Below are 94,346 nucleotides of genomic sequence, written 5' to 3'. Positions count from 1 at the left end.
CGTCGCGGCGGCCCGCGGAGCCGTGCCGGAGTGCGGGCATGCCGAGCCTAAGCGAGGCACCGAGTGGTGGGGCAAAGACCTTTTGGTTACTTTTGGGGCGTTTGCCAAAAGTGACTCGCTGTAAGAGCGAAACCATAAGTAGCCGTTACCGCAGCAACGGATATGTACACCCCACCCCACCTCACCCCACCCCAACTACCATCACCGCTCCACGGGCACCGAAAGCCCCGAATTCCCAAGCGCATGACTACGCGCATCAAAAAACCGCAACTCCACCTCCATCCCCTCAAACAACTCCGCAAAACGCCGCTTCTGCTGCTGGATAAACCCCGCACTGCGGCCAAACACCGAAATCGCCAACGTGCTGATCTTCGCCTGTCGAATCGCCTGCACCAGATGCACATCCTGCGCGCCGAGGTGATGCCCAAAGATGCATAGCCCACCTTCATGGCCCAACAACTGCTCATAACAGAACGACAAATAGTCAGAACTGCGAATGGTCTTCAGCTTCTCCTCAACCTTGCCCTCGCTGACAAACAACGGCACATCATCCAGCGTCTTGATCGTGTTGTTGATCGCAAAACTGCTGAGCAACGTGCTGTCAGTGGTCGGCAATTTACGCGCCGTACCATCAAGGTTACGCACCAGGTGCAGGCCACCATGCAGATACAAAATGCGCGTGGTGTCGCAGGCAGTATTGCGCAGGTCAAAGCTCGCATCGGCACTGCGAAACAGATCATCGATGCCCGGCGCATGCAGGATCGCCCAGTAGTTGAGCAGGTCGTAATTGCTGGTGAACACCGTCGGGTAACTCGCCAGCTCCTGATGGAGGGTCGCCAGTGTCGACGGCTTCACCAGGCGCCACGGAATATGCACGCTGTGGATCGTATTGATCAGCGCTTCCTTGATCGCGTAATAGCGATTACGCGGCGCAGCCGAGCTGACCGCCAGGGCCTTGTTGACCCGGCTGGTGGTTTTCAGTGCACCCAGCACCTGCTCGAAGCTGCGGGTCTGCATCGCGTCAAACACGCTGAGTTCGGACTGGCTCAGGGGTTTTTCTTCCACGGTGCGGGCGTTTTCGAACAGTGAGTCGTAGGCAAAATCTTCCCACACTGCGCGGCTGGCGCCGTTGCCGATCAGGATCCCGCTGATGGCGGTACTGCTGCGCAAGGCGTTCCAGTCTTCTAGGTGGGCATCAAAATCCTGGGAATCCTTCATTGCGGCGGGTCTACTCGAAATCGGCTGGGCGGTGACTTTATCACGAGCGGGCGTTGATCCTGGTCAAGATGCCGCAGGCAATCGAGGTCGATGCTGTAGGCATAACGACTTTAAAGGATTAGCCACCATGAGCAGCACCTTCTTCATTCCCGCCGTCAACATCATGGGCCTCGACTGCCTCGACGAAGCCATGACCGCGATTCGCAACTACGGTTTTCGCAAGGCGCTGATCGTCACTGACGCCGGGATGGCCAAGGCAGGTGTGGCCAGCATGATCGCCGAGAAGCTTGCGATGCAAGACATCGACTCGGTGATCTATGACGGCGCCAAGCCCAACCCGAACGTCGAGAACGTCGAAAAAGGCCTGGCGCTGCTGCAACAGAGTGCCTGTGATTTCGTGGTGTCACTGGGCGGTGGCTCACCCCATGACTGTGCCAAGGGCATTGCCCTGTGTGCGACCAACGGCGGGCACATCGGCGACTACGAAGGCGTCGATCAGTCGGCCAAGCCGCAACTGCCGCTGGTGGCCATCAACACCACCGCCGGCACGGCCAGCGAAATGACCCGCTTCTGCATCATCACCGACGAAACCCGCCACGTGAAAATGGCCATCGTCGACCGCAACGTCACGCCGCTGCTGTCGGTCAACGACCCGGCGCTGATGGTCGGCATGCCCAAGGGCCTGACTGCCGCCACCGGCATGGACGCGCTCACCCACGCAATCGAAGCCTACGTGTCCACGGCTGCCAACCCGATCACCGACGCCTGTGCGATCAAGGCCATCGAACTGATCAGCGCCAACCTGCGGATTGCGGTGCGCGACGGTAAAGACCTGGCCGCCCGGGAGAACATGGCCTACGCGCAGTTCCTTGCCGGCATGGCCTTCAACAACGCGTCCCTGGGGTTCGTGCACGCCATGGCGCACCAGTTGGGCGGGCTGTATGACTTGCCTCACGGCGTGTGCAATGCGGTGCTGTTGCCCCATGTGCAAAGCTTCAACGCCAGCGTCAGCGCCGAGCGCCTGAGCCATGTGGCACGGGCCCTTGGCGCAGATATCAAGGGTACGTCGGTGGAAGAGGGCGCCCAGGCGGCCATCGCGGCGATTCGCAGCCTGTCCCAGGATGTGGAAATTCCTGCCGGGCTACGGGAGTTGGGCGCCAAGTTGCAGGACATCCCGCTGCTGGCGTCCAACGCCCTGAAGGACGCCTGCGGCCTGACCAACCCACGGCGGGCGGATCAGCGTCAGATTGAAGAGATCTTCCGCAGCGCGTTCTGATCAGTCCTGGCCATGGCGACGCACAGCAGTGCGCCGCCCGCCAGCGCCACGCATAACACCGCCAACGGCCAGGCCTGCTGACTCGCCAGCAGGCTGGCCACGCCACCGATCGCCGCAGCCATCAACTGATGCATAAAGCCGCTCAAGGCCATGGCGTAGGAGCCGCTCACCGGTGATTCATCATTGGCCAGCGACAGGCTGATGGGATAACTCATCGATTGGCCGAACACCGCCAGGCAATACGGCAGCCACAGCAGGATCGCCAGCCCATTGGCAAACAGGCTGCCCAGCAACATCGTCGCGCTGCCGCACATCACCAACGCCACGCCCCAACTCATCATCGACAGGCGCCCGGTGCGGGCGACGAGGCGATTGACCATCAACGCCCCCGCCAGATACGCCCCGCTGATTGGCCAGCCGAGCCAGCCATATTGCGCCGCGCTCCACTCGAAATGGCCCTGCAAAATCAACGGTGCGCAGGTGTTGAACGCGATGATCACCCCGTAACCCAAACCGCCCGCCAACGCAGGCCGCAGGAACGCCGGATGACGCAGGATCGTGCCGTAGATGCGCCAGGCCGAGACGTGTCCAGAGGCTTTTTCCAATCTTGGGAACACCACCCGTTGCAGCGCAATCATCAAGCCGACAGCCGCGACCGCCAGCCCATAAAAGATCGCCTCCCAACCAAACGCCACCTGCAACAGCGAGCCCACAAACTGCCCGATGCCCAGGGCGATCACGAACGTCATGCCCAGCCACGACAAACCTTTGGCCAACAGGGCACCGCTGAAGCTGTCACGAACCAGCACCCGCGCCATCACCGACACACCGCCCGCACCGAGGCCTTGAACCAGGCGCAGGCCGAGGAACGATTCGAGGCTGTAGGCGGACGGAATCGCCGCACTGGCCAGCGCATACAGCGCCAACGCTGCCAGCAACACCGGCTTTCTACCCAGGCGCTCACCGAGGCTGCCCCAGAGCAGCATCGGCAACGCCATGCCGATCAAGTACACCGCTAGGGCCAGTGCCACCTGGTCCTCTGCAGCGGTCAATGACAAGGCAATCGCCGGCACGGCGGGCAGATAACTGCTGATGCCAATCTGGGACAAAAAGGCCGCGCTGCAGGCAATGGTGAGGGTCGTGGTGCTTTTCAAGGGGCAAAAGATCCTGTTGAGCAGTAAGCTGCAAGCCGCAAGCTACAAGTTGCCAGTGGGTTTGTCTCTACCTTGCAGCATGAAGCTAACCGCTTGTCGCTTAGGAACCAACCTTATGAGAGTTCTATTATTCGGCGCCACCGGCATGGTCGGCCAAGGCGTGTTGCGCGAGTGCCTGCTGGCCAGTGACGTGCAGGAAGTCGTCGCCGTCGGCCGTACCGCGCTGACCCAGGAACACGGCAAGCTGCATCAGGTGCTGCATGCCGACATGTTCGATTTCCAGCCCTTGGAGCATCTGCTGCAAGGTTTCGATGCCTGCTTCTTTTGCCTGGGCGTTTCTTCGGTGGGCATGGATGAAGCCAAGTACACCCATTTGAGCTACGACTTGACGCTGGTGGCCGCCAGCACCCTGGCGCGGCTCAACCCGCAGATGACCTTTATCTACGTGTCCGGCGCCGGTACCGACAGCAGCGAAACCGGCAAAACCATGTGGGCACGGATCAAGGGCAAGACCGAGAATGCGTTGCTGCGCCTGCCGTTCAAGGCGGTGTACCTGTTCCGTCCCGGGGTGATCCAGCCGTTGCACGGCGTGCGCTCGAAAACCCCGCTCTACCAGTCCATCTACACCGTGGTCGGCCCGTTGTTGTCGCTGCTGCGCCATGTGCGACCGGCCTGGGTGGTGAGCACGGAAACCGTTGGCCGCGCAATGCTCTCGGCCGTCCGGCACGGTGCACCTCTGCCGGTGGTGGAGCAGGCCGATATCAATCGCCTGGCCACCGAGCGCGCCTAGATGCTGCACAAAAGCCTGGTTCGCCGCCTTGACCTGATCACCCTGCAATTGTTTGTGGCAGTGCATGAGGAAGGTACGCTGACCCGCGCCGCCGCCCGCGAAGCCATCGCGGTCTCGGCGGCCAGCAAGCGCTTGATGGAACTGGAGCAGGTGCTGGGCGTCAGCCTGTTTGTGCGCCAGGCCAAGGGCATGCAGCTTACGGCCGCCGGCGAGACCTTGCTGCACCATGCACGGCAGATGCTGTTCAATGTCGAGAAGATGGGCCTGGAGCTGGGCGAACACAGTCACGGCGTGCGCGGTTATGTGCGGATGCTGGCGAACCTCTCGGCAATCATTCAGTTCCTGCCCGAAGACTTGCGCGACTTTTCCGCGCTGCATCCACAGGTGAAGGCAGACCTGGAAGAGCGGCCCAGCAATGGCGTGGTCCAGGGTGTGATTGACGGCGTTGCGGACCTGGGCATCTGTTCCAGCGACACCGATACCAAAGGCCTGCCCGGCGTGACCTATCGCCGGGACAAGCTGGTGGTGCTGATGCCGGCGGATCACCCGTTGGCCTCGCGCAAGACCCTGGCGTTCGCCGAGACGCTGGACAGCGACTACGTGGGGCTGCATTCCGCCAGTTCGATCAACATGCGCACCCATGCGGCGGCGCGGGAGGCGGGCAAGGTGCTGCGCTTGCGGATCCATGTGCCGGGCTTCGATGCCATGTGCCGGATGGTCCAGGCCAACATGGGCATCGGCATCCTGCCGCAAAAAGCCTATGAACTGTTTGGCCGGGCGTTGGGCTTGCACGCGGTGCCGCTGACGGATGCCTGGTCGGACCGCAGCCTGATCCTGGTGGTGCGTGACGAGGCGCAGCTGTCGCCGGTGAGCCGGTTGTTGTTCGATTACCTGCGGCGGGAGCAGGCGTAAGCAAACCCTGTGGCGAGGGCGCTTGCTGTGGCGAGGGAGCTTGCTCCCGCTGGGCTGCGTAGCAGCCCCAAAAAAGCCGGGAGCGCTACGCACTCCAGCGGGAGCAAGCTCCCTCGCCACAACCAGCCCTTACTCAAGCGTTCGCATATGGCGAACGCTCGTTGCCAACTGACGGTTGGATTTCTACTGCCTGCGTCCTCTAGCCTTGGCCCCACATTCCAAGAACAAGAGGTACACCCCATGACGGCTCCCCTGAGCGGTATCAAGGTGATCGAGATCGGCACCCTGATTGCCGCGCCCTTCGCCGCCCGGCTGATGGCCGAGTTTGGCGCCGAGGTGATCAAGATCGAAGCCATGGGGCAGGGCGATCCGCTTCGCAAATGGCGAAAGCTGCACGAAGGCACGTCGCTGTGGTGGTACCTGCAATCGCGCAACAAGAAGTCCCTGGCCCTGGACCTCAAGTCGGCAGAAGGCCTGGACCTGGTCAAGCAACTGCTGGGCGACGCCGACGTGCTGATCGAAAACCTGCGCCCCGGCGGCCTGGAAAAACTCGGCCTGGGCTGGGACGTGCTGCACGCCCTCAACCCCAAGCTGACCCTGGTGCGCATCTCCGGCTACGGCCAGACCGGCCCTTACCGCGACCGCCCGGGCTTCGGTGCCATCGGCGAGGCCATGGGCGGGATTCGCTATACCACTGGCAACCCGGATTCACCACCGGCGCGGGTCGGCGTGAGCCTCGGTGATTCCCTGGCGTCACTGCACGGCGTGATCGGCGCGCTGATGTCGCTGCTGCGGGTCAAGACCGGCCAGGGCGATGGCCAGATTGTCGACGTGTCCCTGGCCGAAAGCGTGTTCAACCTGATGGAAAGCCTGGTGCCGGAATACGACATGCTTGGCCATGTGCGTGAACGCAGTGGCGGCGCCTTGCCCGGCATTGCACCGTCCAACACCTACCTGACCGCCGACGGCGCCTATGTGGTGATCGCCGGCAACAGCGACCCGATCTACAAACGCCTGATGCTCGCCATCGGCCGCGCCGACCTGGCCGAAGCGCCGGAGTTTGCCCACAACGATGGCCGCGCCGCGAAAAGCGGCCTGCTGGACGCCGCCATCACCCACTGGACCAGCAGCCTGCCCATCGACCAGGTGCTCAGTGCCCTGGAAGCCGCCGAAGTACCGGCGGGGCGCATCTATTCAGTGGCCGATATCGTCGCCGATCCGCACTACCAGGCCCGCGACATGCTGCTCAGCGCCGACCTGCCCGGCGGCCTCACGGTGAAGATGCCCGGTATCGTGCCCAAACTGTCGGAAACCCCCGGCGCGGTGAATTGGCAGGGCCCGAGCCTGGGCCAGCACACTGATTCAATCCTCGGCGACCTGGGCCTGAGCGGCGCCGATATTCAGCGCCTGAAATCCTCGGGAGTGGTGCAATGAAAAACTATTCCGATGCCCTGGTCGTGCAGGAAGTCTCACCCCGTGACGGCCTGCAAATCGAGCCGACCTGGGTCGAGACTGTCGACAAGATCGCGTTGATAGACCAACTGTCCATGGCCGGGTTTTCCCGGATCGAAGCCGGCTCGTTCGTGTCCCCCAAGGCCATTCCCGCGTTGCGCGATGGTGAGCAGGTGTTCCAGGGCATCACTCGTCGCCCCGGGGTTATCTACGTGGCGTTGATCCCCAACCTCAAGGGCGCCCAGCGTGCCATCGAGTCCCGGGCCGATGAGTTGAACCTGGTGATGTCCGCCAGCCAGACCCACAACCTGGCGAATATGCGCATGCGTTGCGAAGCCTCGTTGGCGGCGTTCGGCGATATCGTGAGCTTTGCTGCCGAGCACCCGTTGCGCCTCAACGGCAGCATCGCGACCACCTTCGGCTGCCCGTTCGAGGGCAAGATCGATGAGGACCGCGTGCTGCAATTGGTCGACGCCTACCGCGGGCTGGGCATCCAGGGCATCAGCCTGGCCGACACCACCGGCATGGCCAATCCGCGTCAGGTCGAGCGCCTGGTCAAGCGCGTGCTGGAACGTGTTCCGGCGAGCGACCTGACCCTGCATTTCCACAACACCCGCGGCCTGGGTTTGTGCAATGTGCTGGCCGCCTACGAGGCCGGTGCGCGGCGGTTTGATGCGGCATTGGGCGGCCTCGGCGGTTGCCCGTTTGCGCCCGGCGCGTCGGGCAATATCTGCACTGAAGACCTGGTCAACCTGTGTGATGAAGTCGGGATCCACACCGGCATCGACCTGCCGCACCTGCTGAAAATGTCGCGGCAATTGCCGGCCTTGCTGGGCCATGAGTTGCCGGGCCAGGTGGCCAAGGCCGGGCGCAATTGCGACCTGCATCCGCCACCGGCCTACATCGCCACCTTGTAAGCCGTAACCAGACAACAAAAACAATCGGATGCCTGCGAGCAGTCCGCTGGAGAGAATCGATGAGTCTTAATACGTTGGAGGCCGGCGTGCGCCCGGCCGCTGAACACGATGCCGAAAAAGCCCTGGTCAGCAAGGTCGCCTGGCGCCTGATGCCGCTGATCATGGTCTGCTACCTGTTCGCGTTTTTTGACCGCATCAACATCAGCTTCGCCAAGTTCCAGCTACAGGCCGATCTGAGCCTGAGTGACACTGCCTATGGTCTCGGCGCCGGGCTGTTTGTGGTGGGCTATGTGATCTTTGAAGTGCCGAGCAACATGATGCTGTACAAGGTCGGCGCCCGCCGCTGGATCGCTCGCATCATGATGTCGTGGGGGCTGGCGACGGCCGCTATGGTGTTCGTCACGGCCGAATGGCAGTTCTACGGCCTGCGTTTCATCATCGGTGCGATGGAGGCCGGGTTTGCCCCGGGCGTGCTGTATTACCTGACGTTGTGGTTCCCGCAGCACTACCGTGGGCGTATCACCTCGATGCTGTTCCTGGCGTCGGCGTTTGCCGGGCTGGTGGGCGCGCCGTTCTCCGGGCTGGTGCTGGAACACCTCGATGGTGTGCTGCAAATGCGCGGCTGGCACTGGTTGTTCTTGCTCGGTGGCTTGCCCTGTGTGGGCCTGGGGTTCCTGGTGCTCAAGCTGCTCAAGGACCGTATCGAGGACGCCCACTGGCTGACCTCGGCGGAGAAGACGTTGCTGGCCAGTCGCATTGCCGTGCATGAACCCCACAAGAGCGGCGGCTCGTTGCTGGCTGCATTGCGTATCCCAGGCTTCCTGATGCTGGGTTTTATCTACTTCCTGATCCAGGTGGCGTCCTACGGCCTGAACTTCTGGGCGCCGCAACTGATCCGCAGCGCCGGCACCCAGAGCCCGGTGATGATCGGCTTGCTGACGGCGATTCCCTACGTCTGCGGTGCCATCAGCATGGTGGTGATCGGACGCTTGTCCGACGCCACCGGCGAACGTCGCAAGTTCGTCAGCGGCCTGGTGGCGCTGGGGGCGGTGGGGTTCTTCTGTGCCGGGATCTTTGCCGATCACACCACGTTCCTGATCGTCGCCCTGAGCTTGCTGGGCGCGGGGATCATCGCTTCGATCCCGACGTTCTGGACGCTGCCGCCGAAGTTGTTGGCCGGTGCCGGCGCGGGCGCTGCTGGCGGGATCGCCGTGATCAACACGTTGGGCCAGTTCGGCGGCATCGTCAGCCCGGTGATGGTCGGCCGGATCAAGGACCTCACCGGCAGCACCACGCCGGCGCTGTATGTCATCGGCGTGTGTGCGTTGCTGGCGGCGGCGCTGTTGCTGTGGGGCTTGCCTCAGAAGCTGCGCACCCTCGACAAGCGCTGATCAGCCGGCGGTCACCAGCGAGCGGGTGGGTGCGGCACTGAATTGAATCAGGGCCACACCGCCAATCAACATCAGCGCCCCGATCAACCGGGGCGCGGTCAATTGGCGTTCCACCAGCCCGAACAAGCCGAAGTGGTCCAGCATCAACGAGGCGACGATTTGCCCGGCCATCGCCAGGGCGATAAACCCCGAGGCGCCGAGCTTGGGCATCAGGATCAACGCCAGCGAAATGAAGCACACGCCGAACGCGCCGCCGCTCCACATCCACAGCGGCGCCTTGGTGATAAAACCCAGGTTGGGCAGCGGCAGGCGCAGGGCCAGGATCACCGGCAGCAGCACGATGATGCTCACCAGCAGCGAGGCCAGGGTGGCCCACAGCGGATGCCCCAGGCCGCGTCCCAGGTTGGCGTTGATCGCGCTTTGAAACGGCACCACTGCCCCGGCGAACGCGGCCAACAGCAACAAACCTACCCAATGCAACGTCGTCATGATCAATCTCCCAGAGGTTTTGCTGGACTCTAGGCTATTCGTCGCGCAAATTTAAATTCCAAGTTCTTATGCAGAACATGCAGCTGATGAATGATCTACGACGCATCGACCTTAACCTGCTGGTGATCCTTGATGCCTTGCTCAGCGAGCAACACGTGACCCGTGCCGCCGAGCGCCTGCACCTGAGCCAGCCGGCGGTGAGCCACGCGCTGGCGCGGTTGCGGGATTTGCTCGGAGACGCGTTGCTGGTGCGCCAGGGCAGCTCGCTGGTGCCCACTGCTCGTGCTCTGGAACTGGCCATGCCGCTGGCGGAAGCGCTGGCCCAGGTACAGGCGCTGCTGGAGCCCAATCGTTTTGATCCGGCGTCGGCCAAGCGCACCTTCCGGGTCGCCATGTCGGACTACAGTGCGGCGATTTTCTTGCCGGGGCTGGTGCGCACCTTGCGCCGGGAAGCGCCGGGGATTGATTTGCAGATTATCCAGGCCAGTCGCGAAGGCATGCTTGACGGTGTGCTCAATGGCGATATCGACCTGGCGGCCGGGGTGTTTCCCGACATGCCTGCCGAGCTGCGCAGCACGCCGCTGTTTGAAGAGCATTACGTGTGCCTGGTGGACCGCGACAGCCTGCCGGCAAGCGGTGTACTCGACCTGCCCACCTATCTGGCGCGGCCCCACGTATTGCTGGAAATGCGTGGCAGCGGCACCCCGGAAATCGAACGGGCGCTGACGGCGATTCGTGAGCGCCGGCACGTGTCTATCAGCTTGCCTCATTGGGGTGTTGCGCCGCAGTTGATCCAGGGCACGGACCTGATTCTTACCGTGTCGTCTCGCGGGCTGCTGAACATTGATCACGAACAGTTGTTGGCGGTGCCGCCGCCGTTTCACATTCCGTCGTTTGCGTTTGTGCTGGCGTGGCATTCGCGGCGGGGTGGGGACGCGGCGTTGCAGTGGTTGAATGGGCAGGTGCAGGTTGTGATACAGGGTTGATCGGCGTTACCAACTGTTCGGTGGTTGGCGCCGTGTGTGAAATATTCGAAGAACCTGTAACCGTCCCTCGCGAATACGATATGGCACGAGATAGGGCCAGCGTGGCATCACCCACTCACGTGTACCAGGAACGCGTCCTTCTCGACCCATCGCCGGAAACTCAGCAACATGCTCAAGCCCCGTCCGGATGGCCTGAACAAACTCATAAGCCGCTTTGGGGTTTTCCTGGGCGATGAAAGCTGCTTCATCATCAAGATTTTTGAGTGCTGCCTTCAGCCACTCAACGCGCATTGGCACGCCATTTGTTTGCCACTGCGTCTACTTCGGCGGCAGTTGCAAAGTCACCCGCATCGGCTTCTTTCAACGCCTTTTGAATTTCCTCGATTTGCCATGCTTCACGCGTCAGGTATTCGCGTAACGCATCGACGGCGAGGAACGATTTGCTGCGCCCGGTGGCCTTGGCAAGGCTGGCGAGTGTTTCGGAGATGTCTTCAGGTAGACGTAATGACATGACCGACATAAGTGCCTCGATGTAGTGATGTGTAATACAACATACTACATTGTCACCGTTGCATCGTTGTGTCCCGTTCGTCAGGACTGCTCCTCAGTAAGACCTGACGACCGTTCGTCGCACTAACAAGTTTTTTCTAAACCTTTACCGCCCTGAAAATTCAGATTCAGAGCGGGGCTCGTTTCCCTGCACCTGTTTATTACCTGGAGGAACCCATCATGAGCCGCATGGCTATCCGGTTACGCACCGCCAGTTTCGCGATGCTGCTGGGCCTCGGCGCCAGCAATGCTTTCGCCCAGTCGCCTGCCGATTTCATCGAGCAGGCTTCGGCCAAGGGCATGGCCGATATCGAGACCAGCCGCATGGCACACGCCAAGACTTCGTCCCAGGAGATCAAGGACTACACCATCGAAGTCATCAATGAACGCACCCTGGCCAATCAGCACCTGGCGGCCATCGCCAAGAAGCTCGACTTGCCGGTGGCCCCACGGGACAAGATCGTCGACAAGGCCGAATCGCTGATGCCCGAGCTCAAGGACGGCGACTCCTTTGACGCCGCCTACACCGCCCAGCAGATCAAGGCCAACGAAGACGCGATCGCCTTGTTCAAGCAGGAGGGCGCCGAGTCCGATATCCCGGAAATAAAGGCTTTGGTGGATGAGACCTTGCCCAAGTTGGAAGAGCGCCTGGAGAAAGCCCGCGCGCTGGCGTCGACGTACGGTAAGGGTCACCAGGGCGACGGTTGATTGCCTTGAGTACCCCATGAAAAACGGTGGCTGGAGTGATCCAGCCGCCGTTTTTTTATGCCTGGTTCAGGTCTGTCTTGGACCGACCATTGTCATCCGTTGTTTCGGTAACCAGCGTCGTCACAGTGATGGTTTCACTGTCGCCGATGGTCTTGTATTCCTTGCGCAGTTTCTCCAGTTCCTTGCGGTCCAGGCCGTCCAGGCTCAATACGGCGTTTTGTGCATCCTTGGTGGCGCGCAGCAACTCGTCAATCTTGATATGCAAAATGTCGTTGTCGCGGTTTTGCGTGTTCTGGATCAGGAACACCATCAGGAAGGTGATGATGGTGGTGGAGGTGTTGATGATCAGCTGCCACGTGTCGTTGTAGTGGAAATAAGGCCCGCTCAGACTCCACAGGAGGATCAATCCCACCGCCGCGTAGAACGTGCGGGCGCTGCCTGCCCAACGGGACAGGGATTGTGAGATGGCGGAGAATTTCATGACCGTTTTCCTATAAGGGTGGGTGATGAAAATACTGACCGCAGGCGCGCTCTGAAATTTCTTTTTACAATTGAGGATCTGAACAAAGTTGTACGTTTTCCTGCTGGGGGTCAGCCGTGATCCTCCAGCGCCAGCAGATACTGCTTGGCCTCAAGCCCGCCGGCGAACCCGGTCAAGCCACCCGACGCACCAATCACCCGATGGCACGGCGCAACAATCGAAATCGGATTGCGCCCGTTGGCGGCGCCGACGGCACGCACGGCCTTGGGGTTGCCTATCTGCGCAGCGATCTGGCTGTAGCTGCGGGTCTCTCCGAACGGGATGGTCAACAGCGCCTGCCAGACTTTCTTCTGGAAGTCGGTGCCGGCGAAGTCCAGTTCCAGCTCGAAACGGTTGCGGGCACCGGCGAAGTACTCCTTCAACTGTCGCTCGGTCTCCAGCAGTACCGGGCTGTTGCTGGCTTCTTGCAGGGCACCCAGGCGAACGCGATTGGGCCGCTCTTTTTCCCAGAGGATGGCGGTGAGTTTTCCGTCACGGGCCACGAGGGTCAGTTGGCCGACGGGGGAGGGCATGTATTTGTATTCGTAGGACATGGTCGGGCTCCTTGAGTGGGTATGGCTCTACTGTAGATGGGCCGACCCAGGGTGGAACTACGTTTCTTGCGGTCGAATTCGCGAACGACTTAGAAGTTCCAGTAAACCCAATCGGCGTAATACGGATACCAATAAAACCACGAGAACCAGTACAGCGCCTTGAGTACCGATGCCGTGCCAATGACAAAAAATGAAGCGATGTTGAGCAGCGTGATGATCACGGCAAATACGGTTACACGCCGACTGGCATGCAGTTGGGCAAACCGGGCGCCATAAACGGAGGCGGTGATGGACGCCAGCACCAACACGAGTCCCAGCGCAAAGGGCAGCCTGAGGAACGAGAGCAGCAGAGGAGCGATCAGCACCCAGCCCAGTACCTTGCGCAGTACGGGGCTGGGCGTGCGGTGTGAGGGAGGGAGCATTGCGCGGTTCCTTGAAGTGCTGTTACCGGTCTTGTTGCAATACCTTGAGGGCAGCAGACGCAAGAAAGCCCGAACGGCTTTTTTCTTCCGGATGATGCAGGACGTATTCGTCAATGCGGTTCAGCAGATAGCCGGGCAACGTGATATTGAGTTTCTGTGCCTTGCCCAGGTACTTGGTCACATCAATATCCACCACCGCCCACGTGCAGCCGGCATATTGCGGGTTGGCGGCATGGAGGGTGACTTTCTGTGCTGTAGGAATGGGCGCACCGTCTTCTGCGAGGATCTCGAAGTGGCCTTCGATCGCTTCGCGGGCCATGGCCATGGCGTCGTCCAGATCATCTCCAGCTGAGAAGCAACCGGGAATGTCCGGGACTTCCACACCCCAGGCATGGTCCTCGTCACCGGTTGAAATTGCGATTGGGTACAGCATGTTTGTTGTCCTCCACGAACGTGTTAGCTGAGCAGAGCTTGTTTCAAAATGCTCTTTGCGGTCTTGTCCAGCAGGTCTTTTTTAGGATGGGGAATCGTCACGAGCCCCGGCTTTGTGGGGTGCTTGAAATGATGATGGCTGCCTCTGATTCGCACCAGATACCAGCCATCCGCAACGATGTGACCTATCAAATATCGGCTGTCCACAGCACCTCCTTGTGGTGTGTGTTGGTGGAGACTATAACTACTGAAAATAAATTATCAACACTCTACCTACCAGCGGTCGATGACCGGTGTTTCTGTAGGGCGTGTATGTAGTGTATGAGCGCATGGGGACGGTGCCCGGCGGAGGTATTGCGAGGTTTTTCGAGAGAACAATCAGGCTTTCTGACGAGCCTGCAGCAACTCATCAATTACCGTGAGAAATGCCGTGACCATCAAGCTGCTTGCGCCGCTGCGCGTAAGAACGAGCAGCCGTGCATACGCTTCCGCGTCCACCAACGGCCGATACGTCACGCCCTTGTTCATCAAACTCTGCGTACATTCCGGCACCAGCGCCACACCTTGTCCCGCCGCCACCAGTGCAATGATCGAGGTGATTTGCCGTCCCGACGGCCCGGCCCTTAGTGGCAAACCTTTGTGCCGATAAAGCTGCTCAATGGACTGGTTAAGCCCCGAGCCATAATCGGCTGGGAACAGAATTAACGGGTACCCACTCAACTGCGCCAGGCTGACCTCGGCCTGGTTGGCCAACGGGCTGTCGCTGGACACCGCCGCCACCAGCCGCTCCTCACCCAACGACAACGCTTGCACCTCAGTCTGACCGTCCTGGGGCAGTAACCGGCTCAAGCCGATATCCAGGCGGCCATCAGCCACCTGTGCGCCCAGGCTGCCGGAGGCGCATTCCACCAGCGTCAGTTGCACATCGGGAAAGCGTTGGGCGAAGGCTTGAATCGCCTGGCTGAACAAGTCCGACAGGGCTATCGAACTGACGTAACCCAGCGCCAGTTGCCCGGCGGCACCCGCCGCCAATTTGCCCGCGATGACTTCAGCGAGGTCGACCTGCTCCAGCACCGCCCGTGCGTAGGGCAGGAACGCGCGCCCCTGGGGAGTGAGCGAAACCGTGCGACTGGTGCGGTCGAACAGGCGAAATCCCAGCTCAGTCTCCAGCGCGGAAATCTGCCGGGTCAACGGCGGCTGGGCCAGGTGCAGGCGAATGGCCGCTCGGCCGAAGTGCAATTCTTCGGCGACGGTCAGAAAGTAACGCAGCTTGCGTAGGTCGAGCATCCTGGCCCCAGGGTATTGATCGGTTCGAAATCGGTATTGGTCTCGGGTGTGCGGGTCATTCTATAAAGGCCTCAGATAATAAAACGAGAGGTTTCATGAAACCGCGCCTGCATTGTGCCCGTCTTGCCCTGTTCCTGTGTGGCTGCGCGGCGTTTCTCAACCTCTACGCCACCCAGAGCATTTTGCAGAACCTTGCCGCCAGCTTTGAAGTGAGCGCCAGGGCGGCCGGTTGGAGCATTACCGTCACCACCTTGGCGGTAGCGCTGACCGCGCCCTTTGTCAGCCGCCTGACCGGGCGTTTTGAGCAACGCACGGTGATCTCGGCGGCCTCGCTGTTGCTGGCGTTGCCGGCTTTGATGACTGCCTATGCCAGCAGCTTTGCCGAACTGCTGGTGTGGCGCTTTATCGAAGGCATGCTGATCCCCGTGGTGTTCGCCACCAGCGTGGCCTACATCGGTGATCGCTGGCGCGGCGGCACCGTCACCGAAGTCACCAGCCTCTATGTGGCCGGCACCGTGCTCGGCGGGTTTGCCGGGCGCTTCGTCACCGGCGTGATGACCGAGTACGTCGGCTGGCGCGAAGCCTTTGAACTGTTGGCAGTGTTGAGCCTGATGGTGGGCGGGTTTATCCAGTTCCTGCTGCCGGGCAATCCGCCCCGAGTCGCACGACCTTCAACCACCTGGGCCGACGTGCTCGGCACGCCGCTGCTGGCAGCCTACGCCGTAGGATTTTGCGTGCTGTTCTCCCAAGTGGCGACGTTTACCTACGCTGGCCTTTACCTCAGCCAGGCCCCGTTCGACCTTGGCCCGGCGGCGCTGGGCACGATCTACATGGTGTTCCTGCTGGCCCTGGTAGTCATTCCCGTTGCCGGGCGCCTGAGCAAATCCCGCCCGCAATCCGAACTGCTGACGGCGGCTGCGGTGCTTGGCGTTTGTGGCTCGGGCCTGACCTTGCTGCCATCCCTGTGGTGCATCGTATTGGGCCTGGCCCTCAGCTCCACGGGCGTGTTCCTCGCCCAGGCCGCCGCCAGCGCCTTCACCACCGCCACCGCTCGCCACAACAAGGCCGGTGCCGTGGGCCTGTACCTCACCTGCTATTACCTGGGCGGCAGCTTCGGCGCCATCGTCCCGGCGCTGATCTGGGGGCGTTGGGGTTGGGTGGGGTGTGTGGCGCTGATCATCGGTTTCCAGCTACTGTCGTTGCTGATCGCCCTGGCGGGCTGGAAGCCCCTCCAACCTGAACTGAGCAAGACCTCATGAACGATGCCGTTGCCCTGCCGGTACCCGAGACTTCCGCCCGTCGCCGCTCGTTGATCGCCGGCTGCAGCGCCCACGCGATTCACGATGGCCTGACCGATGTGATCTACGTGCTGCTGCCGATCTGGCAAGCGCAGTTCGGCATGACCTACGCCCAGGTCGGCCTGCTGCGCGGTGCCTATTCCGGGATGATGGCGGTGTTTCAGCTGATGGCCAGTCGCGCCGCCAAACGCTGGGGACGCACGCCGATGCTGGTGGGCGGCACGGCGCTTGCCGGTGTTGCCTATCTGTTGGTGGGGCAGGCGATCGGGTTGGGCATGTTGTTGCTGGCGCTGCTGTTGGGCGGGCTGGGGGCGAGTACCCAGCATCCGCTGGCTTCTTCGATGATCACCGACACCTACGAGAGCGGTGGTGGGGTCAAGGAAGCGCTGTCTCAATACAACTTCTCCGGGGACATTGGCAAAACCCTGGTTCCCGGGCTGGTCGGCCTGTTGCTGACCGTCATCAGCTGGCGCGCGAGCGTCACGCTTCTTGGAATGCTGGGATTGGCCGCGGCGGGGTTGCTGTGGTGGCTGATCCCAAAGCAGGCGGCGGCGCCCACTTCCGGGAAAACCGCCAGGACACTGGTAGGAAGCGGCTCCGTCAGCGGCCTGCGTGCGCTGATCGTCACGGGCACACTCGACAGTGCCGTGCGCATGGGCTTTCTCACGTTTCTGCCCTTTCTTCTGCAAGCTAAAGGCGCCGGCACTGCGGGCATCGGTCTCGCGCTGACCATGCTGTTTATCGGCGGCGCCTTCGGCAAATTGCTCTGCGGCTACCTCGGCGCACGTATCGGCATGATGAAAACCGTGTGGCTGACGGAAACCAGCACAGCGCTGTTGATCGTCGCGGCGGTATACCTGCAGTTGAGCGGGTTGATGGCGATATTGCCGGTGTTGGGGCTGGCGTTGAATGGCACCTCTTCGGTGTTGTACGGCGCGGTGCCGGATCTCGCTGGCGCAGGTAAACGAGAGCAGGCGTTTGCCGTGTTCTACACCGGCACCATCGGAGGTGGCGCGTTGGCGCCGGTTCTGTTTGGCGGGCTGGGGGACTTGATGGGCGTGCCGGTGGCGGTGATGGTGCTGGCGGGGATGTTGTTGCTGACGTTGCCGTTGGCGTGGGTGGTGCAGCGGGGCTGCTCACTCAAATAATCGAATGATTGGCGACATGCCCCTGCTGTGCTTGCAGATCGATACCCAGTGCGTGAAGCACCTTGAGTACCGTTTCGAAGCGGGGCTTTGCTCCAGGGGCAAATGCCTTGTACAGACTCTCACGGCCCATGCCGGTATCGGTCGCGACCCGCGCCATCCCGCGAGCTTTGGCCACGTACCCGACGGCCCTGAGGAACTCCTCGTTATCGCCGTCGGCCAGAACTTGAGAAAGGTATTCGCTGATGGCTTCATCACTGTCGAGCAGTGCCGCCATATCAAATGTCGTCAGTGTTTGGCTCATGATCAAACTTCCTTTGCCAGTTTTTTTGCTCGCCGGATGTCGGCGTCTTGTGAGGATTTGTCGCCACCGGCCAGCAAGACGATGACGGTTCTTCCTCGCTGCGTGAAATACACTCGATAACCCAGACCGATATCTACGCGCATTTCCGAGACACCATTGCCTACCGTCTTTATATCGCCCAGATTGCCAGCAGATGCGCAATCGATGCGCCGGGCGATGGCGATTTTTGCGCGTAAATCACGTATTGCTGAATGCCAGGTAATGAAGGTCTGCGTTTGCTGGACATGATAGTTCACGGGTTCTCACTGTATCCATATGGATACTTGCTGGCAATAGGCATGAGCACGTGCGCGCGGCGCGGTTAGGCGCAGGAGAATGATGTGAGTAAGGCTAAGGATTCAAATGGTCTCTTGTTGCGAGCGATTGCAGTGTCGAAGTCTCTTGCAGTTGCTGGCGCCTAATCCATCAAGGATGCGATCCGCTGCGCATCCTCCGGCGTCGCCGGGTTGTACACCACCATATTCAGATCCTTGCGCCCATCGACCGCAAACACCGAATACTCAAATTCGATCGGCCCCAACACCGAATGGCGTATCCGCTTGATGCGATCACCATGGGCGCCCTGAACATCGTTTTCGCTCCACATCGCCTTAAATTCAGGGCTGCGTCGACACAGTTCATCCACCAGCGGCTGCACCTGCTCCGCCGCGCCTGAGCGCGCCGTATCAATCCTGAAAGCCCCCAACACAAACCGCGCCACGCTTTCCCAGTCGTATTGGGCCGCGCGGGAATTGGGATCAAGGAACATGAACCGCAGGATATTTCGCTGTTCCGGCGCCTGGGATCCGTAGTCCATCAACATCACCGTCGCCGCCTGGTTCCAGGCCACCACGTCCCAGGTCGCCGTACGCAGGATCGCGGCGCTGGGGTTCAAGGCATCCAGTACCCGTTGCAGGCGTGGCGTCACCGTTTCGTTTTGCTGGTAGCGCACTTCGGGTGGGCGTCCGAAGGCCAGCAGGAACAGATGCTCGCGTTCGATATCGGTCAACATCAGCGCATGGGCAATCCGCTCCAGCACTTCCACCGACGGCGCGCCGCCACGGCCCTGTTCGAGCCAGGTGTACCAGGTAGGGCTGATGTTCGCGCGTTGGGCCACCTCTTCGCGGCGCAAACCTGGCGTACGCCGTCGTGCCGATGAGAAGCCGAATGCCGCCGGATCAAGCCGGGTACGTCGGTCTTTCAGATAGCTGCCCAACTGGTTTGCGCTCATAGCCTGTTAGCCTCTATACCCTGATAACTTCACTACTTTACCCGTATAGGGCAAGCGCACAGATTAGTCTCTGAATACACACGGAGATACGGTTCATGCGCATATTTATAACGGGTGCCAGCGGATTTATCGGGTCGGCTGTCGTCAAGGAACTGATCGCGGCGGGCCATCAGGTGCTGGGGTTGTGCCGCTCGGATGACAAGGTGGCAGCGCTGGAGGCCGCCGGGGCTCAGGTACATCGTGGGTCGCTTGAGGACCTGGGAAGCCTCAAGTCTGGTGTTACCCAGGCGGATGGCGTGATTCACCTGGCGTTCAATCACGACTTCTCGAAATTCGTCGCGAACTGCGAGGACGACCGCCGGGTTATCCAGGCGCTGGGAGAGGCACTTGCCGGGTCGGATCGACCGCTGATCATTACCTCCGGTGTCGGAATTGCGAGCACCGTGCCGGGGCAGTTGGCGACGGAGGATGGTGCGGTGGTTACCTCAGCGCAAATTCCTCGTGCAGCGTCGGAAGAAGCGGCTAACGCTGTAGCCGCGACGGGGGTGAATGTGTCGGTGATGCGTTTGCCTCAAGTACACGACACCGTCAGGCAGGGGCTGGTTAGCCCGGTGATCGAGTTGTATCGCGAGAAGGGCGTTTGCGCTTACATCGCCGACGGGAAAAACCGTTGGCCGGCGGCACATATTCTGGATGTGGCTCGGCTCTACAGGCTGGCGATTGAAAAGGCCGAGCCGGGCACGAGGTATCACGCGGTGGCGGAGGAGGGTGTGTCGCAAAGGGAGATTGCCGAGGTGTTGGGGACGCGGCTAGGGTTGCCGGTTAAATCCATTTCGGCGCAAGAGGCTCAGGGGTTTTTTGGTTGGTTGGCAAGGTTTACCGCTCACGATATGCCTGCATCCAGTGCGATCACGCGCAAGACGTTGGGATGGGAGCCGGTGGGACCGGGGTTGCTTGCGGATCTTGCGCAGTTGGAGGGCTTTTAAGGTCGAATTGCTGGAGGGCAGATTACTAATGTTTTCGAGAACGGGTTTGTTTCATTAGTCGTTGTTTCTCCAGCATTCCAACGTCAAGGAATAGCGCTTCGGCTGCTTGCTGCGTCTGAGACCGCCTGCAAGACGATGAAGCTTTTTACCTCGGCAAATACGTCCAACGTCGCTTCCCAGAGACTCATCGCCAAGGCTGGTTTTTTCCAAGCGGGGTTATCGAGAACCCGTATGAGGATGATCCGGAGCTGGTTTATTTCAAACGTATTCGGTGAATGAGACGGGCCGTTTGATCATTGTGAAACACCACGCTTGAGGCCTGGCTTAGTGTTTGCCGGAGTTGTGTGCTCCTAACACACGATGCAACTCCCCCGCGACAGCAAGCAGTTGCTGTTCCAAGGCTTCCACATCGGATGCGTTGATCCTGTCATTGATGACAGGCAAGGTTTTCGCCCGCTTTTTCGGGGCGGTTACTAGGTTATGTGCATCCTGGGAGACCAGAGCCTGGCGCAGAATGTTATTGATCACCGTCTGATAGCCCGTACCGACGTTTTCGGCGCACGTGCGTGCTGCATCGATCACGACGTCATCCAGCATGATGGTGATGCGTGTCTTGCCTTTGTTGCCTGCAATAGCACCGCGCTTCCCTGAGCTGAAATCGTATTCGTCTTTCATGGTTCAAACCTCCAGATACTGGCGTCGTTCACTTTTGGATGCGAGCCTTGCACTGATGATGCGTACGAAATTCGGATCACGGTAGGTGTAGGCCACCACCAATATTCGATCCTTTGCATCTTTGCCCACGACTACCCAGCGTTCTTCATCGTGGTCGCGGTCTTCTATCATCAATGCTTTAGCGTCGTGAAATACCGGTTCAGCATCGGCCAGGCTTACACCTCTGTGCTTTAGCTGATTCAGTGTGTTCTTGGTGTAGTCATACTGGATTCTGAAGGTTTTCATTATGCATATTTTATATGTATAAAAAAGCGATTGATTGGGGGATGGATCTTGAGGGAAGGGATGACGGATTTCCGTCGGTCGACGCTGATGCGCCCGGTATGAGGGGGATGCTTAGTGTGTAGGGAAGGTGAGGAACCAAGGGGGGGATTGTTGAGCGCAGCTATCTGGAAGAGAGATCTTGCGGCTTTGCCTACACAACCATCAGAATCGTCCCGGTTGTACGCCTTGGGCGACGTCTTTAAGGTTCGTCAGCCGCTGCCCATCAGCGGTCGGGTTTAGTAGCCCGATTTGATCAACGGCGTATGGCTGTGCCATTTTTCAGACGTTTGAATGTCTGGTCTTTATGGTGGCTGTACGCGGGGCGCCTTTGGGCGCGCCGGTTTCGTTGATCAACCGGTCTACTAACCCGCGTATAGCCGCCACCCTTTGTTTAGTATCTCCGGAAGGTGGTCCTAACCGAGGATCAACAGATGTGTACTGGCTCGTATAACTCACCCACATTGATTCGACGCCCCCAATCGCTGTCGGATTGCTGGCGTTGCAGTTGGCGCTTTGACGAATGATCGGTGACGGTGATGCACGCATTTAAAGTGTTTGGCGCTGGATTTAGCGTGGTGTCGGTCTTGGCCATCGGAGTGATTTTTAACGGTGGAAATGCCTTTGCCCTGGATGCCACAAAAACCCCAGGCGACAACCTGCCCAACCTGAGCCGTGCGTACGTTCTTCAGGATTTCAATGCGCAAGGTCAGCCAGAAGAAATAGCGCTAGGCGAAAATCTTCAGAACGCCTATTTCTACACAAACTGTTATCGCTCATCGGGATGCCATCAAGGTGTGCCGGAAGGAGCGCTGGTATTCAACACACCCTCGGGTTTTAACGCGACGCCCAACAGTCACTATCCCCGGGTTGAACTGCGGGCAAAAAGAGAGTTCACCGCAGGTGATGTGTTTGATAACACCCAGTCCGGCGAGCTTTATGTGGTGCAAAATCCAAGCACAAAATCGATCATATTTGCCCAGATACATGGCGACAAGGCGGGAGGTTCGGAGCTGCTGAAGCTTCGCTGGGAAGGTGGCTCGATCATCGCCGGGACCAAAACGCGCTATGGGCAGAAGGAGCAACGGACAGTATTGCTGAAGGGGCTCGAGCTTAACGACAAGCTGAATTACAAGATTGAGGTCAAGGGCTCCGAGGGTGGCATGGTGCTGCTGGTTTCGGCTGCGGCGAATGGCAGGCAGGCCAGCCGGGAATTCGATATTCCGCCATCGGGTTGGCAGGGCATCAATCTGTATTTCAAGGCCGGGAATTACAACCAGACCGCTGAGCAGGACGGCGGGGCAGCTATTGTTGCGTACACCTCCCTGGATGTGGGTTACCAGTAGCAGTGTGCGCCGGTTCAGAGACTCCCCGGCCCAGCAACCTGCGTACAGTTTCACCCTATCTGCGTAGTACTGCGTCAGTAATGCCGAGTAAAAAGATTCGTTCCCCCCTCGCTCCATTAGCGTCCGACGTCGTTGTAAGACACTTCTCGTTGTTCGCGCCTCCATTGAAGTTCTCCACGGTGATTGCCTATGTTTGATGGCATCAAACCAAGGAGGAATGACCATGCCTCGAAGTGCCTTAGCAGAAGATGGATATCTGCATTACATGCCTCGTGTGAGCCAGACTCATTGCGTCGAAGAGCTCGCAGAATTACGTCGAGAGTTTGAACAGTTGGAGCCGGATGAGTACGCCCCGCCTGGAGTAAACAGGTTTCGACGGTATGGCAACGGAGTCATTCTTCCCTGGCAAGACACGCATGAAGGCCACTGGTTGCCAATCGTCAAAGATGGGGCAGGCCACGGACGCGCAGGTTACGACCAAGGCGGTAACAATCCGGATCACGCAAATATTCGCTACTTTCACGCGTTGAGTGATGCGGTAAAAAACAATCGCGTACTACTCGACCTGATCGATGAAGATTTTTCCCTGACGTTCTGGCAGCATCCTGGCCAGCCCCTTCCTATCTATTTTGGGGTGCATTTTGTAAAACTCACGTCCGCGAGTTCGGATCAGCCAGGTATAAGCTCACCGAACTTTTTTCACCAGGATGGAGAGCCCGTCACGTTTGCGCACTTGATCTACCGTTCTTCGAACATGACGGGTGGCATCAATTTTATTGGGCATCCGGAAATCCGAAACATGCTGTTCGAGGACGCGCGGGCAAGTCAGATTTTGGCGGAGTTTACCCTTTCGGAGCCTCTCGATAGTTTTGTCGTTCATGATCCGAAGGTTTCGCATTACATAAGCCCGATCAAGAAACTTGACGACGCCTCTCCCGGAGTCTGTGAGCGTTGTATTGTTTTGGTTGATTTCTCGCCAACCATTCAGAGGATATGACGGTGCAGGCGTTGAACTCGATATTGCCCATCTTGATTGCGTTGGGAATAGGCCTTCTATCGAGCAAACTCTTGCTCCCGGATAAAGTTGTTGCCCGATTGGTCAGTCTGATCAGCCCTTTGGTTTGGGGGCTACTTTTTCTGATAGGCACTGAGTTCGGCGAAGTGGTTTCTTCGCTGGATGCGGTTGGGTATGTGCTCAAGACATCTTCGCTTGTCGCGGTCGCAACAACAGTGGTGCCTTGCATGCTGCTGCTGGGCTTGGCGGCTTTGAGAGGGGCTGGACGAGAACCAGGCAGGGTTGCCAGTTTCGATATGCATGGCGCTGCTGCTCCTCTGAAAGAGTGCTTTATTGCGCTGCTGATGGTGGCCTTGGGCGTGTTGTTCACATATGCAGAATCAACCGTTGCAAGCTTGTGGCTTCCACCCAGCAACGTGATGTTAATGGTACTGATCTTCTTGGTGGGACTCGACTTGTCGAGCATCAAGTTAGGTCGTGACTGGATCTCATGGGGCGTTCTATGCGTTCCGATTGCCGTGGTCATTGGCTCAATATTGGGAGCCTATGCGGTTCATTTCATCACTGGCGAAGATATCCGTTTGCTCCTGGCACTCTCGACGGGATTTGGATGGTTCACGCTATCCAGCGTCCTGGTCGGAGGGCTGTCCGGAGAAGTTCATGGCGCTACGGCATTGCTCGCAGACCTGGGGCGCGAACTGATCGCGATCGCTTTACTGTACCTGGTCGGTGGCTTCCACCCAAAGGTCGGTATTGCCGCCGCTGGGGCAACCGCTCTGGACTCGACGTTACCGATCGTGCGCCAAACCTGCCACTGCGACACGCTGCCTACCGCTCTCATGAGTGGTTTGATTCTGACGGTGTTAGCGCCCTTTTTTATAACCTTCTTTCTGACCGCATGACGTGACCTCTTACTGGAGGAAATCATGACTCCACGATTTTCAGGAGAAAAACCGAGTCTGCAACCATCAGCATTTAAAAGTCTCACGCTCGGCCCGATGCTTGCCGCGTTTGAACAGCTGCTGATGTGTATCAAAACTCAGCCCAAGGCGTTGATCCCGGTGGCTATGTTCCTGTCGCTGGCGGGGCCTGTCCGGGCGGAGCCAACGATTATGGAAAATGTGCGTGGTTATACCGTGAGTGGAGGCGGTCTGATGCGTTTTGATGCGTTGGCCTTTGATGCGTCGGGCAAAGTGATTTGCGTCGGTATGGCGGCCGATCTTGCTGGCAAGCATGCATTGGCGACGCGCATCGATGGTAAGGGTGCGTCCCTCTTGCCTGGGTTGACCGATGCGCACGGCCATATCAAATGGCTTGGAGAGTCCCTTCGAAGCATTGCTTTACGGGGCTCTCCAACACTGGTTGATACGCAGGAGAGGCTTCGGGTATTCGCTGCAGCGCGCCCCGGCGCCCGTTGGCTGACCGGCTCAGGCTGGAACCACGTTACCTGGAAGTTGGGGCGGTTTCCGACGGCTGCCGAAATTGATAAGGTCGTTGTCGATCGACCAGTGTGGCTAATTCGGGTGGATGCCCATGCCGGATGGGCTAATACCAAGGCGATGCAACTGGCGGGTATTACTAAGGACACGCCTGATCCGAAAGGCGGACGTATCGAACGGGATGCAGAAGGTAACCCGACAGGTGTATTTATCGACGCCGCTATGGGGCTGGTCGCGGATATTATTCCGCTGCCTGACGAGCAGGAGCGAGAGGTCGCGTTGCAGGCTGCATTGGAGCATCTCAATGCACAAGGCCTGACATCTGTGCACGATGCAGGTGCTGATAGGCAGATGATCAAGACGATGCGCGGTTTTGCCGATCGCGGCCGGCTTCCGTTACGTGTCTACTCGATGATCAACGGTGCGGGGGATGATTTCGCGGTGTTGTCCCAGGACGGCCCTTTGATCGGCTACGGCGATGATCGTCTTACCATTCGTAGCGTCAAGCTTTATGCCGATGGCGCTTTGGGAAGCCGTGGTGCGGCGCTGTTTGAGCCATATACCGACGACCCAACCAACAAGGGGTTGCTTTTTGAAAGCCGGCAGGAGATGAAGCACAAGATTGAGTCGGTACTGAAAGCCGGCTTTCAAGCTAATGTGCATGGCATCGGTGATGCTGCCATCAAGCAGGTCATGGATAGCTTTGAACAGACCTACGCCACAGTCGGTGGGCGCGCCTTGCGTAACAGGATCGAGCATGCGCAGGTGGTTGATGTGGCGCAGATACCGCGCTTTATCGATCTAGGGCTGATTGCATCGATGCAGCCTACACATGCTACCAGCGACATGAATATGGCTGAGGACAGGGTGGGTGTCGAACGGATCAAGGGGGCTTATGCCTGGCGCACTCTGCTTAACCAGGGAACGAAAATTGCGGCAGGGTCAGACTTTCCAGTCGAATCTGCCAATCCGTTCTACGGCATACATGCTGCCGTGACTCGCTCGGATCATGAGGGCAACCCCTTGGCTGGATGGCACCCTGAGCAGGCCATGACCCTCTTCGAGGCTTTCCGTGCATTTACGCTGGATGCAGCTTATGCAGCCCATCAAGAAGCTACCCAAGGCAGCATTGAGCCCGGAAAGTGGGCCGATTTTATCCTGGTTGATCAGGACATTTTTGCCGTCAGCCCGGCAGACATCTGGAGGACACGCGTCCTGCAGACTTGGGTTGGCGGGAAGAAGGTCTATCAGGCGATTGAATGAGCCCGGTTCGACCGTTTAATTTCCAAATCCCACCCATAAAAAAACCGGACACCAAGGACCGGTTTTTTTACACATCCCCCGTCAAAACCAGCCTGACGCAGGAGCAAAATCTGAGTGGAGCGGGTAGAGGGAATCGAACCCTCATCTAAAGCTTGGGAAGCTTTCGTTCTACCACTAAACTATACCCGCTCAGAGCGGCTGACTTTGTACCAGATGTGCTCGCGGATTTGAAGTTTTTCTTCGAAAATTCTGTGTTTTACGTGCCAACGGTCGATCATGGGCAGGCGGACCCCCTGGGAAATCCAGCCCACCCACAACCCCACCGCTCATACGGCAAACGCATGCTGTGGCTGTGACGCGTGGTACCGCAACCGGCTTGGCTGCTGCTCCGGTCTCAAAAAGCCCATCAACGCCTCCCGGCTATCCCGGCACGCGGCCTTGTGCTCCATATCCAGAAAGTGCCCGGTCGCCTGAATCGTGCCGAAGCTGCTTTTCGCAATATGTTGCCCAAACAGCTTGGCATCCTGGGCACTGGTGTACTCGTCCCATTCGCCGTTCAAGAACAACACCGGTATATCAATCTGTTTAGCGGCCTTGAGGTAGCACAGCCGGTCGCTGTTGAGCACGTGGCTGATGTGAAAGTGCATCTGCCCATACTCGTGCTCGGCCAGGCTGCTCACGTGTTTGTGATTGAAGCGTTTGAACAGCGACGGCAGGTGTTTGCCGATGGTGCTGTTGACCAGGTGGCCCACGCGGTCGCGGTCGAGGTTGCCGAGGTAGTCGACACCGCGCTCCAGGTAGTCGCGCATCGGGGCGTTGATCACCGGGGAGAACGAGCTGATCACGGCCTTTTCCACACGGCGCGGGCGGTGGGCGAGGGCGACGAGGGTCGCGGCGCCGCCCCAGGAAAAGGACAGCACGTGTTCGGCGGCGAAGTGGTCGATGAGTTCCAGAAGGATCTGGCCCTCGACTTCTTTCGTCAGCATATGCTCGTGGCGGTTGTGGATTTTGGAGCGGCCAGCGTAGGGCTGGTCATACAAAACCACGTTGAACGTCGGGTGCAGGCTTTTCACGGTCTGGGCGAAAGACGCAGTGGTGGCCATTGAGCCGTTGACCAGGATGATGGTCTTGGCTGCTGCGTCCGCGCGATAGAACTCCGTGTAAACCCGATACTGACCCTGTATATCCAGCACAGCGATTTCTGGCCTCATGTCGTAAGACTCCTGGCAAGCGGGTAATGCGCGCAGATCACTCTGCACGAGCTTTGTGACAGGTAGGCATACGCCTGGAAGTGAGGGCCCATGTCGATCCGGTACTGGCTGGCCGACGGGTGTTGTTATGGCGGGCAATTTGCCGTGAGAGGCCCGCAGGTCAAGCGTGCGGACGGGCAAAGTGTTTCTTGTAGGTAGGGGTGACTCGCCAGTCAGATTGCGGCTGGCTGGGTTGATTCAAGCATCAGGGATGCCAGTTCGCCAGTCGATGGCGTGGGTTTTTGCCATCATCGGCTGAACGGTCATCAGACCTGTTGGATTTCAGCCTCTGTAAGCGCCCGGTAATGGCCTGGCGCAAGGGCTGCGTCCAACTCCAGCGGTCCCATGCGTTCGCGGTGCAGGCGTATCACTTTGTTGTCGAAGTGCCCGAACATGCGCTTCACCTGGTGATAACGCCCTTCAATGATGCTCAGGCGCGCCGTTCTGGGGCCCAATAGTTCCAGTTCCGCCGGTTGGGTGGTGAGGTCTTCAAAGGCGAAGTACAGGCCGGCGGCGAAGGTGGCCGCGTATTGCGGGCCGATGTCCTGCTCGGTCTCGACGTAGTAGACCTTGGGCAGTTTGGTTTGCGGCTGGGTCAGGCGGCGCGACCACTGGCCGTCGTTGGTGATCAGCATCAGGCCGGTGGTGTTGAAATCCAGACGACCGGCGATGTGCAGCTCGTGCTTGTCAGGTTCATCCAGCAGGTCGAGCACCGTGGGGTGTTGCGGGTCGGACGTGGCGCTGACGCAGCCCTGGGGTTTGTGCAGCATGAAGTAACGCGCGGGTTTGCCGGCTTGCAGCACTTCGTCATCCAGCAACACACGGCTGAACTCGCTTACCGGGTGGTGCGGATCGCTGGTGGCCTGGCCGTCGACGCTGATCCGCCGCTCCACCAGCAACAGGCGAACCTGTTTACGGTTGAAACGCGGCAGGTTGCTGAGGAAACGATCTACGCGCATTACGACCGCTCGTTGCCGCGCAGTTGTTCGTCCACCTGGGCACAACGCGGGCACAGGCAGGCTTTATTGCGCAGTTCCGCCGGCAAGGCTTCGAGCACTGCGGGGTCGATGCTGACGGAATAGCACCAGCACGCCTGGTCGGCAGTGCGCGGGTCGGCCAGGGCGCAATCGTTGCGGGCGCCGCAGGCGGGGCAGAGGGTTGGCGTGGTCATCGGTCGGTTCAGGCTGTATCGGACAAGGTCCCGGTGAAACCCGGTGTGCCTTGCACGATACAGCCCCGCCGCGTTATTGCAAATCACGCTCCAGCACCACCACCCGTTGGCCTGCGCCAATGCCGCTGCCGGGCTGCACCGGAATTTCCCGCACGGTGCCGGCGAACGGTGCGACTACCGGGATTTCCATTTTCATCGACTCCAGGATCACCAGCACATCTCCCGCCGCCACGCGTTCGCCAGCGCTGACCTGCACTTGCCAGAGATTGCCGGCGATGTGGCTGTCGATGCTGTATTCGTTGGCCTGCAAGGGCGTGTCTGCGCCCTGTGGTGCGGCGAGTTCCTCGCTGTCGAAATGCGCCTGGCCGCTGGCGATCCAGCGTTCGCGTTCGGCGTTGAACGCGCGCTGCTGTTGCCCGCGAAACGCGCCGATGCTTTCGGCTTCCTGCGCGAGAAAGGCCTGGTAATCCGTCAGGTTCAACTGGCTGTGTTCGATGCTCAGTTCAAACCGCCCAAGGGGGAAATCCCGGCGTATCTGCACCAGCTCATCGGCGCTCACCGGGTAAAAGCGGATCTGGTCGAAGAAGCGCAGCAACCACGGTTTGCCATCGAACGCGGCGACTTCCCGGTAGCGGTTCCACATCTGCAAGGTACGCCCGACGAACTGATAACCGCCGGGGCCTTCCATGCCGTACACGCACAGGTAGGCGCCACCGATGCCCACGGAGTTTTCGGCGGTCCAGGTGCGTGCCGGGTTGTACTTGGTGGTGACCAGGCGGTGACGCGGGTCCAGCGGCGTGGCCACGGGCGCGCCGAGGTAGACGTCGCCCAGGCCCATCACCAGGTAGCTGGCATCGAACACGGTGTGGCGCACTTCGTCGAGGTTGGCCAGGTCGTTGATGCGGCGGATGAACTCCAGGTTGCTCGGGCACCACGGGGCATCCTTGCGCACGGTGGTCATGTATTTTTCGATCGCCAGTTGGCAGGCCGGGTCGTCCCAGGACAGTGGCAGGTGGACGATGCGCGACGGCACCTGCAGGTTTTGGCTGGCGCAGACGGCGTGCCATTCGGCGGTGATCAGCGCCAGGAGGTCGGCGAGGGTAAGTTGTTCGGGCTGGTAGTGGATTTGCAGGGAGCGGATGCCGGGTGTCAGGTCGATGACGCCGTGCAGGGCTTGTGCTTCGAGGGCTTGCATCAGGGCGTGGGCGCGAAAGCGCAGCACCAGGTCGAGTTCCGGGGCGCCGATTTCCAGGAGCAGGTGGGTGTCGCCGGCGAGGCGGGCGACGAGGCGGGTGTCGGCCTGGCCGACGTCCAGAACAACAGGCGACCTGATCGTTCCCACGCTCTGCGTGGGAATGCATCCTGTGACGCTCTGCGTCATTGCGTCGACAGCGGGACGCGGAGCGTCCCAGGCGGCATTCCCACGCAGAGCGTGGGAACGATCCCATTTCAAGGCGAGGTCGCGGGCAGTCTTGATGTCGACGGGGGTGAAGCAGATTTTGTCACCCGCCTTGAGCTGGCCCAGCCGCCACAAGTCCGCCTCGATCACTGTCACCGGGCATACAAACCCACCCAGGCTCGGGCCGTCGGGGCCGAGGATCACCGGCATGTCCCCGGTAAAATCCACCGCACCGATCGCATACGGATTGTCGTGAATATTCGACGGATGCAACCCCGCCTCACCGCCATCCGTACGTGCCCACAGAGGCTTCGGCCCGATCAACCTCACACCCGTGCGGCTGGAGTTGAAATGCACTTCCCACTGGGTGGCAAAGAACGTCTCGATGTACTCGGGCTTGAAGTATTCCGGCGCGCCGTGGGGGCCGTAGATCACCCGCAGTGCTCGCACCTCGCCAAGCGGTTCAGGCACTAGCGTATTGCCGCAACTGACATCCTCCAACGGCAGTAAGTGCAACACATCACCCGCCCGCAAAGCCCGCCCGCCATGCCCACCAAACTGGCCAAGGGTGAAGGTACTTTTGCTTCCCAGATAATCCGGAACCTGCAGCCCGCCGCGCACGCAAAGGTAGCTGCGAGCACCGGCCCCGGCGATGGTGCCCAGGCTCAAGGTTGCGCCCGCCGGGATCAGCAACGCGGTGTTCATCGGTACCGCTTCATGATTCAAGCGCAGCACAATGTCTGCACCCGTCACCGCCACCACCGCCGCACAATTGAAGCGCAGCAACGGCCCGCTCATGGTGATTTCCAGCGCAGCGGTGCCCTCGGCATTGCCCAGCAGGCGATTGCCCAGGCGCAGCGCGCGACTGTCCATCGGCCCCGACGGCGGCACGCCTACGGCCCAGTAACCGAGGCGCCCCGGATAGTCCTGCACACTGGTTTGCGTGCCGGCGCTGAGCACTTCAAACGTGTTGGCGTGGTACACCAAATCTTCAAGGCAGCGCGTCCACGGATGGCCACTGGCGAACGGTGTAGCGAGCAGAATCTGGCGCAGATAATCGCGGTTGGTTTCCACGCCGTACAGTTGGCTGTTGCTCAGGGCTTGATGCAAATCCAGGCGTGCCTGTTCGCGGGTCGGCGCCCAGGTGATGAGCTTGGCGATCATCGGGTCGAAGTAGGGCGGAATCTCGCAACCGGCCTCCACCCACGTGTCGATGCGCAGGCCTTCAGCGACCGGGAAGTCCACATACGTCAAAAGCCCCGGGCTTGGCTGAAACTCCCGGCCCGGATCTTCGGCGTACAGGCGTGCCTGAATCGCGTGGCCGTGAGGCTTCAGTTGCAGTTCCCGCAATGGCGGCATTTCCCCGGCGGCCAATTGCACCATCCAGCGCACCAGGTCCACGCCCCACACTTGCTCGGTGACGCCATGTTCCACCTGCAACCGGGTGTTCACTTCCAGAAAATAGAAGCGGCCATCGGCGCTATCAAAGATAAATTCCACGGTCCCGGCGCTGCGGTAATTCACTGCCTTGGCCAGGGTGATGGCGGCACGGCACAGCTCATCCGCCATGCCGTCGGGCAGGTTCGGCGCCGGGGTTTCTTCAAGCACTTTCTGGTTGCGCCGCTGCACCGAACAGTCGCGCACGCCGAGGGCGATGACCTCGCCGCAGCCGTCACCAAACACCTGCACTTCCAGGTGCCGGGCGTGTTGGATGTACTTCTCGATAAACACACCGGCATCGCTGAAATTGTTCTGGCCCAGGCGTTTCACCGCCTCGAAACAGTCGCGCAATTCATCGGCGCTGTGGCACACGCGCATGCCGATCCCGCCACCACCGGCGGTGCTTTTAAGCATGATCGGATAGCCCACGGTTTCCCCGGCCAGTAGTGCGGCATCGAGGCTGTTGAGCAGCTCGGTGCCTTCCAGCAGCGGGATGTTGTGCTGCCTGGCCAACGCGCGCGCGGTGTGCTTGAGGCCGAATACCCGCAGCTGTTCCGGCGTCGGGCCGACGAAGGCGATGCCTGCTGTTTCGCAGGCTTCGGCGAAGGCGGCGTTTTCCGATAGAAAGCCATAGCCGGGATGAATCGCGGTGGCGCCACACGCCTTGGCCGTGGCGAGGATTTTCTCCACCGACAAATAGGTGCCGGCCGCCGCGCCTTCGCCCAGGCTGTAGGCCTCATCCGCTTGCTGGATATGCAGGCTCGCGGCATCGGCTTCGGAATACACCGCCACGCCCTTGACCGAAAGCTCACGCAAGGTGCGCAGGATGCGGCAGGCGATGGCGCCACGGTTGGCGATCAACAGTTTTTCGAACATGGCAAAACCCCGCAGGCCGATGAGTGCTCGGCCTTGTCCTGGGATGCGGGCCGTCCCGCAAATGTGGATGGCGCTGCGGTCGTCCGCAGCGCAAATTTCAACACCAATGGAGATCAACTGTGGGAGCCGGGCTTGCCCGCGATGGCGGTGGATCAGTCACCCCATATGTCGGCTGATCCACCGCTATCGCAGGCAAGCCAGCTCCTACCGGTCATCTCCACAGTTGATCTTCAGCGTTTTCGCAGGCACTGCCCGGCCCGGGCCTGGCACAGGGCGAACAACCACTGGCGCAACCGCTTGATCTTCAGTTCCATACCAGTAACTCCGCAGGGGTTGGGTTGTAGCCGTTGCACGGGTTGTTCAGTTGCGGGCAGTTGGAGATCAGTACGATCACGTCCATCTCGGCCCGCAGGTCGACGTACTTGCCGGGGGCGGAAATCCCGTCCTCGAAGGTCAACCCGCCATCGGCGGTCACCGGCACGTTCATGAAGAAATTGATGTTCGGCCCGATGTCGCTTTTACCCAGCCGGCCATCGTGGGCACAGGCCCGCAGATAGTTGTCACGGCAGCTGTGCATGTAGCGTTTTTCCAGGGCGTAGCGCACGGTGTTGCTCTCTTGGGCGCAGGCGCCGCCAAGGGTGTCGTGGCGTCCGCAGGTGTCGTCGACGATGGTCAGCATCGGCTGGCCGAGGTTGGAATACAGCACGCTGCCGGTGCTCAGGTACACGCTGTTTTGCCGACGCAGGGTGCGCTGCACGTCGTAGCGTTCCCTGGGGTTTTTCAGGCTGTAGAACAGCGTGTCGACCGCCTGGTTGCCCTCAAGGTCGAGGATGCGCAGGGTCTGGCCGGCCTTGACTTCCATCAGCCAGGGTTCGCCGGCGGGAATGGTCGCGCGGTACACGGCCGCGTCCGGTTGTTTGGCGAGTGCGATAGACATGGCAGGTCCTCAGGCGAACAGACGGTCGGTGTTGATAAAGCCGCGCTCGTTTTCCGGGCGCGAGGTACGGCAGTGTTCGGCGACGCTTGGGTCGGCGTTCATCCAGCTGAGTTTCAGCGGCTGCGGCGCGTACTCGGGGTTGGGGTCCATGGGATGTTGCAGCGCGGTGAGCACCACCAGTGTGTCCATCGGTGCGTAGAGTTCGATGTAGTCGCCGGCCTTGGAGTGACCGGGGACAAAGTGCAGGCTGCCAGCTTCATCTACCGTGACTTTGCTGAACAGGTTGAGGGTCATCAGCAGGTCGGACAGCCCCAGGCCCCACTTGCCCAGTTCCACCAGCAGGTTGTCGGTGCCGTTGCGGTAGAAGCCGTTGCGCAGCTCTTGATAGCGGCCTTTGCCGTATTTTTCCGCGACCTCGGAGGCGCATGACACGCCGCCGATGCTGTCACTCCAGCCGCAGGTGTCGGCGGTGATGGCAGCCAGCACGCGGCCCATGTCCGAGTACAGGCAATGGCCGTTGGTGAGCTTGGCGGTGTGTTGGCATTTGAGGCTGTCGGGCAGGTTCAGGCGCTCGGTTTTTTCATTGGCATTGAGCAGGGTCAAACTGACGTTGGCGCCGCCGCGAATGTCGGTGAGGCGCAGCAGTTGGCCGCGCTTGAGCACAAAGGAACGGTGGCCGCCGCCGGGGAGCATTTCCTCGGCGAAGGGTGGGAACAATTGAGTTGAGTCGGTCATTTGGAAGTGGCTCCAAGTTCGGCGGCGATCGCCTTGCGGCGCTCGCTGTTCAAAGGGATGTCGTAGGTGATGCGGGCGCCGTAGGCGCCGGGGGCGTGTGGGTCGAGGCGCACCTTGTCGAATACCAGCAAGCGGGTGCCGAGGCTGAAGCCTTCACTCAGGTCGTGGGTGACCATGAACACCGTCAGCCTGGTTTCGCGCCACAGCTCCAGCAACAGCAGGTGCATGTCTTTGCGAATGCCCGGGTCGAGGGCGCCGAAGGGTTCGTCCAGCAGCAACACGCGGGGCTTCATGATCAGCGCCTGGGCGATGGCCAACCGCTGCTGCATACCGCCGGAAAGCTGCGCCGGGTACTTGTCCAGGGCATGGCCCAAACCGACTTTATGCAGCAGGGCTGCGGCCTGTTCCCGGGCCTGTTTTTTCGCGCTGCCGAACAGGCGGCCGAGCAACGCTGAACGTGGCAACTCAAGGCCCAGCGCAACGTTGTCCAGCACCGTCAGATGCGGGAACACCGAGTAGCGCTGGAACACCACGCCACGGCTGGCATCGGGTTCGGCGGCGAGCGGTTTACCGTCCAGCAGGATCTCGCCATGGCTGGCGGTCTCCTGCCCCAGCAGCAGGCGCAGGAAGGTCGATTTGCCGCAACCGGAGGTGCCGACCAGGGTGCAGAATTCGCCTTCGGCCACGTGCAGGTTCAGGCGCTCCAATACCACCTGGTCGCCATAGCGCTGCCACACATTGTTGACGCTGATAAAACTCATGCCCGCGCTCCTTCGTACCAGGGGAACGCGCGCCGCGTCAGGGCCTTGAGGCCCCAGTCCATCAGCCAGGCCAGCAGGGTGATCCACACCACGTAGGGCAGGATCACGTCCATCGCCAGGTAGCGGCGCACCAGGAAGATCCGGTAACCCAAACCGTCGGTGGAGGCGATGGCTTCGGCTGCAATCAAGAACAGCCACGCCGAGCCGAGCATCAAGCGCAGGGAGATCAGCAAACGTGGCAGCAATTGCGGCAGCACCACCCGCAGCATCAGGGTCCAGGTGGAGGCGCCGAGGGTCTGTGCCTTCACCAGCAACTCCACGGGAATTTCCCGTGCCCGCTGTTCCAGGTCCCGCGCCAGGGCCGGGGTGATACCGATCACGATCAGCATCACTTTCGACAATTCCCCCAGCCCGAACACGATGAACAGGATCGGCGGGATCGCCAGCGGCGGCACCATCGACAGCACCGTCAGCAAGGGGGACAACGGTGCGCCAAACAGCGGCAAGGTGCCGGCTGCAATGCCCAGGCACAGGCCGGCGAGGGCGCTGATGCCCAGGCCGATCGCCAGGCGGCGCAGGCTTGAGGCGCTGTCTTGCCACAGCACGTATTCACCGGTGCGAGTGTCGGCGCTGAAGGCCAGGCGTTTCACTGCGTCGCCCATTTGTGCGGCGCTGGGCAGCAGCTTGTCGTTGGGGTTGTCTGCCAGGCGCTCGGCCGAGCCCACGAAGTAGGCGAACAGCAGCAGGGCGAAGGGCAGCAGCACCAACAGCAGGCGACTGGAGCGTTCCGGGTGACGGTTGATCAGGCGCATGGCCGCGTCCTCTTACAGCGTGCCGTCGGCGGCCATCTGTACGTAGCTGGGGTCGAAATGCAGCTTGAGGTTGGCGGTGTCGCCGCGGGTCACGCCATTGGCGAAGCTCATGCCCACGGCGTTGGTGTCCTTGGCACCTTCACCCAGCAGGCCGTGTTTAAACGAGAACTCGGCGACTTTGCCCATGGTGGCGGGCAACTGCGCGCTGGTGGCAAAGGCCAGGGCTTCCTTGGGCGTGGCGAACAGCTTGGTGGTGTCCAGTTGCGACTGGAAGCCCTTGAGGTCGGTGCCGGAGGCCTTGGCCATGTGCTCCAGGGCGTCGGTGCTGGCGGCGTTTTTCGCGTTCATCAGCGCCACCACTTCAAACCAGGCGCCGGTCAACGCTTTGCCCAGCTTGGGGTTGTCCTTGAGGGTCTGGGTGTTGACCACCATCATGTCCATGATTTCGCCGGGCACTTTGCTGGAGTCGAACACTTCGGTGACACCGGGCTTGGCCTTGATCTCCGAGAGCATCGGGTTCCAGGTGGTGACGGCCTTGACCTGGTCGGTGTTGAAGGCGGCGGCGATGTCGGCGTCGGAGGTGTTGACCACTTTCAGGTCTTTTTCGCTGAGGTTGGCCGACTCCAGGGCGCGGGCCAGCAGATAGTGGGACACGGAGAGTTCCACCAGGTTGACGTTCATGCCCTTAAGGTCGGCGACGGTCTTGCCTTCACCTTTGATGACCACGCCATCGTTGCCATTGGAGAAGTCGCTGACCACCAGCGCGGTGCTGTCCACGCCGCCGGCGGCGGGAATGGTCAGGGCGTCCATGTTGGTCATGGTGCAGCCGTCGAACTGGCCGGCGGTGTACTGGTTGATGGATTCGACGTAGTCATTGAGCTGCACCATGTCGATCTTGATGCCGTACTTCTTGGCCCACTTGTCGAGGATGCCTTGGCTGCCGGCGTATTCCCACGGCATCCAGCCGGCATAGATCGTCCAGCACACGCTGAAATGGTCTTTGGGGGCGGCTTGGGCGGAAAAACTCACCACGGCGGCGAAGGCGGCGGCGAGCAGGGCGGGTAAACGTATCGAGGGCATGGATGCTTCTCCAGTTGATCAAGGGCGAGCAGGAGCAACGCGGCACCGTGAACGGTGGCTTGTCTCCCGGGCTTTTATCCCGCCGTGTAACCTCAACTGGAGGTCGCCGACTCTCGGACCAGCCACTCGCCTTAGCGAGCCGGAACCCTAGTCAGCCATTGCAAATTGTGGTGCCGCGAACCTGTGATGACTCCTGCACGGGAGAGGTAAAGCGAGAGTCGTGCCAAGTGGCACGGGCGCAGTAATGGCGTGGGTTGGCGCGAGGAGGAGGGAGAAACGTGCAGGGAATATGCATTGTGGTGGTGCGGGGTTGCACTGCAATGAGGCGACCGGCAGATGTATCAATCTATGTCTAAATCGCACCAGATTCCGTTTTTGATGTCAGATATTTCGTCAGGCAGTGAAAGCTGTTTGCCGCCCCCCAGCGTCGCTGGGTGTGCTCTTCCGCGGTCCAGGAGGCCGCCATGTATCGTCGACTGCTTCTCATCGCTTTGCTCGGCTTGACCCTTTCTGCGTGCGCGCCTTATTACGGTGGCGGCCAGGCCTACTACGGTTCCGAGGTCTACACGGCGCCCGCGCCGGCGTATTACTACGGCGGCGGCCCGTATTACCATTACCGCCAGGGTTACTACCCGCCACCGCAGCGTTATTACCCGTCGCCGCGTTATTACCAGCCGGCGCCGCGCTATTATCCTGCGGGGCCGCGCGCGGGTTATCGGCCTTACCCAAACCAGGGTTGGGGCAACAGTCACTGGGGTAATGGTGGCGGACATGGCCAGGGTGGTGGTCAGGGTGGTGGTCAGGGTGGAGGCCGTGGCGGCGGTCATCGCTGATAGGAATAATTGGAAAAACGGCGCTCAGGCGCCGTTTTTGTTTACCGTTGGTCGGCACTGTCATATTTGACAGCTATCCTGTGGGTTACGCCTGTAGTTAATTGGGAGCAGTCGCCTGTTTGGCGTATCGCTTCCAGCATCGACTGATGGAACCCATGACATGAACGTCAGCCCGCTCTACCTGTTATTTTTTGCTTTTCTTGGCGTCAGTACGTTGGCAGCAGCGCAATCCTGTCCTTACCCGAGTGCTGTACGGTACGTTGACGGTCACTTTCAGGGAACTGACAGCGACTCGCCATGGATAAGCCAGGCAATGAGCGGCGGGGAATTCGTGGAAACCTTTGTCGGCGCGCTTTTTACTCCTAGCGAGCAGGACGAGCGCAAGCATGGCTATCTGGAAAAGTGCATTTATAAAACCCTGAGGGGTAAGACAGTCACCCTGAGGTACGGCACGGCTCAAGCCGGAGGGGCGATGTCGCTGGCAGATACCACGCATTGGGTACCGGGCACCGATGCTTTCGGGCAACAGGTTTTCCAGTGCGACGACCACCAACCCGATAATTGTGCCTTCACGTTCGAGGGCAAAAAAGCGCCGGCGGGCGCTCAATAGTCAGACAGGTCCGCCAGCGGATGCCGCCCTTCCCAGACCTTGTGGAAGTGCGCCTGCACCACGGCCTCGGGGATCAAGTTGATGTCCGGCCAGTGCCAGTGTGGCTGCTGGTCCTTGTCGATCAACCGCGCCCGCACACCTTCGCTGAATTCCGGGTGACGGCAGCAGTTCAGGCTCAAGGTGTATTCCATCTGGAACACTTGGGCCAGGGACAGGTGCCGCGCGCGCTGGATCTGTTCCCACACCAGGTGCGCGGTCAGCGGGCAGCCTTCGTTCAGGGTCTTGCCTGCGCGGCGGAGCAGCGGGTCGGTGTGATCGCGTAACTGGCTCAAGGCTCGCCACGCACAGCGCACATCCCCCACGTCCAGCCACTCGTCGATCTGCCCACGGCGCGGCAGCCATTGGGCTTCGGGCAACTGGCCGGCGGCTTCCTGGGCCAGGGCCTTGAGCAGGCTGTTGAGCTGCATGTCGGTCTGTTCCTGCCAGTTCAGTTGCAGCAGGCCTTCAAGCAGTTCGTCTTGTTGTTCATCCAGCAGGAAGCGGTCGGCCAGGCCCAGGTCCAGGGCGTCGCGGCCATTTATATGGGCGCCGGTCAGGCCGAGGAACAACCCCAACTTGCCGGGCAGGCGAGACAGGAACCAACTGGCGCCCACGTCCGGGTACAGGCCGATGCTGATTTCCGGCATGGCCAGGCGGCTGCTCGGCGTGACGATGCGCACGGCGGCGCTTTGCAGCAAGCCCATGCCACCGCCCAGCACATAGCCGTGGCCCCAGCAGATCAGCGGTTTGGGATAGGTGTGCAGGCGGTAGTCGAGGCGGTACTCCGCGGCGAAAAATTGCGCGGCCAGCGCCGGTACTTCGCCGGGATGTTCACGGCAGGCCTGGGCCAGGCTGCGGACTTCGCCACCGGCGCAAAAAGCCTTGGGGCCATTGCCGCGCAGCAGCACGCAGACGATTTGCGGGTCTTTGGCCCAGGCGTCCAGGCGTTCGCTCAGGGCCAGGATCATCGGCAACGACAAGGCATTGAGGGATTTTTCCGCGTCCAGGCTGGCGATGCCAACGCGGGCGCCGCCGGTGCCAATCAGCTCTTCGAAGTGCAGGTTCATCATGACCTCAATCGAGAAAGTGAAGGTTCAGTATGATCGCTTCGCAGGAAAGTGCGGTATCTGCGTCAGATCAATTGACAAGCAAGGTCGGCTTTCCTAGGGTTCGCCTCATTCTTTTGACTAGACAGCGTAACCATGACCACCGACGACCGTATCAAACTCGAACCCAGCTGGAAACACGCCCTGCGTGACGAGTTCGACCAGCCGTACATGGCCCAGTTGCGGGAATTCCTGCGCCAGGAGCACGCGGCAGGCAAGGAGATCTATCCACCCGGCCCGATGATCTTCAACGCACTCAACTCAACGCCCCTGGACAAGGTCAAGGTGGTGATCCTCGGCCAGGACCCGTATCACGGCCCGGGCCAGGCCCACGGCTTGTGCTTCTCGGTGCAACCGGGCGTGCCGGCACCGCCGTCGCTGGTCAATATCTACAAAGAACTCAAGCGTGACCTGAACATCGACATTCCCAACCACGGCTACCTGCAAAGCTGGGCCGACCAGGGCGTGCTGATGATCAACACCACCATGACCGTGGAGCGCGCGAATGCCAACGCCCATGCGGGCAAGGGCTGGCAGTTCTTTACCGATCGGATTATTGAAGTGGTGAGCGAGCATCAGCCGCACCTGGTGTTCTTGCTGTGGGGCGCCCATGCGCAGGGCAAGCAGAAGCTGATCGACGCCACCAAGCACCTGGTGCTGACGTCGGTGCATCCGTCGCCGTTGTCGGCCTATAGAGGGTTTATTGGCTGCGGGCATTTCAGCCGCACCAACAAGTTTCTTGAGCAGAATGGCGAGACGCCGATCGAGTGGCGATTGCCGCCGGTTTGACATAGCTCCAATGTAGGAGCTGTCTCGCTAAAGCTCGACAGCTCCTACAATTGAATGTCTCTTAGGCTTCAGATTTTGTCTGGCTGCCGGTTCCAGTGCCGAAACAACGGCTCCGCCAGAAACAGCACAAACAACAAACGCATCACCTGCATCGCCGTCACCAATGGCACCGACAATTGCAGGGTTTCCGCCGTCAGGCTCATTTCCGCAATTCCGCCTGGCATCATGCCCAGTGTCAGCGAACGCAGGTCCAGATGTGTGAGTGCGCTCAAGCCCACAGCCGCCAGCGTCGCAATCAACATGGTCAACGCCGTACCGATCAACGTACGTCCCATGAACAACGGCGCGCGCCGGAAGAACTGCCGGTTGAAGTGGCAACCCAGGCCGCTGCCGATCAGCCACTGGCCGATCTGGCTGCCGCCGTCGGGCAGCCCGATGTGCAAGTCCCAGGTAATGCTGGCGGCGGCACTGACCAGCAGCGGCCCGAACAGCCAGGGGTTTGGCTGACGCAAGCGTTGCCAGCCCCAGGCCACCAGGGCGCCGACGGGAAACAGCAGCGCCAGCCAGGTCCAATCCACCGTCGCCGGATGAAACTGCGGGGCACCTTCCCCCAGCAAATACTTGAACGCCGCCGGCACACAGAGCACCACCACCAATACCCGCAAACTCTGGCCCGCCGCGACGCGGCTGAGCACTGCGCCATTGCGTGCGCCGAGGTTGACCATCTCCCCCGACCCACCCGGCATGCTCGAGAAAAACGCCGTGGCACGGTCTTCACCGCTGCGGCGCATCAACCACACGCCCACAATGCTGGAGAGGCTGGTGACCAGCGCGCCGAAGAAGATCAGGCCGAAGTGGCTCATCACCTGCTCGATCACCACCGGGGTGAAGTGCAGGCCGATGCCGATGCCCACCACCCATTGGCCGCATTTGCGGCCGCCGGGAATTTCCGCGAGCTGCCAGGGTGTCAGGCAGCGCACCAGGATGATCGCCAGCAACGAGCCGACCATGTACGGCAGTGGCCAGCCGATCTGGCTGGCGAGATACCCGCCCAGCAGACCGACCAGCGGTGTTGCCCACCAGTTTCTGAACGTGGCCTCAGACATCGGCCACGGCACGACGCTGCAGGGAACGCTTGCGCCAGATGCGCAGGAGCGGGAACAACAGCATCAAGGCCGTCAGTACCCACACGCCGAAGGTGATCGGGCTCGACCAGAGGATCTGCAATTCGCCGTTGGAAATCGACAGCGCACGACGCAGGTTCTGCTCCATCAACCCGCCGAGGATAAAGCCCAGCAGCACCGGCGACAGCGGGAAATCCAGCTTGCGCAGGATGTAGCCGAAGATGCCGATGCCGACCATCAGGAACAGGTCGAAGGTGGTGGCGTGAACCGCGTACACACCGATCGCAGTGATGATGGCGATCACCGGCACCAGTGCCCAGTTCGGCACGGCAAGGATGCGGGTGAAGATGCGGATCATCGGGATGTTGAGGATCACCAGCATGATGTTGGCGATAAACAACGAGGCGATCAGGCCCCAGACGATGTCCGGTTGCTGTTGGAACAGCAGCGGGCCGGGGGTGATGTTGTACAGCGACAGGGCGCCGATCATCACCGCCGTGGTGCCCGAGCCGGGTACGCCGAGGGTCAGCATCGGCACCAGGGCGCCGCAGGCGGAAGCGCCGATCGCGGTTTCCGGAGCCGCCAGGCCGCGCATGTCGCCCTGGCCGAATTTACCGCTGGCACCGGCCAGGCGTTTTTCGGTCATGTAGGCCACGGCCGAGGCCAGTGTGGCACCCGCGCCCGGCAATACGCCCATGATGAAACCCAGCAGGCCGCAGCGAATATTCACGACGAATACCGCGCAAGCTTCCTTCAGGTTGAACATCATGCGTCCGGTGGCTTTCACGGCTTCCTGGCCACGGTGGGTTTTTTCCAGCAGCAACAGGATCTCGCTGATGGAGAACAGGCCCAATACAAGCACCACGAACTGGATGCCGTCGGTCAGGTGGATGTTATCGCCGGTGAAGCGGTACACGCCGCTGTTGGCATCGATACCCACTGCTGACAGAAACAGGCCGATCAAGGCCGCGACAAAGGTCTTCAGCGGCTTGTCACCGGCCATGCCGCCCAGGCAGACGATGGCAAACACCATCAGTACGAAATATTCCGCCGGGCCGAAGGCAATCGCCCATTTGGCCAGCAGCGGGGCGAACAGCACCATGCCGCAGGTGGCGATAAACGCACCGATGAACGAACTCCACGCCGACAGCGACAACGCCACGCCCGCCAGGCCTTTGCGAGCCATCGGGTAGCCGTCGAGGGTGGTCATCACGGTGGAAGCTTCACCCGGGATGTTCAACAGGATCGAGCTGATGCGCCCGCCGTATTCGCAGCCCAGGTACACGGCCGCCAACAGGATCAAGGCCGACTCAGGCGGCAGCCCCAGGGCAAATGCGATGGGGATCAACAGCGCTACGCCGTTGATCGGCCCAAGGCCCGGCAACAGGCCGACCACGGTGCCGATCAAGGTGCCGCACAGTGCGGTGATCAGGTTGTAAGGGGTCAGTGCAACGCCGAAGCCCTGGCCCAAATAGCTGAACGTATCCATATCAGTTCTCCAGAACTTCAAGCAGGCCGAGCGGCAGCGGTACATCCATGGCCTTGTCGAACAGCAGGTAAAGACCGATGCTCATCAAGGTCACGATCACCACGCTGGGCATCCAGCGGCCGCCATACAGGCGCGCCATCGGAATGCCGATCAGCATGCTGCTGAGGATGAAACCCAAGGGTTCGAAGGTGCCGGCAAACACCAGCAGCAACCCGACGCAGATGCCGATCTTGATCAGGGTCTGGCGGTCCAGCGCGGGCTCTTCTTCTGTGTGCTTGGTGGGCTGTGGACGAAACAGCATGTAGATCAGGCCCAGGCCCATCAGCCCGAGCATCAGCAGCGGGTAGGCCCGAGGCCCTACCGGCTCGTAGGAAAACGACGCCTGATATGGCCAGGCCATCAGTGCGAGGCCGGCACAGACCAGCAACATCACTGAGGCGAAAATGCGTTGTAAGAGCATGGGAAACTCCTTGGAGACTCTTGTAGGCGCGAGCTTGCTCACGAAGAACGCCAGGACGTCGCGTTTATACAGGCAGCACGCGTCATCGTTGAAGTTTTTCGCGAGCAAGCCCGCTCCCACAGAGGGGCGATTACTGGATCAGGCCGAACTCTTTGGCCAGCACTTTGTAGTCAGCCACCTGTTTCTTCACGTAGGTGTCCAGCTCCGGGCCGGTCATGGCGAACGGGAACAGCTCGCGCTGGTCACGCAGCTTGGCGAACTCTTCGGAAGCCAGCAGTTTGTCGAAGGCGTCTTTCCACCAGGCATAGTCTTCGTCGCTGACTTTTGGCCCGAGGTAGAAGCCACGCACCACCGGCCAGACGATGTCGTAGCCTTGTTCCTTGGCGGTCGGGATGTTCTTCATTTCCGGCTCGTCCAGGCGTTCGTCGGAGAACACCGCCAGCAGGCGCATGTCACCACTGAGGATGTGCGGCATGGAGTCGGAGATGTCGGTACTGCCTACCTGGATATGGCCGCCAAGCAGGGCGGTGGCGATCTCGCCGCCGCCTTCCAGTGCCACGTAACGCAGGTCACGCGGGTTGATGCCGGCGGCCTTGGCGATCAGGGCGGTTTGCATCCAGTCCTGGCTGCCGACGGTGCCGCCGGAACCGATGACCACGCTGCCCGGATCTTTCTTCAGGGCCTTGACCAGATCGTCGAGGTTTTTGTAGGGCGAATCGCTTTTCACCGCGATGGCACCGTAGCTGGTGCCGACGGCCGCGAGCCAGCGCACGGCGCTTTCATCGAAGCGGCCAAATTTGCCCTGGGCCAGGTTCAACAGCGAGCCGCTGGACCACGCCACCAGCGTGCCGGCGTCGGCCGGACGCTGCGCCACGACGGCGTTGTAGGCCACCGCGCCCACGCCGCCGGGCATGTAGGTCACGCGCATCGGCTTGCTCAACAGTTTCTCGTTGACCAGCGCGCTCTGCGCCAGTTTGCAGGTCAGGTCGAAACCACCGCCAGGGGACGCCGGGGCGATGCACTCCGGGCGCTTGGGCTCGGCGGCCAGCAGTTGGCTGGCGAACAGCATGCAGCTGGCCGTCAGGGCAAATTTACGCAGTGAAAGGGTCATGTTCATCTCCATCATTGTTGTTATGAGGTTGCTGTTACCAGAGTGCGACGCTGTAGCTCACCAGCAGGCGCACTTCATCCGCATCACGGGCCGAATAGTTGGAACGGTAGGTGGCATTGCGCAGACGCACGGCCACGTCCTTGAACGTGCCGCTTTGCACCACGTAGCGGATCTCACTGTTGCGTTCCCACTCCTTGCCGGTCTCGCCGTTCTTGAGCTTGATGTTGTCACCCGACAGGTAACGGCTCATGAAACTCAGGCCGGGAATCCCCAGCTTGGCGAAGTCGTAGTCGTAGCGGGCCTGCCAGGAGCGTTCTTCGGCGCCGGCAAAGTCGTTGATCTGCACGAAGTTGACAAGGTAAGGATCGCTACCGTCCACGTAGGGAAAGGCGCTGTCGCCGGACATGTGCTGGTAACCGGCGCTGAGCTTATGGCCATTGAGGGCATAGCTGAAGAGGCCGTTGAGGGAGGTGTTGTCGATCTTGCCGCCGCGCGCCGCGCCGGTGTCGTCACTGACGGCCAGGCGCAGGTCGGCGCCGAAGGTGCCGGGGCCCATCGGGCGCGAGGCCACGAGGCCGAGGAAATGCTGGCGGTACACGTCGTCGAGTTGGGCGAAGTGGTAGCTGCCGGTGATCTTGTCGGCGAACTTGTAGTCCACGCCGCCGAAGTCGAAATGCTTGCCGGTGGCGCCGCTGAGGAAGCGGCTGTTCTTGTTGTTGAGGCCGATGTCTTCGTAGTTGGTGTCGTCGCGGTCCTTGGCCTTGTTCAGGCGGCCGCCGGTGAACACCAGGTTCTTGAATTCCCTGGAACTGAGCAGGCCGCCTTCAAACGTCTGCGGCAGGATGCGCCCGTCGTTGGGCTTGAGGATCGGCAATTCGGGGATCAGCGCGCCGATCTTCAGCTCGGTGGCGGAGATCTTCACTTTGCCGGTCAGGCCGAGTTTGGAATATTCGTTGGCGGCGCGGCCGTCGTCGTGGGTCGGCAACAGCCCGGTGCCGGTGCGGTCGGGGCTGGAGTCGAGCTTGACCCCGAGCATGCCCAGCGCATCCACGCCGAAGCCGACGGTACCGTCGGTGTAGCCCGACTGCAGGTTGAGCATGAAGCCCTGGGCCCACTCGTCGCGCTTGGATTGTTGTGCGCTGGTGCCGTCGCGAAAGTCGCGGTTGAAATACATGTTGCGGGTTTCGAGGGTGGCGGTGCTGTCCTCGAAAAAGGCGGCCTGGCCTGCGGGCGAAAAGCCGGCGAGGGCGGCGGCACTGGCAAGGGCGGTCTGGGTGATACGAGAAGAACGAGCAGGCGGCTGTGTGCGCAGCATCGTGGGTGTACTCCGTTATTGTTCTTATTTTGGCGAAAACGCTTCGAGGCGTTTTTCGGGCGCTATGGGTGAAATAGCTCGGCAGGCGAAACCCACCGTGGCTGGATGCTAAAGGGCGAAGCTTTCACTAACCTTTCAGTCGCCTTTCAATGTTTTCGGGCTTCACAGCGCAGGCCGCGCCTGTAAACTCCCCGGCAAAGCGTGGCGCCGACCACCCCCGAACGAGGTAAAAACCCATGCGTGTCCTTCTGGTCGAAGACCATTTGCAGCTAGCCGAAAGTGTCGCCCAGGCGCTCAAGAGCACGGGTTTGACCGTCGACGTGTTGCACGATGGAGTGGCGGCGGACCTGGCCTTGAGCAGCGAGGAATACGCGGTGGCGATTCTCGATGTGGGCCTGCCGCGCATGGACGGTTTTGAAGTGTTGGCGCGCCTGCGGGCCCGTGGAAAAAATCTGCCGGTGTTGATGTTGACCGCACGCAGCGATGTGAAGGACCGCGTGCATGGCCTCAACCTGGGGGCGGATGACTACCTGGCCAAGCCGTTCGAACTGACGGAGCTGGAAGCCCGGGTCAAGGCGCTGCTGCGCCGTAGCGTGCTGGGCGGTGAGCGGCAACAGGCGTGTGGCGTGCTGATTTACGACCTGGATACGCGGCGCTTCACCCTGGGTGGTGAACTGCTGACCCTGACCTCCCGCGAGCAGGCGGTGCTTGAGGCGCTGATCGCGCGCCCGGGCCGGGTCATGAGCAAGGAGCAACTGGCTTCCCAGGTGTTTGGCCTGGATGAAGAGGCCAGCCCCGATGCCATCGAAATCTACGTGCACCGCCTGCGCAAGAAACTCGATGGCCAGCCTGTGGCCATCGTCACCTTCCGTGGCCTGGGGTACCTGCTGGAAGCCCGCGATGCATAAGCCCAGCAGCCTGCGCTGGCGCCTGCTGTGGAACCTGGCGCTGTTGCTGGTGGTGTTGATGATTGCCAGCGGCTTGAGCGCTTACTGGAATGGGCGCGAGGCGGCGGACACGGCTTACGACCGCACGCTGTTGGCCTCGGCGCGGACCATTGCGGCCGGCCTGTCCCACCGCGACGGCACCTTGAGTGCCGATGTGCCCTACGTCGCCCTGGATACGTTCGCCTACGACAGCGCCGGGCGAATCTACTACCAGGTCAACGATATTCACCAGAAGCTGATTTCCGGCTACGAAAACCTGCCGGGCCCGCCGCCGGGCACTCCACGCACCGATGACTATCCGGCGCTGGCGCGCTTTTATAACGCCAGGTATCAGGGCCAGAACGTGAGAGTGGTCAGCCTGCTCAAGGCAGTCTCCGAGCCGAACATGAACGGCATGGCGGAAATCCGCGTGGCCGAAACCGACGAGGCGCGGGTGGCGATGGCGCGCAGCCTGATGGCCGATACCTTGCTGCGCTTGGGGATGCTGGCCATCGGTGCATTGTTGTTGGTGTTCTTTGCCGTGAGTGCGGCGCTGCGGCCGTTGGAGCGCTTGCGCACGGCCGTGGAAGAGCGTCAGCCCGATGACCTGCGGCCTTTGCCGCTGGTGGAGGTGCAGCATGAATTGGGCCCGCTGGTACATGCGCTCAACCATTTCACCGAACGCCTGCGCGGGCAGTTCGAGCGCCAGGCACAGTTTATTGCCGATGCCGCCCATGAGCTGCGCACTCCGTTGGCAGCGCTCAAGGCACGCTTGGAGCTTGGCCTGCGTGCCGAAGACCCGGCTACCTGGCGCACCACCCTGGAAACCGCAGCCCAGGGCACTGATCGCCTGACTCACCTGGCCAATCAATTGCTCTCGCTGGCGCGCATCGAAAACGGCGCCCGGGCGATTGCCGAAGGCGGGGCCCAGTTGCTGGACCTGAGCCAGTTGGCTCGCGAGCTGGGCATGGCCATGGCGCCGCTGGCCCATGCGCGTGGCGTGGCCCTGGCGCTGGAGGCGGATGAACCGGTGTGGCTGCGGGGCGAGCCCACCTTGTTGAACGAGTTGTTGAGCAACCTGGTGGACAACGCCCTGGCCCACACGCCCCCGGGCGGCAACGTGATCTTGCGGGTCACGGCGCCGGCGGTACTTGAGGTGGAAGATGACGGCCCGGGCATCCCGCTGGATGAGCGGGACCGAGTGTTCGAGCGCTTCTATCGGCGCAGCCAGCAGGGCTTGGGGGCGGGCTTGGGGTTGGCGATTGTTGGCGAGATCTGCCGGGCACACCTGGCGCAGATCAGCTTGCATGACGGAGAGTTGGCGGGGTTGAAAGTGCGGGTCAGTTTTATCGCGGGGTAATCAGTAGAACATCGACCGTGCTTCATCCAGCTCGGCGCGCAAGGTGTCGCTGTAGGGGTCGAGTCGCAGCTTCTTGATCGCAGGTACCGTCAATATCGGCACGCTGGCCAGCGGGTGGTCAGTGTCGCGGTGGCAATACAACACGGCGACCTGCACCAGGTCGATATAGTCCAGGCGCTCGGAGTCGCGCTCAAGGTTCATGTACTGCGCCGGCAGGTTCACCAGCATTTCCGGGAAGTCCCAGCGCCGCAGCAGCTTGTCCCCCAGCAACGGGTGGATGCTTTCAATCACGTGATCGAGGCTGACCGGATCGGACAGCAGTTCATAGTGATCTTCGGCGTAGGTCAGGATCGGTAGCACGCCAATCTGGTGCACCAGCCCACCCAGCGCGGCCTGGTCAGGCTTCAACTGGCTGTGGTTGCGGCACAACGCATAGCTCACGCCGGCCACTTCCAGGCTGCGCCGCCAGACGTCGCGCATCTTCTGTTCGACCACTTCGGAACGGGCGTGGAAGATCTGTTCCATCACCAGGCCGATCGCCAGGTTGCTGCTGTAGTTGGTGCCCAGGCGGGTGATGGCGGTGTGCAGGTCGGTGACTTCCTGGGTCGCGCGCAACAGCGGACTGTTGACCACTTTGATCAGCCGCGCCGACAAGGCGGTGTCGCGGCCGATCACTTTGCTCAGGTGGCTGATGCTGATGTCCGGGTCTTCGGCGGCCTGGCGAATGTTCAGGGCCACTTCCGGCAGCGTTGGCAGAACCAGGTCATCGTTATCGATGGCCACAACCAACGCCTGTTGGACTTTTTCCGCCAGCTTGTTCATTCAAGATCTCTAGGGTGTAGCAAAAAGGTACGACGATCAGCGCTGGATCTCGCGATCACGGTCCAGCTGGTAGGGCAGGTCGAGCAGCTGAAGGCCCGGGCCTTCCAGCGTGCCTACATGCACATCGCCACTCTCTGCTGCTTCGGCTTGCAGCACCGCTAGAAGTTCAATCGCCTGATCGGCACGGGCGGCAAGCACCACCTCGCCGATGGCGCTGTTGTGATTCGGGGAAAACAGTGGGGTGCCGGGCTCAGGCAGCTCGCCGGCATTCAGGCTCAGGCGATACAGGCGACGCTTGAGTTTGCCCAAATACTGCATGCGCGCGACGATTTCCTGGCCGGTGTAGCAGCCTTTCTTGAAGCTGACGCCGCCGACGGCTTGCAGGTTGAGCATCTGCGGGATGAACAGTTCGCGGGTCTGGGGCATGACCTGGCCGATACCGGCACGGATCTGGCCCAGCAGCCATTGGTTCAGTTCACCTTCGTTCAATTGTGCGGCGAGTTGGCTGTGCAGGGTTTGAGCTTGGGCGGCGGGGGCCCAGAGTTCGGCACGGCCCGGCGATACGCGGATGGCGATCAGGTCGTCGCTGCGCACCACGCTGTCGGTCTCGGCGGGTAGTTGGAGGCCGAGGCCGGCCAGTACCTGATCGGCATCCGACACACCGAAACGCGCCCAGGCAGCGCTTTCGTCGGTGAGTTTGGATTTGGAGAACACGGCGTACTTTTTCAGGTCCGCCAGTTGTGGCTCCAGCAGTTCGGTGGCCATGGCCAGCAACACGCCATCGCCTTGCAGCAGGATGCGGAAGCTCGACTGCATGCGCCCCTTCTGGGTGCAGCGCGCGCCCAGGCTGGCCTGGGTGTCACTCAGGTAGTTAAGGTTGCAGGTCAGTTGTCCCTGGAGGAACTTGGCAGCGTCGGCACCGCGGACGGCGAGAACGCCTTCGTGGGACAGGGGGCAGAAAAAAGCAGAGTCAGCCATGGGTCATCGCAGGTTAAAAAGTCATGAGTGCATCATAGAGGGGCGCCCGGCAAATGGATAGTTTCCGTATGGCCGACCAAAGCCGACTGTTCCAGGCAGCTTCGGCCTGTATACTTGCGCTCTATTTGAGGAGCGCTCCATGGTCGAAGATGTAGAACTCAATCGCCTCTACTGGCACAGCCGACGCGGCATGCTTGAACTGGACGTGTTGCTGGTACCGTTCGTCAGGGAGGTCTATCCGCACCTCAACGACGTCGACCGCGACTGCTACCGCAAGCTGCTGGAATGCGAGGATCAGGACATGTTCGGCTGGTTCATGGAACGCGCCGAATCGGAAGACCCGGAGCTGCAGCGCATGGTTCGGATGATTCTGGATCGTGTCCAGCCCAAGTAATACGTTCGAATGCCGCTGGCACGCCTCCGGGCAGTTGCTGGCGGCTTATCTTTTCGCCCAGGCGTTCGCACTGGGTGCGCTGTGGTTTCTCGATGTGTCCCCGTGGTTCGGAGCCTTTGGCGCCTTGTTGTGCCTGGCCCATGCCGGTTGGGTATTGCCGCGTCATATCCTGCTGACTCACCGTTCGTCGATCCGTGGCCTGCGTCGCGACGAGGATGGCTGGCAGTTGTGGAGCGCCGCGCGTGGCTGGCACAGCGTGCAACTGCGCCCCGACAGCCTGGCGTTGCCGTTGATCGTGGTGCTGCGCTTTCGGGTGCAGGGTGACTGGCGGGTGCGTTCGATCTGCGTGCCACGGGATTCGCAGGCTACCGATGTGCATCGGCGCCTGCGGGTGCGCTTGAAGTTCAGCCGCCGTAGGTGGTTGGCACCAGAATAGTGTCGCGCGCTTCGGGCAGCATTTGCGGGTAGTCGAGGGTGTAATGCAATCCCCGGCTTTCCTTGCGCTCCATGGCCGAGCGGATCATCAGTTCCGCCACCTGGGCCAGGTTGCGCAGCTCGATCAGGTCGCGGCTGACTTTATAGTTGCTGTAGAACTCGTCGATCTCATCCAGCAACAGTCGAACCCGGTGCTGCGCCCGCGCCAGGCGCTTGTTGGTGCGCACGATGCCCACGTAGTCCCACATGAAGCGCCGCAACTCGTCCCAGTTGTGGGCGATGATCACGTCTTCGTCCGAATCGGTCACCTGGCTGGCGTCCCAGCGGGGCAGGGCGGCCGGCACCGGGATGCGCGGCAGCTGTTCAAGGATGTCGGCGGCGGCGGAGCGGGCGTACACGAAACACTCCAGCAACGAATTGCTGGCCATGCGGTTGGCGCCGTGCAGGCCGGTGAAGCTGGTTTCGCCAATGGCGTACAGGCCGGGCACGTCGGTGCGGCCGTTCTGGTCGACCATCACGCCGCCGCAGGTGTAGTGCGCCGCCGGGACGACCGGGATCGGGCCCTTGGTGATGTCGATATTGAACGCCAGGCAGCGCTCGTAGACCGTCGGGAAATGGGTCTTGATGAAGGCTTCGGGCTTGTGGCTGATGTCCAGGTAGACGCAGTCGATGCCCAGGCGCTTCATTTCATGGTCGATGGCCCGGGCGACGATGTCCCGCGGGGCCAGTTCTGCTCGTGGGTCGAAGCGCTGCATGAAACGTTCGCCGTTGGGCAGCTTCAGGTGTGCGCCTTCGCCGCGCAGGGCTTCGGTGATCAGGAAGCTCTTGGCCTGCGGGTGATACAGGCAAGTGGGGTGGAACTGGTTGAATTCCAGGTTCGCCACCCGGCAGCCCGAACGCCAGGCCATGGCAATGCCGTCACCGCAGGCGCCGTCGGGGTTGCTGGTATAGAGGTAGACCTTCGCTGCGCCGCCCGAGGCGAGAATGGTGAAGCGCGCGCCGTAGGTGTCGACTTCGCCGCTGGCCCGGTTGAGCACGTAGGCGCCGAGGCAGCGTTCGCCCGGCAGGCCAAGGCGCTTTTCGGTGATCAGGTCGACGGCGACCCGCTGTTCCAGCAGTTCGATGTTGGGGCGTTGCCGGGCCTGGGCGAGCAGGGTCTTGAAGATCGCGGCGCCGGTGGCGTCGGCGGCATGGATGATCCGCCGATGGCTGTGGCCGCCTTCGCGGGTCAGGTGGAACTCGAAGCCGCCGTCGTCGGTGCCGGAATGTTCGTCGCGGGTGAAGGGCACGCCCTGGTCGATCAGCCACTGGATGGCTTCGCGGCTATGCTCGACGGTGAAGCGCACCGCCTCTTCATTGCACAGGCCGCCGCCGGCATTCAGGGTGTCTTCGACGTGGGATTGCACCGTGTCGGTGTCATCGAGCACCGCGGCGACACCGCCCTGGGCCCAGAACGTCGAGCCATTGGCGAGGTCGCCCTTGCTCAGTACGGCTATGCGCAGGTGGCCCGGCAAGGTCAGTGCAAGGCTCAAGCCCGCGGCGCCGCTGCCAATCACCAGGACATCGTGTTGAAACTGTTGGCTCATTTGAAGGATTCCGCAAAAAGCGATCCGTAGGGGGCGCAAACAGGACGCCTGGATCGGCGAATCAAAGGGTGACACGGCCCACTAGTATATAGAGGGGGGGAGCGGCACAATAGCCGGGCATTCGTGGCATTGTGAGACTACGGGCAACGAACTGCACGGCTTTCATGAAACGGACAGCGATTGGGATGGGAACTTTTTGCATAGGCCCCGACTCAATAGCAGGATGCCCGAAAGCTGGGAACACGCTGGATTTGCTGAGCCGCGTCTGTGTCAGGCGCGTCAGGAAACTGGCGACAGATTATTCGCGCAGCCGGCATTGCCCGCGCTGCGTTTTTCGTGTGTGCCAAATCAGTGCGCGCCGGAAACTTGCTTGGAGGGGGAGAACTTTTGCGAAAAGTCCGAGTCTATGTTTGCAAGCCTGATCGATTAGTTATGCAAGCCTCCTTCAAGTACAACGAGGAGTGTTCATGCTAACCCAGGAAGAGGATCAGCAGCTGGTCGAGCGCGTTCAACGCGGCGACAAGCGGGCATTTGATCTGCTAGTGCTGAAATACCAGCACAAAATTCTCGGGTTGATCGTGCGGTTTGTGCACGACACCCATGAAGCGCAGGACGTTGCACAGGAAGCCTTTATCAAGGCGTACCGTGCACTCGGTAATTTCCGCGGTGACAGTGCGTTTTACACGTGGCTGTATCGCATCGCCATTAACACGGCGAAGAACTATCTGGTTTCTCGCGGTCGCCGCCCGCCGGATAGTGATGTTAGTTCGGAAGATGCTGAATTTTATGATGGTGATCACGGCCTCAAGGATCTCGAGTCGCCGGAGCGTGCATTGCTGCGCGACGAGATCGAAGGAACCGTCCATCGCACTATTCAACAACTGCCAGAAGATTTGCGTACGGCGTTAACTTTACGTGAATTCGATGGTCTGAGTTACGAAGACATTGCGAGCGTCATGCAATGTCCGGTGGGTACCGTACGCTCCCGGATCTTCCGGGCTCGGGAAGCCATCGATAAAGCCCTGCAGCCGTTGTTGCAGGAAAACTGAGACAGCGGCGACAGCCAAGAGAGGAACCGCCATGAGTCGTGATGCCCTGCAGGAATCGCTGTCCGCAGTGATGGATAACGAAGCGGATGAACTGGAACTTCGTCGAGTGCTTAATGCATTTGATGATGCCGAAACCCGTGATACCTGGTCTCGTTACCAAGTCGCTCGGGCGGTGATGCACAAGGATCTTCTAATCCCTCGTCTGGATATTGCTGCGGCCGTTTCTGCTGCACTGGCTGATGAAGCCGTTCCGGCAAAAGCTGCTCGCGGTCCTTGGCGTAGCCTGGGCCGTCTGGCAGTCGCTGCTTCGGTGACCGTCGCTGTATTGGCAGGTGTTCGCCTGTACAACCAGGACGAAATCGCCGGTGCCGAACTGGCCCAGCAGACCCAGCAACCGGTCATGGCCGGCCCGCAGGTCAAGGGTCCAGCCGTATTGGCCGGCTACAAGGAAAGCTCCGATACCACCGGGCCTATGGCCAACGGTGTACTTCAAGGGCAATCCGGCTGGCAGGATCAGCGTCTTCCAGGCTACCTGCGCCAACACGCACAGGAATCGGCCTTGAAAGGCACTGAAAGCGCTCTGCCTTACGCCCGCGCTGCAAGCCTGGAAAACCGCTAGTCCGCCAAGGAGCTTTATGCGCGCCATACCGCTCCTTGCGCTTTTGCTCAGTGGCTGGTTTGCAGTCCCCGCCCATGCCGATGAAGCCCAAGACTGGCTGACGCGTCTTGGGCGGGCGGAGCAGCAGCAAAGCTTTCAGGGCACCTTCATCTACGAGCGTAACGGTAGTTTTTCTACCCATGACATCTGGCATCGTGTCCAGAATGGTCAGGTCCGTGAGCGGCTTTTGCAGCTCGATGGTTCTGCTCAGGAAGTCCTGCGCGTCGATGGCCGTACCCAATGCGTGAGCGGCACGCTGGTTGCTGGGCTTGGGGGTTCTCCCAATGCCACTGCGCGTACCCTTGATCCGCAAAAACTCAAAGCGTTCTACGATCTTGCCGTCATCGGCAAATCGCGCGTGGCCGGTCGGAATGCGGTGATCGTCTCCGTGACCCCCCGCGATCAATACCGTTATGGTTTTGAGCTGCATCTGGATCGTGAAACTGCGCTGCCATTGAAGTCATTGTTGCTTAACGACCAGGGCCAGTTGCTGGAGCGTTTCCAGTTCACCCAGCTCAATACATCGGTGCCTGACGATCGTGATTTGCAGCCCAGTGGCGAATGCACGCCGGTGGCGGTGACCAACGCCAAGGCCCCGGAGGTCGAGATCCCTCAGGATTGGCGCCTCGACTGGTTGCCACCAGGCTTTCAGCTGGTCAACAGCAGTGCCCATAAAGACTCCCACACCAAGGTAACCGTCAGCAGTCTGATGTATGACGATGGTCTGGCGCGTTTTTCGGTATTCCTGGAGCCGCTTAACGGTGCGACCGTAAACGAGACCCGCACCCAGTTGGGCCCGACAGTCGCCGTTTCACGGCGGTTGAATACCCTGGAAGGCGAGGTGATGGTGACCGTCGTCGGCGAGATCCCGATTGGCACCGCCGAGCGAATTGCGCTGTCACTACGCAGTGGCACCGTGCCCGCCAAGCCTTGAGTTGTTAATCCTATGTTCATCCTGATATTTCAATGTTGCGCAGGAGATAGTCGATGCCTGCCTCTGCCGAGAGCATGAAATGTCTGGATCATTTTTTTCACTTGCTAATATCCCCTATGTTTTTTATAGGTCAGGGCTTAACGGCCCTGGCCTTGTTTTGTTCGCGGAACAAAAATGTCGGTCGCAGTTTTTCGGCGTTTATTGAACCCTGTCGCTCAACCCTGCTCGTCGTAACGGGAGCTGTATGTCGATACCACGTTTGAAGTCTTACCTATCCATAGTCGCCACGGTGCTGGTGCTGGGTCAGGCCGTTACCGCGCAAGCGGCCGAGCTGCCTGACTTCACCCAACTGGTGGAGCAGGCGTCGCCTGCCGTGGTGAACATCAGTACTACGCAGAAGCTGCCGGATCGTAAGGTCTCCAACCAGCAGATGCCCGACCTGGAAGGCCTGCCGCCGATGCTGCGGGAGTTCTTCGAACGCGGCATGCCCCAGCCGCGCACGCCGCGTGGCGGTGGTGGCGGCCAGCGTGAGGCCCAGTCCCTGGGCTCGGGCTTCATCATCTCGCCTGACGGCTACATCCTCACCAACAACCACGTGATTGCCGACGCCGACGAGATCCTGGTGCGCCTGGCGGACCGCAGTGAGCTGAAAGCCAAGCTGGTGGGCACCGACCCACGTTCCGACGTGGCCCTGCTGAAAATCGAAGGCAAGGACCTGCCGGTGCTGAAACTGGGCAAATCCCAGGACCTGAAAGCCGGCCAATGGGTCGTCGCCATCGGTTCGCCGTTTGGTTTTGACCATACTGTGACCCAGGGTATCGTCAGCGCCATCGGTCGCAGCCTGCCGAACGAAAACTACGTGCCGTTCATCCAGACCGACGTGCCGATCAACCCGGGCAACTCCGGCGGTCCGTTGTTCAACCTGGCGGGTGAAGTCGTTGGCATCAACTCGCAGATCTACACCCGCTCCGGTGGTTTCATGGGCGTTTCGTTCGCGATTCCGATCGACGTGGCCATGGACGTTTCGAACCAGCTGAAAACCGGTGGCAAAGTCAGCCGCGGCTGGCTGGGCGTGGTGATCCAGGAAGTGAACAAGGATCTTGCTGAATCCTTCGGTCTCGACAAGCCGGCCGGTGCCCTGGTCGCGCAGATCCAGGACGATGGCCCTGCTGCCAAAGGTGGCCTGCAAGTCGGTGACGTGATCCTGAGCATGAACGGCCAGCCGATCGTCATGTCTGCGGACTTGCCACACCTGGTGGGCGCGCTCAAGGCCGGCAGCAAGGCCAAGCTGGAAGTGATTCGTGACGGCAAGCGCCAGAACGTCGAACTGACCGTCGGTGCGATCCCGGAAGAAGGCGCGGCGCTGGATGCGCTGGGCAACAGCAAGCCAGGTGCCGAGCGCAGCAGCAATCGCCTGGGCATTGCTGTAGTCGAGTTGACCGACGAACAGAAAAAGAGCTTCGACCTCAAGAGCGGTGTAGTGATCAAGGAAGTCCAGGACGGTCCTGCCTCCCTGATCGGCCTGCAACCAGGTGATGTCATCACCCACCTGAACAACCAGGCTATCAACTCCACCAAAGAGTTCACCGACATCGCCAAGGCGCTGCCGAAGAACCGTTCGGTGTCGATGCGCGTCCTGCGTCAGGGGCGTGCCAGCTTCATTACCTTCAAACTGGCCGAGTAATCCGCTAGTCCAATAAAAAGCCCCGCTCTCGATGTTCGAGAGCGGGGCTTTTTTGTGGCTGAAAGGTTTAGCCCATCATGTCTTTGATCATGCGTTCCTGGTCGATCAGTTCACGCTGGCGTGCGTCGATACGTGACGAAAGCGGGAAGTTGCTGCCGGCGCGACGCTTGGCGAAATCCAATTGCTGGATGGCCTGCTTGAAATCTCCCACCAGCGCGAAGTACTCGGCCCGGGCCTGATGCAGGCCGATGATATTGCCCGACAACCCACGGGTTTCCGCAACCTGGTACCAGACGTCCGGATCGTCCGGGCGAGACTTCAACAATCCTTCCAGGGCTTTTTCCGCGTCAGCGTTGCGGTTCTGCTTGAGCAGCAGATCCACACGAACCTGGTTCAGCGGATAGTTGCCTGGATATTGCGTCAACATTCGGTCCGTACGCTGCTGGGCATCCGGCAGGCGATTGTTGGTCATGTCCAGCTCGATCTGCGCCAGGTTGTAGGTGATGTCGTTGGGCGCCTTGGCCAGCAGCGGCTTGAGGTTTTCCCGGGCCAGGTTGAACTGGGCACCCTTGATCTGAGCGATGGCGAGGCCATAACGCGCGATATCGTTCTTCGGATTTTCATCCAGCTGGGCCTGGAAACGTTTGGCGGCCAGCCCCGGGGTGTCTTCGTAATACAGTTGCACCCGAGCACGGATCAGTTGATAGCGCAGGCTGTCCTCAATGCCACCCAGCTTGGCTTGCTCCGCACGGTTGCGGGTGTCGGCGATCCGCGATTCGGTTACCGGGTGAGTCAGCAGGAATTCAGGCGGCTTGGCATCGAAACGGTACTGGCGCATCAAGCGCTCGAACATGGTTGGCATGGACCGTGGGTCGTAGCCGGCTTTCTCCAGGTTGAGAATGCCGATGCGGTCAGCCTCTTGCTCGTTTTGCCGGGAAAAGCGCCGTTGCTCCTGGATCGCGGCGGCCTGGCTGCCGGCGATCGCGGCAATGCCCGCATCGCCTGCGCCAGCGGCGGCAGCGATGATGCCGCCGAGCAGCGCAGCCATCATCGGGATCTGCATGCGCTGCTGTGCTTCCACGCCTCGTGCGAAGTGACGTTGGGACAAGTGAGCCAATTCGTGGGCCAGTACCGAGGCATATTCGCCTTCGGTCTGGGCGTTGAGGAACAGGCCGCCGTTGACCCCGACGATGCCACCCGGTGCGGCAAAGGCGTTCAACTGCGGGCTGTTGATCAGAATGAATTCCAGGCGCCGGTCATTGACCTGGCTGGTTTCCACCAGCTTATAAACGCTGGATTCGACGTAATCCTTGAGCTGCGGGTCGTTGAGTTGCGAGACCTGGCCACGCAGGTAGGCCAGCCATGCCTGACCCAGATCGTATTCCTGTTTTGGCGAGACAATGGCAGAACTGGCGTCGCCAAGTGACGGCAGGTCGTCGGCGAAGCCTGGAGAGGCAAGCAGGCAAGCCAGCGTCAGCAGGGTAGGGCGCAAAAAAGTCATGCACAAAGCCTTTCGACAAAGAGCTTACTGTAGCCGGACACTGAGCTTCGGACCAGATATTCTAAGCGCCCTCGACGCCCACCCGGAGTTAGACCATGACCGACGCTGTAGCCTTCGATGCCGAACTGGATGCCAGTGGCCTTAACTGCCCGCTGCCCTTGCTCAAGGCCAAGCTGGAGCTCAATCGGCTGGCCAGCGGCGCGGTGCTCAAGGTGATCGCCACGGACGCTGGCTCCCAGCGGGACTTTCGTACGTTTGCCAAGCTGGCCGGCCACACCCTGCTGCATGAAGAAGACGAAGCGGGCGTCTATCGTTACTGGTTGCGCAAGGCCTGAATCGCTTGAATATGCTGTCCTTATCGCCTGAGGTTTATTGATGTTCAAAGTGTTACGTGACTGGATTCAGCGCTACTTCTCCGACGAAGAAGCCGTGGTGCTGGCCGTCCTGCTGTTTCTTGCCTTTACGGCCGTGCTCACTTTGGGCGGCATGCTGGCGCCGGTACTGGCGGGGATGGTGCTGGCATACCTGATGCAAGGCCTGGTCTCCATCCTGGAGCGTCTGCGCTTGCCGGGTGGGGCAGCGGTGGGTCTGGTGTTTGCCTTGTTCATGGGGCTGTTGCTGGTATTTATCGTGATCGTGGTGCCTTTGCTGTGGCACCAGTTGATCACCTTGTTCAACGAGCTACCGGGCATGCTCGCCAAGTGGCAGTCATTGCTGCTGCTGTTGCCTGAGCGCTATCCGCACCTGGTGTCGGACGAGCAGGTCCTGCAGGCCATTGAGGTGGCTCGCGGCGAAATCGGAAAGTTCGGACAGTGGGCGCTGACCTTTTCCCTTTCGAGCTTGCCGCTGCTGGTCAACATCATGATCTACCTGGTACTGGTGCCGATCCTGGTGTTTTTCTTCCTCAAGGACCGCGAGATGATCGGTCGCTGGGTGCGTGGCTATCTGCCCCGTGAGCGTGCGCTGATTACCCGGGTCGCCGAGGAAATGAACCGGCAGATTGCCAACTACATCCGCGGCAAGGTTATCGAGATTTTTATCTGCGGTGGCGTCACTTACATCGGTTTTGTCGCGCTGGGGCTTAACTACGCTGCCCTGTTGGCGCTGCTGGTGGGTGTTTCAGTGGTGGTGCCATACGTTGGCGCGGTGGTGGTGACGGTGCCGGTGATGTTGATCGCGCTGTTCCAGTGGGGCTGGAGTGATCAATTCATCTACCTGATGGCGGTGTACGGCATCATCCAGGTGCTGGACGGCAACGTGCTGGTGCCGCTGCTGTTCTCCGAGGCGGTGAACCTGCATCCGGTGGCGATCATCTGTGCGGTGCTGTTGTTTGGCGGGTTGTGGGGCTTCTGGGGGGTGTTCTTTGCGATTCCCCTGGCGACTCTGTTCAAGGCGGTGCTGGATGCCTGGCCTCGGCAGGAGCCGGTGGTGGCGCCGTTACTCTGATATTTGTGGTGCCGGTGCAGGGCCTCATCGCGGGCAAGCCCGGCTCCCACATTGACTGAGTTGTCCTGTCGAACAATGATCACAGGTGGGAGCTGGCTTGGCTGCGATAGCTATTTCAAAGCCAGCAGGTGAATCAAGCCTGGTTCAGCGCCTGTGCCGTTTCGAGCACTGCATCCACATGGCCTGGCACTTTCACACCGCGCCATTCCTGGCGCAGTACGCCATTCTTGTCGATCAGGAAGGTGCTGCGATCAACACCCAGGTATTCCTTGCCATACAGCTTCTTCAGCTTGATCACATCAAACAGCTGGCAAACCGCTTCGTCCTTGTCGCTGATCAGCTCAAAGGGGAATTCCTGCTTGGCCTTGAAGTTCTCGTGGGACTTCACGCTGTCCCGGGACACGCCAAACACCTCGGTGTTGGCCGCCTTGAACGCAGCATGCTGGTCACGGAAGCCCTGGCCTTCAGTGGTGCAGCCCGGGGTGCTGTCTTTCGGGTAGAAGTAGATCACCACTTGCTTGCCCTTGAGCCCGGCGAGGCTGAAGGTTTGCCCGCTGGTGGCCTGGGCTTCGAAGTCGGCTACCGGTTGGTCGATCACTACAGACATGAAGACTTCCTTACATAGGGTTCTGTGGGCGCCAAGGCTCGATCAGTGCGTCGAGGTTCAGGGCATCGGCGAAATCCAGGAACTGGTCGCGCAGCCAACTGATCTGCACGCCGGCCGGCAAGGTCACGGTAAAGGTGGCGTTGAGCATGGTGCCGCCGGTCTGCGGAGCCTGATAGGTGTCGCAGGTCAGGTTTTCCAGCTCGACGTTGTGGTCGATAAAGAACTGGCACAGCTCGTTGACGATGTCCGAGCGGTAGGCCGAACTGACATAGGCCACGTAGGGCAGGGCCTGTGGACGGTTCTCCAGGGCGGCGCTGCGCACCACGTTGACCGTGAAGTCATGCTTCTTCGCCAAACCCGGTAAACCGGTTTCAAGGCGGGCCAGGGCATCCCAGGTCCCGGAAATCTGCAGGACCAGCGCACTGCACTCGCCATGGCGGGTCAGGCGGGAGGTCACGACGGCGCAGCGGTTTTCATGGCTGGCGCGGCACAGGACGTTAGTCAGCTCCATGGGGTTGGCGCCAAGGGCACTGATGACAAGGAATTGTTCGCGGACTGTGGGGGTGGACATGCAGCCTTCCTAAAGCGATGAGCGGTCGATACGATGCAAGCGGTATCAATCAAAGGATGAAGGGTAGCGAAAACCATCGTCAAGGGCTAGGAGGTGGCGTTTTCATTACGTAATCAGCTTCATCAAACCCCGCTTTGGCAGAATGATGGCGCTGCCGCGAACTAAGTTGATCCAGAACGCATCCTCAGGCGGTACTTCGCTTGTACAAGCATCTTGGCGCCAGTACCATTACCGCTCTCTTTTTCCGGCAGGAGCGGTTGCATGATTGCGGGCAGTATGGTGGCACTGGTCACACCCATGGATGCACAAGGTAATCTCGACTGGGACAGCCTGGGCAAACTGGTGGACTTCCACCTGCAAGAGGGCACCAACGCCATCGTGGCGGTCGGCACCACAGGTGAATCGGCCACACTGGATGTGGAAGAACACATCGAAGTGATCGAGTTCGTGGTCAAGCGCGTTGCAGGGCGCATTGCTGTCATCGCCGGCACGGGCGCCAATTCGACCCGCGAAGCGATCGAATTGACCAGCAACGCCAAGAAAGCCGGCGCCGATGCCTGCCTGCTGGTGACGCCGTACTACAACAAGCCGACCCAGGAAGGCCTGTACCTGCACTTCCGCGCCGTTGCCGAAGCGGTCGATATCCCGCAGATCCTCTACAACGTACCCGGTCGCACCGCCTGCGACATGAAGGCCGAGACCGTGATCCGCCTTTCCACCGTACCGAACATCATCGGTATCAAGGAAGCCACCGGTGACCTGCAGCGCGCCAAGGACATCCTGGCCGGCGTCAGCAGCGACTTCCTGGTGTACTCCGGTGACGACGCCACGGCGGTCGAGCTGATCCTGCTGGGCGGCAAAGGCAACATCTCGGTGACTGCCAACGTTGCACCGCGCGCCATGAGCGAGCTGTGTGCCGCGGCCATCGCCGGTGATGCGGTCAAGGCCCGGGCGATCCACGAACAACTGGCACCGCTCAACAAAACCCTGTTTATCGAATCCAACCCTATCCCCGTGAAATGGGCGCTGCATGAGATGGGCCTGATGCCGGACGGTATCCGTCTGCCGCTCACCTGGCTCAGCGAAGCCTGTCACGAACCGCTGCGACAGGCCCTGCGCCAGTCCGGCGTCCTGGTTTAATTGAGGAAGCACTACGCATGAAGCGATTGGCCGGACTTTCCGCACTTGCCTTGATTATCTCCAGCACCAGTGGCTGCGGTTGGATCTGGGGCCCGGAAGGCTACTTCCGCGACCGCGGTAGCGATTACCTGGAAGCCCAACAAACCGCCCCGATGAAATTGCCGTCGGACGTCAATGTCGCCAAGCGCCTTGACCCGTTGCTGCCGATTCCGCGCAACGTGGCCGACGACACCTTCAAGGGTGAATACGAAGTGCCGCGTCCACAGCCGCTGTCGGCCGTGGCCGAGGCCAGCGACTACAGCCTGCAGAAGAGCGGCGACACCCGTTGGGTCATGGCCCAGCGCCCACCTGCCGAAGTCTGGCCGGTGGCCGTGCAGTTCTTCCAGGACAACGGTTTCCGCCTTGACGAACAACGCCCGCAGACCGGTGAATTCACCACCGCGTGGCAGCACACCAGCGAACTGTCGGCATCCATGGCCAAGCGCCTGCAGGCCGGTGGTGTAGCCAATGACAGCGAAGCCCGCATCCGCGTGCGTATCGAGCCAGGCGTGCAACGCAACACCAGTGAAGTCTACGTAGTCAGCGTCGAGCGTCCTGCCGGCAGCACCGCCAACGTCGACTTCACCCCGCGCTCGGTCAACACCGGCGTGGACGCTGCCCTGGTCGACGAAATGCTCGCCAGCATGAGCCGTATCTCCGAGAAGGGCGGTTCCGTCTCCCTGCTCGCCGCCGGTAGCTTTGACACACCTAGCCGCGTCAGCCTCAGCGAAGACGGCAGCGGTAACGTCGTGCTCAACCTGGGTGAAGACCTGGATCGCGCCTGGTCGAGTGTCGGCCGCGCGCTGGAGCACGGCGAATGGCGCGTTGAAGACATCAACCGCAGCCTGGGCCTGTACTACATCAACCTGGCCGAAAAAGCCGAGAAGAAAGACGACGAGCCAGGTTTCTTCAGCAAGTTGTTCGGCAGCAAGCCGACCAAGGAAGAGATCGAGACTCGCGCCGAGCGTTACCAGGTTCGTTTGAGCAAGGTAGGCGAAAGCGTGCAAGTCACCGTCGAGAAAAACATCAACACCGTGGCGCCGGCAGAAGTGGCGCGCAAAGTGTTGGGCGTGATTCAGGACAACCTGGGCTGATCCGATGCGTTTTGCCGTTCTCGGCAGCGGTAGCCAAGGGAACGGCACGCTTGTAGCCCATGACGACACGTACGTCCTGGTGGATTGTGGTTTCTCCCTGCGGGAAACCGAGCGGCGCCTGCTGCGCCTGGGGGTTCACCCCGCGCAGCTGAGCGCGATTCTGGTGACCCACGAACATGCCGACCACGTGCATGGCGTGGGTTTGCTGTCTCGGCGCTACAATCTTCCGGTGTACCTGAGTCGCGGCACCTTGCGCGGGATGCGCAAACCGATTGAGCCCGCAGGTTTGCTGGCCGGTGGCGAACAATTGCAGATCGGTGCCTTGAGCATCGATGTGATTGAAGTGGCCCACGATGCCCAGGAACCGACGCAATACGTATTCAGTGACGGTGAACGGCGTTTTGGCCTGCTGACTGACCTGGGTTCGTACTGCGCCAAGGTGCTGGACGGTTACCGGGACCTCGACGCATTGATGATCGAGTCCAACCACTGCCGTGACCTGCTTGCGCGTGGCCACTACCCGGCCTTTCTCAAGCAGCGGGTCGGCGGGCAGTTTGGACATTTGAACAACCACCAGGCGGCGTACCTGGTGTATGAGTTGGGCTGGCAAGACCTGCAACACCTGGTCCTGGCCCACCTGAGCAGCAAGAACAACCTGCCGCAGCTGGCCCGGCAATGTTTTGTCGACACCCTTGGGTGCGACCCGGACTGGCTGCAACTGGCCGATCAAGATTCAGGGCTCGACTGGCGACACATCGCCTAGCCCACCTACTTAGCAAGCGGAGCCCATCATGGAAAAACGTGAAGAACTCTACCGCGGCAAAGCCAAATCGGTTTACAAGACCGACGACGCCAACCGCTTGATCCTGCTGTTTCGTAACGACACCTCGGCGTTCGACGGCAAGCGCATCGAACAGCTCGACCGCAAAGGCATGGTGAACAACAAGTTCAACGCCTTCATCATGCAGAAACTCGAAGCGGCCGGCATTCCGACCCAATTCGACAAACTGCTGGGCGACAACGAATGCCTGGTGAAAAAACTCGACATGATCCCGGTCGAGTGCGTCGTGCGTAACTATGCGGCCGGCAGCCTGGTGAAGCGTTTGGGCGTGGAGGAGGGCCTCAAGCTCAACCCCTACACCTTCGAGCTGTTCCTGAAAGACGACGCCAAGGGTGACCCGTTCATCAACGAATCCCACGTGGTGGCATTTGGTTGGGGCACCGCTGAGCAACTGGCTCGCATGAAGGAGCTGTCGCTGAAGGTCAACGACGTCCTGAGCAAACTGTTCGACGACGCCGGCCTGCTGCTGGTGGACTTCAAACTCGAATTCGGCGTGTTCCACGACGGCTCCATCGTCCTGGGCGACGAATTCAGCCCGGACGGCTGCCGCCTGTGGGACAAAGACACTCGCAAGAAGATGGACAAAGACCGCTTCCGCCAGGGCCTCGGTGACGTTATCGAAGCCTACGAAGAAGTCGCCAACCGTCTCGGCGTACCGCTGTAATCGACGCAAGCATCTGATAGCACGGAAAAAAATCGCTTTTGCGCTTTGCTTCCAGGAAACAGGCTGTTATGATGCGCGCCGTTGGAGAGATGCCAGAGTGGCCGAATGGGACGGATTCGAAATCCGTTGTACCTTCACCGGTACCTAGGGTTCGAATCCCTATCTCTCCGCCATTATTGAAAAATGAAAAACCCCCGATAACTTCAATGTTGTCGGGGGTTTTTTGCTTTCAGTCAGAAACTGCATAATGAATTCTGCTACGGTCTTCGTTAATTGGCGCTTCGGACATCCGTCATGAATTTTAAAAAAGTACTGGCGCATTTGCAGGCTGAAGTTCCCGAGCTATTGGCTGTGTATGTGTTCGGTAGCCAAGTGACGGATGAGGCAGGTAGTGAGAGTGATCTGGATGTTGCGGTCCTTTCTGCGGGAGTGGTCGAGCCTTTATTGCTATGGCAGCTTTCTGGGGAGTTGGCCGATATCGTTGGAGTTCCCGTCGACTTGCTTGATTTGCGCGCAGCCTCAACGGTAATGCAGTACCAAGTATTGACCACTGGGCGTCGGCTCTGGTCCGGGAACGTCCAGGCGGGTCTATTCGAGAGCTACGTCCTGAGCGAAAAAACCGCGCTGGACACGGCAAGGGCTGAGTTGTTGGCGGATATCCAGAAGGAAGGGAAAGTTTATGGTCGATGATGTTCTCATCAATAAAGCAACCAGCATTGAGCGGTGCGTTGCTCGCGCCCGTCAGGAATACGATAAAGATCCCACCAGCTTCGCCACAGATTTCACGCGCCAGGATGCGGCGATTTTTAATATTCAGCGTGCCTGTGAGGCAGCGCTGGACATGGGCCAACACTTGATTCGTCGTGAGCGCCTGGGTGTTCCACAAGGAGCTCGTGACGTGTTTGAGTTGTTATGTCAGGGCGGTTGGGTCAATCCTGCGTTGCTGACCAACCTGAAGAACATGGTCGGGTTCCGTAACATTGCTGTTCACGAGTACCAGACGCTTCAATTGCCGATTACTGTAGCGATCATTACAAAACACCTGGATGAGTTTCTAGCATTTAGTTCGCATATTTTGACCAAGGATGCGGGGTTGGAAAATAAACAAGTCTAATCTGTAAATTTTCCATCCCTCTGAATAAGTTTTCCTGCTGCGGTGTTCACCACACAGACCACTCAGGAAACGCCCATGAACAATCCCGCCGACCGCTACGACCGCCTGACCCGCACCTTCCACTGGCTGACCGCCGCGTTGGTGATCTTCATGTTCGCCAGCGCCCATATCTGGGAAAACCTGGAAAAAGGCACGCCGCTGCGCAAGGGCCTGCAATCGGTCCATATCTCCCTGGGCATCGCCATGGCGGTGCTGATCGCTGCACGTATCCTCTGGCGTGTGTTCGGCGGCAATCACCCAAAGGCCGACAATCACCCTGCGCTTAACGTGGCCGCCAAAATCGCCCACGGCTGTCTATACCTGTTGTTACTGACGCAGGTGACCCTGGGCTTCCTGTTCCGCTGGGCCCAGGGCGAGCCCTTCAACTTTTTCGGACTGTTCCCGGTGCCAGCGCCTTTTGTGATCGATCACGAATTGCGTGGCACCCTGGGTGGCCTGCACAACAATGTCGCCTGGGCGATCATCGTACTCGCCGGGCTGCATGCCTGCGCCGCGCTGTGGCATCACTACATCCAGCGCGACAGCACGTTGCGCCGCATGCTGCCGGCCCCTCGTGGCGATCTTCCCTACTGAGTTTGCTGCTGTACTTTCCCTATCGTTACGGAGCATGAATGCCATGAAGAATCGTTCCGAGCACGCCGTTGGTTACCGCACCGCTTTGTTCTTCGGCGCCTGTATGGCCGCCGCGTTATTGGCCGGCCAGGCCCATGCCTCCGGTGACGAATCGGCGCCGCCCAAGCCCAACTGCCCCAAAGGCCAGGTCTGGGATACCAAGACTGGCAAGTGCGTGCTGCAAACCAGCAAGGCCACGTCGGACGCCGACCGCACCGACTACGCCTACCGCCTGGCCAAGGACGGGCGTTACGAAGAAGCCCTGTCACTGCTCGACACCCTGCAAAACCCGAACACCGCCAAGGCCCTGAACTACCGCGGCTACGCCACCCGCAAACTGGGGCGCACCGATGAAGGCATCAGCTACTACCTGAAGTCCGTGGCACTGGACCCCAACTACGCACAAGTCCGTGAGTACCTGGGGGAGGCCTACGTCATCAAGGGCCGTGTGGACCTGGCCCAGGAGCAACTGGTGAAGATCAAGGCGTTGTGCAGCACCACCTGCGAAGAGTACGAAGACCTGGCTGAAGCCATCGCCGCCGCGCCTCAGGCTTGAACCTGTGAGCGAACAGTCGGGAGATTGCCATCACCACAGACGCTGAGTTGCGCCGAGAGTTGAGCCAGCTGTTGCCACGTTTATGGCGATACGGGCTGGTGCTGTCGCGACAAAAGCATGTGGCTGATGACCTGGTGCAAGCCACCTGCGTGCGGGCGTTGGAGCGTGCAGGCCAGTTCGTGGCTGGCACGCGGCTGGACCGCTGGTTGCTGACGATCATGCATTCGATCTGGCTTAACGAATTGCGCGCCCAGCGAGTACGGCAAGGGCAGGGGTTTGTCGACGCCGAGCAGGCGTTGTCGTTCGACGGTGAAGCCCTGGCTCAGGACCAGGTCCTGGCCGCGCAGGTGATCAAGCGCGTCAATGCATTACCCGAAGCGCAGCGGGAGACTGTTTTTCTGGCCTACGTCGAAGGCCTCTCATACAAGGAAATTGCCGAAGTCCTGCATATTCCCGTAGGAACGGTGATGAGCCGGTTGGCCGCTGCACGCATGAAGCTGGCTGAAACTGCGCACTCAAGCGGCTTGTTGGATAAATCGAGCGGAGAACGACGATGACTCAAAATACACCACCGTCGGATGAACTGCTGGTGGCTTACCTGGACGGTGAGTTAGACCCTCAGCAGCGCCAGCTTATCGATAACCTGCTGGGGATCGATCCTGCCGTGACAGCCCGCTTGGAGCTGCTCAAGCGCGGCCACTTGCCGTTCAAATCAGCCTTCGATTCGGTTCTCGATCAAGCCCCTACAGAGCGTTTGCAGGTGATGCTCGATGCGTTGCCGCCGGCACAAACACCGACCCTGAGTCGACGCAAATTTCTCGCGGTAGCAGCAAGCTTTGCGGTGGCAGGTGTGGTCGCTGATCGATTGTTCATGACCTGGCCCCGGCCTGAGCCCGGTTCGGGCTGGCGTGCCTCGGTGGCCGAATACATGGCGCTGTATACGCCCCAGACCCTGGAAAACCTCAGCGCCGATCCCGACTCCCATATCGCCCAGCTGAGTTCGGTCGGGACCCGGCTCGGCCTGCCGTTGAACCCGGATGCAGTACACCTGCCTGGCGCCGAATTTCGCCGCGCACAAATCCTCGATTATGACGGCGTAATGATCGGCCAACTGACCTACCTCGACGCGCGCCACGGCCCGCTGGCGCTGTGCATTACGGCGGCGAAAAAAGGTGCGGTGGCCATGGCCACCGAACAGCGCCGGGGCATGAACGTGGTGTTTTGGTCCAGCCCGTCCCATGCGTTCATGTTGATTGGCAGAAACCCGTTCGAGGATTTGCAGATCATGGCGCGCAGTGCCGAGAAGGCTTTGTCGGCATAGCGTCAATGAGACGATGAGGGCGTCTGCAACGCCCGCCACCGAGCCGGCGTCGTCCCCTCCCAGGAACGAAACGCACGATAAAACGAGTTGGTATCTTCATAGCCCACCAGGCACGCGATCTCGTCTATCTCAATCGACGGCTCGGTGAGCAGATGCCGCACCACTTCCTGGCGGGTTTCCAGCATCAGTTGCCTGAAACTGGTGCCTGCCTCGGTAATGCGCCGTTGCAACGTGCGTTCGCTCATGCCCAGCTCCCGCGCTACCTCGACCATCTCGGGGCGGCCACTGGCCAGGAAGCGCTTGAGGGTGATCTTGACCTGATGGCTGATGCTGGCCGGTGTCGAGGCCTCCGCAAGCGCTGCCACCAGGCCCGGGTTCAGCATTTCGAGCATTTGCGGGTTGTACCCCGGAAAAGGTCGGTCCAGATCGGCGGCGTCCAGTATCAGCGCGTTGCGCCCGGCACCAAAACGCACGGAGCAACCGAAAAACTCGGCCAGTGCACGGCTGCCATCGTCCGGGCGAACCAGTTCGACCTGCAGGGGAGTGATCTGCGTCCGTGCTCCCCGTCGCCCCAATTCAACAAACGTCGCAAACGCCGCATCCACCAGCAGCGCAGGCGGTAATTCTGGCGTGTGCAACCAGTCGATGGTCACCGTACAGGTACGGCCATCCTCGCAAACCTGCAGGCGCTCGGGTGTGCACAATTGCTTGAAGCGGGCGAGGCGGTGCAGGCCATCGCGATAATCCCGGGCGATAAAAGCGGCAAAGCTGGAGGGTGGAAGCGCGGTGATATCCAGCCGCGTCACCAGTAATATCCCGACAGCCGGATCAGGATTAAGTATGCGCACCGCCTCCCACAAGCGAAAGAACTCCAGCGTCGTCACCTGCCGCCGGTCTCGCCGCTCGCGGATATGCAGGGTCATGGGCAAGCGTGCCTGACGCAACACCACCGACGGCTCCAGCCCGACGCTCTGCAGCGCCAGCCAGAACACATCCGGTATGTTGAAACGGGGTTGGGTCACGTCAGGCATGCGGCACCTTTTTCAAAAGCGTGAGATTAATCCGAGGCTGACACGCTGAGGTCATGCCACTTCTTATCCGACTCGGCCAAGTCTGCCGCTGCCCGGGCGGCGTATTGCACGGCATCGCTGCCGATCAGCAAGCGTAGCGGGGCGTCTTTGTTCAGTGCCAGCTCCATCACGATTTCGGCAACCCGGTCCGGACCCGTCGGCAGGATGCCGGGGGAGTTGAGCAATTCAACCAGGGCGCCGACCGTTTGTTGGTAGGGCTCACTGATGGCCGGAATCGTCATGGAACTGCCCGACCAGTCCGTGCGCATGCCGCCCGGCTCCAGCACGGTCACCTGGATGCCCAGTGGCGTGACTTCCTGTGCCAGTACTGTGGAAAATCCACCGACTGCCCATTTCGCACTCTGATAAGCGGCCAGGCCGGCCATGCCGATGCGGCCACCCAACGACGATACCTGGAAGATATGCCCACGGCCCTGGGCGCGCAGCACCGGCACCACCGCCTTGCTCACGTGCACCACACCATAGAAGTTGGTGCTGATCTGCGCGGAAAAATCCTCCAGCGTCACATCTTCCACCGACGCCAGGTCACCGTAGCCGGCGTTATTGACCACCACATCCAGGCGACCAAAATGTTTCACCGCGGCATCCACCGCTTCCAGCACCTGCTGGTTATTGGTCACGTCCAGCGTGACCGGATAAATCGCCTCGCCGTATTCGGCCACCAAGTCATCCAACTGCTTGGGATTGCGCGCGGTGGCAACCACACGATCACCGGCGCGCAGGGCGGCTACGGTAATCGAGCGGCCGAGGCCGCGGGAACTGCCGGTGATAAACCATATCCTGGACATTCGAACACCTCTTCGTTTGAGACTGCGGGAGTAACCTGTGAACGAATGATGGTCGACCGGCTTCTCTCATACACTAGCAAGAGGCCGCCAAGTGACTTGCATATCACGCCATTTATTCTGCGGCCAACCGTGCCGACAGGCTTTCGATAAACACCGTCTCCGCCCGGCTCATCTTCTGCTCACGGTTCCACAGCAGGTGGATATCCACGTCGGTAATCCCTTCGTCTGGCGGCAAGCGCCAGAGCAACCCATGCTTCACATCCTCGGCCACCACATGAATCGGCAGGCAGCCCAGGCCAAACCCGGCAATCACCAACCGCCGCACTTCCTCCAGGCTGGAGGACGACGCCACGATGCGCCCGCTGAAGCCCTGCTGGTCGCGAAAGATCGTCAACGGCGAGAGCATCCCGCCGATCTGGTCGCTGGTAAAACTCACGAAGTTCTCCGACTGCAAATCTCCCTCCGCCAGCCCGGTGCGTCCGAACAACGGGTGATGCCGCCCGCAAAAAAATGCATAACGCTGACGTAGGAACAGGTGCTGCTCCAGCCGTGGTTGCGGCCGGCGATTGAGGCTCAGGCCCAGCGTCGCGGTTTTCTCCAGCAGGGCGGCGACGATGTCAGAGCTGCGCATCACCTCAACGTCCAGGTCGACCCGGGGATGCTGGCGATGGAAGTCCGCCAGGAAGTCATCAAAGGTGTCCGAACTGATCCGGCTGATCATCAGCAACCGCACTTTGCCAAGCACCTCGTCGCCAGGCTTTTGCAGGGCGTTGCTCATCTGCGAGACCTGGCCATACATCTCGCCGGCGATCGCGAAAATCTGCTCGCCGGCTTCGGTCAGCACGAAGCGCGGGCCGCGCCGGGCGATCAACTGGCAGTCGAGCTGTTCTTCCAGGCGCTTGAGCGCCTGGCTGATGGCCGGCTGGGTGAGGTGCAGGCGGGCGGCGGCGCGACTGATGCTCAACTCCTGGCCGATCACCCGGAAGGTGCGCAACAGGTTCCAGTCCAGGCGGTCATTGAGCAGCGGATGAACATCGCGGCGATTTTCAGGCATGTCGACAGCTCGATAATAAGCAGGATTTATAATCGGAATAATAAATAGAAAATTGACTAATCATAGGTCCGAGACGAAAAATCACCCTCAACCAGCGCCATCAGAGCGCGTGCGCCAGACCTTTCTCCTGCCAAAAAAATAACCAAAGGAGCCAGCCCCATGAAGCCTTCCGTTTCGCCGCAGCCGCGCCGTGCCGCGGCCGCTGCTTTCATCGGCACCATGATCGAGTGGTACGACTTTTACATCTACGCCACCGCCGCCGCGCTGGTGTTCGGTCAATTGTTCTTCCCTTCCGACGACAAACTGTTCAGCACCATGGCCGCGTTCGGCACCTTTGCCGTGGGCTTTTTCGCCCGGCCATTGGGCGGCATTGTGTTTGGGCATATCGGTGACCGTATCGGTCGCAAGAAATCCCTGGTGATCACCTTGGTGATGATGGGCGTGGTCACCGTATGTATCGGCCTGTTGCCGACCTATGCGCAGATCGGCGTCGCGGCGCCGGTGTTGCTGGTGCTGCTGCGCATCGTGCAGGGCATCGCCGTTGGCGGCGAGTGGGGCGGGGCGGTGCTGATGGCCGGCGAACATGCACCCAAAGGCCGTCGCAATTTCTTTGCCTCCTTTGCACAGTTGGGCAGCCCGGCGGGTTTGATCCTGTCGTTGCTGGCCTTCAGTGCGGTAACCCGTTTGCCGGAGGCCGACCTGCTCAGTTGGGGCTGGCGCGTGCCGTTCCTGGCCAGTGCCTTGTTGTTGATCGTCGGTCTGGCAATCCGCCTGGGCGTCAACGAATCGCCTGAGTTCCTGGAAGACAAAGCCAAGGCAGAAAAGGCCCGGGCCATCACCCAGGATCAGGCCCCGGTGATCGAAGTGCTGAAAACGGCCTGGCGCCCGCTGCTGCTGTGCATCGGCGCCAACACCCTGGGGATTGCCGGGGTGTATTTCACCAATACCTTCATGATTGCCTACACCACCCAGCAACTTAACCTGCCGCGCTCGTTGATTCTGGAATGCCTGTTTGTCGTGGCCATCATCCAGTTCTGTGTCCAGCCGCTGGCGGCCTGGGTGGCGGAGAAGGTCGGTGCCACACGCTTTCTGTGTGCGATGAGCGTGCTTGCGATGGCCTCGCCTTATCCGATGTTCGTGCTTGTCAGCAGCGGCCAGGCGCCATTGATCATCCTCGGCATCGCCCTGGCCGTGGTGTGCATGGCCTCGTTTTATGCGGTGATTGCAGGCTTCGTCAGCGGCTTGTTCGAAACCCGCGTGCGCTACACCGCCATCTCCCTGGCCTACCAAGTGTGCGGCGCACTGGCCGGTGGCCTCACGCCGTTGATCGGCACCTGGCTGGCCCATGAATACCAGGGCCAGTGGTGGCCGATGGCTGTGTTCTACAGCGCGATCGCGGCGGTTTCGCTGCTGTGCGTACTTGCGTTGTCCCGGCGTCACGCCACCGCCCACCGTCTTGAAATGGCTTGAAGCGTTTGATTGGAGAATGTGTATGTTGAAGATTAATGGCGAGCGCCTGTGGGCCAGCCTGATGGCCATGGCCGAAATCGGCGCCACGGCCCGCGGTGGCAGTTGCCGCCTGGCGTTGAGCGCCGAAGACCAGGCGGGCCGCGCACTGTTCAGCCGCTGGTGTGAAGAGGCCGGGCTGACCCTGAGCGTCGATGCCATCGGCAACCTGTTCGCCCGCCGGGCTGGCACCGACCCTGAAGCTGCGCCGGTGATGATGGGCAGCCACCTCGACACCCAGCCGGAAGGGGGGCGTTTTGATGGCGTCTATGGTGTGCTGGCCGGACTGGAAGTGATCCGCAGCCTCGACGACCACGGCATCAAGACCCGCAAACCGCTGGAAATCGCGGTGTGGACCAACGAGGAGGGCGCCCGGTTTACCCCGGCCATGCTCGGCTCGGCCGTGTTCACCGGCACCTTGGCGTTGGATAACGCGCTGGCCACCCTGGATGTCGCCGGTGTCAGCGTGGCGGATGCGTTGCGCAGCACCGGCTACAACGGCGAGCGCCCCTTGGGTGGCGCGGTGGATGCGTATTTTGAAGCGCACATCGAGCAAGGTCCTATTCTGGAAGACAACGCCAAGAGCATTGGCGTGGTCACCGGTGGGCAGGCGATTCGCTGGCTCGACGTGCGCGTGGAAGGCATGGCCGCCCATGCCGGGACCACGCCGATGCCACTGCGCAAGGACGCCTTGTACGGCGCCGCGCAGATGATCCAGTCGCTGGAAAACCTGGCGGCTGATTTTGCGCCTGAGGGCCTCACGACCGTGGGTGAATTGAGCATCGCCAAGTCGTCGCGCAACACCATTCCCGGCCTGCTGAATTTTACCGTCGACCTGCGCCATCACCGCGACGCCGACATAGAAGCCATGGAGCAACAGGTGCGTGCCCGCTTGCAGGACATCGCCGCCCAACGTGGTCTGAGCGTCACCGTCAGCCCGCACTGGATCAGCCCGGCGACACCGTTTGATGCCGAGTGTGTCGCCTGTGTGCAGTCCGCCGTGGATGCGTTGGGCTATGCCCAGCAATCGATTGTCAGCGGTGCTGGCCATGACGCCATCCACCTGGCGCGGTTCTGCCCCACGGCGATGGTCTTTATCCCGTGTGTGGGCGGCTTGAGTCATAACGAAGCCGAAGATGTGCTGCCCGAGGACGTTCGCCAGGGTACCGATGTATTGCTCAATGCCGTGTTGAAACGTGCCGGCCAGGCTAATTAACGAAACATTTCTGCAAGGTTGAACACGATCAAAATGTAGGAGCTGGCTTGCCTGCGATAGCGGTGGTTCAGGCAACAAATTTGTATCTGAACCACCGCAATCGCAGGCAAGCCAGCTCCTACAGGTCCGGTGTTCAACCGCAGATGTGTGCCCATCAGGAGAAATCCCATGCGTACTTATTTCCACCCCGAACAACTCCTGCACCATCCTCGCAGCTACTACTCCCGTGGCCAGATGCGTACCCCGCAGGAAGTCCCGGAGCGCGCCCGCAATCTGCTGCTGGCCGCGCAAAACCTGGGCTTCGACATCCAGCAACCCCACGACCACGGCCTTGATCCACTGCTGGCTGTGCACGGTGCGGCCTACCTGGCCTTCCTCCAGGAAGCCCACCAGCGCTGGAAAGAAATCCCCGAAGACTGGGGCGACGAAGTCATGTCCAACATCTTCGTGCGCGAGCCCAACGCCCTGCGCGGCATCCTTGCCCAGGCGGCGCGCTACCTCGCCGACGGCAGTTGCCCGATTGGCGAACTCACCTGGCGCTCGGCCTATTGGTCCGCCCAAAGCGCCGTCGCTGCCGCCCGGGACATCCTCGACGGCGCACCCGCGGCCTACGCGCTATGCCGCCCGCCAGGCCACCACGCGCGTTTTGATGCAGCCGGTGGGTTCTGCTATATCAACAACGCGGCGGTTGCGGCGCAGGCGTTGCGCGCTGGCTTCGAGCGCGTCGCCGTACTCGACACCGACATGCACCACGGGCAAGGCATCCAGGAGATTTTCTACGAGCGTGATGACGTGCTGTACGTGTCGATTCACGGCGACCCGACCAACTTCTATCCGGGTGTTGCAGGCTTTGCCGAAGAGCGCGGCGCTGCTGCGGGTGAAGGCTTCAACCTCAACCTGCCGATGGCGCATGGCGCGAGTGAGGCGGTGTTTTTCCAAAAGCTGGAACAGGCATTGAAGGCAGTGAAGGACTTCTCGGCGGACGTGCTGGTGTTGTCGCTGGGGTTCGATATCTACGAGCTGGATCCGCAAAGCAAAGTGGCGGTGACACGGGAAGGATTTGCGCGGCTGGGGGAGTGCATTCGTGGATTGGGGTTGCCGTGTGTGATCGTGCAGGAGGGCGGGTATCACCTGGAAACGCTGGACAGTAATGCTCAGGCGTTTTTTGCAAGTGCGCAGGCGTGGTCAATGTAACCCGCTGAATAAAGCGCCCCGGACTGCCTTGGAAATACATTCAAGGCGCGTCCGCCCCGTGGGCCTTTTACGTCGATAATTTATATCTCTTAACTTCTGGTCGACACCCCTAAAGTCCCGCCCTGACTGGCCGAAACTCTGTCATACGATGTCGTATGCCCATAATGAGAACAATCGCCATGTCGCTCCGCAGCCTGTCCATCGCCCGCCGTGCGGGTCTCGGTTTTGCCTTGATTGCCTTGCTCGTGGCGCTGTTGGGGTTCTTTGCGCTCTCGAACATGGCAAGCATCCGCGAAAGCGCCGTGCAGGTTGAAAGTGGCCTGGTGCCGAAAATGCGCCTGGTCTCGGATATCCGCGAAATCATGCTGCGCATCCGCACTATTTCCCTGCGCATGGCCCTTGATCCCAATCCCGCGAGCCTCTCGCAATACCGTAGCCAGATGGACACCCGCAGCCAGGATCTGACGAAGAAACTGGCCGACCTGAATGCGGTGATTGATACCCCCGAGGTACGCAATCTTTATGATCAGTTCCAGGTCTCCCTGCGTCAGTATCAGCAAGGTCTCACTCAGTCATTCATCCTCGCCGACAAGCAGCAGACCGCCGAGCTGAACAAGTTGCTGCTGGTGGACATGAAGACCGTGGTCGACGGTTCCGGCAATCAGCTCAATGCCCTGGCCGACTATTACAACGCCCAGATAAACCTGCAGGGCCAGACGGCCGAGTTGCAGTACAGCCGCTCGCGCACGATGGTCTTCGGCTTCGTGCTGCTGGCGGCGTTGAGCACCGTGGCCCTGGCCTGGTTGCTGACGCGCAGCATCGTTGGTCCGCTGAGCCACGCGGTGCGCGCCGCAGAAAACGTCGCCCAAGGCGACCTGACCCAGACCGTTGAAGTCACCGGCGATGACGAAGTGACGCGCCTGCTGGTGGCGTTGCAGACCATGCAAGGCAGCCTGCGCAGTACCTTGCAGCTGATTCGCCAGTCGGCCGGGCAGATGGCCGCGTCGGCCACCGACCTCAACGGCATCACCGACCAGAGCAGCCGCAGCCTGCAAAAGCAGACCGCTGAAATCGAGCAAGCCGCCACCGCGGTCAACGAGATGACCTCGGCCGCCGATGAGGTGGCACGTAATGCAGTCTCCACTTCCGAATCCACCCGGCTCTCTAATGAAACGGCCCGCGATGGCCAGCAGCGCGTCGGCGAGACGGTCAGCGCGATTCAGGCGTTGAGTACCAACATCGGTGAAACCTCGAGCCTGGTGCAAAACCTCGCCGATCAATCGCGGGACATCGGCAAGGTGCTCGATGTGATTCGCTCCATCGCCGAGCAGACCAACCTGTTGGCCCTGAACGCCGCCATCGAGGCGGCGCGTGCCGGTGAGTCCGGGCGTGGCTTTGCCGTGGTGGCCGACGAAGTGCGTGCGCTGGCCCATCGCACCCAGCAATCGACCCTGGAAATCGACCAGATGGTCACCGCGATGCGCAGTGGCTCCAGCGAGGCACTGACCTCAATGCAATCGAGCACCCAGCGGGCCAGCGAAACCTTGATCCTGGCCGAAGGCGCCGGTGGAGCCTTGAGCCAGATCACCGACTCCATCGACCAGATTCACCAGCGCAACCTGGTCATCGCCAGCGCCGCCGAGGAGCAGGCGCAAGTGGCCAAGGAAGTGGATCGCAACATCGTCAACATTCGTGACCTGTCCGCGCAATCATCTTCGGGAGCAGGGCAGATCAACGGGTCGAGCCAAGAGCTGGCGCGCTTGGCCGTGTCGCTCAATGAGGCGGTGGCGCGGTTTCAGCTGTAACCGGGTCTAGTCGTGCCACGGATGGCACCAGCTCCAGGATCCGGTCACGACCCCCTTCGGCCACCAGGTACGTTCCCTTCGTCGTACGCACAATCGACTGTGGCGCCTTCAGGAAAGACAGAATCGTCTGCTGGCGTCCTTGCTTGTCGATCAACAACAAACGCGCGCGGTGGGTGGAATCCTCGTTGATCCATAACCCGCGTTCATCGCACATCAGGAAGGTGGGTTTGTTCAATTGGCTCAGTACCACTGGATCGCTACCGTCCTCGGTTAATTCGCGGACCACACCCTTCTTCTTTTCCGTGTAGAGCATGCGCCCATCGGTACAGCGAACGATCGACTCGCCTTCGCTGAGTTGGTCACGCACGACGCTCAAGGTCTTGTCGCTCCAGCGATAGCGCAGTATGCGGGCAGCTACCTTGCGGTCTTCGATGGCGTAAAGGAACTCGCCGTCGTCCCACAGCCCTTGCACGCTGTCGCCCTTGAACAGCTCGGTAACGACGCCGTCCTTGAGGAAACTGACCGGCGCGCCGTCCACTTCCTGGCTGAATACCCAACCGCCTTGAGTGGCGACCATCCCATCCGGTTTGGATAAATTTCCTACCACCTGTTCGCGTTTTCCGTCGGGCAAGATGCGCACGATACTGCCAAGGCTGTTGCTCAATTCCTGGCTGACCATCAGCGAACCGTCAAGCATTGGCATCAGCGACGCAGCCTTTTCCACATTGCGGTGGATCACTTGCACACTCCAGTTATTGGCAGCGCTGACCGGATAGAAACTTTGCCAGGCGAAGAAGCCCAGGGTGGCAAGGCAGAGCAACCCCAGTAGCCACAGACCCAGAAGAAGCGCGCGATAGAGAGGCGCTGGGTTGGAAGTCCTTTTTATTGTGTTATCCATTGAGTGCGCTGCCGGTAGGTAGTCGTGAATAGAAAAGATCTGAATATAAATTAATTGTCGTGGTCACCTGCAAGAGGGCTGCATATCGTGCCCCACCTGAAACGTCTCTGGGAATCACCTGATCCCTCTGGCAAGCCACTGGCGGTATAGCTTACGGGCGACTTCCATTCGCGCGATAAGGATAACCAGCCAGATCATCCCGCCCATCGAGAGCAAGGCGAACCACAGCAGGAGCCCGCGCTGTTCGCTCAAACCGTCGCGCACGTATTTACTGTAGTTTTTATCGATAAAAAATGAGCAGATGACGTCGAGCTTTTCTTCTGGCAGACCGGGAAGGATGAAGGCTTGCAGAGACCCTGATGACCGACATTGCTCAACAGTGAGCCTTGCGTCGGACCATATCCCGAACTTCACGTTTTCTTCGGAGAGGTAGAATGATGGCGACTCCGGAGAGTTTTTCAGTGACACCATCAAATACCCGGATTCAATCAAAGGTGGAGTGATCGCTACGCCTGCCAGCAGCACGATGGCCAACAAGAAACAGCAATTGGTCCTCCACTGCGCGAACCTTCTGGTGATGAAGCTCAAGGCAGTGAAGTCGCTCCAGTCAATGTAGCGCTTCACTCGACCGAAATCGCGTGGGGTGAATCCATTGTTGTACATCCACTCTTCAGCCGAGTCTGCATCCTGCAAGGTGTTTGCAGGAATGTTGAACTCATAGCGGTAGTACTCCAGCTCACGGAGGTCCTTGCGCATGCGTTCGAAACGTTCGGTTTCGAAGTGCGGCTGCCCACCAAAAAAACGCCAAATCCAGTCGCGCAGAAACAACAGAGAGCCGGAGCGTCGGTAGATGAAACAAAGCAGCCACACAACGGCGAGTAGAGTAACGATGCCGCTGAATGCAGGGAAATTTTCAACATACCAAGTCAGCGGTGTGCTTTTGGAGATTGGGGCGGTCATGGCTTAATCCTTAGTCATAACGAGTCGAACGCGCGATTCTAGGCAAACTGGGCAGAGGTGTCTTTGCTTCAGGAAAAACAGGAAGAAGCTGACTTGCACGTAGGAAGCCGGACAGCATCAAGAGGTCATTGAACTGAAACGCTTATACGGTGTGCAGATTCACGTAGACCTGCTGATCAAGGGTTTTGACGGTGCCAGCGAGCGTGTGAAGCTTGATGCCAGTTTTGCGACAATTGACGCCCTAATACCCGAGACCTATGATCAAGCCCAGCTCACTGAGCTGTTAGCAGAGGCAGGATTTTTGTATACGGCAGATACCGGAAAAACCCAGCCTGTTGCTGGGTTTTTTGCATCTGAGCGTTTTTCTCCCGCGACTACCCAACGGCCCACTCGATGATCATCAACTTCGACCTCAACGACCTCCAGGCCTTCCGCGCCGTCGTAGATAAGGGCAGTTTCCGTGCGGCGGCCGAAGCCATCCGTATCTCCCAGCCGGCCCTCAGCCGGCGTATCGAGAAGCTCGAATCCGCCCTCGACGTCAAACTCTTCGAACGCACCACGCGCCGGGTCAGCCTGACTATGGTCGGCCGCGCGTTCCTGCCGCAAGTCGAGCGCATGCTCGATGACCTGGACATCGCCCTGATGGGCATCAGCAACGTCGCCTCGACCCGCATGGGCAATGTCACCATCGCCTGTGTGCCGTCCACCGCGTACTACTTCATGCCCCACGTGATCTCCGAATTCCACAAGCTCTATCCGAAGATTCGCCTGCGGGTCCTGGACGCGAGTGCGGGCGAGGTGTGTGCGGCGGTGGAAAGTGGCGAGGCGGATTTCGGCGTGAGTTTCAGCGGCAGCCTGGCAGACGGGGTGGAGTTCGAGCTGCTGTTGCAGGAGCGTTATGTACTGGCCTGTCGCCGGGAGCATCCGCTGGCGGACCGCGCCAGTGTGACGTGGGCCGAGGCGTACGAGCACGACTACATCACCGTGGACAAGACCTCAGGCAACCGCTTCCTGCTGGACCAGGCCCTGCGCGGCGTGCGGGTGAAGAAACCAAGCATCTGCGAAACCCATCACGTGACGACCATGATCGGGCTGGTGGAGGCGGGGCTTGGGGTGGCGATGGTGCCGTCGATTGCGATGCCGGGCGGCGAACATCCGATTCTGACGAGCGTGCCGCTGGTGGAGCCGGAGGTGGTGCGCAACGTGGGGTTGATCAAGCGCCGCGGGCGTACGTTGACGCCGGCGGCACTGGAACTGGAGCGGTTGACGCGGGAGATGCCGTTCCGGTCAGTGTGAGACCGAATCCAGGCCGGTGGATTGCACCACCGGTTGCGCCTGGGGCGAGGCGAGGAATTGCAGGAGCTTTTTCGCCTGCGCCGGGTGCTGCGCATTTACCGGAATGCCCGCGGCAAAACGGGTGACGGACTGCACGTCTTCGGGGATCTTTCCGACGTAGGTCACGCCTGGAATCGGCAGCAGTTCGGACACCTGTTGCAAGCCCACTTCGTAATCACCCTTGGCCACCTGTGAGGCCACCGGGATGCGTTCGATCATGGTGCCCTTGGACGGCATGCCGAGCTTCTTGAACAGTTCCTTTTCGACGTAGACGCCGCTGGCGCTGTCCGAGTACGCGACGGATTTGGCGTTGGTCAGTACCGTCTTCAGTTCGGCATCGGTGGCAATCGAGGGCTTGGCCGCGCCTTCCCTGACCACCAGGCCGATGCGCGAGTCCGCCAGTTCAACGCGGGACGCCTTGTCGACCTTGCCTTGCTTGATCAGCTCATCCAATGCGTAGCCGACCATGATCACCACGTCGGCGTGTTCGCCACGGGCCAGGCGGTTGGGAATCGCTTCCGGCGCCTTGCCCATCGACGGGCCGAGGATGGTGTCGAGGGTGTCGCCGCTCTGGGTGGCGTATTGCGCACCCAGCACCTTGTAGGCAGCGGTGAAGCCGCCGGAGGTCATGACTTTCAGCTCTTCGGCGTGGGCGACCATCGCCAGGGAACCGATCGCCAGTGCCGCCAGTGTTTTCAGCATGGGGTTCATCAGTGCGACTCCTCAGGCAACTTGCAGACGGGCGCCGGCGCGGCGATACAGCGCGAACGTCGCGCACAGGGCGCACAGCGCGGCGAACATCAGCCAGTAGGCGGGCGATGCCTTGTCGCCCGTCTCGTGGATGAACCAGGTGGAAATCGCCGGGGTAAAACCGCCGAAGATCGCGGTCGCCAGGCTATAGGCCAGGGAGAAGCCCGCCACACGCACTTCCACCGGCATGATCTCGGTCAGGGCCGGGATCATGGCACCGTTGTACATGCCGTAGAGGAAGGAGAACCACAGCAGGGTTTCCAGCATGTGCGCGAAGCTTGGCGCATTGACCACGTAGGAAAGTGCCGGGTAAGCGGTCAGCACAGTCAAAGCGGTCATGGCGATCAGCACCGGCTTGCGGCCAAAACGGTCACTGAGGGTGCCACCGATGGGCAGCCAGATGAAGTTCGACACGGCCACCAGCAGGGTCACCAGCAGGGCGTCGGCGGTGGTCAGGTTGAGTACGGTTTTGCCGAAGGTGGGTGCGTACACGGTGATCAGGTAGAAGGCCGTGGTGGTCATCGCCACCATCATCATGCCGCCGATCACGATGGTCCAGTTCTTCACCAGGGTGGCCAGCACTTCGCGCATGGTCGGGCGATGCTTGCGGTTGGCGAACTCTTCGGTTTCCTGCAGGTTGCGGCGCAGGACGAAGATGAACGGGATGATCACGCAGCCGATGGCGAACGGAATGCGCCAGCCCCAATCGGCAACCACGGCTGGTTCCATCCACTGGTTCAGGCCATAACCCAGGGCGGCCGCGACCACGATGGAGATCTGCTGGCTACCCGATTGCCAACTGGTATAGAAACCCTTGCGGCCCGGGGTGGCCATTTCGGCCAGGTACACCGACACGCCGCCCAGTTCGGCACCGGCCGAGAAACCTTGCAACAGCCGGCCCATCAGCACCAGCAGCGGTGCCCACAAACCAATGGTGTGATAGCCGGGCACCAGCACGATCAGCAGGGTGCCACTGGCCATGATCGCCAGGGTCACGATCAAGCCTTTGCGACGGCCCACATCATCGATGTACGCGCCGAGGATGATAGCCCCCAGCGGACGCATCAAAAAGCCCGCGCCGAACACGGCGAAGGTCATCATTAATGACGCAAATTCATTAGCGGCAGGGAAGAAGGCGGCGGCGATATAGGTGGCATAGAAACCGAACAGAAAGAAGTCGAACTGTTCGAGAAAGTTGCCGGAGGTGACGCGAAAGACCGCGCCGACTTTGGAGCGGGCAGAGTCAGGCCGTGAAGGGTTTTGCATTTTCTTGTGTCTCCAGCGTTCTTTTTAAAGTGCTTGTTTCGCTTAAGACCGCGGATAGTGGCTGACACATTTGGAAATGATAAGTGAGTTGTTTACATGTATTGATGCGTCGTGGTTATCAATTGCCGGATGCACACAAAACCGCTCCCTCATCTATGCTTGCCCAGTGTGTCCAATTCTTACGGATGGGAGGTGGGTATGAGCAACGAACAGAAGCAGCGCGAAGAGTTGGAGCAGGAGCGGGCGAGGAAGCTTCGCGAGGAAGAAAAGCCGCAGACCTGGAAGCATCCGGACGATGGCACCGAGCTGTCGGAGCGCGATCAGGAGCGCCCGCTCAGGCCTTGATGCAGGCATTTCATTGTGGCGAGGGAGCTTGCTGTGGCGAGGGAGCTTGCTCCCGCTGGGCTGCGAAGCGGCCCCAAGATTTTTGGGAGCGCTTCGCACTGGAGCGCCAGCCCGGTCCAGCGGGAGCAAGCTCCCTCGCCACAGTACGATTCACTGAATCGGCGTACACAACTCCACCAGCGTCCCATCCGGGCACCGCACATACGACACCACCTGCCCCCAAGGCTTGGTGCTCGGCGCAGCAAGTTCTGTCGCACCCTCAGCCAGCGCTCTGGCATGAGCCTTTGACACATCCTCGGTAACAAACCCCAACTCCATCCCCAGCGGTTGCCGTGAAGTATGCGCCTCCACATGCCCGCCCTTGAAGTTCATCTCGCCCAACTCATGCGCTGCAAAAGAGAGGGTGGTATCACCGGTATCCAACTCGCCATAGGCCCCCGATTCATGCAGGAAACGGCGACTGAAGCCGAAGGCTTTTTCGAAGAATTGCAGGGATGCAGCGACGTCCGGGACGTAGACGATGGTGTAGGCAAATTTCATGGTTCAGCGGTCCTTGCTGGAGAAAGGGCTCATTAGAGTCAGCGTCGTGCATACCGTCAACGGGAAACTATTTGACATATTTGATTTGTGATCACATATTGGAGCCATAAGAACGACAACACAGGTTTTGACTCATGACAGATGGCCCGCTACTCCTTCCGACCTTGCGCCAGGTGTCCCGCGATACCTTGCAAGACCAGGTCTATCGCCAGATCCGCGAAGCCTTGATGAGTGGTCGTTTCCAGCCCGGCCAGAAACTCACCATCCGCGGCCTCGCCGAAGCCCTCGGCTCCAGCCCCATGCCGGTACGCGAAGCCCTCCAGCGCCTCAGCGCCGAAAACGCCTTTGAAGTCACCGAAACCTCTCGTCTGCGGGTACGCATGATGACGGTCGAACGCCTGCGGGAAATCCGCGATGCGCGGGTCGCCCTGGAAGGTTTGCTGGCAGAAAAGGCCGTATTGCTCCTGGAAAAAGCCGACCTCGACGAAATCTCCGACCTCTGCCAACAGATGCAACAGGCCGCCGACGAAGTCGACGTTTCCCGCTACCTGTGGACCAACTTCGCCTTTCACCGTCGGATCTATGCCGTCGCCCAGGCCGAATTGACCATGGCCGCCGTGGAAAACTTCTGGCTGCACATGGGCCCGTGTTTTGCCCTGGTCGCCCCCGATAAAGCTCACTTGCAACGCTCGATGGAGGCGCATACGCGCATCGTCGAAGCCCTGGCCGCCCGCGATGGCGCCGGTGCCCGCGCGGCCGTGACCGATGACATCATGCAGGCCGCCGATTCCCTGGCGCGCCTGCTCGTCAAGAACGACCGTTCGCGGTCGTCTGTTTCAGGAGGTAAACGTGCATGAGTGTCCTACAGCGGCTGCAGCCCTATCCTGGGTTACGTGTGTTGATTTCCGGCGGGGCTGCCGGCATCGGTGAAGTGTTGGCGGCGGCCTATCTGGAGGCGGGTGCCAAGGTGCATGTGTGTGATGTCAGCGAACCGGCCCTGGCGGCGTTTCGCGACAAGTACCCGGGCACTGTCGCCACCCGTGCCGACGTGAGCGATGCCACGCAGATCGAGGCGGTGTTCCAGGTGCAGCGCGAGCAATTCGGCGGGCTGGACGTGCTGGTCAACAACGCCGGGATTGCCGGGCCCACCGGCGGCATCGACGCCATCAGCGATGCCGAGTGGCAAGCCACGATCAATATCAACCTGACGGCGCAATACCGCTTTGCCCACCACGCGGTGCCGATGCTCAAGGAATCGTCCCACGGCCATCTGCTGCATATCGCCTCGGTCGCCGGGCGCCTCGGCTACGCCTGGCGCACGCCATATGCGGCGACCAAATGGGCCATCGTCGGCCTGATGAAATCCCTGGCCTCGGAGCTGGGCGAAAGCGACATCCGCGTCAACGCCTTGCTGCCCGGCATCGTTGAAGGCCCGCGCATGGACGGCGTGATCCGCGCCCGTGCCGAACAGGTCGGTGTGCCGGAAGCCGAGATGCGCCAGGAATACCTGAACAAGATCTCCCTCAAGCGCATGGTCACCGCCGAAGACGTCGCGGCCATGGCCTTGTTTCTCTGCTCGCCCGCCGCCCGCAATGTCACCGGCCAGGCGATCAGTGTCGACGGTAACGTCGAGTACCTGTAGGCCGCGTCAGCGTTTAGCCAGGGAAGAACACACAAGTTACACCCGGGATTTTTTTCATAAGAATAAAAGTCGGAGAATCGTCATGTCCAAAAATCGTCCTGTGATCATCACCTGCGCCGTCACCGGTGCCATCCATACGCCGTCGATGTCGCCGCATTTGCCGATCACCGCGCAGGAAATTGCCGACGCCGCCATCGGTGCCGCCGAAGCCGGCGCCGCCATTGTCCACCTGCATGCCCGTGATCCCATCGATGGCCGTCCCAGCCAGGACCCCGCGCTGTTCGCCGAATTCCTGCCGCACATCAAGGCCGCCAGCGACGTGGTGATCAATATCACCACCGGCGGCGCACCGACCATGGGCGTCGAAGAACGTCTGCAACCGGTGATGCAGTTCAAGCCGGAACTGGCCTCGCTGAACATGGGCTCGATGAACTTCGGCCTGTACGAAATGCTCAACCGCTTCACCGAGTTCAAGCATGACTGGGAGCGTCCGTACCTGGAAGAAAGCGACGACCGGATCTTTCGCAATACCTTCCGCGACATTACCCACATCCTCAATTCCTGCGCCGAGAACCGCACCCGTTTTGAAATCGAGTGCTACGACATCGGCCACCTGTACACCGCCGCCCATTTCCTGGAGCGCGGCCTGCTGAAACCACCGTTGTTTATCCAGTCGGTATTCGGTTTGCGCGGCGGCATCGGCGGGCACCCGGAAGACCTGGCCCATATGCGCCGCACCGCCGACCGCCTGTTTGGCGACGACTACGTGTGGTCGATCCTCGGCGCCGGCCGTGGGCAAATTCCGCTGGCCACCATGGGCCTGTCCATGGGCAGCAACGCCCGGGTCGGCCTGGAGGATTCGCTGTGGGATGGCCCGGGCAAACTGGCCGCGTCCAACGCCGACCAGGTACGGCGCATTCGCACAGTGATCGAAGCCCTCGGCCACCGCGTCGCCACGCCGGATGAAGCGCGGGAAATCCTCGGGCTCAAGGGGCGCGACCAGGTCAATTTCTAAGTGACAAACCGGCCGCGTCACGGCGCGGCCATGCCCATCCCGCACAACAACAAAAAAGGGGATAACACCATGCGTATCGAAGTGCTTGTGGACGTGAAGACCACCCTGGGCGAAGGCCCGGTGTGGGACGTCGAACAACAACGGTTGTACTGGATCGACAGCGCCGACGGCCGGATCCTGCGCTGCACCGAAGATGGCCGCGAACTGCGGGCCTGGGATGTGGGTCAGAAAATCGGCTCCATGGCCCTGCGCCATAGCGGCGAGCAAGCCATCGTCGCCCTGCAAAACGGCGTGCACCTCCTCGACCTCAGCAGCGGCGAACTGGCCCTGGTGATCGACCCGGAACCCGCACTGCCCAACAACCGCCTCAACGACGGCAAGGTCGATCGCCAGGGGCGCTTTGTCTTCGGCTCCATGGACACCCTGGAAGACAGCGCCAGCGCCAAGCTCTACCGCCTCGACGCGGACCTGAGCCTGCACACCCTGGACGAAGGCATCATCGTGTCCAACGGCCCGTGCTGGAGCCCGGCGGGCGATACGTTCTACTTTTGCGACACCTGGTCCGGCGAGATCTGGGCCTATGACTACGACCCTGCCAGCGGCGCGGTGAGCAATCGACGCACCTTCGCCAAGGTCGATACCAGCGGCGGTGGCGCTGCCGACGGCTGCACCGTGGATGCCGAAGGCTGCCTGTGGCAGGCGCTGGTCTACGCCGGAAAACTGGTGCGCTACACCCCCGACGGCCAGGTCGACCGGATCATCCAGATGCCGGTGAAAAAGGTCACCAGCCTGACCTTTGGCGGGCCGAACCTGGACACCCTGTTTGTCACCTCCATGGCCAAGCCACCGTTGCCGCGTTTCCCGGCCGACGGTCAGCAGCGCGGGGCGCTTTTTGCGATCACCGGGCTGGGCGTGCAAGGAATAGCCGAGCGACGGTTCGCCAGCTAGCGCGTTTTTTTCAACAAGGCACTTTCCTTTCGCAACCTTGTGTCAGTGCGCGCCCTCGCGCGCCTGGAGAAACCCATGGCAACCTTGAAAAAAGCCTCGCTGCGCAGTATTCACCGGCACTCCTGGGTGTCGCTGCTGGTGTGCTGGATGATCTGGATCCTCAACGCCTACGACCGTGAGATCGTGCTGCGCCTGGGGCCGACCATCTCCAAGCATTTCGATTTGTCGGCCGACCAGTGGGGCACGATGGCCACGGTGATCATGCTGGCCCTGGCCCTGCTGGATATCCCCGGCTCGATGTGGAGTGACCGCTACGGCGGTGGCTGGAAACGTGCGCGGTTCCAGGTGCCGCTGGTGCTGGGCTACACGGCTATTTCGTTCCTCTCTGGGTTCAAGGCCCTGAGCGGCAACCTCGCGACCTTTATCGCGCTGCGGGTTGGCGTCAACCTCGGCGCAGGCTGGGGCGAGCCGGTGGGCGTGAGCAACACCGCCGAATGGTGGCCGGTGGAGCGTCGTGGTTTTGCCCTTGGCGCGCACCACACCGGTTACCCGATCGGCGCCATGCTCAGTGGCATCGTCGCCAGCTTTGTCATCAGCACCTTCGGTGAAGACAACTGGCGCTACGTGTTCTTCTTCGCGTTCGTGGTGGCGTTGCCGCTGATGATTTTCTGGGCGCGGTATTCCACCGCCGAACGCATCACCGCGCTGTACGTCGACATCGCCGCCAAGGGCATGACCCCGCCGGACAACGCACCGGCCAGCCAAGTGAAGGGCCACGCCTGGCGCACCTTTATCGCCACGTTGCGCAACCGCAATATCGCCCTGACGGCGGGTAATACGATGCTGACCCAAGTGGTGTACATGGGCGTCAACATCGTGCTGCCGGCCTACCTGTACAACATCGCCGGGCTGTCCCTGGCCGAGTCGGCGGGGATGAGCGTGGTGTTCACCTTGACCGGGATTCTCGGGCAACTGGTGTGGCCGTCGCTGTCGGACATCATTGGCCGGCGCGTCACCCTGATCATCTGCGGGGTGTGGATGGCCGCCAGTGTCGGTGCGTTCTACTTCGCCAACACCCTGACCCTGATCATCGTCGTGCAACTGCTGTTCGGCCTGGTGGCCAACGCGGTGTGGCCGATCTACTACGCGGTGGCCTGCGACTCGGCCGAGCCGTCGGCGACCTCCACCGCCAACGGCATCATCACCACCGCGATGTTTATCGGTGGCGGCCTGGCGCCGGTGCTGATGGGCAGCCTGATTGCCATGGGCGGCGGCTGGACCACCTTGCACGGCTACACGGTGTGCTTCTTCGTGATGGCCGGCTGTGCCCTGGGCGGGGCGCTGCTGCAACTGTTTTCCCATCGCCCGCCGGCGCTGGTTGCGCAACTCGAACCCTAGAACAACACCGATGCGTCCCCCAGCCGTTGCGCTGGCGGGGCGCCAAGAGGAATTGCCCGATGAAGACTGCCAACACCGCCCGTGAACCACGGGAGTTGAACAAACTGATGTTCGTCAAGCTGATGCCCTTGCTGATCATCGCCTACGTGCTGAGCTTCCTGGACCGCACCAACATCGCCCTGGCCAAGCACCACCTGGACGTTGACCTGGGGATTTCAGCAGCGGCCTATGGCCTGGGCGCCGGGCTGTTTTTCCTGACCTATGCGCTGTCGGAGATCCCCAGCAACCTGATCATGCACAAGGTCGGCGCGCGGTTCTGGATCGCCCGGATCATGGTGACCTGGGGCCTGATTTCGGCGGCCATGGCGTTCGTCCAGGGCGAGACCTCGTTCTATATCCTGCGCCTGCTGCTGGGCATTGCCGAAGCCGGCCTGTTTCCCGGGGTGATGCTGTACCTCACCTACTGGTTCAACCGCGAGCAACGGGCGCGGGCTACCGGGTATTTCCTGCTCGGCGTGTGTTTTGCCAACATCATCGGTGGCCCGGTGGGCGCGGCGTTGATGCGCATGGACGGGCTGCTCGGCTGGCACGGCTGGCAGTGGATGTTCCTGCTCGAAGGGCTGCCGGCAGTCGCGTTTGCCTGGGTGGTGTGGTGCAAGTTGCCGGACCGTCCGAGCAAGGCGCCATGGCTCTCGGCCGCAGAGGCGCGCGGGATTGAACAGCGCATCGCGATGGAGACCGAAGAGGGCGCAGGCGAGGGCGGGCATTCCCTGAAGAACTGGCTGACACCGCAGATCCTGCTGGCGATCTTTGTGTATTTTTGCCATCAGATCACCATCTACACCGTGATCTTTTTCCTGCCGAGCATCATCAGCAAATACGGTGAATTGAGCACCATGAGCGTCGGCTTGCTGACCTCATTGCCGTGGATTGCCGCAGCGGCCGGCGCTGTGCTGCTGCCGCGCTTTGCGACCACGCCCACCCGTGCCCGGCGGCTGTTGATTACCGGTTTGCTGACCATGGCGTTGGGGCTGGGGATTGCCTCGGTGTCGGGGCCGGTGTTCAGCCTGCTGGGCTTTTGTGTGTCGGCGGTGATGTTCTTTGTGGTGCAGTCGATCATCTTTCTCTACCCGGCCTCGCGCCTCAAGGGCGTGGCGCTGGCGGGCGGGCTGGGCTTCGTCAATGCCTGCGGATTGCTCGGCGGGTTTGTCGGGCCGTCGGTGATGGGCGCGATCGAGATGAGCACCGGCAATGCCACGAATGGCTTGAAAGTGATTGCCGTGGTGCTGGTGGTGGCCGCGTTGGCCGCCTTGCGTTTGCGTCAGGGGCAGGAGCAGGAGCCCGGTCACACCAGCAACGAGGTAGGAAACCCCGAAGCCAGCACCAGGTAAGCCACGACTGCCGCCAGGCACAAACCGACAAATACCCGTAACAGTGTCCTGGCGGTGGGATGAGCGATGAATTTGATGGCCCAGAGCAAAATCCCGGCAACCAGGACGCTCAAGGCAGAAATGACCAGCACGATGGTGTTCTCGCAAGCCTTGGAAGCTGCTTTATAGTCCCAAAGGCCCGTGTTGAACAGTGTGCGCATAGACGCAGGGCCCCGGGTGTTTCTAAACTGCGACTTATCCAGGGCAGTGGGGCGGTCGCCGATGAATCGCAATGAATTACGCAAGGCCGACATCAATTTGATGGTGGTCTTTGAAACCTTGATGCTCGAGCGCAATGTCACCCGGGTGGCGGAGAAGCTGTTTCTCGGCCAACCCACCATCAGTTCGGCCCTCAATCGCCTGCGCACACTGTTCAATGACCCGCTGTTTATTCGCGTCGGCCATCGCATGGAACCCACCGCGCGGGCCGAGGAAATCATCAAGCACCTGTCGCCGGCCCTCGATTCCTTGTCGTCGGCCTTGAGCCTGACCCACGATTTCGACCCCTCCATCAGCACCATGACCTTTCGCATCGGCCTGTCCGATGACGTCGAGTTCGGCCTGCTGCCGCCGCTGCTGCGCGCCTTGCGCCAGGAAGCGCCGCAGGTGGTGTTCGTGGTGCAGCATGTGGATTACTGGCGCATCCCGGACCTGCTGGGTTCCGGGGATATCACCGTCGGCATCACCCAGACCCGCGGCCTGCCGGCCAATGCCAAGCGCAAATTATTGCGGCATATCCGCCCGTGCCTGCTGCGGGCGGATGCCTCGGACAAACCCCTGACCCTCGACGAATATTGCGCACGGCCCCATGTGCTGGTGTCCCACACCGCCAACGTGTCCGGGTTTGCCGATGAGTGGCTGGCGGAAATCGGTCGCAAGCGCCACGTGGTGCTCTCGGTGCCGCAATACAGCGCATTGCCGGCGCTGCTCGCCGGCACCGACATGATCGCCAGCCTGCCGGATTACACCGCCCAGGCCATGGCCGCCGGAGGCAATCTGTTCTGTGAACCGTTCCCGTTCGAAACCCCGACCCTGGACTTGTCGATGGTCTGGCTCAGCCACGTTGACACCGATCCGGCGGAGCGCTGGATGCGTTCGCGGCTGGAGGCGTTCATGAGCGAGCGGGACATGCTGCCGGTGGTCGCACCCAAATCTTGAGATAAAACCTTCAGGGAGATCCAGGCATGTCCCCATCCCGTTCCTTGCTGCGTGGGCGCGGCAGTCATGACAGCGGCAAGGTTGGCATGGTCGAGCTGTTTTTCGACCTGGTGTTCGTGTTTGCCGTGACCCAGTTGTCCCATTCGCTGCTCGCCCACTTGTCCATCGGCGGTGCCGTGCAGGTGGCGTTGATGATGGTCGCGGTGTGGTGGGTGTGGATCTTCACTTCGTGGGTCACCAACTGGCTGGACCCGGAAAAAATCCCGATCCGCATCGGCCTGTTCGGGTTGATGGTGGCGGGCCTGTTGCTGTCCTCGTCGATCCCCAAGGCGTTTACCGATCGCGGGCTGTTGTTCGCCGGCGCCTATGTGTTCATGCAGGTAGGACGCACGCTGTTTGCGTTGTGGGCGGTGCGCGGCGAGTCGCTGAACATGACCCGCAATTTCCAGCGGATCCTGGCGTGGATGCTGTTTTCCGGGGTGTTCTGGATCACCGGTGCGCTGCTCGAAGGCGAGCAGCGCCTGGCCTTCTGGGCCCTGGCGCTGTTGATCGAGTTGATTTCCCCGTCGGTGTATTTCTGGGTGCCCGGGCTTGGGCCCTCGACGCTTGCGGACTGGAATGTGGAAGGCAACCACATGGCCGAACGCTGCGGCCTGTTTGTGATCATCGCCCTCGGTGAGTCGTTGCTGGTGACCGGCGCGACCTTCGCCGAACTGCCCTGGAGCGTGGACGGGCTGGCGGCATTCCTGGTGGCAGTGGTGGGCAGCATCGCCCTGTGGTGGATCTATTTCGACAGCGGCGCCGAGCGCGCCCACCATCGCATTGCCAGCTCTGCCGACCCGGGCCGTCAGGCGCGGATCGCCTACACCTACCTGCATGTATTGATCGTCGCCGGGATTATCGTCAGCGCCGTGGCCGACGAACTGGTGCTGGTGCATCCGGGGCATGCCAGCCAGGCGGGCGTGGTGGCGATCATCGCCGGCCCGTGGTTGTTCCTGCTGGGCAGTGCGCTGTTCAAGTGGGTGATGAGCGACCGGCCGTTGCCACCGTTTTCGCACCTGGGCGGCTTGCTGATGTTACTGGTGTTGCTGCCGCTGGGATTGCAGCAGGTGTTTTCGGCGTTGGTACTGGGGGCGTTGACGTCGGCGGTGTTGGTGATCGTGGCGATCTGGGAAAATCGCTCGCTGCACAGCCTGACCGAAGTTTCACACTGAAAGCGGTCTGATTCCGCCCGGCCCCGTGCTATATGTATGACTCTTTTCCTACAACAACTCGGAGCCTTTCATGCCGCATCTGCATCTGGAATACACCGCCAATCTCACAGAGCTGGCCGTTGAGAAAACCTTGTTGCGGCTCAACAACGTGCTGATGGCGTCCGGGCAGTTCGGTTCCGAGTTCGATATCAAAAGCCGCGCGCTGAAGGTGGAGACATTCCAGGTTGGCACGTCCATCAGCCCGCGCGCTTTTATCGCGGTCAAGCTGTCGCTGCTTAGCGGGCGTTCACCGCAGGTCAAGAAGCAATTGTCGGAAAGCCTGTTGGCGGCGCTGCAGGACCTGGGCGATTGGCCTGCAGACCTGCAGGTGCAGCTCAGTGTCTTGCTGGTCGATATGGATCGCGAGTCCTACAGCAAAGTCACCATCGGCTGACGGGCAATACTCTGAGGCGAGGGAGCTTGCTCCCGCTGGACCGGGCTGGCGCTCCAGTGCGAAGCGCTCCCAAAATTCTTGGGGCCGCTACGCAGCCCAGCGGGAGCAAGCTCCCTCGCCACAGGGGGTCATAATAACCCCTGATCCGCACACACCTTCACCACCTGCTCCCTGAACCACGTGTTGGCGCTGTCCTGCGCGCTGTGTTCATTCCACTGCATATCCAGGGTAAACCCCGGCAAACCGTTCGGCGCTTCGCAATGGCCGAACACGGTCGTGTCTGCCAGCAGCTTCAGCACTCGACGGGGCAAGGTGACGATAAAGTCAGTGCCGGTGATCATCTTCAGCGCCGCGCTGTAGCTGTTGGCGCGGGCGATCACCTGGCGCTTGTGGGACTGGCGCGCCAGCCAGCCGTCGATCATGTTGGTGTCGGAACTCCAGGGCGTGGGGAACACATGGCGCCGGGCGACGAAGGATTGCAGGCTGAACGCCGGTTCCCGGGGCGCCGAGTGTTTGTCGAACACGCACACCAGGTCGTCCTCCAGCAGCATCTGGGTCTTGATGTCCTTGTGCTCGCGATGAAAGTGCGGCCCGAAGCAAATCACCAGGTCCAGACGCCCGTCGCGCAAGGCGTCGGCCGGGACCTCGGTTTCGAGCTTCTGCACGTTGACGATCACCGGCAGGTCGGCGCGGTCGAAGTTTTTCAGCAGGCGCGGCAGGATCAACTGTTCGAAGTATTCGGGGGCGCAGACGTTGAAGGTCACAGCCTTCTGGGTGGGGTCGAACGTTTGGCTGCCGGCATGGCACAGGTTGATGCTTTCGAGGATTTTCTGCACATGCCCGTACATGGTGGCGGCTTTGTACGTAGGACGCATGCCCGCCCGGGTGTTGATAAACAACTCGTCTTCGAAGCTGGTGCGCAGCTTCTTCAGGCTGTAGCTCACGGTGGACTGGCTGACGAACAGGGTTTCGGAAACCTCGGTGACGCTGCTTTGGTCGTAAACAGCGACAAACACCATCAGGTCCTGCATATCGAGCTTTCTAAGCAAGTTGCTGTTTAGCATCCGTTCCGTCCGCAAGCGCTTTGTACCGAACTCGGTACAAGACAATACAAAATGTTAACGGAACGCTCGTACCAATAGAAAGCTCTGTCGGACCTTTCTCTGCTTGAGGTGGGACAAATAATGTTTACAACACGACCTCAGCGAATATGCCGCGCGTAATGCCGGGGATCGAAGCGCAGTACGATCAGCAGCATCACCACCACCACGGCCGTCAATGACCACCAGGCCCACTCGAAGCTGCCCAGCTGGTCGCGGATCATCCCGGCAATCAACGGCGACAACCCGGCGATCAGGTAGCCGATGCCCTGCACAAAGGCCGTCAGGCCACCGGCGCGGCGCGGGTTGTCGAGGTGGTCGAGGGACAGGATCAGGCTCATCGGAAACAAGCCGCCAATGCCAAGACCCAGTAAACACGGCCATAGCAGGCTCAGGTATTGCGGGCTCAGGATCAGGCCGCAGAAGCCGGCGATGATCAGCACCAGCAGCACCGCGACCACACCCCGCTTGTCCCTCCGGCGGTTGGCGATGGCCGGGGTAATCAGGCCGGAGACCACTTCCATCGCCGTCAAAAAGCCCAGCAACAGGCCGGCGTTCTGTTCGCTCCAGCCTTGTTCCACGTAGTACGGCGCCAGCCAGGCCAGTACGCAGGTGTAGGACGCGGTACCGAGGCCGAAGAAAATCGCCAGCAACCAGGCCCGGCGATTGCCGAAGAATGACGCCTGCGGGCCTGCGCCGGCTTGCGGCAGCGGCGGCAGCACCGAGCGTTGGGCGTACCAGAACACCAGCGCCAATACCGCGAGAACCGCCCAGATGGCCAGGCCGATGCGCCAGCTGCCGGTTTGCACCTGGATAAACGGCGAGAACGAAGCGGCGAGGGCCGCGCCGCCCATGATCGCGGTGACGTACAGGCCCATGAACAGGGAAACGTTGTCGCTGAAGCGCGACTTGATCAAGGCGGGCATCAACGCCTGGATCATCGCGATGCCTACGCCGGCGGCGATGGCGCTGAGGATCAGCTCAACCGCCGAGTCCAGGAACAACCGGGAGACGGTGGCCAGGCCGATCACCACCAGCGACAGCACAATGCTGCGATGCTCGCCGAAGCGTTTGGCCACGGCCATGCCAAAAAACATCGCCAGGCCCATGGCCATGACGGGCAGCATGGTCAGCAGGGAGGCCGTGCTGAAACTCAGGGCCACATCGGCGCGAATCGACGACAACAACGGGCCGACGGCGGCCATCGACGGGCGCAGGTTGAGGGCGACCAGCACAACGCTGATCATCAGCCAAACGGCGGTGGCGGGTTTTGCGCGGACGTTTTCCATGGGCGAGCCTTGAACTGACAAGGGCAGTATTAGGCCGGGCGTGGGGGAGGGCGGCAAATGAGAAAGTCGTTGGGGCTATTGAAAAAATGCATCTGCTGACACGGCACAAATCAACAGGTAGGA

The 94,346-nt window shown here is 60.7% G+C and carries 102 protein-coding genes, 2 tRNA genes, 2 pseudogenes and 1 riboswitch; of the genes and pseudogenes, 57 read left to right on the top strand and 49 right to left on the bottom strand.

All coding sequences use genetic code 11. The features are described 5' to 3' along the window. Positions 1–201: 201 nt before the first annotated feature. Complete coding sequence (locus HX807_RS16115) at positions 202–1,218, bottom strand: DUF4917 family protein (RefSeq protein WP_003212103.1); 1,017 nt, start codon at positions 1,216–1,218, stop codon at positions 202–204. Between the two features lie 127 nt (positions 1,219–1,345). Here HX807_RS16115 and yiaY point away from each other — a divergent pair, with 127 nt between their 5' ends. Beyond that, positions 1,346–2,494, top strand: a complete 1,149-nt coding sequence (yiaY, locus tag HX807_RS16110; protein WP_008437790.1) for an L-threonine dehydrogenase — start codon at positions 1,346–1,348, stop codon at positions 2,492–2,494. Here yiaY and HX807_RS16105 read toward each other — a convergent pair. Then, positions 2,461–3,648 carry an MFS transporter gene (locus HX807_RS16105; RefSeq protein ID WP_177050451.1) on the bottom strand — a complete coding sequence of 396 codons (1,188 nt, stop codon included), beginning with the start codon at positions 3,646–3,648 and terminating at the stop codon, positions 2,461–2,463. The two genes, yiaY and HX807_RS16105, sit on opposite strands and share 34 nt — an antisense overlap. A gap of 115 nt (positions 3,649–3,763) precedes the next feature. Here HX807_RS16105 and HX807_RS16100 point away from each other — a divergent pair, with 115 nt between their 5' ends. From HX807_RS16100 to HX807_RS16080, 5 genes are all read left to right on the top strand, one after another. Further along, a complete protein-coding gene (locus HX807_RS16100) occupies positions 3,764–4,438 on the top strand; it encodes an NAD(P)H-binding protein (protein WP_102604145.1) in 675 nt (224 codons plus the stop codon). Then, positions 4,439–5,350 carry a LysR substrate-binding domain-containing protein gene (locus tag HX807_RS16095; protein ID WP_102604146.1) on the top strand — a complete coding sequence of 304 codons (912 nt, stop codon included), beginning with the start codon at positions 4,439–4,441 and terminating at the stop codon, positions 5,348–5,350. A gap of 240 nt (positions 5,351–5,590) precedes the next feature. Further along, complete coding sequence (locus HX807_RS16090) at positions 5,591–6,784, top strand: CaiB/BaiF CoA-transferase family protein (protein ID WP_087692626.1); 1,194 nt, start codon at positions 5,591–5,593, stop codon at positions 6,782–6,784. Beyond that, on the top strand, positions 6,781–7,719 hold the full coding sequence (locus HX807_RS16085) for a hydroxymethylglutaryl-CoA lyase (protein WP_177050450.1): 939 nt from the start codon (positions 6,781–6,783) through the stop codon (positions 7,717–7,719). Before HX807_RS16090 ends, HX807_RS16085 begins: the two co-directional genes overlap by 4 nt. A 59-nt stretch (positions 7,720–7,778) precedes the next feature. Continuing rightward, positions 7,779–9,110, top strand: coding sequence for an MFS transporter (locus HX807_RS16080; RefSeq protein ID WP_177050449.1), 1,332 nt, complete (start codon positions 7,779–7,781; stop codon positions 9,108–9,110). On the opposite strand, the gene HX807_RS16075 is transcribed toward HX807_RS16080, so the two are convergent. Continuing rightward, on the bottom strand, positions 9,111–9,599 hold the full coding sequence (locus tag HX807_RS16075) for a DMT family transporter (protein WP_003212086.1): 489 nt from the start codon (positions 9,597–9,599) through the stop codon (positions 9,111–9,113). 68 nt (positions 9,600–9,667) lie between these two features. Here HX807_RS16075 and HX807_RS16070 point away from each other — a divergent pair, with 68 nt between their 5' ends. Then, positions 9,668–10,585, top strand: a complete 918-nt coding sequence (locus HX807_RS16070) for a LysR family transcriptional regulator (RefSeq protein WP_008437802.1) — start codon at positions 9,668–9,670, stop codon at positions 10,583–10,585. A 6-nt stretch (positions 10,586–10,591) separates the two neighbouring features. Here the strand turns inward: HX807_RS16070 and HX807_RS16065 are convergent, their stop codons facing one another. Both HX807_RS16065 and HX807_RS16060 read right to left on the bottom strand, forming a co-directional pair. After that, positions 10,592–10,876 (bottom strand): type II toxin-antitoxin system RelE/ParE family toxin, encoded by a 285-nt coding sequence (locus tag HX807_RS16065; protein WP_008437803.1) that lies wholly within the window; start codon positions 10,874–10,876, stop codon positions 10,592–10,594. Next, positions 10,866–11,105: a CopG family ribbon-helix-helix protein gene (locus HX807_RS16060; RefSeq protein ID WP_008437804.1), complete on the bottom strand. Its 240-nt coding sequence runs from the start codon at positions 11,103–11,105 to the stop codon at positions 10,866–10,868. Before HX807_RS16060 ends, HX807_RS16065 begins: the two co-directional genes overlap by 11 nt. 209 nt (positions 11,106–11,314) lie before the next feature. Here HX807_RS16060 and HX807_RS16055 point away from each other — a divergent pair, with 209 nt between their 5' ends. Then, positions 11,315–11,842, top strand: a complete 528-nt coding sequence (locus tag HX807_RS16055) for a DUF4142 domain-containing protein (protein ID WP_003212082.1) — start codon at positions 11,315–11,317, stop codon at positions 11,840–11,842. 55 nt (positions 11,843–11,897) lie between these two features. On the opposite strand, the gene HX807_RS16050 is transcribed toward HX807_RS16055, so the two are convergent. The 6 genes from HX807_RS16050 to HX807_RS16025 all read right to left on the bottom strand — a co-directional run bounded on the left by HX807_RS16050 (position 11,898) and on the right by HX807_RS16025 (position 15,057). Beyond that, positions 11,898–12,323, bottom strand: a complete 426-nt coding sequence (locus tag HX807_RS16050) for a low affinity iron permease family protein (protein WP_003212079.1) — start codon at positions 12,321–12,323, stop codon at positions 11,898–11,900. Positions 12,324–12,433: 110 nt separating this feature from the next. After that, complete coding sequence (locus HX807_RS16045; protein ID WP_003212078.1) at positions 12,434–12,916, bottom strand: methylated-DNA--[protein]-cysteine S-methyltransferase; 483 nt, start codon at positions 12,914–12,916, stop codon at positions 12,434–12,436. An 89-nt stretch (positions 12,917–13,005) separates the two neighbouring features. Next, positions 13,006–13,338 (bottom strand): hypothetical protein, encoded by a 333-nt coding sequence (locus HX807_RS16040; RefSeq protein WP_003212076.1) that lies wholly within the window; start codon positions 13,336–13,338, stop codon positions 13,006–13,008. A gap of 22 nt (positions 13,339–13,360) precedes the next feature. Then, positions 13,361–13,771: a type II toxin-antitoxin system HicB family antitoxin gene (locus HX807_RS16035; protein WP_003212074.1), complete on the bottom strand. Its 411-nt coding sequence runs from the start codon at positions 13,769–13,771 to the stop codon at positions 13,361–13,363. 23 nt (positions 13,772–13,794) lie between these two features. Then, positions 13,795–13,977, bottom strand: a complete 183-nt coding sequence (locus HX807_RS16030) for a type II toxin-antitoxin system HicA family toxin (protein ID WP_003189411.1) — start codon at positions 13,975–13,977, stop codon at positions 13,795–13,797. Between the two features lie 171 nt (positions 13,978–14,148). Then, positions 14,149–15,057 (bottom strand): LysR family transcriptional regulator, encoded by a 909-nt coding sequence (locus HX807_RS16025; RefSeq protein WP_087692622.1) that lies wholly within the window; start codon positions 15,055–15,057, stop codon positions 14,149–14,151. Positions 15,058–15,152: 95 nt separating this feature from the next. On the opposite strand from HX807_RS16025, the gene HX807_RS16020 reads away from it, so the two are divergent. Further along, the gene (locus HX807_RS16020) at positions 15,153–16,316 is read left to right on the top strand and encodes an MFS transporter (protein ID WP_177050448.1); all 1,164 of its coding nucleotides are present in this window, start codon (positions 15,153–15,155) and stop codon (positions 16,314–16,316) included. Continuing rightward, the gene (locus HX807_RS16015; protein ID WP_177050447.1) at positions 16,313–17,503 is read left to right on the top strand and encodes an MFS transporter; all 1,191 of its coding nucleotides are present in this window, start codon (positions 16,313–16,315) and stop codon (positions 17,501–17,503) included. Before HX807_RS16020 ends, HX807_RS16015 begins: the two co-directional genes overlap by 4 nt. On the opposite strand, the gene HX807_RS16010 is transcribed toward HX807_RS16015, so the two are convergent. The 3 genes from HX807_RS16010 to HX807_RS16000 form a co-directional block, all read right to left on the bottom strand. Next, positions 17,496–17,804, bottom strand: a complete 309-nt coding sequence (locus HX807_RS16010; RefSeq protein ID WP_177050446.1) for an addiction module antidote protein — start codon at positions 17,802–17,804, stop codon at positions 17,496–17,498. The genes HX807_RS16015 and HX807_RS16010 overlap by 8 nt on opposite strands. A 2-nt stretch (positions 17,805–17,806) precedes the next feature. Beyond that, a complete protein-coding gene (locus tag HX807_RS16005; protein ID WP_003212063.1) occupies positions 17,807–18,100 on the bottom strand; it encodes a type II toxin-antitoxin system RelE/ParE family toxin in 294 nt (97 codons plus the stop codon). Between the two features lie 161 nt (positions 18,101–18,261). Further along, the gene (locus HX807_RS16000; RefSeq protein ID WP_008437810.1) at positions 18,262–19,074 is read right to left on the bottom strand and encodes a helix-turn-helix transcriptional regulator; all 813 of its coding nucleotides are present in this window, start codon (positions 19,072–19,074) and stop codon (positions 18,262–18,264) included. Between the two features lie 95 nt (positions 19,075–19,169). Between HX807_RS16000 and HX807_RS15995 the strand changes: the two genes are divergently transcribed. Beyond that, positions 19,170–20,060 carry an SDR family oxidoreductase gene (locus HX807_RS15995; protein ID WP_177008908.1) on the top strand — a complete coding sequence of 297 codons (891 nt, stop codon included), beginning with the start codon at positions 19,170–19,172 and terminating at the stop codon, positions 20,058–20,060. A 33-nt stretch (positions 20,061–20,093) separates the two neighbouring features. After that, positions 20,094–20,335 (top strand): annotated as a pseudogene (locus tag HX807_RS15990) (GNAT family N-acetyltransferase); the annotation flags it as partial. A gap of 49 nt (positions 20,336–20,384) precedes the next feature. Here the strand turns inward: HX807_RS15990 and HX807_RS15985 are convergent. Both HX807_RS15985 and HX807_RS15980 read right to left on the bottom strand, forming a co-directional pair. Beyond that, complete coding sequence (locus HX807_RS15985) at positions 20,385–20,735, bottom strand: BrnA antitoxin family protein (RefSeq protein ID WP_134325880.1); 351 nt, start codon at positions 20,733–20,735, stop codon at positions 20,385–20,387. 3 nt (positions 20,736–20,738) lie between these two features. Continuing rightward, entirely contained in the window at positions 20,739–21,020 is a 282-nt protein-coding gene (locus tag HX807_RS15980; RefSeq protein WP_008437813.1) for a BrnT family toxin, read from the bottom strand. A 575-nt stretch (positions 21,021–21,595) separates the two neighbouring features. Here HX807_RS15980 and HX807_RS15970 point away from each other — a divergent pair. The 4 genes from HX807_RS15970 (at position 21,596) to HX807_RS15955 (ending at position 26,119) form a co-directional block, all read left to right on the top strand. Then, a complete protein-coding gene (locus HX807_RS15970) occupies positions 21,596–22,402 on the top strand; it encodes a polysaccharide lyase family 7 protein (protein WP_008437814.1) in 807 nt (268 codons plus the stop codon). Between the two features lie 223 nt (positions 22,403–22,625). Further along, positions 22,626–23,399, top strand: coding sequence for a 2OG-Fe dioxygenase family protein (locus HX807_RS15965; protein WP_177050443.1), 774 nt, complete (start codon positions 22,626–22,628; stop codon positions 23,397–23,399). Then, positions 23,396–24,319 carry a lysine exporter LysO family protein gene (locus HX807_RS15960; RefSeq protein WP_177050441.1) on the top strand — a complete coding sequence of 308 codons (924 nt, stop codon included), beginning with the start codon at positions 23,396–23,398 and terminating at the stop codon, positions 24,317–24,319. Before HX807_RS15965 ends, HX807_RS15960 begins: the two co-directional genes overlap by 4 nt. A 24-nt stretch (positions 24,320–24,343) precedes the next feature. Further along, complete coding sequence (locus HX807_RS15955; RefSeq protein WP_256344527.1) at positions 24,344–26,119, top strand: amidohydrolase; 1,776 nt, start codon at positions 24,344–24,346, stop codon at positions 26,117–26,119. A 115-nt stretch (positions 26,120–26,234) separates the two neighbouring features. On the opposite strand, the gene HX807_RS15950 is transcribed toward HX807_RS15955, so the two are convergent. The 10 genes from HX807_RS15950 to HX807_RS15905 form a co-directional block, all read right to left on the bottom strand. Further along, positions 26,235–26,308: transfer RNA gene (locus HX807_RS15950), tRNA-Gly, on the bottom strand. Between the two features lie 137 nt (positions 26,309–26,445). After that, on the bottom strand, positions 26,446–27,330 hold the full coding sequence (locus HX807_RS15945) for an alpha/beta fold hydrolase (protein ID WP_003212046.1): 885 nt from the start codon (positions 27,328–27,330) through the stop codon (positions 26,446–26,448). Between the two features lie 305 nt (positions 27,331–27,635). Beyond that, on the bottom strand, positions 27,636–28,328 hold the full coding sequence (locus tag HX807_RS15940; RefSeq protein WP_003212044.1) for a pseudouridine synthase: 693 nt from the start codon (positions 28,326–28,328) through the stop codon (positions 27,636–27,638). Next, positions 28,328–28,540, bottom strand: a complete 213-nt coding sequence (locus HX807_RS15935; protein WP_003212042.1) for a cysteine-rich CWC family protein — start codon at positions 28,538–28,540, stop codon at positions 28,328–28,330. Before HX807_RS15935 ends, HX807_RS15940 begins: the two co-directional genes overlap by 1 nt. A gap of 73 nt (positions 28,541–28,613) precedes the next feature. Beyond that, positions 28,614–32,255, bottom strand: a complete 3,642-nt coding sequence (gene uca / locus HX807_RS15930) for an urea carboxylase (protein ID WP_177050439.1) — start codon at positions 32,253–32,255, stop codon at positions 28,614–28,616. Positions 32,256–32,559: 304 nt separating this feature from the next. After that, entirely contained in the window at positions 32,560–33,192 is a 633-nt protein-coding gene (locus HX807_RS15925) for an urea amidolyase associated protein UAAP2 (protein ID WP_003212037.1), read from the bottom strand. Between the two features lie 9 nt (positions 33,193–33,201). After that, positions 33,202–33,927, bottom strand: coding sequence for an urea amidolyase associated protein UAAP1 (locus tag HX807_RS15920; protein WP_003212035.1), 726 nt, complete (start codon positions 33,925–33,927; stop codon positions 33,202–33,204). Further along, entirely contained in the window at positions 33,924–34,688 is a 765-nt protein-coding gene (locus tag HX807_RS15915; RefSeq protein ID WP_003212032.1) for an ABC transporter ATP-binding protein, read from the bottom strand. The genes HX807_RS15920 and HX807_RS15915 overlap by 4 nt, the downstream gene beginning before the upstream one ends. Continuing rightward, entirely contained in the window at positions 34,685–35,500 is an 816-nt protein-coding gene (locus tag HX807_RS15910; protein WP_177050437.1) for an ABC transporter permease, read from the bottom strand. The genes HX807_RS15915 and HX807_RS15910 overlap by 4 nt, the downstream gene beginning before the upstream one ends. A gap of 12 nt (positions 35,501–35,512) precedes the next feature. Next, positions 35,513–36,580: a putative urea ABC transporter substrate-binding protein gene (locus HX807_RS15905; protein ID WP_003212027.1), complete on the bottom strand. Its 1,068-nt coding sequence runs from the start codon at positions 36,578–36,580 to the stop codon at positions 35,513–35,515. A 61-nt stretch (positions 36,581–36,641) separates the two neighbouring features. Further along, positions 36,642–36,742: riboswitch (guanidine-I (ykkC/yxkD leader) on the bottom strand. A gap of 302 nt (positions 36,743–37,044) precedes the next feature. On the opposite strand from HX807_RS15905, the gene HX807_RS15900 reads away from it, so the two are divergent. Together HX807_RS15900 and HX807_RS15895 are read left to right on the top strand one after the other, a co-directional pair. Continuing rightward, complete coding sequence (locus HX807_RS15900) at positions 37,045–37,413, top strand: hypothetical protein (RefSeq protein WP_177035871.1); 369 nt, start codon at positions 37,045–37,047, stop codon at positions 37,411–37,413. A gap of 160 nt (positions 37,414–37,573) precedes the next feature. Next, positions 37,574–38,023: a DUF3757 domain-containing protein gene (locus HX807_RS15895; RefSeq protein WP_177050435.1), complete on the top strand. Its 450-nt coding sequence runs from the start codon at positions 37,574–37,576 to the stop codon at positions 38,021–38,023. Here HX807_RS15895 and HX807_RS15890 read toward each other — a convergent pair. Further along, positions 38,017–39,129, bottom strand: coding sequence for an enoyl-CoA hydratase/isomerase family protein (locus HX807_RS15890; RefSeq protein WP_177050454.1), 1,113 nt, complete (start codon positions 39,127–39,129; stop codon positions 38,017–38,019). The genes HX807_RS15895 and HX807_RS15890 overlap by 7 nt on opposite strands. A gap of 135 nt (positions 39,130–39,264) precedes the next feature. Between HX807_RS15890 and ung the strand changes: the two genes are divergently transcribed. Next, positions 39,265–39,957, top strand: a complete 693-nt coding sequence (gene ung, locus HX807_RS15885) for a uracil-DNA glycosylase (protein ID WP_003212020.1) — start codon at positions 39,265–39,267, stop codon at positions 39,955–39,957. Between the two features lie 68 nt (positions 39,958–40,025). On the opposite strand, the gene HX807_RS15880 is transcribed toward ung, so the two are convergent. The 5 genes from HX807_RS15880 to HX807_RS15860 form a co-directional block, all read right to left on the bottom strand. Next, positions 40,026–41,063 carry an AbrB family transcriptional regulator gene (locus tag HX807_RS15880; protein WP_003212018.1) on the bottom strand — a complete coding sequence of 346 codons (1,038 nt, stop codon included), beginning with the start codon at positions 41,061–41,063 and terminating at the stop codon, positions 40,026–40,028. Then, entirely contained in the window at positions 41,056–42,570 is a 1,515-nt protein-coding gene (locus HX807_RS15875; protein ID WP_087692609.1) for a tripartite tricarboxylate transporter permease, read from the bottom strand. Before HX807_RS15875 ends, HX807_RS15880 begins: the two co-directional genes overlap by 8 nt. Before the next feature lies 1 nt (position 42,571). Continuing rightward, positions 42,572–43,030, bottom strand: coding sequence for a tripartite tricarboxylate transporter TctB family protein (locus HX807_RS15870; protein ID WP_008437838.1), 459 nt, complete (start codon positions 43,028–43,030; stop codon positions 42,572–42,574). A gap of 130 nt (positions 43,031–43,160) precedes the next feature. Then, positions 43,161–44,147: a tripartite tricarboxylate transporter substrate binding protein gene (locus HX807_RS15865; RefSeq protein ID WP_161635736.1), complete on the bottom strand. Its 987-nt coding sequence runs from the start codon at positions 44,145–44,147 to the stop codon at positions 43,161–43,163. Positions 44,148–44,175: 28 nt separating this feature from the next. Further along, positions 44,176–45,456: an OprD family porin gene (locus HX807_RS15860; protein ID WP_008437839.1), complete on the bottom strand. Its 1,281-nt coding sequence runs from the start codon at positions 45,454–45,456 to the stop codon at positions 44,176–44,178. A gap of 236 nt (positions 45,457–45,692) precedes the next feature. Here HX807_RS15860 and HX807_RS15855 point away from each other — a divergent pair, with 236 nt between their 5' ends. Together HX807_RS15855 and HX807_RS15850 are read left to right on the top strand one after the other, a co-directional pair. Next, the gene (locus HX807_RS15855; protein ID WP_003212008.1) at positions 45,693–46,364 is read left to right on the top strand and encodes a response regulator; all 672 of its coding nucleotides are present in this window, start codon (positions 45,693–45,695) and stop codon (positions 46,362–46,364) included. Next, positions 46,357–47,742, top strand: a complete 1,386-nt coding sequence (locus tag HX807_RS15850) for a sensor histidine kinase (RefSeq protein ID WP_003212006.1) — start codon at positions 46,357–46,359, stop codon at positions 47,740–47,742. Before HX807_RS15855 ends, HX807_RS15850 begins: the two co-directional genes overlap by 8 nt. Here the strand turns inward: HX807_RS15850 and HX807_RS15845 are convergent, their stop codons facing one another. Beyond that, the gene (locus HX807_RS15845; RefSeq protein ID WP_134325888.1) at positions 47,743–48,564 is read right to left on the bottom strand and encodes an HDOD domain-containing protein; all 822 of its coding nucleotides are present in this window, start codon (positions 48,562–48,564) and stop codon (positions 47,743–47,745) included. A gap of 36 nt (positions 48,565–48,600) precedes the next feature. Beyond that, positions 48,601–49,542: a folate-binding protein YgfZ gene (locus tag HX807_RS15840; RefSeq protein WP_102604220.1), complete on the bottom strand. Its 942-nt coding sequence runs from the start codon at positions 49,540–49,542 to the stop codon at positions 48,601–48,603. 139 nt (positions 49,543–49,681) lie between these two features. On the opposite strand from HX807_RS15840, the gene HX807_RS15835 reads away from it, so the two are divergent. Together HX807_RS15835 and HX807_RS15830 are read left to right on the top strand one after the other, a co-directional pair. Then, complete coding sequence (locus tag HX807_RS15835) at positions 49,682–49,936, top strand: succinate dehydrogenase assembly factor 2 (RefSeq protein WP_003212000.1); 255 nt, start codon at positions 49,682–49,684, stop codon at positions 49,934–49,936. Then, complete coding sequence (locus tag HX807_RS15830; RefSeq protein ID WP_008437845.1) at positions 49,920–50,372, top strand: protein YgfX; 453 nt, start codon at positions 49,920–49,922, stop codon at positions 50,370–50,372. The genes HX807_RS15835 and HX807_RS15830 overlap by 17 nt, the downstream gene beginning before the upstream one ends. Here the strand turns inward: HX807_RS15830 and nadB are convergent. Continuing rightward, positions 50,341–51,957: an L-aspartate oxidase gene (nadB, locus tag HX807_RS15825; RefSeq protein ID WP_003211997.1), complete on the bottom strand. Its 1,617-nt coding sequence runs from the start codon at positions 51,955–51,957 to the stop codon at positions 50,341–50,343. The genes HX807_RS15830 and nadB overlap by 32 nt on opposite strands. Positions 51,958–52,424: 467 nt before the next feature. Between nadB and rpoE the strand changes: the two genes are divergently transcribed. The 4 genes from rpoE (at position 52,425) to HX807_RS15805 (ending at position 56,282) form a co-directional block, all read left to right on the top strand. Next, positions 52,425–53,006, top strand: a complete 582-nt coding sequence (gene rpoE, locus HX807_RS15820; protein ID WP_003172477.1) for an RNA polymerase sigma factor RpoE — start codon at positions 52,425–52,427, stop codon at positions 53,004–53,006. A gap of 31 nt (positions 53,007–53,037) precedes the next feature. Continuing rightward, positions 53,038–53,625, top strand: coding sequence for a sigma-E factor negative regulatory protein (locus HX807_RS15815; protein ID WP_003172479.1), 588 nt, complete (start codon positions 53,038–53,040; stop codon positions 53,623–53,625). A 16-nt stretch (positions 53,626–53,641) separates the two neighbouring features. Continuing rightward, the gene (locus tag HX807_RS15810) at positions 53,642–54,598 is read left to right on the top strand and encodes a MucB/RseB C-terminal domain-containing protein (RefSeq protein ID WP_087692606.1); all 957 of its coding nucleotides are present in this window, start codon (positions 53,642–53,644) and stop codon (positions 54,596–54,598) included. Between the two features lie 244 nt (positions 54,599–54,842). Beyond that, the gene (locus HX807_RS15805; protein ID WP_003211993.1) at positions 54,843–56,282 is read left to right on the top strand and encodes a DegQ family serine endoprotease; all 1,440 of its coding nucleotides are present in this window, start codon (positions 54,843–54,845) and stop codon (positions 56,280–56,282) included. A 67-nt stretch (positions 56,283–56,349) separates the two neighbouring features. On the opposite strand, the gene HX807_RS15800 is transcribed toward HX807_RS15805, so the two are convergent. Continuing rightward, entirely contained in the window at positions 56,350–57,783 is a 1,434-nt protein-coding gene (locus tag HX807_RS15800) for a M48 family metalloprotease (RefSeq protein WP_177050433.1), read from the bottom strand. Between the two features lie 95 nt (positions 57,784–57,878). Between HX807_RS15800 and HX807_RS15795 the strand changes: the two genes are divergently transcribed. Both HX807_RS15795 and HX807_RS15790 read left to right on the top strand, forming a co-directional pair. Then, positions 57,879–58,118, top strand: a complete 240-nt coding sequence (locus HX807_RS15795; protein WP_003211989.1) for a sulfurtransferase TusA family protein — start codon at positions 57,879–57,881, stop codon at positions 58,116–58,118. A 40-nt stretch (positions 58,119–58,158) separates the two neighbouring features. Then, complete coding sequence (locus HX807_RS15790) at positions 58,159–59,229, top strand: AI-2E family transporter (RefSeq protein WP_003211986.1); 1,071 nt, start codon at positions 58,159–58,161, stop codon at positions 59,227–59,229. A gap of 133 nt (positions 59,230–59,362) precedes the next feature. On the opposite strand, the gene HX807_RS15785 is transcribed toward HX807_RS15790, so the two are convergent. Both HX807_RS15785 and HX807_RS15780 read right to left on the bottom strand, forming a co-directional pair. Further along, entirely contained in the window at positions 59,363–59,836 is a 474-nt protein-coding gene (locus HX807_RS15785; protein WP_177050431.1) for a peroxiredoxin, read from the bottom strand. 10 nt (positions 59,837–59,846) lie between these two features. After that, complete coding sequence (locus HX807_RS15780; protein ID WP_003172487.1) at positions 59,847–60,407, bottom strand: glycine cleavage system protein R; 561 nt, start codon at positions 60,405–60,407, stop codon at positions 59,847–59,849. 261 nt (positions 60,408–60,668) lie between these two features. On the opposite strand from HX807_RS15780, the gene dapA reads away from it, so the two are divergent. The 11 genes from dapA (at position 60,669) to HX807_RS15725 (ending at position 67,848) form a co-directional block, all read left to right on the top strand. Continuing rightward, a complete protein-coding gene (gene dapA / locus HX807_RS15775) occupies positions 60,669–61,547 on the top strand; it encodes a 4-hydroxy-tetrahydrodipicolinate synthase (RefSeq protein WP_003211981.1) in 879 nt (292 codons plus the stop codon). A gap of 17 nt (positions 61,548–61,564) precedes the next feature. Next, on the top strand, positions 61,565–62,680 hold the full coding sequence (bamC, locus tag HX807_RS15770) for an outer membrane protein assembly factor BamC (protein ID WP_177050429.1): 1,116 nt from the start codon (positions 61,565–61,567) through the stop codon (positions 62,678–62,680). Between the two features lie 4 nt (positions 62,681–62,684). Continuing rightward, positions 62,685–63,443, top strand: a complete 759-nt coding sequence (locus HX807_RS15765) for an MBL fold metallo-hydrolase (protein WP_003211977.1) — start codon at positions 62,685–62,687, stop codon at positions 63,441–63,443. A gap of 28 nt (positions 63,444–63,471) precedes the next feature. Next, the gene (gene purC, locus HX807_RS15760; protein ID WP_003211975.1) at positions 63,472–64,185 is read left to right on the top strand and encodes a phosphoribosylaminoimidazolesuccinocarboxamide synthase; all 714 of its coding nucleotides are present in this window, start codon (positions 63,472–63,474) and stop codon (positions 64,183–64,185) included. Positions 64,186–64,268: 83 nt separating this feature from the next. Beyond that, positions 64,269–64,358, top strand: a tRNA-Ser gene (locus HX807_RS15755). A 121-nt stretch (positions 64,359–64,479) separates the two neighbouring features. Further along, positions 64,480–64,875, top strand: a complete 396-nt coding sequence (locus tag HX807_RS15750; protein WP_008437856.1) for a nucleotidyltransferase domain-containing protein — start codon at positions 64,480–64,482, stop codon at positions 64,873–64,875. Next, entirely contained in the window at positions 64,865–65,299 is a 435-nt protein-coding gene (locus HX807_RS15745; protein ID WP_177050427.1) for a DUF86 domain-containing protein, read from the top strand. Before HX807_RS15750 ends, HX807_RS15745 begins: the two co-directional genes overlap by 11 nt. A gap of 75 nt (positions 65,300–65,374) precedes the next feature. After that, a complete protein-coding gene (locus HX807_RS15740; RefSeq protein WP_177050425.1) occupies positions 65,375–65,932 on the top strand; it encodes a cytochrome b in 558 nt (185 codons plus the stop codon). 43 nt (positions 65,933–65,975) lie between these two features. Continuing rightward, a complete protein-coding gene (locus HX807_RS15735; RefSeq protein ID WP_256349489.1) occupies positions 65,976–66,527 on the top strand; it encodes a tetratricopeptide repeat protein in 552 nt (183 codons plus the stop codon). 59 nt (positions 66,528–66,586) lie between these two features. Then, positions 66,587–67,084: an RNA polymerase sigma factor gene (locus tag HX807_RS15730; protein WP_003211943.1), complete on the top strand. Its 498-nt coding sequence runs from the start codon at positions 66,587–66,589 to the stop codon at positions 67,082–67,084. Then, positions 67,081–67,848, top strand: a complete 768-nt coding sequence (locus HX807_RS15725) for an anti-sigma factor (protein WP_177050423.1) — start codon at positions 67,081–67,083, stop codon at positions 67,846–67,848. The genes HX807_RS15730 and HX807_RS15725 overlap by 4 nt, the downstream gene beginning before the upstream one ends. Positions 67,849–67,850: 2 nt before the next feature. Here the strand turns inward: HX807_RS15725 and HX807_RS15720 are convergent, their stop codons facing one another. From HX807_RS15720 to HX807_RS15710, 3 genes are all read right to left on the bottom strand, one after another. Next, positions 67,851–68,879 (bottom strand): AraC family transcriptional regulator, encoded by a 1,029-nt coding sequence (locus HX807_RS15720; RefSeq protein WP_177035878.1) that lies wholly within the window; start codon positions 68,877–68,879, stop codon positions 67,851–67,853. Positions 68,880–68,905: 26 nt separating this feature from the next. Continuing rightward, positions 68,906–69,727, bottom strand: a complete 822-nt coding sequence (locus tag HX807_RS15715; RefSeq protein WP_177050421.1) for an SDR family NAD(P)-dependent oxidoreductase — start codon at positions 69,725–69,727, stop codon at positions 68,906–68,908. Positions 69,728–69,839: 112 nt separating this feature from the next. Then, positions 69,840–70,781 carry a LysR family transcriptional regulator gene (locus tag HX807_RS15710; protein ID WP_003211934.1) on the bottom strand — a complete coding sequence of 314 codons (942 nt, stop codon included), beginning with the start codon at positions 70,779–70,781 and terminating at the stop codon, positions 69,840–69,842. 159 nt (positions 70,782–70,940) lie between these two features. Between HX807_RS15710 and HX807_RS15705 the strand changes: the two genes are divergently transcribed. The 5 genes and pseudogenes from HX807_RS15705 (at position 70,941) to HX807_RS31950 (ending at position 76,502) form a co-directional block, all read left to right on the top strand. Then, on the top strand, positions 70,941–72,251 hold the full coding sequence (locus HX807_RS15705; RefSeq protein WP_177050419.1) for an MFS transporter: 1,311 nt from the start codon (positions 70,941–70,943) through the stop codon (positions 72,249–72,251). 22 nt (positions 72,252–72,273) lie between these two features. Next, complete coding sequence (locus tag HX807_RS15700) at positions 72,274–73,503, top strand: Zn-dependent hydrolase (RefSeq protein WP_177050417.1); 1,230 nt, start codon at positions 72,274–72,276, stop codon at positions 73,501–73,503. 168 nt (positions 73,504–73,671) lie between these two features. Beyond that, a complete protein-coding gene (locus tag HX807_RS15695) occupies positions 73,672–74,697 on the top strand; it encodes a histone deacetylase family protein (protein WP_102604241.1) in 1,026 nt (341 codons plus the stop codon). A 155-nt stretch (positions 74,698–74,852) separates the two neighbouring features. Then, a pseudogene (locus HX807_RS31955) lies at positions 74,853–75,644 on the top strand (MCP four helix bundle domain-containing protein); the annotation flags it as partial. Then, a complete protein-coding gene (locus HX807_RS31950) occupies positions 75,639–76,502 on the top strand; it encodes a methyl-accepting chemotaxis protein (RefSeq protein ID WP_371316151.1) in 864 nt (287 codons plus the stop codon). The pseudogene HX807_RS31955 and the gene HX807_RS31950, both read left to right, overlap by 6 nt. Here the strand turns inward: HX807_RS31950 and HX807_RS15685 are convergent. Further along, positions 76,471–77,322: a hypothetical protein gene (locus HX807_RS15685; protein ID WP_003211926.1), complete on the bottom strand. Its 852-nt coding sequence runs from the start codon at positions 77,320–77,322 to the stop codon at positions 76,471–76,473. The genes HX807_RS31950 and HX807_RS15685 overlap by 32 nt on opposite strands. A 192-nt stretch (positions 77,323–77,514) precedes the next feature. After that, a complete protein-coding gene (locus tag HX807_RS15680) occupies positions 77,515–78,360 on the bottom strand; it encodes a DUF6216 family protein (RefSeq protein WP_003211924.1) in 846 nt (281 codons plus the stop codon). 151 nt (positions 78,361–78,511) lie between these two features. Between HX807_RS15680 and HX807_RS31690 the strand changes: the two genes are divergently transcribed. Together HX807_RS31690 and HX807_RS15670 are read left to right on the top strand one after the other, a co-directional pair. Next, positions 78,512–78,757 (top strand): hypothetical protein, encoded by a 246-nt coding sequence (locus tag HX807_RS31690; protein ID WP_008437880.1) that lies wholly within the window; start codon positions 78,512–78,514, stop codon positions 78,755–78,757. Beyond that, complete coding sequence (locus tag HX807_RS15670) at positions 78,754–79,656, top strand: LysR family transcriptional regulator (RefSeq protein WP_008437881.1); 903 nt, start codon at positions 78,754–78,756, stop codon at positions 79,654–79,656. Before HX807_RS31690 ends, HX807_RS15670 begins: the two co-directional genes overlap by 4 nt. Here the strand turns inward: HX807_RS15670 and HX807_RS15665 are convergent. Beyond that, positions 79,648–80,406, bottom strand: a complete 759-nt coding sequence (locus HX807_RS15665; RefSeq protein ID WP_003211919.1) for a substrate-binding domain-containing protein — start codon at positions 80,404–80,406, stop codon at positions 79,648–79,650. The genes HX807_RS15670 and HX807_RS15665 overlap by 9 nt on opposite strands. 12 nt (positions 80,407–80,418) lie before the next feature. Next, entirely contained in the window at positions 80,419–81,711 is a 1,293-nt protein-coding gene (locus HX807_RS15660; protein ID WP_177050415.1) for an MFS transporter, read from the bottom strand. 198 nt (positions 81,712–81,909) lie between these two features. Between HX807_RS15660 and HX807_RS15655 the strand changes: the two genes are divergently transcribed. Then, on the top strand, positions 81,910–82,056 hold the full coding sequence (locus HX807_RS15655) for a hypothetical protein (RefSeq protein ID WP_003211914.1): 147 nt from the start codon (positions 81,910–81,912) through the stop codon (positions 82,054–82,056). A gap of 150 nt (positions 82,057–82,206) precedes the next feature. On the opposite strand, the gene HX807_RS15650 is transcribed toward HX807_RS15655, so the two are convergent. Further along, positions 82,207–82,596, bottom strand: a complete 390-nt coding sequence (locus HX807_RS15650; RefSeq protein WP_177050413.1) for a VOC family protein — start codon at positions 82,594–82,596, stop codon at positions 82,207–82,209. A 134-nt stretch (positions 82,597–82,730) separates the two neighbouring features. Between HX807_RS15650 and HX807_RS15645 the strand changes: the two genes are divergently transcribed. From HX807_RS15645 to HX807_RS15620, 6 genes are all read left to right on the top strand, one after another. Continuing rightward, a complete protein-coding gene (locus tag HX807_RS15645; RefSeq protein WP_003211913.1) occupies positions 82,731–83,453 on the top strand; it encodes a GntR family transcriptional regulator in 723 nt (240 codons plus the stop codon). After that, positions 83,450–84,238, top strand: coding sequence for an SDR family oxidoreductase (locus HX807_RS15640; protein WP_008437903.1), 789 nt, complete (start codon positions 83,450–83,452; stop codon positions 84,236–84,238). The genes HX807_RS15645 and HX807_RS15640 overlap by 4 nt, the downstream gene beginning before the upstream one ends. Before the next feature lie 82 nt (positions 84,239–84,320). Next, positions 84,321–85,253 (top strand): 3-keto-5-aminohexanoate cleavage protein, encoded by a 933-nt coding sequence (locus tag HX807_RS15635; protein ID WP_003211908.1) that lies wholly within the window; start codon positions 84,321–84,323, stop codon positions 85,251–85,253. 69 nt (positions 85,254–85,322) lie between these two features. Beyond that, the gene (locus HX807_RS15630) at positions 85,323–86,201 is read left to right on the top strand and encodes an SMP-30/gluconolactonase/LRE family protein (RefSeq protein ID WP_177050411.1); all 879 of its coding nucleotides are present in this window, start codon (positions 85,323–85,325) and stop codon (positions 86,199–86,201) included. A 75-nt stretch (positions 86,202–86,276) separates the two neighbouring features. Then, a complete protein-coding gene (locus tag HX807_RS15625; RefSeq protein WP_003211904.1) occupies positions 86,277–87,599 on the top strand; it encodes an MFS transporter in 1,323 nt (440 codons plus the stop codon). Between the two features lie 59 nt (positions 87,600–87,658). After that, positions 87,659–88,990: an MFS transporter gene (locus tag HX807_RS15620; protein ID WP_087692587.1), complete on the top strand. Its 1,332-nt coding sequence runs from the start codon at positions 87,659–87,661 to the stop codon at positions 88,988–88,990. Here the strand turns inward: HX807_RS15620 and HX807_RS15615 are convergent. Next, entirely contained in the window at positions 88,945–89,121 is a 177-nt protein-coding gene (locus tag HX807_RS15615) for a hypothetical protein (protein WP_162835185.1), read from the bottom strand. The genes HX807_RS15620 and HX807_RS15615 overlap by 46 nt on opposite strands. 130 nt (positions 89,122–89,251) lie before the next feature. Between HX807_RS15615 and HX807_RS15610 the strand changes: the two genes are divergently transcribed. The 3 genes from HX807_RS15610 to HX807_RS15600 all read left to right on the top strand — a co-directional run bounded on the left by HX807_RS15610 (position 89,252) and on the right by HX807_RS15600 (position 91,834). Next, complete coding sequence (locus HX807_RS15610) at positions 89,252–90,187, top strand: LysR substrate-binding domain-containing protein (RefSeq protein ID WP_003211897.1); 936 nt, start codon at positions 89,252–89,254, stop codon at positions 90,185–90,187. Positions 90,188–90,213: 26 nt separating this feature from the next. Beyond that, positions 90,214–91,401: a low temperature requirement protein A gene (locus tag HX807_RS15605; protein WP_177050409.1), complete on the top strand. Its 1,188-nt coding sequence runs from the start codon at positions 90,214–90,216 to the stop codon at positions 91,399–91,401. 70 nt (positions 91,402–91,471) lie between these two features. Then, positions 91,472–91,834, top strand: coding sequence for a 5-carboxymethyl-2-hydroxymuconate Delta-isomerase (locus HX807_RS15600; RefSeq protein ID WP_102368307.1), 363 nt, complete (start codon positions 91,472–91,474; stop codon positions 91,832–91,834). 128 nt (positions 91,835–91,962) lie between these two features. Here HX807_RS15600 and HX807_RS15595 read toward each other — a convergent pair whose 3' ends face one another. After that, positions 91,963–92,898, bottom strand: a complete 936-nt coding sequence (locus HX807_RS15595; protein WP_023659100.1) for a LysR family transcriptional regulator — start codon at positions 92,896–92,898, stop codon at positions 91,963–91,965. Positions 92,899–93,035: 137 nt separating this feature from the next. Next, complete coding sequence (locus HX807_RS15590; protein WP_177008928.1) at positions 93,036–94,223, bottom strand: cyanate transporter; 1,188 nt, start codon at positions 94,221–94,223, stop codon at positions 93,036–93,038. Positions 94,224–94,346: the final 123 nt, after the last annotated feature.

Source organism: Pseudomonas sp. D8002, from assembly GCF_013385695.1.
In the GTDB taxonomy this organism is placed as follows: Bacteria; Pseudomonadota; Gammaproteobacteria; order Pseudomonadales; family Pseudomonadaceae; genus Aquipseudomonas.
The sequence above is the reverse complement of the archived record's forward strand: the minus strand, read 5'-3'. Positions and strand labels throughout refer to the sequence as shown.

Excerpts from the sequence above, each read along its gene's own strand:
- HX807_RS16115 (WP_003212103.1), bottom strand. The coding sequence starts at position 1,218 with ATGAAGGATTCCCAGGATTTTGATGCCCACCTAGAAGACTGGAACGCC.
- yiaY (WP_008437790.1), top strand. The coding sequence starts at position 1,346 with ATGAGCAGCACCTTCTTCATTCCCGCCGTCAACATCATGGGCCTCGAC.
- HX807_RS16100 (WP_102604145.1), top strand. The coding sequence starts at position 3,764 with ATGAGAGTTCTATTATTCGGCGCCACCGGCATGGTCGGCCAAGGCGTG.
- HX807_RS16095 (WP_102604146.1), top strand. The coding sequence starts at position 4,439 with ATGCTGCACAAAAGCCTGGTTCGCCGCCTTGACCTGATCACCCTGCAA.
- HX807_RS16090 (WP_087692626.1), top strand. The coding sequence starts at position 5,591 with ATGACGGCTCCCCTGAGCGGTATCAAGGTGATCGAGATCGGCACCCTG.
- HX807_RS16085 (WP_177050450.1), top strand. The coding sequence starts at position 6,781 with ATGAAAAACTATTCCGATGCCCTGGTCGTGCAGGAAGTCTCACCCCGT.
- HX807_RS16080 (WP_177050449.1), top strand. The coding sequence starts at position 7,779 with ATGAGTCTTAATACGTTGGAGGCCGGCGTGCGCCCGGCCGCTGAACAC.
- HX807_RS16075 (WP_003212086.1), bottom strand. The coding sequence starts at position 9,599 with ATGACGACGTTGCATTGGGTAGGTTTGTTGCTGTTGGCCGCGTTCGCC.
- HX807_RS16070 (WP_008437802.1), top strand. The coding sequence starts at position 9,668 with ATGCAGAACATGCAGCTGATGAATGATCTACGACGCATCGACCTTAAC.
- HX807_RS16065 (WP_008437803.1), bottom strand. The coding sequence starts at position 10,876 with ATGCGCGTTGAGTGGCTGAAGGCAGCACTCAAAAATCTTGATGATGAA.
- HX807_RS16060 (WP_008437804.1), bottom strand. The coding sequence starts at position 11,105 with ATGTCGGTCATGTCATTACGTCTACCTGAAGACATCTCCGAAACACTC.
- HX807_RS16055 (WP_003212082.1), top strand. The coding sequence starts at position 11,315 with ATGAGCCGCATGGCTATCCGGTTACGCACCGCCAGTTTCGCGATGCTG.
- HX807_RS16050 (WP_003212079.1), bottom strand. The coding sequence starts at position 12,323 with ATGAAATTCTCCGCCATCTCACAATCCCTGTCCCGTTGGGCAGGCAGC.
- HX807_RS16045 (WP_003212078.1), bottom strand. The coding sequence starts at position 12,916 with ATGTCCTACGAATACAAATACATGCCCTCCCCCGTCGGCCAACTGACC.
- HX807_RS16040 (WP_003212076.1), bottom strand. The coding sequence starts at position 13,338 with ATGCTCCCTCCCTCACACCGCACGCCCAGCCCCGTACTGCGCAAGGTA.
- HX807_RS16035 (WP_003212074.1), bottom strand. The coding sequence starts at position 13,771 with ATGCTGTACCCAATCGCAATTTCAACCGGTGACGAGGACCATGCCTGG.
- HX807_RS16025 (WP_087692622.1), bottom strand. The coding sequence starts at position 15,057 with ATGCTCGACCTACGCAAGCTGCGTTACTTTCTGACCGTCGCCGAAGAA.
- HX807_RS16020 (WP_177050448.1), top strand. The coding sequence starts at position 15,153 with ATGAAACCGCGCCTGCATTGTGCCCGTCTTGCCCTGTTCCTGTGTGGC.
- HX807_RS16015 (WP_177050447.1), top strand. The coding sequence starts at position 16,313 with ATGAACGATGCCGTTGCCCTGCCGGTACCCGAGACTTCCGCCCGTCGC.
- HX807_RS16010 (WP_177050446.1), bottom strand. The coding sequence starts at position 17,804 with ATGAGCCAAACACTGACGACATTTGATATGGCGGCACTGCTCGACAGT.
- HX807_RS16000 (WP_008437810.1), bottom strand. The coding sequence starts at position 19,074 with ATGAGCGCAAACCAGTTGGGCAGCTATCTGAAAGACCGACGTACCCGG.
- HX807_RS15995 (WP_177008908.1), top strand. The coding sequence starts at position 19,170 with ATGCGCATATTTATAACGGGTGCCAGCGGATTTATCGGGTCGGCTGTC.
- HX807_RS15985 (WP_134325880.1), bottom strand. The coding sequence starts at position 20,735 with ATGAAAGACGAATACGATTTCAGCTCAGGGAAGCGCGGTGCTATTGCA.
- HX807_RS15980 (WP_008437813.1), bottom strand. The coding sequence starts at position 21,020 with ATGAAAACCTTCAGAATCCAGTATGACTACACCAAGAACACACTGAAT.
- HX807_RS15970 (WP_008437814.1), top strand. The coding sequence starts at position 21,596 with ATGCACGCATTTAAAGTGTTTGGCGCTGGATTTAGCGTGGTGTCGGTC.
- HX807_RS15965 (WP_177050443.1), top strand. The coding sequence starts at position 22,626 with ATGCCTCGAAGTGCCTTAGCAGAAGATGGATATCTGCATTACATGCCT.
- HX807_RS15960 (WP_177050441.1), top strand. The coding sequence starts at position 23,396 with ATGACGGTGCAGGCGTTGAACTCGATATTGCCCATCTTGATTGCGTTG.
- HX807_RS15955 (WP_256344527.1), top strand. The coding sequence starts at position 24,344 with ATGACTCCACGATTTTCAGGAGAAAAACCGAGTCTGCAACCATCAGCA.
- HX807_RS15945 (WP_003212046.1), bottom strand. The coding sequence starts at position 27,330 with ATGAGGCCAGAAATCGCTGTGCTGGATATACAGGGTCAGTATCGGGTT.
- HX807_RS15940 (WP_003212044.1), bottom strand. The coding sequence starts at position 28,328 with ATGCGCGTAGATCGTTTCCTCAGCAACCTGCCGCGTTTCAACCGTAAA.
- HX807_RS15935 (WP_003212042.1), bottom strand. The coding sequence starts at position 28,540 with ATGACCACGCCAACCCTCTGCCCCGCCTGCGGCGCCCGCAACGATTGC.
- uca (WP_177050439.1), bottom strand. The coding sequence starts at position 32,255 with ATGTTCGAAAAACTGTTGATCGCCAACCGTGGCGCCATCGCCTGCCGC.
- HX807_RS15925 (WP_003212037.1), bottom strand. The coding sequence starts at position 33,192 with ATGTCTATCGCACTCGCCAAACAACCGGACGCGGCCGTGTACCGCGCG.
- HX807_RS15920 (WP_003212035.1), bottom strand. The coding sequence starts at position 33,927 with ATGACCGACTCAACTCAATTGTTCCCACCCTTCGCCGAGGAAATGCTC.
- HX807_RS15915 (WP_003212032.1), bottom strand. The coding sequence starts at position 34,688 with ATGAGTTTTATCAGCGTCAACAATGTGTGGCAGCGCTATGGCGACCAG.
- HX807_RS15910 (WP_177050437.1), bottom strand. The coding sequence starts at position 35,500 with ATGCGCCTGATCAACCGTCACCCGGAACGCTCCAGTCGCCTGCTGTTG.
- HX807_RS15905 (WP_003212027.1), bottom strand. The coding sequence starts at position 36,580 with ATGCCCTCGATACGTTTACCCGCCCTGCTCGCCGCCGCCTTCGCCGCC.
- HX807_RS15900 (WP_177035871.1), top strand. The coding sequence starts at position 37,045 with ATGTATCGTCGACTGCTTCTCATCGCTTTGCTCGGCTTGACCCTTTCT.
- HX807_RS15895 (WP_177050435.1), top strand. The coding sequence starts at position 37,574 with ATGAACGTCAGCCCGCTCTACCTGTTATTTTTTGCTTTTCTTGGCGTC.
- HX807_RS15890 (WP_177050454.1), bottom strand. The coding sequence starts at position 39,129 with ATGAACCTGCACTTCGAAGAGCTGATTGGCACCGGCGGCGCCCGCGTT.
- ung (WP_003212020.1), top strand. The coding sequence starts at position 39,265 with ATGACCACCGACGACCGTATCAAACTCGAACCCAGCTGGAAACACGCC.
- HX807_RS15880 (WP_003212018.1), bottom strand. The coding sequence starts at position 41,063 with ATGTCTGAGGCCACGTTCAGAAACTGGTGGGCAACACCGCTGGTCGGT.
- HX807_RS15875 (WP_087692609.1), bottom strand. The coding sequence starts at position 42,570 with ATGGATACGTTCAGCTATTTGGGCCAGGGCTTCGGCGTTGCACTGACC.
- HX807_RS15870 (WP_008437838.1), bottom strand. The coding sequence starts at position 43,030 with ATGCTCTTACAACGCATTTTCGCCTCAGTGATGTTGCTGGTCTGTGCC.
- HX807_RS15865 (WP_161635736.1), bottom strand. The coding sequence starts at position 44,147 with ATGAACATGACCCTTTCACTGCGTAAATTTGCCCTGACGGCCAGCTGC.
- HX807_RS15860 (WP_008437839.1), bottom strand. The coding sequence starts at position 45,456 with ATGCTGCGCACACAGCCGCCTGCTCGTTCTTCTCGTATCACCCAGACC.
- HX807_RS15855 (WP_003212008.1), top strand. The coding sequence starts at position 45,693 with ATGCGTGTCCTTCTGGTCGAAGACCATTTGCAGCTAGCCGAAAGTGTC.
- HX807_RS15850 (WP_003212006.1), top strand. The coding sequence starts at position 46,357 with ATGCATAAGCCCAGCAGCCTGCGCTGGCGCCTGCTGTGGAACCTGGCG.
- HX807_RS15845 (WP_134325888.1), bottom strand. The coding sequence starts at position 48,564 with ATGAACAAGCTGGCGGAAAAAGTCCAACAGGCGTTGGTTGTGGCCATC.
- HX807_RS15840 (WP_102604220.1), bottom strand. The coding sequence starts at position 49,542 with ATGGCTGACTCTGCTTTTTTCTGCCCCCTGTCCCACGAAGGCGTTCTC.
- HX807_RS15835 (WP_003212000.1), top strand. The coding sequence starts at position 49,682 with ATGGTCGAAGATGTAGAACTCAATCGCCTCTACTGGCACAGCCGACGC.
- nadB (WP_003211997.1), bottom strand. The coding sequence starts at position 51,957 with ATGAGCCAACAGTTTCAACACGATGTCCTGGTGATTGGCAGCGGCGCC.
- rpoE (WP_003172477.1), top strand. The coding sequence starts at position 52,425 with ATGCTAACCCAGGAAGAGGATCAGCAGCTGGTCGAGCGCGTTCAACGC.
- HX807_RS15815 (WP_003172479.1), top strand. The coding sequence starts at position 53,038 with ATGAGTCGTGATGCCCTGCAGGAATCGCTGTCCGCAGTGATGGATAAC.
- HX807_RS15810 (WP_087692606.1), top strand. The coding sequence starts at position 53,642 with ATGCGCGCCATACCGCTCCTTGCGCTTTTGCTCAGTGGCTGGTTTGCA.
- HX807_RS15805 (WP_003211993.1), top strand. The coding sequence starts at position 54,843 with ATGTCGATACCACGTTTGAAGTCTTACCTATCCATAGTCGCCACGGTG.
- HX807_RS15800 (WP_177050433.1), bottom strand. The coding sequence starts at position 57,783 with ATGACTTTTTTGCGCCCTACCCTGCTGACGCTGGCTTGCCTGCTTGCC.
- HX807_RS15795 (WP_003211989.1), top strand. The coding sequence starts at position 57,879 with ATGACCGACGCTGTAGCCTTCGATGCCGAACTGGATGCCAGTGGCCTT.
- HX807_RS15790 (WP_003211986.1), top strand. The coding sequence starts at position 58,159 with ATGTTCAAAGTGTTACGTGACTGGATTCAGCGCTACTTCTCCGACGAA.
- HX807_RS15785 (WP_177050431.1), bottom strand. The coding sequence starts at position 59,836 with ATGTCTGTAGTGATCGACCAACCGGTAGCCGACTTCGAAGCCCAGGCC.
- HX807_RS15780 (WP_003172487.1), bottom strand. The coding sequence starts at position 60,407 with ATGTCCACCCCCACAGTCCGCGAACAATTCCTTGTCATCAGTGCCCTT.
- dapA (WP_003211981.1), top strand. The coding sequence starts at position 60,669 with ATGATTGCGGGCAGTATGGTGGCACTGGTCACACCCATGGATGCACAA.
- bamC (WP_177050429.1), top strand. The coding sequence starts at position 61,565 with ATGAAGCGATTGGCCGGACTTTCCGCACTTGCCTTGATTATCTCCAGC.
- HX807_RS15765 (WP_003211977.1), top strand. The coding sequence starts at position 62,685 with ATGCGTTTTGCCGTTCTCGGCAGCGGTAGCCAAGGGAACGGCACGCTT.
- purC (WP_003211975.1), top strand. The coding sequence starts at position 63,472 with ATGGAAAAACGTGAAGAACTCTACCGCGGCAAAGCCAAATCGGTTTAC.
- HX807_RS15750 (WP_008437856.1), top strand. The coding sequence starts at position 64,480 with ATGAATTTTAAAAAAGTACTGGCGCATTTGCAGGCTGAAGTTCCCGAG.
- HX807_RS15745 (WP_177050427.1), top strand. The coding sequence starts at position 64,865 with ATGGTCGATGATGTTCTCATCAATAAAGCAACCAGCATTGAGCGGTGC.
- HX807_RS15740 (WP_177050425.1), top strand. The coding sequence starts at position 65,375 with ATGAACAATCCCGCCGACCGCTACGACCGCCTGACCCGCACCTTCCAC.
- HX807_RS15735 (WP_256349489.1), top strand. The coding sequence starts at position 65,976 with ATGAAGAATCGTTCCGAGCACGCCGTTGGTTACCGCACCGCTTTGTTC.
- HX807_RS15725 (WP_177050423.1), top strand. The coding sequence starts at position 67,081 with ATGACTCAAAATACACCACCGTCGGATGAACTGCTGGTGGCTTACCTG.
- HX807_RS15720 (WP_177035878.1), bottom strand. The coding sequence starts at position 68,879 with ATGCCTGACGTGACCCAACCCCGTTTCAACATACCGGATGTGTTCTGG.
- HX807_RS15715 (WP_177050421.1), bottom strand. The coding sequence starts at position 69,727 with ATGTCCAGGATATGGTTTATCACCGGCAGTTCCCGCGGCCTCGGCCGC.
- HX807_RS15710 (WP_003211934.1), bottom strand. The coding sequence starts at position 70,781 with ATGCCTGAAAATCGCCGCGATGTTCATCCGCTGCTCAATGACCGCCTG.
- HX807_RS15705 (WP_177050419.1), top strand. The coding sequence starts at position 70,941 with ATGAAGCCTTCCGTTTCGCCGCAGCCGCGCCGTGCCGCGGCCGCTGCT.
- HX807_RS15700 (WP_177050417.1), top strand. The coding sequence starts at position 72,274 with ATGTTGAAGATTAATGGCGAGCGCCTGTGGGCCAGCCTGATGGCCATG.
- HX807_RS15695 (WP_102604241.1), top strand. The coding sequence starts at position 73,672 with ATGCGTACTTATTTCCACCCCGAACAACTCCTGCACCATCCTCGCAGC.
- HX807_RS31950 (WP_371316151.1), top strand. The coding sequence starts at position 75,639 with ATGCAAGGCAGCCTGCGCAGTACCTTGCAGCTGATTCGCCAGTCGGCC.
- HX807_RS15680 (WP_003211924.1), bottom strand. The coding sequence starts at position 78,360 with ATGACCGCCCCAATCTCCAAAAGCACACCGCTGACTTGGTATGTTGAA.
- HX807_RS15670 (WP_008437881.1), top strand. The coding sequence starts at position 78,754 with ATGATCATCAACTTCGACCTCAACGACCTCCAGGCCTTCCGCGCCGTC.
- HX807_RS15665 (WP_003211919.1), bottom strand. The coding sequence starts at position 80,406 with ATGAACCCCATGCTGAAAACACTGGCGGCACTGGCGATCGGTTCCCTG.
- HX807_RS15660 (WP_177050415.1), bottom strand. The coding sequence starts at position 81,711 with ATGCAAAACCCTTCACGGCCTGACTCTGCCCGCTCCAAAGTCGGCGCG.
- HX807_RS15655 (WP_003211914.1), top strand. The coding sequence starts at position 81,910 with ATGAGCAACGAACAGAAGCAGCGCGAAGAGTTGGAGCAGGAGCGGGCG.
- HX807_RS15650 (WP_177050413.1), bottom strand. The coding sequence starts at position 82,596 with ATGAAATTTGCCTACACCATCGTCTACGTCCCGGACGTCGCTGCATCC.
- HX807_RS15645 (WP_003211913.1), top strand. The coding sequence starts at position 82,731 with ATGACAGATGGCCCGCTACTCCTTCCGACCTTGCGCCAGGTGTCCCGC.
- HX807_RS15640 (WP_008437903.1), top strand. The coding sequence starts at position 83,450 with ATGAGTGTCCTACAGCGGCTGCAGCCCTATCCTGGGTTACGTGTGTTG.
- HX807_RS15635 (WP_003211908.1), top strand. The coding sequence starts at position 84,321 with ATGTCCAAAAATCGTCCTGTGATCATCACCTGCGCCGTCACCGGTGCC.
- HX807_RS15630 (WP_177050411.1), top strand. The coding sequence starts at position 85,323 with ATGCGTATCGAAGTGCTTGTGGACGTGAAGACCACCCTGGGCGAAGGC.
- HX807_RS15625 (WP_003211904.1), top strand. The coding sequence starts at position 86,277 with ATGGCAACCTTGAAAAAAGCCTCGCTGCGCAGTATTCACCGGCACTCC.
- HX807_RS15620 (WP_087692587.1), top strand. The coding sequence starts at position 87,659 with ATGAAGACTGCCAACACCGCCCGTGAACCACGGGAGTTGAACAAACTG.
- HX807_RS15610 (WP_003211897.1), top strand. The coding sequence starts at position 89,252 with ATGAATCGCAATGAATTACGCAAGGCCGACATCAATTTGATGGTGGTC.
- HX807_RS15605 (WP_177050409.1), top strand. The coding sequence starts at position 90,214 with ATGTCCCCATCCCGTTCCTTGCTGCGTGGGCGCGGCAGTCATGACAGC.
- HX807_RS15600 (WP_102368307.1), top strand. The coding sequence starts at position 91,472 with ATGCCGCATCTGCATCTGGAATACACCGCCAATCTCACAGAGCTGGCC.
- HX807_RS15595 (WP_023659100.1), bottom strand. The coding sequence starts at position 92,898 with ATGCTAAACAGCAACTTGCTTAGAAAGCTCGATATGCAGGACCTGATG.
- HX807_RS15590 (WP_177008928.1), bottom strand. The coding sequence starts at position 94,223 with ATGGAAAACGTCCGCGCAAAACCCGCCACCGCCGTTTGGCTGATGATC.